Here is a 115,343-nt window from a genome sequence, read left to right as displayed (position 1 = left end):
CCCAACCCAGCAGGGCTCCGGCAAGCCGATTTCTGTCGACGGCACAGCCAAGCTGGTAATCGACTTGCGGGGCATGGGCTACCCCTTTGATTTCCAGATGGAGGACTTCCCCTCTGACTCGGTCAAGCCGACATCGACGTCCGTTATTAAGGAAGTCGTCGGTGCCGGAACCTTCGAGGGGCAGACTCAGTATGTCGTCGGGCTCAAGGGAGATAAGACCCCGTTCAAGGTTTTCTCGTTGAGCAATCCGAACCGCCTGGTTATTGACTTCCAATCGAAGTAATCGGTTTGCCCACCGACGCACTCCTCCTCCACTGCGTCTCTACGCGTAAGCACCCTCGATTCTCCATGCGCCGGCATGCCCTATGAGCAACCAGGCGGCGATGGTACCGTCATTCGCTACCGCACGGATTTGTATTCTTGCCGCTCGGCGAGCCTCATCGGGTACCCACCAGCGCTCATCAATCGGCCAGGGCCCAGCCCACGATGACACGCGATATGTTGTTACTCCATGTCGCACCAGGAACGGTTCCGCCGTCATGGTCGCTCGCCCAGTTACGCCCACGGTGTGCCCATCGGCGTCGAGCACTTCCACCTCTGCATTCGCAGTCGCAGGAATAATTGCCGGATTGGGAGCAAGAACAGCTCCCGGCCATGGCTGATTAATTTCCGCGGTTTTTGTGTTTTTGGGGTTTTCTCCGAAAGCGACAAATCCCACTCTTTCGCCTGGGCCACGCCCGCCTTGCATGACTGGTTGCTGTACTGCCTCTGGCCCCAGTAACCCCTGCACACGCTCTGCAGCCCGGCGCGCTTTAGCTCGCGCATCATCACTACCGTGCCACAAATCCTGCTTTACAGTCCCGGCGGCGACCACATCCAGTGGCTCTAACTGCAGCTCTACGATTCCGCGGCTATCATCTCCGTCATTTTCCTCAGCGCAGCCAACAACTCCAGCACCAGTGTCGCTGTTCCCTCGTGGCTGCTGCCGATTCCTGTTATTCAGCCAGCCATCGAGCTGCCACCGAACTCTGTCAGCCGTAGTCTGTTCTGCCAGTGGCTCAGTGCAGCGCCATACTCTGCGCACCTCTGAGCCGTCACTAAACTGCGCCACCACCGCTAAGCGGTAACACGAATACCCATGGTTAAAAAGCTGTTCATGCAGTTGCCCAGCTAGAAAACGCGCCACGAATGAGGCCTCGTCCACTCTCCGGAGTGGACTCTCCCAAGACTGGTAGCTCGCAGCCAATCCTGGTGGCAAAGATCGCGGCGCTACCAACCGCACTTCCCCCCGACAGGCCAAATCATGCCATCTAGCCCCCTGCGCCCCAAACCTGTTGGCTATATCCCGCTTCGGCAACGCAGCGACATCTCCCAATGTGCGCAGACCGAGTTCCTGCCACGACTTCGCAAGCTCTGCGGGCATCTCCAGTGCACTTTCCGCCCTCAGCTCCACCAGAGAGATTCCCTGCCGAAATCTTTGGCCTTCATCCTCCCCGGGAGCTACCAGCACTCCCCTGCGCGCTGCCAAAATAGCCGTCACAATATCGTCTGCGAGTCCCAAGCTGCAGTCCACGCCCGGTACCGCAGCGGCATCAAGCAGCTTTTCCAAGGCCACATCCTGTCCGCCGTAATAACGCATTACCCCTCGCGCTGCCACAACCGCCAAGCCTGGCCGTAGAGCTTCGACACCAGCTGCCACCGCCTCCAACCGTTGCAGCACGGATTCGAATTCCGCAGCGTCGCGCACCGCACTTTCCTCGACAACCTCCAGTTCCGGGCACAACGCTTCCGCATGGCGACGACTTTGCCCGCGCCGCACCCCTGCACGGCGCGCACTTGGAGAACAAGCAGCGACTCCGCTATCACCCACAATTGCAACTGGACTGAGCGGATTAGCCTGCGACGTCACAGATGCTAGATGCGCTGCCTGCACTGGCCAATCAGGAAGCCATAGCGCCACCACACGGCTCGATTCCGCCGCTGCCATTAGGACCTCCTCTGTGCGGGAAAGGCGACCACATTGTTCTGTTCCACCTGTTCCCCCACCCGCCAACGGCACTGCCTCCGCGGAAACCGCGTCCCCGACACACTGACGTGGTAATCCACTGCCCGAATCCGGCCATAACCAGTACCAATCCCGGAAACACCAGCAACAGAGCTGGAAATTTCCGACTCAGCGCCCGGCCACTGCTGCCCGACAAAAACCAGAGCACAACCACTCGTGCGCAGTCGTGCCTGCAGCGGACGTGCCTGCGACGGCGGCGGAGTGCGTGCCAACGAAGCCACCACCAAGTCAACGCCGTCCGCCAACAGCCCAATTACTTCAAGTGGCTGCATTCCAGGATCTGGCACACAGACAATGTTCGATAGCTTCCCGCCCAACTCCACCACGGAGAGCAACCCCTGCTCGGAGAGCCCAACTAGCGCAACATGACCTGTCTTCGTAACTTCCGCGATTAGGCCTGCCAATACCGCACCGGGCTGTTCAATGACACTGACAGCCCCTTTTCGCACTGCTCCCGCCAACGTATTTTCCAACGCCACCGGCACCGGCAGCGCCTCACCGAGCCCAAAGGTTGCACCAGTTGCAGTCCCACCAGACTGGGCTGCCATCGCCTGCCGCAATGCCGCAATAGTCTGCTCCCTAGACTGCCCCGCAGCAATATTGACCGCCGTTGTCACTTCTTGTTCCACCTCATCTCACTGCCATGCTCACCACGAACCCTGCTCGAATATTCTTTCCCAACAAGCGGATTAAACACTACCTTAAATAGCACGTACGTTCGATATTAATGTGCGAAGAAAAGCGCCGCACACCACCGCGCGACGCTCTAACCTCAGCCGAACACTACATTGCGTAATGCTTACGCCTTCACATCCAGGACTACATCGAATTCGAGCAAATCAGCCGACGACGACACCGGCTTGCGCTTTTCGCCCTCATGCGATGCCTTGAACGCACGGCCCTCACGCCACCCCTGGTAGGCCTCCTCGCTCTCCCACTCAGTGAAGACGAAGTAGCGGCTCTCCCCTGCGGTTGGACGCAGCAGCTGGAAACCAATAAAACCCGGGACATCGGTCATTTTCGAAGAGTTAGCGGAAAAGCGACGTTCGAGCTCTTCTCCCGCACCCTCAGGAACGGTAATAGCGTTAATTTTTACAATGCTCATGGTCATAACACTAGCCACACGACTCTCAACAATCTATAGTTCCACCGCTACTAAACTTAAGAAGTATGACTGAATGCAGCCGACGCCAACACTCTTCAGGGCCTTACCAAGACGCAACTCAACGCACGACAAAATTTATCAATAACCCCGTGCGGCTGGGGACGGCGATTGGCGTCATCACCGCAGTGATTACGCTGCTCGCGCTGCTTAACGCCCATATCATCGGCGCCATTGGCTGGTGGATCCTGATTGCGCTTCTACTCGCACTCATTGGCATCACCATTTTCCCGCGCCACGCAAAAACACCCACCAAAGAAACTCGGCCCTCCTACTTCGCAGAGCCAATGCGTGAGTCACCAAACGACATCTCGTGGAATAGCAGTATAAGCGTGCTGCTCATCTTCCCCGGAGCATGGATCATTGCCGCCGTCGCCGAACGAATCTCCTCTACACCGGTCGCTTGCATCGTGACCCTAGTTCTGGCCGTCATCACCGCTACCTGCGCAATCCTGCCGCGGCAATTCGGATTCCTCCCCCTCGCTGCACACCTTCCTGACAATTTCGCCCAGCGTTGCCCCTACCCTGCCGACTCACCAGAGGCCCGCATCCTCGCAGTCCTCTTCATCGCGCGTCTACGCGACGGCTACGTCTTCTTCACCGACCAGCTCCCCTATTTCGCCATGCTTGACGACGATGCCGTGAGCGCAGCCCTCCACACCCTAACCACCGATAAGCGCATCACCATCACCAAGAACAATTCGGCCCTGACGGAAAAGGGCCGTGCCCGCGAGTTTGCACAACTCACAGACACGGCCCTCGCCAACTAGTGGCTTACTCCCACTCAATGGTTCCCGGTGGTTTGGAGGTCACATCCAGGACCACTCGGTTGACCTCTGGCACCTCGTTGGTAATACGGGTGGAGATTTTCTCCAGCGTATCGTAGGGAACACGAGTCCAGTCAGCGGTCATCGCATCCTCAGAGGAAACCGGGCGCAGCACGATTGGGTGGCCATAAGTACGACCATCACCCTGGACACCAACCGAGCGGACGTCGGCAAGCAGGACGACCGGGCACTGCCAGACAACCTCGTCCATACCTGCGGCCGTCATTTCCTCGCGTGCAATGGCGTCGGCGCGACGGAGGGTATCCAGACGCTCCTCATCGACAGCGCCGATGATGCGGATACCAAGACCCGGGCCCGGGAACGGCTGGCGAGCGACGATTTCTTCCGGCAGCCCCAGTTCGCGGCCGACCGCACGGACCTCGTCCTTGAACAGCAGGCGCAGCGGCTCAACGAGGGTGAACTCAACGTCATCCGGCAGACCGCCGACGTTGTGGTGGCTCTTAATGTTGGCGGTACCAGAACCGCCACCGGACTCAACCACATCCGGGTACAGGGTGCCCTGGACCAGGAAGTCCACGGTCTCGCCCTCCGGAGCGCCCTCCAGCGCCTGTGCGACAGCGCGCTCGAAGGAGCGGATGAACTCACGGCCGATGGTCTTACGTTTGGTCTCCGGATCGGTGATATCAGCCAGAGCATCCAGGAAGACCCTGGAATCGTCGACGGTAATCAGCTTCGCACCAGTTGCGGCAACGAAATCCTTCTCAACCTGCTCGCGCTCGCCCTGGCGCAGCAGCCCATGGTCGACGAAGACACAGGTCAGACGGTCACCAATAGCGCGTTGCACAAGTGCGGCGGCAACTGCGGAGTCAACGCCGCCAGACAGACCGCAAATTGCGCGACCGGTCTCACCGACCTGATTACGGACCTGCTCAATCAGCTCTTCCGCGATGTTAGCGGCAGTCCAGTCCGGCTCCAGGCCAGCAATCTCATACAGGAACTTCTCCAGAACCTGCTGACCATACGGCGAGTGGTTGACCTCCGGGTGGTACTGCACACCGGCCATGCGCTTTTCCAAGCACTCGAAAGCCGCTACCGGAGCACCCTTGGTGGACGCCGTAACGGTGAAGCCCTCCGGTGCCTTAGACACCGCGTCACCGTGGCTCATCCACACCTCGTGTGTCTCCGGCACACAAGTGTGAGCGACACCGCCACCATCGACGACGTTCAGCTGCGTGCGGCCGTACTCACGGTCACCGGTAGCAGCAATCGTGCCGCCGAGCACCTCAGTCATCGCCTGGAAGCCGTAGCAAATACCAAACACCGGAATGCCCAGCTCAAGCCACTCTGGGTTGAGCTTCGGGGCACCTTCGGCGTAGGCACTGGACGGGCCGCCGGACAGCACCAGCGCGGCCGGGTTCTTGGCCTTAATTTCTTCGGTCGTCGCATCATGCGAGACCACTTCGGAATAAATTTTTGCCTCGCGCACACGTCGCGCGATGAGCTGCGCATACTGCGCACCGAAGTCCACGACGAGGACGGGCTTAGTCACCTGTTCAGACACGCCCTAAAGCTTATCAAGACTTACGGACTGCGGGCATACCCAGGTTCAGTGCAGCCGGAGCATCTTCCGGCACAGCCGGGTTCACCGGAGCAATCGGATCCAGGCGCACGTAGGACTCACCCTGCGCCGGACGCTGATCTTCCTCACCCTTATTCGGCCACAGCGACGTTGCACGCTCCGCATTCGCGGAAATCGACAGTGACGGGTTCACTCCCGGGTTGGCTGCCATCGCCGAACCGTCGTGAATCGAGAGCGTCGGGTAACCCCACACACGCAAGTACGGATCAACAACGCCGTTTTCGGGTGAATCCGAAATCGTTGCGCCGCCAATGAAGTGAGCTGTCAAAGGAATGTTTGCCAACTCACCGATAGTGCCCCCAGCCAGCACACGACCATTCCGACCACGTGCACTGAGCTTGTCCGCCGCACGTTGCGTAGCTTCGTTACCCGACGGAATCCACGTCGGATTCGGCTCCCCCTCGCCCTGCTTACTCATCAGGAAACGCACCGGCCCGATCTTTTGCAGGTACGTCGTAATCGAGTTGTCGCGATTCTGCATCACCAGAGAAATCACGGTGCGCTGCGACCACTTACGCAGATTCACGAGCTGCGTCAGGTAGTTAGGATGCTTTACGACGGTTCCCACAGCCTGCAACCATCGCGGAGTCCGACGACCTCCTTCGGTCATAATCATCTGCAGCATTGCGATGGCATTAGAGCCCTTACCGTAGCGCACTGGCTCGATATGGGTGTCCTCGTCTGGGAAGAATGACGAAGTGATGGCTACACCGTTAGAGAAGTCATTTTCCGGGTCCACCTTCGTACCCATCGCGCCCAAAATAGCCTCGGAGTTGGTGCGGGTCAGCTTGCCCAAAGACTTCGGCAGCAGCGGCAAGTGCCCATCGGCCTGCTGGCGGTGCAGCAAATTCTGGGTGCCCCAGGCACCGGCGGCGAGAATGACGCGCTTAGCGCTAAACTGCTGCTTGCCCTTAGCTACCCAACGGCCAGTGCGCTCAGTGTCAATAACCCAGGAGCCATCAGCCTGAGGATGCAGGCCAGTAACGGTAGTGCGGTCAAAGACCTGCGCACCGAACTTCTCCGCCAAGTAGAGGTAGTTTTTAACCAGGGTGTTCTTGGCATTGTGACGGCAACCAGTCATGCACTCACCACATTCCGTACAAGCAGTACGGTCCGGGCCAATCCCCCCGAAGTAAGGATCGGAAACTGTTTGCCCTGGCGCACCCTGTCCACCTGTCTTGGCTCCGAAGAACACACCCACCGGAGTCGAGCGGAAAGTATGGCCCACTCCCATATCTTCGGCTACCTCACGCATGACGACGTCGGCAGGCGTGTCGGATGGGTTGGTGACCACCCCGAGCATGCGAGATGCATTGTCATAGTGCGGAGTGAGTTCTGACTCCCAGTCGGTAATGTGCCCCCACTGACGGTGCTGGAAGTATTCAGTGCCCGGCTTATACAGAGTGTTTGCGTAGTTAAGAGAACCACCGCCGACGCCGGCACCAGCGAGAATCATGACATCTTTCAACATGTGCACGCGCTGGACGCCAAAGAGTCCCAGCTTGGGAGCCCACAGGTACTTGTGAAGCCGCCAGCTGGTCTTGGCAAAGTCTTTATCTTCGAACCGTCGACCAGCTTCGAGAACTGCCACTCGGTAGCCCTTTTCGGTCAACCGCAAAGCAGAAACAGAACCACCAAAACCGGAACCGACGATTACAACATCGAAATCACGTTGTTTACTCATGGGAAAAGCCACCTTCTCTAAGGGCGTAACGCTAATGCGCGGAACTCATGTTCCTAACCCTAAGCGGAGGTGGCTTTTCAGTAAGGTAGTTTTGCGAAAAAACTATCCGATTACTTTAATTAAAAACCCTTCGGACGTACCGACAGCTCAACGCGGTGGAAGGACTTCAAGTTGGTAAAGCCGCACTTTGCCATTGCGCGACGCAGGCCACCGGCGAGATTGCGGTCACCGAACGGCGAAGCGGAAGGGCCAAACAGAGCCTCTTCCAGGCTGACCAATTCCTTCTCATCGTCGACGACCGGCCACACCGCACCGCGCGGGTACTTCGGGTGTGCCGCAACAGACGGCCAGGCGTAGCCCTGCCCCGGAGCTTCGTGGACGGTTGCCAGCACACTGGACAGTGCCACAGCATCCGCACCGCAGGCGATTGCCTTGGCAATGTCACCGACGGTATCAATGCCGCCATCGGCAATGATGTGGACGTAGCGCCCCTCGGTCTCATCGAGGTAGTCCTTACGAGCAGCTGCAGCATCCGCAATAGCGGTAGCCATTGGCACATCGATACCGAGCGCATCCGGGGACGTCGTAAAGCCCGTACCGACAATCACACCAGCGGCACCTGAACGCATCAGATGCAGCGCAGTCTGGTAGTCGACAACGCCACCGGCGATAACTGGAACGTCCAGGCTGCCGATGAAGTCCTTGAGGTTTAACGGTTCACCCTGAGCCGTGACATGCTCTGCGGAAATCAGCGTGCCCTGGATAACCAACAAGTCGATGCCGGCCTTGATAGCCAGCGGAGCCAGCTCACGGGCATGCTGCGGGGAGACACGAACTGCAGTGATCGCGCCGGTTGCGCGAATCTCCTTGATGCGCTCAACCAACAGGTCAGTATCAATTGGAGCAGAGTGCAGTTCCTGCAGCTTGCGGTTCACTGCCTCGGATTCACGCTTGGTGGCGGCATTCTTTGCCAACTCCACCAGCTCGGCGATCTTGTCCTGCGCATCGGCGTGACGGGCCCAGATACCCTCGGCGTTGAGAACCGCCAAACCGCCCAGGCGAGCAAACTCAGCGACGGATTCCGGGCTGGCGATGGCATCTGTCGGATGCATCATCATCGGGAGTTCGAAATCGTAGGCGTCAATTCGCCAGGAGGTATCGACGTCCTTGGACGACCGGGTACGCCGAGTGGGAACGAGTGCAATATCGTCCAACTCGTAGGTCCGGCGTGCCTCGCGGCCAATACCGATTTCAACGATGTCGCGCATGAGCTTTCCTCACATGCCCTTTCCGTGGAATTTAACTCGACTAAGCCAGTTTAGCGCTGGTAGTAGTTCGGCGCTTCGACCGTCATCTGGATATCGTGCGGGTGCGACTCGCGCAGGCCTGCAGCGGTGATCTGGACGAACTGTGCGTCGTGCAGCTGCTCGACGGTAGCGGAACCGGTGTAGCCCATAGCTGCGCGCAGACCACCGACCAGCTGGTGAACGATGGAGTCGATACTGCCGCGGAACGGAACACGACCCTCAATGCCTTCCGGAACCAGCTTCTCTTCGCTCTTGACATCAGCCTGGAAGTAGCGGTCCTTGGAGTAGGATCGCTTCTCACCGGTCAGGCCACGGCCCTGCATAGCACCCAGCGAGCCCATGCCACGGTACATCTTGTACTGCTTGCCGTTGACGAAGGTGACCTCACCCGGAGCCTCAGCGGTACCGGCCAGCATCGAACCGAGCATGACGGAGGATGCACCGGCTGCCAGAGCCTTGGCGATGTCGCCGGAGAACTGCATACCGCCATCGGCGATAATCGGAACGCCAGCCTTCTTAGCTGCGACAGAGGCTTCCATGATGGCGGTGATCTGCGGGGCGCCCACACCTGCGACAACGCGAGTGGTGCAAATCGAGCCTGGGCCGATACCGACCTTGATGGCATCTGCACCCGCGTCAATCATGGCCTGTGCAGCGCCACGGGTAGCCAGGTTGCCGCCGATAATCTGGATGTTCTCGCCGAATTCCTTCTTAACGCGGGAGACCATCTCAAGTACACCTGAGTTGTGGGCGTGAGCGGTATCAACAACGAGCACGTCTACGCCTGCGTCAGCCAATGCGTGCGCGCGCTTCCAGGAGTCCTCGCCGGTACCGATACCAGCACCGACCAGCAGACGGCCGGAACCATCCTTGGAAGCATTCGGGTACTGATTCTTCTTGACGAAGTCCTTGACGGTAATCAGACCAGTCAGGCGGCCTTCGCCATCGACAATCGGCAGCTTCTCCACCTTGTGAGCGCGCAGCAGGTTCAGCGCCGCATCGCCAGACACACCCTGCTCAGCCACGACCAGCGGCATCGGGGTCATGATTTCGGAAACCTTGCGGTTCAGGTCTGCCTCAAAACGCATGTCACGGTTGGTGCAGATACCGACCAACTTGCCGTCCTTATCGACGACCGGCAGGCCCGAGATGCGGTAACGAGCGCACTTGGCATCTACCTCGGCGATGGTGTCATCCGGGGAACAGGTCACCGGGTCGGACACCATGCCAGCCTCAGAGCGCTTCACAATCTCGACCTGCTGAGCCTGCTCCTCGATAGACAGGTTGCGGTGCAGGATACCCATACCGCCCTGGCGGGCCATGGCAACAGCCATGCGGGCCTCGGTGACGGTGTCCATAGCAGCGGACACAACCGGAATGTTCAGACGCAGCTCACGAGTGAGCTGCGTCGAAGTATCAACGCCGGAGGGGATAACGTCCGAAGCATCCGGCAGCAGCAGGACGTCATCGAATGTAAGGCCGACTAGTGGAATCTTGTTGGGATTGTCTCCGCCGAGGCTAATTCCCGTGGGGTTGGTCATGGACTCCTCCTGCTCCACCCTTGCCGACATCCGGCCAGGGGCGCTATCGCTTCGTGGTTGCCAAACGTTATATACAGGGTAGTCCTTCAGTGATGAAACGCGACAATTAGGCGGAGCGACAGGTGCCCGACAAGGGTTAGCCGAAAGCTAGCTGAGGGTTATTCCAAGGTGAACTAAACCCCAACTAAGTGCATCGCCAATCGACAGGATTGCCGTACAGAGCTGTTACGGTAGTGGTTGTGAACCACAACTTTTTCTCATCCATGCCGCGGGATCCGTTCGAAGGAGATCCCAATGACCCGGCAAGCTTTCTCGAGCCGGATGAGCCGTTTGCTCCACTGACAGACCAGGAACGTCGAGAGGTTCTTGAAGATCTGGCCGCAGTTCGCCTATTCCGTACCGCTTTGAGCCCAGAGGGATTACTGGGCGTCTGTATGTTGTGTGAGGACTGCGGTGACGAGCACTTTTACAACTGGGAGGTTTTGGAAAACCACTACCTGATGCTCCTGTCTGGACAGGCATCTCCGGTTCACGAGCCACAATTCGATCCAGACCCCTCCCGTTACGCCCCATGGGACTACTGCGCAGGCTTTGTCGACGGTTTGCGTTCTCGACGACCTGGCCGTTTCTAAAAATTTGGTAAGAGTTTGACGGAATTGTTTGCGTAGTATCCCGGCTGGCCTCCTTAGGTTTACCAACCGTTCATTGTTGGCCTCCACACTTGAGCTCACTGCTTCAAGAAAGCTCAATGAAGGAGACATCAATTCCGATGACGTACATCGACCACTTGCCCGGGCCCAATGCGGATTTGTGGGATTGGCAGCTGCACGGCTCGTGCCGCGGGCAGGACTCCGCGACCTTCTTCCACCCGGAAGGCGAGCGCGGACGCGCACGCAGCCTGCGTGAAGCCCGTGCGAAGGCTATCTGCCGTTCTTGCCCTGTTCTTATGCAGTGCCGTAGTCACGCACTCAAGGTTGGTGAGCCATACGGTGTCTGGGGCGGTCTCAGCGAATCTGAACGAAATGAAATCCTTCGAGCTAAGCCGGCTGCACGTGAACGCGAACTTGAACGCGTTCTAGTCACTGCCATGTAGTCCCTCTCCTCTCTCGGACTCCAGCCGGTTCACATAAAAACCAAAATGCTCCCCACCCTCAGATTGAAAGGTGGGGAGCATTTTACGTGCCAAAGGCCCGGGCACTAGCTCACTTGCGATTAGTGAGCGTGATCGTGCTCTGGTTCCTCTTCCGGCTTATCCACAACGGAAGCCTCAGTGGTCAGCAGCATACGCGCCACGGAGGTTGCGTTGACGACTGCGGAGTGAGTGACCTTGACCGGGTCAATGACGCCGGACTCAATCAGGTTCTCGTAAGTGTCAGTAGCAGCGTTGTAGCCGTTGCCGTTCTCCAGCTCACCAATGTGGTAGACAACGACCGCACCGTCCTTACCAGCATTCTCAGCAATCCAGAAAGCCGGACGGGTCAGAGCCTTGGCAACTGCACGGACACCGACTGCCTCGTCGCCCTCGAACTCGTCAGCGAATGCCTCGAGTTCACGGGAGATCTGCACCAGTACGGAACCGCCGCCGGCGATGACACCTTCCTGAGCTGCCGCACGAGCAGCGTTAATGGCATCCTCGACACGCAGCTTGCGCTCGTTGACCTCGGTCTCGGTAGCAGCGCCGACCTTAATGACAGCCACACCGCCAGAGAGCTTCGCCAGACGCTCTTCCAGCTTCTCGCGATCCCAGTCAGAGTCAGTGCGCTCAATCTCGGCACGGATCTGGTTACGACGCTCTTCCACAGCCTCAGCGGTGCCAGCACCGTCAACTAGGACGGTCTCGTCCTTGGTAATGGTGATGCGGCGTGCGTTACCCAGCACCTCAAGTCCAACGTCCTTCAGCTGCATGCCAGTGTCAGCCGTAACGACGGTTGCACCGGTGACAACTGCCAGGTCATCCATGAACGCCTTACGACGGTCACCGAAGTACGGTGCCTTCACTGCGGCAACCTTCAAGGTCTTGCGCATAGCGTTGATGACCAGCGCGGACAGAGCCTCGCCCTCGATATCCTCAGCCATGATCAGAGTCGGCTTGCCGGACTCGGCAATCTTCTCCAGAATCGGCAGGAACTCCGGCAGGGAGGAAATCTTCTCGCGGACCAGCAGCACCTGTGCACCGTCGAGAATTGCCTGCTGAGCCTCAACGTCGGTAATGAAGTACGGCGAGAGGAAGCCCTTGTTGAAGGACACGCCCTCGGTCACGGACAGCTCGGTGGCAATCGACTGCGACTCCTCCACAGAGACGACGCCGTCCTTGCCAACCTTGTCCATGGCACCTGCAACCAGGTCACCAATTTCAGTGTCGCGCGAGGAAACGGTTGCCACCTGTGCGATGGCAGCAGAGCTGCTGACCGAGGTGGCGCGCTGCTTCAGCAGCTCAACCGCCTTGTCGGATGCAGCGTGAATACCGCGGTTCAGCGAAATCGGGTTTGCGCCGGCTGCAACGTTGCGCAGACCCTCGTGGACCAGCGCCTGTGCCAGCAGCGTGGCCGTAGTAGTGCCGTCACCGGCAACGTCATTGGTCTTGACCGCAACGGACTTAACCAACTGCGCGCCGAGGTTCTCAAACGGATCCTCAACGTCGATGTCGCGGGCGATGGTCACACCATCATTGGTGACCAGCGGACCGCCGAAGGCCTTGTCCAGGACAACGTTGCGACCCTTCGGGCCAAGCGTGACCTTGACTGCGTCGGCAAGCGTGTCCACACCGCGCTTGAGGCCTTCGCGAGCCTCTTCGTTAAAAGCAATAAGCTTCGCCATGTGTGGGTACGTCCTCCCTTTAGTTCTCGATAACAGCCAGGATGTCGCGCTGCGACAGCAGCAGGTACTCTTCGCCCTGGTACTTCAGCTCAGTGCCGCCGTACTTGGAGAAGATGACGATGTCACCCTCCTTGACGTCCATAGGAATGCGGTCATCGTCATCGGCCCAACGACCCGGACCAACTGCGATAACGGTAGCCTCCTGCGGCTTCTCCTTAGCGGAGTCCGGGATAACCAGGCCAGATGCCGTGGTGGTCTCTGCTTCGTTGATCTGGACGAGGACGCGGTCCTCCAGCGGCTTGATGTTGACGTTCGCCACGATGAATTCCTCCATACATGCGGTGATGTGATGTTCTTGTGCCGGTTGGTCTGCCGTGCACAGCCGTCGTCGCGGGTGAACAACTGTGTGTCAAACAACCTTCGTTAGCACTCTACCCCTGCAAGTGCTAACACTCAACAATAGTGAGCGCTAATGCTAATTGGTCAGCTTGTCGGGGTTACACGCCATACGACCGAACGCAGTAACCGTCATTCCGTGTTCCTTGATGTACTCATCGCTAAAGCACGGACCACCAGAACCGGTTGTGTAGTTACTGTCTGGCTCCCTCCTTTGCCAGGCACCTTCGTCCCATTGGTAAACCGCCAGTCCACCACTGTTTGCGCGCCCACCCAGCGCCCACCATCCGTCACAGGCGACGATCGTAAAGTTTTCCTCCGTAGTCGGGAACGCCGACGCCTCGCAATCCCCACTAATCGGATAATCGGGCGCAGCCGTACTCGTGGTTTCCCTCGTCTTGGTTTTCTCCGGCGACTTCACCTTCACGGTCTCCGTCGCAGTCGCAGTAACAGTGAGCTTCGGCGCTACTTCATCCTTGGCACCTGCACCAAACCATTGCTCACCTCGACCACTCACAACTAGGTAAAGCACCACTGCTACAGCGACGATCACCACAAGCAGCAGAGCGATGACTGCCCATAGCACTCCCCCAGCACGACCGCGCTGATGTTCAACTTGCGGTGCTTGCGGTACTTGCAGTTCGCCCTGCGGCGCAAACAGCTCAGTCTGATTATGCGAATTATCGGATGGCTGAAGTTCCCACTCGCTGTAGTCTTTACTCATTTTTGGGCAAGCGCTTTCCTGTAATTGTCCTGCGATCCATGGCACAGAAACAAGTCAAAGTCAGTTAACGAAACTTAACATGGATCCGAGGGGCAATCACTGCTTATTGCATTACAGGATCTTCCACTGGCATCGATGGGTCGGTCGGGCAGGCGTAGCCAGAGGGCTTGACCCCCGCGGCAATGAGGTAGGCGGCAGCTGCGCCAATCATGACACCGTTGTCGGTGCACAACTTAATCGGTGGCACGTGCAGCGTAATTCCCGCCGAGGTAGCTCGCGCCGCTGCGAGTTCACGCAACCTCGAGTTCGCAGCCACACCACCACCGAGCAGCAGCGTAGTGGCCCCCACATCCTGAGCTGCGCGAACGGCCTTCTTGGTCAATACATCGCAGACCGCCTCCTGGAAGGAAGCACAGACGTCCTCTACGGAGTATTCACGACCTTCCTTCTCCGCCGCCTCGACATAGCGGGCCACGGCGGTTTTCAAGCCGGAGAAGGAGAAGTCATGGCGCGCATCCTGCTGGCGCATCATGGCGCGAGGAAACGCGATGGCCTTGCGGTTACCCTGCTTAGCCAACTTATCGATAATCGGGCCGCCCGGGTAACCCAATCCGAGCAACCTCGAAACCTTGTCGTATGCCTCTCCGGCCGCGTCGTCAAGCGTCGATCCGAGCTCCCCCATCGGACGACCAACCCCCTGTACGCGCAGCAGCTGCGTGTGCCCGCCGGAAACTAGCAGCGCCACTGCGTTGGATAGATCTGCGCCATCGAGAGCTCCGACAGCAACGTGGCCACCAAGGTGATTAATGCCGTAGAAAGGCACACCCCAGGCGGCGGCATAAGCCTTCGCGCCTGCCGAACCGACCAGCAGCGCACCGGCGAGACCGGGCCCCACGGTAGCGGCGACGGCATCTGGGATAAAAGTATCGATACCGAGCTTGGCAGCTGCTTGCGCGCGCGCCTCGGAGACTACTGGCTGCAAGGCTTCCAAATGAGCGCGGGAAGCAATCTCCGGGACCACACCACCGAAGCGGGCGTGCTGCTCCATGGAGGATGCGACGACGTCGGCAAGCACTTCCACCTCGGGAATGGCGGGGGTGCTGGTGTCGGTGTCGTCGTAGCGCACACGCATCACTGCAGCGCCAGTCTCATCGCAGGAACTCTCGATTGCCAGCAGGGTCAACTCGGTCATAGCAGTCATGGTACTAGCGCACCACCGGGTCGCTTACCAGCGACCGAGTTTAAATTTCGAGGCGACCGAGGTTCCGCACAGCGGCACGCCAGAGAGCGTATTCCTCTGGGTAGTCATCGCGGTAGTGGCGCACGGCGCGCATACCGTGCTTAATACGCTCGATTTCCTCGTCGCCGATATCCTTGCCCTCGGCGTCGACAAATACGACCGTTCCGCAAATTGCGGTGGTGGGGTCGGTAAAGAAAGCCGAGTTGCCCGTAGCAGCCTCATTGCGGCCGAGGGACGCGACCGGATTCGGTTCAGCGCCCTCAGCCTTGGCCGTCGGGTTGTAGAGAGCGGCGTAATCGGCGCCGTCTTCCTGAAACGCCACCGAAACACGGTCGGAGGAAACTCCGCCGAGGAATGTAGCAGCGGCCTCCAACTCAAATTCGACGATGCGATGCGTCAGGTCAGGGTTCACCAGAAAACCTTTAATCATGGAAACAGAGGTACCGCACCGCACCCGCTCCCGCATCTCGAGAGCGCTACCCCCACTATGGCCGCGGGATGTTGCGGAGGTTCGACCGTGCCATGTTGATCATCTGACCAACGCCGCCGCCGAAGACGGTGCGAGTAGCGGCCTTGGAGAATCCCATCAGCATGTCCCAGGTGATGTTTGCCGGGATGGACAGGGCATTCGGGTCGGTGATCATATCCACCAGCACCGGACCGTCGTATGCCAGCGCCTCTTGAATCAGGCGAGGCGCATCGGCCGGATCTTCAATTCGGATGGCCTTGATACCCAACGACTCTGCGACTCCGGCGTAGTCCACTGCGTCGTGGTCGGTCTCGTGCTCCGGCAGCCCCTGAACCAGCATTTCCAGCTTGACCATGCCGAGCGAGGAGTTGTTGAACACAAACATCTTGATGGGCAGCTGCTCCTGCTTCACGGTGATGAGCTCACCGAGCAGCATTGACAGGCCACCGTCACCATTGAAGGTAATGACCTGACGGTCCCGGTCAGCAGCCTGCACACCAATGGCCTGCGAAAGTGCATTGGCCATAGTGCCGTGACGGAAAGAACCAATCTGCTCTCGCTTGCCATTCGGCGTGACGTAGCGTGCAGCCCAGACATTGCCCATGCCGGTATCCACGGTGAAGACGGCATCGTCATCGGCGTACTTATCAATCAGGTCGGCCACATACTCCGGGTGAATCGGTCGCATGTTCTCAACGTCGTGGGTGTATGCCTCGATGACGTGGCTGAGCAGGCGCTCGTGGTTCCGCAGCTGCTTGTCCAGGAAGGAACGGTCAGTCTTTTCATCCAGGTGCGGCAGGATGGTTTCAATCGTGGCAGCCACATCGCCGACGACTGGGTACTTCACCGTGGTACGACGACCGATGGCACGACCATCGATATCGACCTGGGCGACGTTCTTGGTCGGCAGGAAGTCGTTGTACGGGAAGTCAGTACCGAGCAGAATCAACAGATCAGCATCGTTGGAGGCATCGTGGCAGGCGCCGTAGCCCAGCAGGCCGGACATGCCGACGTCATAGGGGTTGTCGTACTGGATGTACATCTTGCCACCCAGCGCATGTCCCACCGGCGACTTAATCTTCTCCGCAAGCTTGAGCACCTGTTCGCGGGCGTCCTTCACACCTGCGCCACAGAAAAGCGTGACGGTTTTAGCCTCGTTGATTGCGTCGGCAAGCGCGGCGGCCTGGCCGGCGTCAGGGAATACGACTGGGCGACCGCTGCTGATAGTGGAGGTGACGAACTCATCATTTTCCACTTCATGCGTTGTAATGTCGCCCGGCAGAACCAGCACGGAAACACCGTGGCCAGTCATGGTCGACTGGATAGCGTGATGCAAAACGACGCCACCCTGCTCAGCGGAGTTGACCATCTCGCAGTAACCGGAGCACTCGTTGAAGATGAACTCCGGATGGGTCTCCTGGAAGAAGTTCGAGCCAATCTGGCGGGAAGGAATGTGCGATGCCAGCGCCAGCACCTTTGCGCCGTTGCGGTGGGAGTCATACAGGCCCTGAATGAGGTGGGTATTACCCGGGCCACAGGAGGCCGCACACACTGCTAATTCGCCGGTGACCAGGGACTCCGCGCCGGCGGCGAAGGCGGCAGCCTCTTCGTTGCGAACGTGCACCCACTCAATGGAGGACTCGCGCACAGCGTCGACAATGGGGTTCAAACTATCTCCAACGAGTCCGAAGATTCGCTTGACACCCTGCTTCTCTAGGGTTTCTACGAGCTGTTTTGCAAAGGTTTTAGCCATGTGCCTGGTTTAACGCAGATTAGTCAATACGTCAACATCTAGCTGGCCAACTCAGGCCGACACATCGTGTACGCATCCGCCCCAGAGCCCGGATAATAGTTCTTTCGCAGCCCCATATTTTCGAAGCCATAGCGCCGATACATGGCGATTGCGGGTTCGTTATCTGTGCGAACTTCCAAAAACACCGGGCCCGAATCCTCCGCCACAGCTGCCATCAGCGCGTCCATCAGCTGCGTCCCAAAGCCCCGGCGCTGCCACTTCTTCCCCACCCCGATGGTGTGAATCTCGTACTCGGCGGCACCCGCAGGCCCCAGCTTGGTAATCCCCGCATAGCCGCACAGTTCTTCGTCCTCGTCTACATCTGCAATCAGCCCGACGTAGAAATTGTTCGGCGCGGCCAGCTCGGCCATAAAGGCCGATTCCGACCAGGGATCGTCGCCGGCAAATAGCTCCGCCTCAATCGCCGCACACGCCTTGGCCGCAGGAGGCCCGAGACGCACTAGCTTGACGACGCTCATCTCATAGCCTTCGGGACAACGGCATCCGGACGGCGCAAGTACAGCGGCACCAGTGGGCCCGGCGCGGAGTCAAAGTCGACCGCTTCAACCATGGCTGTCGGAGTGGGAAAGACTTGTTCGGCAGCAACCTCAAGCCCGGCAATTTGCTCGATATGGCTGAGACTGCCGCGGGCCTGGCTCGGCGCGAAATCGGCGACTTCTGCTACAAGTTCTTCCTTGAGCAGCTCCATGACGTCGGCTGGCTTGGCCACTGCCGGGCCGAAAACCCGCTGGCCATCGCGGTAGGCGGCGAAGTACACCTCGCGGCGGCGGGCATCGGTGACGACCAGTTCATCGCCAACCCCACCCGCAAGCGAATCCAGGCTGCAGATGCCGTAGCAGGGAATTCCCAGAGCGTCGGCGAAGGAGGCTGCGGTAGCCATACCAACGCGCAAGCCCGTAAACGGCCCCGGCCCACAGCCGACAACCACGGCATCTAGCTCGGTTGCCGCCACCCCACTGTCAGTGAGGCACTGCTGAATCAGCGGCACCAGCACCTCGTTGTGCGCACGGGCATCCAGGTGCAGCTTTTCAGCCACGGTTTCACCATCGCGGACAATTCCCGCGGTGACCTGTGGAGTCGATGTGTCAACGGCCAAAATGTTCATACTCAGTAACCTACTTGAACCGACTTGAAGCTACTTGCTCCACTTCCAGGTGACGACGCGGGCATCGTCGTCACGCGAACGATCGATACTCACCTGTAGATAGCGCTCGGAGAGCACCTCGGCGAGCCCCATTCCCCACTCGGCGACCACGACGCTGTCCTCAAGGTCGGTGTCCAAATCGAGCGAGTCCAGCGCATCGAAGGCCTCGCCATCGGAGCCGGGTCCCTCTTCGCCGAAGAGTCGATAGGCGTCGACGTGGATGAGGGTGACACCGTCGGTTGCAAGCGGACGGTGCTCGCGGGCGATTGTGAACGTCGGCGACGTCACGCGACCGCGCACATTCATGCCGCGGGCGATGCCCTGCGTGAGGGTCGTTTTGCCCGCGCCGAGTGGGCCATCGAGAATCACCAGATCCCCAGCTGCCAACTCCCGGCCAATCTCCTCGCCGAGGTCACGCATGTCCTCTGCGGTTGGCGCGAGCCGGCTGCGCACCCACTTTCGCTCGCTACGCCCCTTCGGCGCGGTGAGGATTTCATAGTTAATGGTGCCGGATGCCTCCGCGAGGTCATCGAGACCGGGCTCCCCCAGTGCGGGATCACCAACGATAACCGCAGTGTCGCCGGCCTCGACATCGGTGTCGGGCCCCAGGTCGACGACGAATTGATCCATACACACCCGTCCTACCTGCGGGTAGCGTGTGCCATTGATACTGACCTCGAAATGCCCGGAGGCCGAGCGCATCATACCGTCGGCGTAGCCGCAGGGCACGATGCCGATGGTGGTGTCGCGGTCAGCTGTCCACGTCTGGCCGTAGGACACCGACTGCCCCTCCGGTAGCTTTTTGACCAATATGACCGACGCTTCCCACCGCATCGCCGGACGCAACCCATGGGTGGCACCCACAATTGGCTCCCCACCATAAATCGCCAGACCCGGGCGCACCATGTCGAAGGCCAGGTCCGGACGCGACAACGATGCCGGCGAATTCGCCGCATGGTTAATCAGCTCGTCCAGCCCCGCCTCACGCAGTGCCGCAATCGCAGCACGGAAATTCTGTGCCTGCTTATCGACGCTCTCGTGGCCCGGCTCATCCGCGCACGCAAAGTGCGTGAAAGCACCGGTGACGTTCAGAGCACCGGTCTTGTGCAGCTCGACCAGCTGAGCGACCGCATGCTCAAAGTCCCCATTGGCCATAGAGAATCCCGAGCGGCCCAAACCCGTATCGACCATCACCGTCACACGTGGTGTCACCGACAGCGCCCGCCCGGCATTGGCCACGGCCAGCGCATGAGCCATCGACGGCAGACCGAGGTCAATATCTGCAGCCACAGCTCGCTGCACCAATGAGGTGGCCGCTGCGTCCCAGATCCAGGCAAGGATGGGGATGGCGTGGCCGTCGTCAAGCGTGGCGCGGAGTTCCTCGCGGAGGGAGAGCGCCTCGTCGATTGTTGCGACGCCGAGCTGTGTTGCGCCGCCGTCCAGTGCGGCACGCGCGGTCTGCAGTGCACCCTGCGAGTAGCCGTCCGCCTTGACGACGGCCATGAATTCCGACACCCCTGCGATGGCCTTGACGGTCTTCACATTGTGGGTGATTGCGTCGAGATTAACGGTATGAGTCAGGATGGCTGGTGCCGAGGAAGTCATAGCCGTATTTTGCCACTGCTGCCTTCGTTGGTGAACCATGCGGTGGCATCTCGGATGGATTCGGCGATGTCCTGGGCGCTGCAGGGTGCTGGTCCGAACTCTGTCTGCGCGGCCAAAAACGCGGCGCGCGCATGAATAATTGCTGGTAGATAGAGGGCTTCGCCACGCGCTACCCAGGCGCCGAGGAGCCCGGACAGTACATCACCAGAGCCCGGCGTGGCTGCCCATGAGCTACCCGCGTCAATCACGACTGTGCGCTGCGTTGTCGGATTGGCAATCACAGTGCGGCGCCCCTTGAGCAGCACTTCGGAGGAGAACTGCTCGGCAAGTTCACGCGCATCTGCGATGGCGTTAGTGACCTCACGCCCGGTAAGACGCTCAAATTCGCCGGCGTGCGGAGTGAGAACAGTGCGCAGGTTGCGCTCCTGGCCGCGCTCACGAACGAGCTGTCGGATGTCCTCATGCTTCGACAGCAGTGTCAGTGCGTCAGCGTCGATGACCACTGGTTTGTCAGTGGCCAGAATGTCTCGCAGTTCCTCGGCGGCTTTCTCATCAGTGCCCCGACCGGGACCGACGACCCAGGCATCGACGCGTACCTCTTTGCGATCCACCGAGTCCTGCTGCGCAATGACCGTCGGCAAGGCTGCGGTGATGCGGTTACGTGCGGCCGCGTCGCTGACATAGATGACCGCGGGACTGGTCGCATGCACGGCAGCGGTGGCGCACAGCTGACCTGCGCCGGGATACGCCTCGCTACCGGCGGCGATTCCTGTAACTCCAGTGGAGTACTTGTGGTCTGCAGCACCGGGTTCGAGCGGGGTCATCGCGCCAAGTGGTGCCGGAAAGCTCCCGCCTAGGGCTTCGTAGAACTCCACGGTCGGAGTCTGGTGGTGGACGGCATTATAGGTACCGTTTTCATAGAGCGTCTGCCCCAGTCCTGGAAGTTCGAGGGAGAAGGAGTCGAGGGAGATTTCATGTAATTCGACCTCACCACAGGCCTCGGACAGCGAGTGCGCGTAGCGCAGACCGCCGAAAGTCACCGTTGTCGTGGCCTCGACGTGGGATGGCAGGTACGGGTTCTGTCCCTCCTCCAAATCAGGGTCTGGATTGATGGTCTGGGCAGGCGGGTCAAAAGTACGCCCAGTATCGGCTTCTACGCCGCTCGGCACATCAACCGCGAGAATGGGAACTTTGCCCAACCGCGCTTCGCGCACCAACCACGCGGCCTCTTCACGCAGCGCGCCGTGACCTCCGAGCCCCACGATGCCGTCGATGATCAATGCGTAGTCTTCACTAATCGACCACAGAATCTTCGATAAATCCGTCTCCCGGTCACACCCCAACGGCAGCACCCGCCCACCTGCGAGTTCAAAAGCTTTCAGCGCCCGTTCATGCGGCTTCGAGCCCAGCAAAACCGCATCCACGCCATGCCCATCCGAGGACAAGTTTCGGCCAGCATAGAGTGCATCGCCACCATTGCCTCCCGATCCAACCAACAGCAGCACGCGACCGCGACCAGGCTCCGGAGATGCCTCTGAGAGCATCCGCTCCGCCACCTCCGACACAGCGGCGGCTGCGTGGCGCATGAGTTCGTCGTCACGCGTTTGTGCGTCCAGATAGGGCTGTTCCGCGGCGCGAATTTCGGCAGCTGTGTAGCAGTACGTCATAAACCCAGCCTACGATTAGCCCCTATGGATGACTACTCCCCGAGCACGCGAGTTTTCGGCCCTCTACTGCGCGCCTTTCCCCAGGCATACCTGCGCTCGTTGCGTCATCCCGAATGGATCCCCCACGGCGTGCAGGACGTTCGTGAAATCCTCGACGGCAAAGTCACTCCTGACCTGGACAGATACAACGGTCGCACACCAATTGTCCTGGTTCACGGCACCTGGATGAACTCGTTCAACTCCTTCGCCATGTTGGGGCCGTTCCTCGCCCGGAATCGCCCCGTATTCTCACTCGATTACGGCTCCGACCCCGCCGCGCTGGTCAGCCGTCTCCGTAGCGTCAAAGCCACCACCGATTTGAGCGATGCGCTCGCTGAAGTCACCGACCTTCTCGACCGCTTCCGTGCCCAACTCTCCCTACCCCGCCTCGACCTCATCGGCCATTCCCAGGGCGGTCTACACTGCCGCAGCTACGCTAACGCGAGCATCGATTCGCTTTACGACGACGCACTCAACCATGGCCTCAACGAAGAAGAAGCCGAGCAGTACGCCTCCGACAACAGCCCCGTGCGTGCAGTCATCTCGCTTGCGGGAAACCATCGCGGCACTACTGCGTGGGGCATGCGCCGAAGGCTCAGTGCCCTTGAGCGATGCGGCCTACCGATGCACAAGCTCGTCGACCGCCTTGTCGGCCGTGCCTGCATTCAACAGCTGCTGGACTCTGACTACATCGCGACTCTGAACCGCGCAGCGCGTGGCATTACCCGACGTGGTCCGCACTACCTGAATATCGGCACCCCTTTTGACACCGTGGTTCGCCCGTGGACCGGCGCCTTTTTGCCCGAACAAGAGGGTCACCACATTACGAACGTCAACAATGCCACTGGCGGTGGCGACTGGTCTGATCACCTCGCACTGCTCTACTCCCCCAATACTCTCGAACGCATTCACGAGTTCTTGGAGGAACTGGATGGCGCTGAAGCTGGTGATGTCCCGCATCATCCGCGACAGCGAGTCCTGCCTATGTACGGCGCTCTGCCGACAGGTCTCGGGCGGCGGAGTCTCGGGCGGTGGGGTCTCGGACGGAGGGACCGGATCTAATTCAGCACAGAATTTTAGAACGTATTTCCAGAATTCTATTGACAGTTTTTCAAACAGGTGTACGATTTGGGTTGTAGGGAAAATTTGTAAGCGAAAGTTCTTTGTCCGGTGCACAGGGGTTGGCGGGACTGGTTGACACAGCCTCTCCATGCTTCTCTCCACCACAGAACTCAATCTTCAATTCTCCGGCGGACACGTAGTAATCAGGGGGATAACCAATGTCATCGCCGCCCACAGAACTTCCAGCACCAGGTCAAAAGCCCTCATGGGCCAACCAGCAATCCGACGACCCGATTAGCAGCGCGGCCCGTGCCATCAACGCCGCAGACCTTCAACTGATCGATATCTGCGCTCCCGGTGAGGAGGTCGATGTCAATCACCATCTTGCCCGCATAAGCATTCGAACCGGCCTTAGCCGCGGCAAGTGTTCTACGCTGTGCGAAATTGCGCTGATGTTCGAACGCCTACCAAAAGTCCGGGCTCTCATCGAATCCACCTTCTGTTTCTCGTTAGCCCATCTCCGCGCCATCGCCAATGGCGTTGCCGGGCTGTCACCAGATCAGTTCGACACGGTAGAGCCCCATCTTTTGGAAATGCTCACTCCGACGCGACCTCGACAAGCAATGGTTGGTGTCTACACGCTGTCTCGTCTAATCGGCGACTTGGTTTCTGAGTACAACGACTGCGCCCGCAACGACGGCACCCAACGGGTTCCAGAAGGCGAAGCGGTCGCACTCTCCGACACGGGCGATGGCAAGCACAAAAAGGTCACAGCAATCCTTGAAAACGACCGCGCGACCGAGCTCATGGCCAGGATTCAGGGGATTCGCAACACAGCAATCAATCGTGGTGAACAGTGCACGCAGGCGGAAGCGCTACTACAGCTGGCACAGAAATCGACCAATGCCGAGATTGTCATCAATGTCTACCGCGAGGTCGGCGGTGGGCCAGCATGGATTGATGGCGTCGGCTGGTTGAGCGAGGTAGCCACCGAAGAATGGCTTGCCCGCGCAACTCACATCCGTATCTCCGCCGACAGCAAGGTGGATGGTTACCGCCCCACCGAGAGCCAGGTGGCTCGCGTCCGTGGGCGTGACGGTACCTGCCGCTTCCCCGGCTGCGACGTCCCGGCAGCCAAGTGCGACCTGGACCATATTCAGCCGTACAACCACGACAATCCCAAGCAGGGCGGGCCGACTGACACTGAGAATCTGCACTGTCTCTGCCGCCGACACCACAATCTAAAAACGCACGAGGGCTGGGATATCGACAGATACCCCGACGGAACAGAAGTGTGGACTTCCCGTAATGGGGACACCGCGACTAGCATTCCGGTTGGGCCGCTAAAGAACGTCGGCAAGCAAACTTTTCATCAGCGTGTGACACGGAAGATGAAGACGATTCAGAAACGCAACCTCGATTGGATGTTGTCATTTTGCCATGTATCCGATGAGGTCTGGGACCTATCCGAGGAAGAAGCAAAACGCATCGAGTCCCTCACGGATGAAGAACTCGATGCGGAGATTGAGCAGTACCGACGAAAGCAGGACGAACTACTCGACGGTGACTGACTTAGCCAGGTTGCGCGGCTTATCGATGTCCTCGTTACCGCACTGGCGAGCGATCTCAGCTGCCAGGAACTGCATCGGAATCGTAGACAACAGCGGCTGGAGCAGCGTGGACGTCTCCGGGATTTCAATCAGGTAGTTCGCAAAAGGAACCACCGACTGATCCCCTTCTTCGGCAATCACGATGGTCTTGGCACCACGGGCACGAATCTCCTGGATGTTGGAGACAATCTTGGAGTGCAGCACGGCGCGCCCCTTCGGCGATGGCACTACGACGACGACCGGAAGATCATCCTCGATGAGTGCAATTGGGCCATGCTTGAGCTCGCCTGCCGGGAACCCCTCTGCGTGAATGTAGGCAAGCTCCTTGAGCTTCAGCGCACCCTCAAGTGCGACTGGGAAACCAACGTGACGGCCGAGGAAGAGCATCGTCGGAATAGCACCGATTTCCTTGGCCGTGTCGATGAACTCATCGCCCTTAGCGACGACCTTGTCAATCAGTGCCGGGATGGTCTCCAGCTCTTCAAACTCGCGAGTGACCTCGTCCGGGTACTTAGTGCCGCGTGCCTGGGCAAGAGCCAAACCGACCAGGTAGTTTGCGGCTACCTGCGCCAGGAACGACTTGGTTGCAGCAACACCAATCTCCGGGCCGGCGTGCGTATAGAGCACGGCGTCAGACTCACGTGGAATCTGTGCACCGTTGGTGTTACAGACAGCCAGCACGCGGGCGCCCTGGCTCTTTGCGTGTCGCACGGCCTCAAGGGTGTCAGCAGTCTCGCCCGACTGCGAAATAGCGACCACCAGCGTCTGGCGGTCCAGCACCGGATCGCGGTAGCGGAACTCGGACGCGACCTCAATCTCGACCGGGATACGAACCCAGTGCTCAATGGCGTACTTGGCCAACAAACCGGAGTGGTATGCGGTACCACAGGCGACGACGAAGACCTTCTCGATGTCACGCAGATCTTGGTCACTCAGGCGGGACTCGTCGAGAACGATGCGGCCGTCAACGAGGTGACCGGCCAACGTATCGCGGACGGCGGCAGCCTGCTCGTGGATTTCCTTCATCATGAAGGAGTCATAGCCACCCTTTTCGGCTGCGGCGAGATCCCAGTCGATGGTGAATGGTCGACCCTGCTGCTCGTTGCCGGCGAAATCCAGGATGCGGTAATCATCTGCGGTGATGATGACGACGTTGTCCTGCCCCAGCTCCACGGCCTCGCGGGTGTGCGCGATGAAAGCCGCAACGTCAGAGCCGAGGAACATTTCGTTTTCGCCCACTCCGACAATCAGCGGAGTGGAGCGACGAGCAGCGATGATGCGATCCGGGTGGTCTGCATGAGTAAACAACAGCGTGAAAGCACCCTCGAGGCGGTTGAGCACGGACAGCGCAGAGGCCTCGAAATCACCAGCGGTAGATCCGCCGTCGGAACCGTCCAGGGCACGTGCGAGCATGTGCGCGGCGACCTCGGAGTCGGTTTCGGACTTCAGCTCAATGCCGGCATCCTCCAGCTCCTGACGTAGCGGAGCAAAGTTCTCGATAATGCCGTTGTGGACGATAGCCACCTTGCCGTCATAGGACTGGTGTGGGTGGGCATTCTCATCAATTGGGCGACCGTGGGTAGCCCAACGGGTGTGCCCAATTCCAGTGGTTCCAGTGATTTTGTCGCGCCCATCCGCGTCAAGGGCAGCCTCGAGGTTGGCGAGTTTACCGGCCTTCTTCTCTACAGTGATATGCCCCTGATTGTCGACAATGGCAACACCCGCGGAGTCATAGCCACGGTATTCCATGCGTCGTAGCGCATCGACAGCAATATCCAGGGCGGGCTGATGGCCCACATATCCAACGATTCCACACATGCCCTACAGAATAACCCGCGAAGCGGAAAATCGTCATAACGAAATAGACATTCTCGCTCATCCTGGCACTTTTTCAGCAAAGGTATGCACCTTATAGTTAAGCTATTCACTGTGGCTGACAACTTGAAGACTCTGACATCTAATCTTTCCAAGCGTGGACCGCACCGCGTCATGGTCGGTGACCTAGCTTTTACTGGCCTGCCGGGAAAGGTCTACACGCCTGCCGAGGGCAATGGCATCCCCGGTATCGCCTTCGCACACGATTGGCGCACACCGATTGAGGAGTACCACGCCACGCTGCGTCACCTAGCTTCGTGGGGCATCGCGGTCGCTGCTCCGGACACCGAAAATGGCATCGTGGCAGATCACCGTGGTCTCGCCAACGATTTGGAGACAGCGCTCCAGATTCTCGCTGGTGTCCGCCTCGGTGAGGGCAAGGTCGTCGTCCACCCGAAGAAGCTTGGCGTTGCCGGTCACGGCATGGGCGCGGGTGTAGCCGTCCTCGCCGCTGCTGGTCACGACCTCATCTCCGGCGTTGGCTGCGTCTTCCCCGCAACTACCGCGCCTTCCTCCAGCGCCGCTGCAACTAATGTCTCGGCCCCGGGCCTCGTCCTGGCCCCTGGCGAGGATCAGTGGCTCGATCGCGGCAACCCGGCTCGCCTGGCTGTTCAGTGGAAGGGCGATGTCGTTTACCGCGAAGTAGACAAGGCTGACCAGGGCAGCTTCTCGGAAACAACTCTTCTCCGTCGTCTAGCGGGCTTCTCTTCCTCCAAGGTGAAGTACCAGGAGGTCGCGCGCGCCGCACTCACAGGCTTCCTGCTGGCCACGGTCGGTGACGACAAGAAGTACTCAGATTTCGCAGACCCGACCGCCACTATCAAGGGCACAACTAACCGCGACATGGAGTGGCTCATCAAGGAGCTGCCGGAAAACCCGGAGCACTCGCTGATTCCCGGCAAGTAGTCACTAGGCCACGCTTCAGGACACGCCCCGAATCGACTTCACCGTCGGCGTCCCTTTCCCCGCCCGCCCGAACAACCGCGTAACGGTTCCCTTCGGTCGGGCGGTTTTTTGTTGCTTTTCGACGCCCGCCGCCACCTCCCTCTCCTTAATTTCGCGTGCTTTACGACGCTCCTCCAAACCCTGCAATTCTTTCTGTGCCCTCTGTACCGCCGTATCGAACTCCTGCCTAGTCATTGCAGCAGCGTCGTAATAGGCCTGCCCAATCCGGTCATATTTCGCGGCATGCTTACTCCCCATTACCACTCACCTGCCGTTGGCGAATTGACCGCGCCCACAAGCTCCTGGGCGTTGGGCTGCTCAGGGGGCTCGGGCACAGCTGAAGCAGATTCCTGCACTGATGCTGCCGAATCCTGGGCTGGTGCTGGCTGCGGCTCTGCTTGTGGTTCTGGCTGCGGTTCCGCTCGCTGTTCTGCTTGCGTCTCCTGTGGCAGCTCGATTCCCAAGTGCTTTAGTTTCTCAGCTGGAGGAGGCGGTTCAGGAACATTTTCAGGTTCGGGCTCGGGTTCAGGTTCGGGCTTGGGTTCAGGTTCGGGCTTGGGTTCTGGTTCGGGTTCCGGCACACAGTCCTCCGGCGCAGGAGCTGGTGCTGGTGCTGGTGCTGGCGCAGGTGCCTGTTCGCACACTGGCTCTTCCGTCTCCGTGCACATGTCTAAGTTGAGCAGTGAGGACGCGACACTGCCTGCAACCCCGACAGCTCCCGCAATTCCAGCGATACTGGCCGCCCCGGCAGCGCCAATGGCACCTCCAACGGATATTCCAGCAGCAACGCCTGCCTCTATCCCAATATCAACGTTGGCAACGACCCCAATTCCACCAGCGGTAGCACCGTTGCCACCGGTTACAGTAGCTCCTTCGCCACTCCCAGACTCAGCCACCTCTGCACAGGCCGCCGAGGTAGCACCCGAACTGGCTGGAACAGTAGGAGGCTGCGGCGGGGTGGCGACCACCGCGGCCTCAGTGTCACACGCTGCCTGCTCAAGACACTGCTCGATGCAACTATTACGCGCATCGTAGAGCTGACCAGTGGAGTCGACGAGACTGTTACACACCTGCTGGGCCACTTGTGCGGCTTCGGCGCCGACCTCCGGATCGTCGACAAGCGCTTCGCACTGAGAGAGGATGCCGTCGGTTTGCTCAGCCATATCTTCGGCCTGCTTCTCGCAATCCTCAAGGACCTCGTCGACTTTCTTGCCGCACTCGCCGACGCTCTGCGCGCCATTGGCGGACTGCTCATCCTGATTCGCACAGTCCTGCGCGGCTTTATCACAGCGTTCCTTGGCGGCGTCGGCGGCATCGCCTTTCAAACCGCCCCAATCGAAAGCCATAGCAATAGTTATCGCGGAGGCTATCAACCCCACGGAGTTAGAGAACTTGGATAGGGCGCTGCCCTTCCAGCCGTCAGCGCGTCGCACTTTATCCAAGACTTTGGGCAGATTCTTGCCGATGTCGCCAACCCCGCGCTTGGCTCCAATACGGCTTCCACGGCCAATAACACGCACCAATATCGGAAGAATTCGAGCAACCCATGGCATCAGTCCACGACCTCAATTCCACCGAGGTCGGCGCTCCCGTCGCTGTCACAGCCTGCAAAGACACGCCACTGTTCCCGCACTGCCGGAGCATGATTGCCAAGTCCCGCGTACATCGATTGCCCGTGCTCACGCAGCCTCGCTGCCGCCTGCTGCAGACGGCGCCCCTGGGCGGCAAAACCCTGGCCACAATCTGCTGCGGAAATATCAGGAGCGCTTCCCCACCGCTCATGGCCTTCACGGCCGCGCTGCTCGATCTCTCGGGCAGCCGCTGTCACTGCATCTTCCGAAAAGTGCAGCAAGCCTCCGCCACTGCCTCCAGTAAAACGTGCGGACACGAAAAATCCCCTTCCCCGCGAAAAACAGTTCTTATTACTGTTAGGCGCGAAAAAAGAGGATTCGGTTCCGTCTAAGTACTAGCGCGGGTGCCCCCGGGGGCTAACGAGCGCGGTAGATGCGCTTACACCCCTCAACACCGGTGAAGCTGAATGGACCGGTGCCAATCAGTGCGTCGTCTCCCAGGTTTGAGTACTCACCCGGATCTTCATGAGTCACCTGAGCGTGGCGGTAGTAGGTCGGATCATCGAGCTTTACGCGTTCATCCAGTTCACGAGCATTATCTGCGGCGCGCAGCTGGGACTCGTAGCCCTCGACCACATTGCCGGTGAGGAACTCAGCAACCGAGCCGGAACCGTAGGAGACAACAGCGACCTTCTTACCAGCCAGGTCCTTCTCGGTGTCCAGCAGCGAGAGCAGGCCGAAGTAGGCCGATGCTGTGTAGGAGTTACCGATGATGCGGTTGTACTCAGTGGTTGGGCCGAGCTGGCGGGCCTCGTCCTCCGCGGTGAGCTCCACACCGTTATTGGCCGAAAGCTGCCGGTGCGCCTTGTAGGCCATCTTGGTAAACGGCTGGTGGTAGCTGAAGTAGTCAATCTCGCTGAAGTCCACGCCGCCGCGGGCACGGTAGTCCTCGTAAGCACCCTGAACAGCGTCGATGTAAGCACTAATAGAGAGCTTGCCCTCCACCAACGCCTGGCTGCGGTGGTTCGGACGCCAGAAGTCCATAACTTCGCGGGTGAAGACGCCCGAAGCGGCATCGATAGCCAGGATGCGCGGATTAGCGGTCACCAGCATGGCTACAGCACCTGCGCCCTGGGTCGGCTCCGCAGCGGAGTCCAGGTCATAGCGGGCAATGTCGGAGGCGACAACGATGACCTTCTCCTCCGGATTGCGGGCCACCAAAGCGCACGCGAACTGCAGCGCCGCGGTACCGGAGTAGCAAGCCTGCTTCAGCTCGACAGATCGCGCGTGCGGGTCAAGACCGACCAGCTCGTGGACATAGACAGCAGCGGCCTTCGACTGGTCGATACCGGTCTCAGTGGCGAACATGATGGTGCGCACGCCGTCGATACCGTGGCGGTCAACGATCTTCTTCACCGCGGCCGCGGCCATCGTCACCGGATCTTCATCAGAGGCAACCACGCTGGAGCGTTCCTGCCCCAGGCCCTTGTGGTACTTTGCCGGTTCCGCTCCGAGTCGGGGCGCAATATCGGCGAGGTCAATGCAGTACGAACCCGTCGCAAAGGCGATGTCATCAATACCGATCGGGGTCACATTGCTTGTTGTCATCAAAACCGTGCCTTCACTACCTCTACAGATTTTTAAGAAATAACGGGCAACGAAACATCCCCCATGTCATCAGAGCGACCATCAGAGCAGTCATCAGACCACGGGAGATTTTGCCCACAAAATGTTAATTGCCTACTACAGAAATCTAGCGCGTTTACCTGAGATTTGTCTTAGGTTTTGCGAATTGTTGCAAAGCACTACTTCGCACGCTCGATAGAAACGTGCGCCTCCATCAGCTCCCCCGGGTTCGTCTGTGCCGCGAGCAGGGAAAGCTCACCACACCAGACGATTGCCGCGCAGCACGCTGCTAGACGACGGGCATTCTCGCCCGGCTCACGGTCCTCCTTGCAGCCCAGCGCTGTGAGATTCTTCTCCACGAAGTCCAAGCCCTTGCCGTTGCCCACGGAACCGACGATCAAATGTGGCAGGGTGCAGCTAAAGCGCACGGAGCCGTCGTCAAGCGCCTCTACCTGCGTCAGCCCCTGCGAGCCTTCGACGATATTCGCAGCGTCCTGACCGGTAGCGAGGTAAAAGCCCAGCAGCATATTGGCGTAGTGCGCATTACCGCTGCGCAGCGAACCGGCCATGATGGAGCCGACGAGGTTCTTGCGTTCGTTGAGCTCAGCCAGGCGCTTGGCAGTTGTGCGCAGACGCTCGCGGACAACCGGCTCCGGAATGACGGCCTCGGCGATTACGTACTTACCGCGGCCCAGAATGCCATTGACTGCGGAGGTCTTCTTATCGGTGCAGTAGTTGCCCGAGATGGAGCCATAGCCCAACTCTGGCATCTGCTCCATCAGGTAGGACATCAAACGCTCAGACGCCAGCGTGGCCATGTTGTGGCCCGAGGCATCACCGGAGAAGAAGTCAAAGCGGACAAAGAGAAGACGCGATGCGATCTGGAAGTGAATATCTACCAGCTTGGCAAAACGCGAGGAGGACTCCACGACCTTCTTCAGCTCGTCATAACGAGACAGGATGTTGTCGCGCGCAATGACGGCATCCGCTGCCGAGTCGAGAGTGAAAATCACCGATCGGGTCATCTTCTCACCGACGAAAGTGCAGGTAATGCCACCTTCGATCATGCGGGAGACCTTCGCACCGCGACCACACGACGGCCACAGCGGGGTCTCGTAAGTCGCCAGCGGAATCTTCACCTCGTCATTCATGACGTTGCCACTAATGCGCACCGGACCAATCCAGCTCAGCGGTACGTGTGCATATTCCAGGTCGTGCGAGCTCTTTTCAGCCATTGTCCTATGCGACCCTTTCTAGCTGCATGCAGCTTCGGTTCCCAGCTTCTGTAAATTTCAGCTGTCTTAAATTCTACGGTCAAAAAACTGTGGTCAAAGTTGAGCGGCCAGCTTCAGCGGCAACGGCTGGATGCCAGCTGCTTGCCAGCGCGCGGTGATGTCTGTGGCAGTCTCTCGGGTCGAACTCTCAGCATCGGCACCATTTGAGGCTCCCACCAGCGCAATTCCACAGTCGCCACCGCCGGAGCCACTGCTCTTACCCGCAGCGCCCGCGGCATCGGCGATGTCGGCGAGCGCTTTCAGCTTCTCCGTCTCGATGCACACCGCACGCTCGCGCTCGTAGGCCTGCAGCAGCGCCCGATTCTCGCGCAGGCAGGCAAACGCCGCGGTGCGGTCTCCGTCGGCAAGCGCCTGCCAGAGCTTTTCGCTTATCGACGAGACCCCGCGCACAAAATCACGGTCTGCGCCACCGGCCTTCTTCAACTGCGAGTCCGTCTTCACCGGACTGCCCGTCCAGCCGACCAACAGTTGTAGCCCCCCGAGGTCGGCGCGGGCATCAATGCGAAGATTCGGCCACGGTGCCGCCACGGCGGCGACAGGATCGGCCGCCACGAGTTCTGCGAGCGCTGCCGGATTCGGGCGGCGGTAGAGTACCGCCCCTCCGTGCGCGGAGCAGGCGATATCGCCGCCGGAGCCCGCCGCACCGGCCAAGAGCGTGGCCACCATCGCAATCTTGTAGACCCGCAGCGAATCGAGCTCCAGACCAAGGTGTGCCCCTAGTGCGCGAGTCACAGCCACAGCGACAGCCCCGGAGGATCCCAGGCCATACTTCGCACCGCTGGCGGAGTCATCGAGGTCCGATTCGATAACGATATTGATGGGGCTCTCTGGGGTGTTTTCCAGCTCGCCCGCGGCAATGCGATAGACCAGCGAAATCGTATGGGTAGCGATGTCATCTGGCGCATCCACGTCAATGACGCGCCCCTGCGGGCCGTAATAGCTGGAGTACACGCGAGAGACCGGCTGCGATGGGTCGGCACCGTGGCACCGAACCGTCACATAGCGGTTGACTCCTGCGATGACGGCCAGACCCTCGACATCCATCACCGCATACTCACCAGTGAGGTACAGCTTGCCGCAGCCACGGCCGATGGACTCGCCTTCGATAGGTCCGCCTTTAGCGTTGCTCAACTACTCCCCCAGCTACACCAGGTATGCGCCAGGGCCTGAGCCGGAAACCAGCACGTCAATATCCTCGAACTCTGCGCGGAAACGATCCGCGATGGTCTCGGCATCGCCGCTGCGGCACAGCACCTTCACGTTCGGCCCGGCATCCATGGTGGCGTAGCACTCGGTGCCCTCGTCACGCAGCGTAGCGACGAGATTGAGAGCCGCCACTGAATCCGGATTCCAGTAACGCACCGGAGGAAGAGCCCCCAGCATAGTGGCGTGCATGCGCATGGCATTGGCCTCGGCAAGCTCGCCGACCGCAGTGAAGTCCGCAGCGGCGATGGCGGCCTTCATGTCCTCGATATCGCGGGGCACCTGCTCCACCCAGGCCGGGAAGAACGGTGATGTCTCGACCGTGCGACGCATGGCGGCACGGCTGTCAATCTTCTTGCGCCCCGGGGCCAAAACCGCCACGACCAGGGAGAGGTCCAGGCCGGAATCCGGCAGAGCCACTGCGTGGCTGGAAGCATCGTCATCGCCGGGCAGCCACTCAACGAGGCCGCCGAAAATAGAGCGACAGGCCGAGCCCGAACCGCGACGGGCCAGAGCCGAGAGCTGTTCCGGGGTGTAGTCCAGGCCGTAGGCCTTCGCCGCGGCCAGCGCGAGCGCGCCAAAACCCGACGCGGACGAAGCCAGACCCGCACCCGTCGGAATCTCGTTGGTGCTGGTCACCTCTGCGAAGCTAGTGCTGCCCGCACGCTCGCGGACCAAATCCAAAAACTTCTGGACACGGGAGAGGTCCTTACCCACCATCTCCTGGCCGTTCAGAGTGCCCGAGTCGGCGGTGACGCTGGGATCGTCGATAAGCGACACCGTGGTCGTCGTCGGAGCGATGCCCAGAGTAAGGGACAGCGAACCTGTGGCCGGTAGCTGCACGGCCTCATCGCGCTTGCCCCAGTATTTAATCAGGGCGATGTTGGGATGAGCGACGGCGGTAGCGGTCGTGGTCACGAGGGATTTACCTCCACAGTCCAAGTAGCAACGGCATTGGCGCCCATCATGGCATGGCTAATCAGTTCCGCGTGATCGGCGGACTCTGCCAGCGCCATCACACAGCCACCGCAACCGGCACCAGTGAGCTTTGCCCCGTGGGCACCTGCCAGTCGGGCGGCAGTGACGAGATCGGTGATGGACTCATGCCCAACACCTAGTTCTTCTAGCGCTTCCTGCGCCGAGTCCATGCGATGTCCCAGACGGGCAAAATCGCCCTTGGCCAGGTTGTGCACCGCGCCATCGGCCAGCTGCCCCAAGTGGTCCAACAACTCTTGGCCGTGGACTCGGTGGGAATCGACGAAACCACGCACGCGGGCAACGGCCAGCGACGTCGAACCACGCACACCGGTATCCCCCAGCACCAGCCACATCTTCTTGGCCACCTTCAGCGGATGGAACTCACCCTGCTTGAAGTAAACCGGACGCGATGCGCGGGCAACCGTGGCATCCAGGCCAGAGGGGTTACCGTGCGCCAGACGCTCAGCTTCCTGCACCAGGTCAAAGCGCTGACGCTCGGTCAGAGTGCCATCGGCGAGGTCACGCACTGCGTCGATAAGCGCATGTGCCACTGCGGCAGAACCACCCAGCCCTGCGGCGGGCGGGATACCAGAGCGGAGACGAACCAGCAGGTCGCGTTCGGGAATACCGAAGGTGCGCAGGCCAGCGCGGAGTGCAGCGGCGATGGAGGCAAAGCGCTCCGGCAGCTCGTCGATGTCGATGACCTCGCCGTCCATGGAAAACAGGACTGGAGAATCCTCCACGCGGTCAATCCACGCCATCGTGCGCAGCGACGTCACCGGCAGTGCGATAGCCGGCTTGCCGTAGACGACAGAGTGCTCGCCCAACAAAATCGACTTGGCATGGCCTTCACCGAATGCGGCACCCTGTTCATTGGCCAGGGCATAGAACTCCCCGGTCTCCAATTCCTCGGACTTGTCGAGGCCGAAGTCGTCGACGCTGGCGTTTTCTACGCTGGTCACGAAGCTACACATCCTTTTCCGAAACCGACTGTGCGGCAGCCTGCGCCTCTGCGGGGCCATGGATACCCGGCACACCCGCAATGTCGAAACCGTACTTGGAGAACTTCTCCGCCCCGACACCCCAGACGTGGTTAAACCACTCCGTCATCGGTTCGTTCGCGCGACGTTCTGCGAGCTCCTGCGGGGTCACGTACACCACTTCATCGACCTCATCGGGGTTGATATCCACCGACTTCGGATCGACGATGCCGGCGTACACGTGGTTGTACTCGTGCTCTGCCAATCCCGAACGATCATCGATGACCTGGTAGATAACAATGCCGATTTCCTCCAACTGGGAGACATCCGCACCGAGCTCTTCCTTCGCACGACGCTCAACGGCATCGGCCACCGGCTCCCCCGGCAGTGGGTGCGAGCAGGTCGCATTCGTCAGTAGCAGTGGTGAGTGATACTTCGACTCCGCACGGCGCTGCAGCAGCATGCGTCCCTGCTCATCGAAGAGGAAAAGAGAAAAAGCACGGTGCAAAATTCCCGGCGGAACGTGTGCTTCAAGCTTGCCGACGGTACCGAGAACCCGACCGTCACGATCGACCACCTCTACCTGGATGTCGGCTTCACCCGGGGCAAAGCGGGCTTTAATGTCCTCTGGCGCGTCATTCATTTCCACACTCCTGACTCTAGACTGCGGCCACAACCGCAGCTAACTCCCCGGCAATCTTGCGGGCCGATTCCGCATCGGCGGCCTCCACCATGACGCGGAAGAGCTCCTCGGTGCCGGACGGGCGCAACAGCACGCGACCGGTGGAACCCAGCTTCTCCTCGGCTGCATCGATGGCGGCCTTGACCTCATCAGACTCCAGAATTGCGGCCTTGTTGGACACCGGCACGTTGATAAGAGTCTGCGGCAGCACCTTCATTACGGAGGCCAGCTCAGCCAGAGACTTACCGGTGCGTGCCATCCGCGCCATGAGGTACAGACCGGTGAGGGTGCCGTCACCAGTGGTGGCGTGATCCGGAATGACCACATGCCCCGACTGCTCACCGCCGAGCGAGTAACCGCCGGCGTTCAAATCTGCCAGCACGTAGCGGTCGCCGACCTTGGTGGTACGCAGGGCGATATCGTTTTCCTCCATCGCCAGCTTGAGGCCGAGGTTACTCATCACAGTGGCCACCAGCGTGTTGTGGTGCAGTAGCCCCTCTTCCTTCATGGCGACGGCCAGGATGGCCATGATTTGGTCACCATCGACGATGTTGCCCTGCGAGTCCACAGCCAGGCAGCGGTCGGCATCGCCATCGTGAGCCAGACCCAGATCCGCGCCGTGCTCCAGCACTGCCGCGCGCAAAACCTCAATGTGGGTGGAACCGCAGTTGTCGTTGATGTTGTAGGAGTTCGGCTTGTCATGAATAGCGACGACGTCGGCACCGGCGGCCGCGTACGCCATGGGGGCGGCCTGCGAAGCAGCACCATTTGCACAATCCACTACGACGCGAATGCCGTCGAGCTTGGTGCTGACCGCACGGGAGAGGTGGAACAGGTAGCGGTCGAGCCCGTCTGGGGCCTCCTCGATGACACGCCCCACTCCGGTGCCCGTGGGTCCGGTCTCCGGCAAGTTGTGGAGAGCGTGTTCGATTTCCTTCTCCACCGCGTCGTCAAGCTTGGTGCCGCCCGCGGCGAAGAACTTGATGCCGTTGTCCGGCATGGGGTTGTGAGAAGCCGAAATCATCACACCCATGTCGGCACCGTAGTCGTCGGTGAGGAAAGCGACAGCCGGAGTGGGCAGCACGCCGACACGCAAAACGTCGACGCCCTGGGAAGCCATGCCGGCAGACAGCGCTGCGGCGAGCATCTCACCGGAGACACGCGGATCGCGGCCAACAATGGCCAGGGGACGACGCCCCGACGGATTCGTGCCGCTAGTCAGCACAGTGGCCGCAGCAGCGCCCAGCCGCATTGCCAGCGGTGCGGTCAGAGTCTTATTCGCCAAACCGCGGACGCCATCAGTTCCGAAAAGACGTGCCATTGTTGCTAGACCACTCCTTGGGGGTTTTATGAGTTTTGGTATCGCGGACTATTGCATTGTCAATGCTGTATTACTTTAGCCGGTCGCGCAGGCGAATCCAGACTAGCCACAGGACACAATTGGCTGCGGGTCATAAACCGTAGTCTGAGTTTCACGCGAGATTTCCGCGCCCGAGAGGTCCCGAATGACGCGTGTGTCGGAAGTGGTAAAGCCCTGCGCACCCGACGACGGCTGGCAAGAGCTGCCACTGACCTGCATACGCTGCGGTTGCGTGTATGCCCAACGGCCACCATTGATGGACTCGACGTTGACCTTCTTCACACCCTTGATGCGCACAGTGACGTCGGAGCCAGTAGTAACGGCTTCGATGAGAATCGGAGTGTCGGAACTGTTCTTAAACGCTAGGTCGATTGCGCCCTCGTACACCGTCGCCTCACGGCCGGCCGGGTAACGCGAAATGTAGTAGCTGTGCGGGGTGTGCGCGACATCCTCCATGCCCGCAAAGTACGAAGCATTGTACAAAGTGGTGGCGAACTGGCTAATGCCACCGCCGACAGCCTTATCCGCATGGCCGTTGAGGATGATGCCCGACTCGACAAAACCCTGCGCAGTACCGCGCGGCCCCGTGTAGCCGTTCAGGCTGAATGTATCGCCCGGCGCCACGAATGCGCCGTTGACCATCTGCGACACCAGGGCAATGTTTGTTCCCGATGCCGAGCTGAAGCCACCGGTGGTGAACTCACCAATGACATCATCGAAGGTGGCACTTTCCGCTTGTTCGGTGGTGTAGGTGGCGGGCTTGTCCTCGTAGACCGCATCGAACTCGCGCTTATCCGTCGAAGTCACACGCTCGGCGAAGTCCTTCATAGTTTCATCCCACTTCACGGCTACGCCATCAACCGAGGGGACCACTTCACGCGCACCACCGCTAAAGCGTATCGACGCATTGCGCTTATCAACCTCGGAAGCAGCCAGCCCCTCCTCGAGGATCTCGCGTGCGCGGTCGACATTGATATCGGCGGCCAATCCACCGTCGCGCGGCACAAAGCTGATGATTTCAGCCATGCGCTCCGGCGGAATTACACCATCTTTGCCATCGCGGCCCTTGGCAACAATGGGGCCCGACACCGCATCGGCGGCCTCTCCTTCAGCTGCCTCACGGACCTGATCCTCACCGATAGCCGGGTCGTGCGCGGTGGTCTCTACATCGATGCCCTCCGGCGACAACCACTTGGCGGCCAAATCCCCGCTGACCGCATTGCGGTCGACATCTTGGCCGATGACCGGTGGAGTTGTTTCCACGCGGCCGTCGACAAGCTTGACCTCGCCATCGACGGGAGCAATAGTCAGTTCGCCGACGAGACGGTCGACCTGCGGCTCGAACTTAGAGCTATCGATATCGCTGACCAAATCCAGCTCACGGGTAGTAAAGAAACTGCGCACCCAGGTAACTGGGTTCGCCGTCTGCTTACCCGCCTGCGCGACCGTCTTCTCCCAGTCGATGCTCAGCCCCGCCTCCTCGGGCAGAACCTCCGCCGTGCGTTCGCCGGCACGAAACGCCACTGGATGAGTGGAAAGATCACCGAGCTGCTCTTCGAGCTTCGCCTCAGCGTGATTCGCGCTCAGCGTGCTGATGTCAATACCCGCGACGGTAGACCCGCGCGGGACATGGTCCTTGTTCAGCACGTAATCGACAGCGTAAAACACACCGAAGAGTGCGAAGATACCGAGGACGATGCCGAGGAAAATCTTTAATCCACGGTGACTGGAGGAAGACTTTTGTTTGGCCACAGCCACTTACTTTACCGTGGAAACACTACTAACTAGATTTTTATTAGATTCCGCAGGTGTCCGGAATGCGTTTCTTGTTCTTCGCATACTGCTGGAAAGCATCGACCACGGCATTGGCATAGACCTCGGCGCCATCCGGGGTCGGGTGGATAAGGTCCGCGCGCAGCTTGGACAAATCATCACGCACACCATGACACCAGTCAGCCACATAGACATTGTCGCGCTTCTTTGCCGCGTCGAGGACTTCCCTCTCCGACTGCGGCATCCACACACGATCACCGTACGGGTTGATGAGGACAATGATGCGGTCTTCACCCAGCGAATCGAGGATCTCATCCAACAGGTGTTCGTCCGATGCCGCAGCCGACTGATTGATACCAAGACCCAGCACGACGAATGGATCGAGCGTACCCGCCGCCTTCATACTGGCGATAATCTCTGGCGCAGCCGGATAACCACGAGAAACAGCCGCATCGATATAGATACCGGGCAGCTTCTCTTCCAACGCGGACGCCGAGGCGAGCATCACAGAGTCGCCGATAGCGGTGATCTGGTCACCACGCGGCATAACGCGCTTGGCCAACTCGGCTTCCTCCGCCTTTTGTGCCTGTGCACGGCGCTCAGCTGCCTCCTGTAGCTGTGCCTCCAAACGCGTCATCTTCGGCGCCGTGGCCATTCCCACAACTGCACCAACCACGACGACCAGCGCCAGCCCTGCTGCAACGCGCGGCTTCCAGGAACCGGCAAACTGCGTGCCCGAAAACTGCGACATCCAACGGCGGTAACCCATCCGGCGAATTGGCGATTCCACATTCTTGTACGACCAGTTCGCCAAAAGCAGCGATAGCGCGATGCCTGCGAAGGCAGCGAGGTTCTCATACTGCATGGCCTCATTGCGCTCCAGCAGTTCGCGGATGAGCACGATGACCGGCCAGTGCCACAGGTACAGCGAGAAGGAAATCTTTCCCAGCCAGCACAGTGGCTTGAACTCAAAAATCTGACGCACGGGTGAGACACCGCGAACGACAAGATAGAGAATCGCCACCGACAGCAACGAGGCGAACACCAACCCACCGCGGTAAGTCGCCGACGCAGTATCCGACATCATCAGCAGAACCAACGAAAGGAAGATCAGAGGCAGCGAGGCCACTACGAAAGCTTGGGCAGAACTGCCAAAGAAGTCCCGCAGCAGGGGTTCTGTGCGTGGCCAGGAGTCCGCCTCTGCGCGTGACGACGTCGATGTCAACCACAATGCGAGGGCCGCGCCAAACAGGAGTCCAAAGGCGTGAGTATCGGTACCGTAGTAGACCCTCGTGGGGTCGACCTTCGGATCGTAGAGCGAGACCACCCACACGAAAGAAGCAACCGCCCCAATGCCCGCCACTGCTGCCAGCTTGCGAGATGCCAGCTTCAGGGCGAGAAGAGCCACAAAGATCAATGGCCAGAGCAAGTAGAACTGCTCCTCCACCGACAGTGACCAGTAGTGCGCTAACAGCTGCACTCCGGAATCCGCGAAATAGGACTGAGAACCCGCAATCTGCGTCCAGTTATTGACGAAAAAGACCGTGCCGAGAAACTGCGTCGACAAGCCAACAGCGGGATCCCCGCCGACCAGACCTGCGACGGCGATGGAAATAAACAACACGAACATCGCAGCCGGAGCGATGCGGCGCAGTCGACGGAGCCAGAAGTCCTTTAGATCGATGCGCCCAGTGACCGCGCGTTCGCGCACCAGAAGCGAGGTGATAAGAAATCCGGAGAGCACGAAGAAGATATCCACACCGATGTAGCCACCGGGCAGCACATTATCGAAGTAGTGGTAGATCACCACTGTGGCAACGGCCAGACCGCGCAGCCCATCAATGCCTGGTACGCGTCGAATGCGGAAGGGATGCTTCGCCACCGACGACGAGCTAGAGGAGCTCTTCGCGTCGGAGGTCTTGGTGGCTGTGGTGCTCACCGCCATACGATTTCCTTCTTCCCATCGCACTGCAATCGCACTTTCATCGCACTGCAATCGCACCGCGATAAACGATTCTCGTGGCAGTTTTTAACGGATAAAAGTCTAACGTACGGGGCTTGTCTCAAAAATGCAGCCATGCCTGGTCACGGCGGACTTTAACCCAAAAAAGCACCTCGGCTTGCGTGTAATACGCAAACTGAGGTGCTTTTCGAAGCAGTAAAGCTTAACGCTTGGAGTACTGCGGTGCGCGACGGGCCTTGTGCAGACCAGCCTTCTTGCGCTCGACAGCACGAGCGTCGCGGGTGAGGAAGCCAGCCTTCTTGAGAACGCTGCGCTCCTCCGGGTTGAACTCGTTCAGGGCACGAGCAATAGCCAGGCGCAGAGCACCGGCCTGACCGGACGGGCCACCACCGTTGATGTTGGCCTTGATGTCGAACTGGCTCTCGCGCTCGACCAGGACCAACGGATCCTTGATCTCCTGCTGGTGCAGCTTGTTCGGGAAGTAATCCTCGAGCTCGCGGCCGTTGCAGACAATCTTGCCGGAACCAGCGGTCAGAACGACGCGGGCGACAGCGCGCTTACGACGACCGACAGTCTGAATCGGACGATCCAGGGTCAGCGGTGCAGCCGGAGCAGCCTCAGCCTCGGTCTCGGTAGCAACTGCGTCGCCGATGGAAGAGGTGAACTCTTCAGTGGCAGCAGCAGCGGCAGCCTGAACATCATCGTAGGAAGCCTCGGTGGCCTCTACGTTCTGGTTCTCATTGACGTCCTGTGGGTTGGTCACTGTGCCACCGCCTTGATCTCGTAGTTTTCAGGCTTCTGACCGGCGAACGGGTGCTCGGAACCGGCGAAGACGTGCAGCTTCTTGATGGACGCACGCGAAAGCTTGTTGTGCGGCATCATGCCCTCAATAGCCTCAGCGATAACACGCTCCGGGTGAACCTCGAGGGAACGACCCAGGGTCATCGACTTCAGGCCGCCCGGGAAGCCCGAGTGGCGGTAGCGCATCTCACGTTCCCGCTTGTTCGAGGAGACGTGCACCTTATCGGCGTTGATGATGATGACGTGGTCACCGCAGTCGACGTTAGGGGCGAAGTAAGCCTTGCCCTTACCGCGCAGCAAGTCTGCGGCGTGAGTAGCCAGACGGCCGAGAACAACGTCGGTAGCGTCGATGACGTACCACTTGCGCTCGATGTCACCGTCCTTCGGATGGAAAGTAGACAACATGACTCCTTTTAGGGTCCGTGTAGATTTGCCAGCCACCGTGCACACTGTTGTTATTCCCCGGCGGCCGGTGGAGACCCGAGGCAACATTCACGTGTGCGCACACAGTTTGACTACTCTACCTTGAGACGGCACTAGAACAAAAAATGCCAAAGCCAGTCTCAGCCGCAAACTGCTGAGACTGGCCTTCCCCCCCCCCTGGAGTGCTGCTAGCAAGAATACTTCAAAGGCAGATACCTAACTGAAGATCTCAATTGAGCAATGTCCTCCCCTCCCCCGGTTACATAGCTCAATCAAAAGTGCCTCAATCAGGAACCAAGCTATCCCCAGCTAGCTGCCGCGCGGCGGTTAATATCCGCCATTCGCTGGCTACCTGCGCTGACCGTATCCGCGATAGTCGTGAGAATCATATTGAGCTCCTCCGCTGCTGTGTCCCATTCACGCTGAGCCTCCTGGTAAGAATCCGACGATTCACCCTCCCACGTAGAGACCATCGGCGCGATGCGCTTCTTCAAATCTCCGAGCAGCCCGTTGATGGTGCCAGAAGTGGACCGAATGTCATCGGCAGCACCGTCGATGCCGCCAAAACTGTACCTAATTGGTTGCATTAAGAACCCTTTCCCCAAAAGGTGATGTGTGTTGTGTGATTCAGTGTTGTGGTTGTGCGATTCGACAAAACGTTTAGAGGTTCAGCAACGACGCACCCGCTGCTGCCACCTGCTTGAACGACGACGCCCCCTCGTCCTCGCCCGCATCGAAGCTGCTGGAATTTGCGCGGATGTTATCCGCGATATCCGTCAGCGCATTGGATAGACGCATAGCTGCGTCATCCCAACGAAGCATCAGATCATCGAAGCTGTCTTTAGCCTGGCCCTTCCATTCCCCCGCCAGACCGTCCACGACGCCTCGAATGCGACCCAGCTCGCCCTGTACTTCCGAGTTGACGCCATCGACGTCCCCCGCGGTAGTGGTCATTTGATCTGATTCGGCTGCAAATAGGTTTGCCACTGTTTCCCCCTTATTCGTGTTGAGTGACTGATTAACGACGGCATTTTTACCTCCCCGCGCGAGCCAGCCAGCTTCCCGCGTTAAAAACCCGTCATATTGTTTGGCGCGAAAAACCCCGATTCGGTTCCATTTTGGTTTTCCAACCTTTACCCCTGCCTACCCCCGCCCATCCCCCAGTCACTTTCTCTACGCCCCTCGCGTATTACGGCACCGGCCGAGCGCTTACTACTGCCTGGTCGCATACGGGTCGTACCGGCGCAATAGTCCTTCCTCTGAACTGGCACCCCACACTGACTTGAGTTCCGTCCATCACTTTGTGATGCCAGAGCACTATCGAATTACCTGACGGCAGCCGCTCCTCTACGACTACGACATCGGTGCCCAGTACTTGTCTGCGTTCCGGCGCGGACTTTGTCTCATCCCCGGCAACGGAGCTGCTCAAAGCGGCGGCTAGATGTTCAAGCGCCATGTCCTGCGAAAGCGGGCTAGCGAGCACCAAGACGCGCATATCTCCGCCATCCACCGCAATCAGACGGTCTAACGGACTTGCCGAGTCAAGCTCCCACCCGCCGGGAAACCGAGCTTCCACGCCCGCATTGGTCAGTTTGACTACGGGAGCAGAATCGGGACCTGGTTTCGATGTGGATGGAGGCGTCGTTACAGGAGGCGTAGTTACAGGAGGAGCCTGTGCGTGCGATGTCTCACGCTGCTTCTGTCTCCCCTCGTTCTCCCTGCCTATGCCGCCACTAACGAGCCATGCAGCAATCCCAACAATCAGCACCACCACCGTCAACAAACCAACGGCAGCTACTGACACAACTGCGCTTTGATTCGACGCTGAGCTGACTTCTGCCCTGGCTGCAGGACGCCGCCCCGCGAAATCCTCCGACGGCTCCACTTCACCGGCTTCAGCGTCGCCGATGTTTTTCAACCAGGCCGGATTTACGCACTCCCCGAGCCGCGATGCTGGGCAGTCGAAGACTAAAAATCCACGGTCGCGCAGACGATCGACTAGTAGAGCTCGCCGCGGGTTCGCTAGCCCGGGTGGAACTTCGCCGACGATGAACTCAATATCCTCCTGCCAGCGGGGCGGATACTCAGTGATACCGCGCCCACCACTAACTTCCACATCATCGGGTATCCCCTGGGGCGCATCCGGATACATGGTCAGCTGATAAGCCAGCGCAATGACTGTTTCCACCAATGGTGCGCTGTCGTTCGCTCCGACCAAATGTGTCATCCGACTGGCAATGTGGCCCCCGCTCAGACGAGTGACACAGACACGCGTTTCTTCTACTTCCACCAACACGCTATGAGACACAGTTGCCTCATCGAGTTCCACAACGGCGTCGGCAAGCGTCAGGATGTACGGATTGAGTTCAGCAGCCAATAGCGCGGAGGCCAACCGGCACTGTCGCACAGCACCCCAATAGCTGGGCACAATGACTGTTTGCATGCTCTCGAGAAGCGGTCTAGGGCCATGCACCGCCAGTTCTGCGGTGTCTGCAGGTGCCGCGAGTCCCCACAGGTGCCAGGTGCCGTGGCGCAGCGTCGGGGTCTGGGTGGTGGAAGAAGATTCGACCCGAATCATCAACTGTCCTCCTGGTCACCAGCGGTATCCAACCAACCCAACTGCACAATCTGCGGACTCTGGCCGTGCGCCACCCAATAGCCACGGCCCGGCGGCTGCTCGCAGGGCTTTACGCCGAGGATGGGGCCGTCGTCGCGTGTGCCGTCCATAACAAAGACGCTGGCACCCTGGTCCTTAACCGCACCCATGACCGGGTCGTGGAGGGACCGCAACGCCCCGCTGATTCGACGGGCAAAAAAGATATTGAGCCCAATGTCGGCGGCGTGAGCGATGACTTCTGCCAGCGGCTGCAAGGGGTTACCCCGCGAGCCGGCCACGAGGTCATAGTCGTCCACGATGACATTGATGGTTGGACCACTCCACCAATTTCGGGCCTTCAACTGCGCTGGGGTGATATCCGGTTGCGGGAGACGAGCCTTCAGTACCTCTGCCAGCTCTGCCAGCATGGGTGTCGCCACCGCAGCCGAGCCCGCATAGCCGGCCAGCCGCTCTTGGGGCACGGCCTCCATTAGCCCACGGCGGTAGTCAATTACGACGAATTTCGAGTCCGACTGCGAGTACCGCAACTGGTGAACGATGCCCCTCAGCGCGGCGGTTCTGCCGCTGCCCGCCGAACCGAATATCAGTAGGTGACGATCCTTTTCTGGGTGGAATATCACCGCGCCCAGACCGGCTTCTTCGAGCCCCACTGCAATCGCACCTCTCGCAGCGGCCGCTGGTCGCGGCAAACGCGCAATATCAATCCGCCGCGGCAACAACTGGAGCTTTGGTGCCTGCTCACCGTGCGGCGCTGTCTCTGCAATCCGCTTAGTGTCCGCAGCGCCGGTGAGAGCTACCAGTATCGCAAACCCGCCCGGCGCGACTCCGCGTCCTGGGCTCTCCGGCACCAGCTCCGCTGCCTTACGGTCAATCATTGAATCCATCGACTCCGCCTGCCGCAGCTCGATCCGAGTACCAATCAGGTCGCGAACGGCAGGTCTCATGTCCGTCCAGCGATAGGCCGTGAGCAGGACATGAATTCCCACCGCCAATCCATCTGCAACCAGCGCCTGCACATCGTCACTCAGCGCCGGAAACTCCGTTTTGAACGCACCCCAGCCGTCAATGACCAACACCGAATCCGGCTGTCCTGCCGCCCGTGCGACTTCCGGAGAGAGCCATCCATTAGTGCGAAAGAGCTGTTCCCGACGACTTACCTCACGACGCAAAAAACCAATCGTACGGCGAATAAGCTCCTCGTCTCCGCGGTGTGCAACCGACGCGACATGCGGCAACTCAGCCAGGTCGCTCAAGCCGCCCGCACCACAGTCGACGATATAAAAATGCAGGTCACGGGCGCTGATGCCGTCGGCAAGCGCGAGGATCGCTGTGCGTGCGGCAGTGGTCTTTCCTGACCGCGGCGCTCCGACGATTGCCATGTGCCCGCCGGTCGTGCGCAGGTCAATACGCAGTGGGTCCTGACGCTGAAACAGCGGCTTGTCCACCAGCCCAATCACACCGGTCAATCGCTGTCGCGGCAGCTGCTCGTCGGGCTGAAGCTCGATGGCCTCCGGCAATGGTGGCAGCCACACCCGATGCGCACGTGTCGGTACGTGCGACACCGCTGCCACCACGGCACCGAGCACCGTCTGCTCCGATGTCTGCGCAGGCGGATCTACCATTCCGCCATCGCTTGACGACGCACCGAAAGCCTCCCGCGTCCAATTTTCAGCGGTAAATTCAGCGACAGCTGCGACCTGCCCCTGCAGCCCCTGCTCTGCCCCAGCCGTCGCACCGTCAATAGGCTGCGGACGGACCACCGGTCCGGAAACATACGCCGACCGGAACCGCACCGGCTCGGCGGCAGCAGATTTGATATAGCCGATGCCCGGGATGGCCGGCAGATGATAGGCGTCCGGAACGCCCAGCACGCTGCGGGACTCCGCGACGGAAAAGGTCTTCAACCCAATACGATAGGAAAGATGGCTTTCCAACCCGCGCAAGCGGCCTTCCTCCAGACGCTGACTGGCCAGCAGCAAATGCATGTGCAAACTACGCCCCAACCGACCAATCGCAACGAAGAGCTCAGCAAACTCCGGGCGTGCGGAGAGCAGCTCCGAAAACTCATCCACCACAATCAGCAACGCAGGCATGGGTGGCGCATCTATCTGCCCAGTGCGTCGGGCTTGCTCATAATCGCTGACACCGGCAAAATTCCCCGCAGCGCGTAGCTGCTCTTGACGCCGCGTCATCTCACCCCGCAGTGCGTCTTCCATGCGGTTGACCAGGATAAGCTCCTGCTCCAAGTTGGTAATCACCGCCGAAACATGAGGCAATTGATCCAGGCCCAGAAACGTCGCCCCGCCCTTGAAGTCCACCAGCACAAAGTTCAACTGATCCGGACTGTGCGTGGCTGCGAGCCCTACCACGGTCGTTCGGAGGAATTCCGACTTACCCGATCCTGTGGCGCCAACGCACAAACCGTGTGGCCCCATGCCGCCCTCGGCACTCTCCTTAAAATCCAGATAGACCGGCGCGCCGCTGTCATCAGCCCCCACAGGAATTCGCAGACGCGCACTGCCGTAGCGCGGTCGGTAGCGCAGAGTTGTCGGAGGCGGATACAGCCCGAGCTCCTCCATCACCGGATCTTCCGAGGTCTTAACGGAATCATCTGCGCTTGTTGGTACTTCAAAACGCGCCAAGCTCCGCCCAAGCACCTCCGCTTCTGCTGGACTCAGCTGATCAGGTACGCCAATCTCCTCCCGTCCGGACGCGGTTTCCGCATGCACAGCAGTAGTGGAAACAACCAGCGCGATGCCATGGTGAACCGCTGCCTCCCACAACGTTGACTGCGCTTCCACGACGGTCAGTAGTACTACCGAGGTCTCCGACCCCGCCGCGTCAAAAATCGGTGTCAGTTCAGTGACATCGTGCTGTCCGTTCGAATCCGCCAGCACAATCAGAACTGCAGCTGGCAGTGTGTCGATAGCCGTGAGCAGCTCAGTCAGCTGCGCACACGTCGCCGCCCGCAACCGCGCTGGGCCACAGGCATCAGTAACTGCGGGGTGTCCGTGGTGTGGCGTCCATTTCAGCCATTCCCACTCATCTCCCACAACTGCAATCAGGCAATCCTCCGGATGATGCAGCGCAGCAGCTTGGGCGACCATTGCTCGAGCCAGCCCCTGCGCCGCGGTATCTCCAGTGAGCGCGATGATCTCAAAGGCTGACACATCTATGGCAAAGGGCACTCCCTCAACCTGACGAGCCGATCGAATAACTTCCCGCAGTGCTACGGCGGAAACCGGATCCAGTTTCTCGGGCGCCGGAATTGCCGGTGGTGTTACAGGCGTTGCGGGCTGCTGCGTTGCCACCCCGATGCGCAGCTGCAAGAAATCCGAGTCCCCCTTTCGACGCTCGCACGCCCGCCCCATCGCCCCCAGCTGCCACAGAGTTCCAGGCCGAGGGTGGATAAACTGCGCCGATTCACGCTGCATCCTCGCTGCTTTCGCCACCGCGCGGCGAATACTGGACAAATGCCTCTGATAGTCCTTCCGCGCCGGTGCCATGTCCTTATTTCCCGCCCCGCCCGACACCATCATGCCCACAGTGGAAAACACCATCATCAGCGGAAACATAAACGACATCGGGTTACGTCCCATCCCAGAGACAAACATCAACACCACCATGCCGACCACCGCCACGACCATGATTAACGGCATGAGTGCACGCATCAGCGGCACCGGCTGTGGCTCCGGCGCTTCTGGAGGCGCATCCGGCGCGATTGTGCCCGTCATAGGCTGCGGCCCCGCTTTTCGGGTAGCCGAAATCTCCGCCTGTGCACTAGTCACAAAAATCCCCCCCGCTATGTGTCGCCCCTTGTGTTCACTCGACGGCCAATCCCCCGACCAATCGGTGTACGCATAGCTTAAAACACACTCCGGATTCTCGCAGCGCATGACCGAAACTGATAGCGGGGGCACGCGCAGTTACTACTCCGAGTAGCGCTCTAGCGAGTTGTACGACACTCTAGAGGGACTAAAGCATGCAGAATTCATGGGGGAAATACATGCTGGGGGAACTCATTCGCGTGCGCATTGATGCCGCACACATGCCCGAAGACACCAACCGAGCACACGCAGACCTTGCGTTACCGACCAACGTCGCAATCGCCGCACTTGTACCGGATATCCTGCAAATTTTCGATATCGACATTGCGGACTTCCCGCTGGCACAGTGGCAGCTACGGACCGCCACTGGCACGATTTTGCTTGCCGACGACACCCTGAACGATGCCGGTATTGCACCAGGCGAACGCCTGGTTGTTATCAACGACCCAGGTCCCGTGCCCAAACCTCGACTCTTCGATGCCGCCGATGCTATTACCGACACCACCTATACCGATGGTATCGGGACGGCTGATTTGGTTGTTGGCTGTACCGCCGCCCTCGTGGCCACGGCTTCAATCGCAGCTGCCTCACTGAGCTTGAGCAGTACCGATTCCACACTGGCCGCGGCAATCAGCTTCATCGCGCTGCTGGCAGTAGCGGGTGGACTGCGCCTGGCGCTGTTGCGTAGCGCAAAACCGGCGATTGTCATGTCCCTGGAGCTGCAAGTGCTCATTCTGGGCACCTCTTCGGGGCTCTGCTTCGTTGGCCTCGACCTACACCGCATACTCACCGACTGGCCGCCGACTGCTGCGATTAGTGTCGCGCTTGCCGTCATCGGTTTGATTTTTCTCATTTCCAACACCGGCGACGGCGACAACCGCATCACCGTTACCCTGGGCGCGACGAGTCTCAGTGCTGCAGTTACCTTCGGTATTTACGCTGCGGCTGTCGCACTTTTCCACAACTCGGTTCAATCAGGAGCGCTCACCGCTGCTAGTGCAGTCATCCTGATACTGCTGGCACCTTCCATCGCTATCAAGGCTGCCGGTATTCGCGTACCCAAAGTCCCTGCCGCCGGCGAGAGCTTCGATGACAGCGAAACTCCCGAAATATCCCACAACGCACCTAAGCGAGCGGGGTGGATCCTCGATGGCATCCTCTGCAGTGGCACCGGAAGTCTCAGCATCTTCACCCTGGTGGTACTTTTCTCCGGAGCCTATGCGAACAAGTGGTGGCCTCTAGGCATGGCTGCTGCTGTCATAGTCTTTTGTGCAATTCACTCCCGTGGCCAAGCCCGGAAAGTAGCTTCCACCTGTACTGCTTTAGCTGGTCTTGCCGTCATTGTGGCCGTCGCCTTTCAACAGTGGTTCGAGGGCAATTGGCCAGTCGCCGCTGGCCTGGTCGTCCCCATGCTTGCAGCCACTGCCTTAGCCGCATTTCCCGCGTCACGCATCTCACCTACAACGCGCCGCATAGCTGAGCTAACCGAGGCCTGCAGCATCGCCGTCATTCTGCCCATTGCGGCCATCATTGCCGAATTCCCTGAGTTCGTAAGTGGGTTCTTCCAGTGAAAAACCCACTTTTCATGAATGCCATAAAAACTCGTCTCACCGCCACGGCCGCACTTTCCACAGTGCTTATCTCGACGTTGACGGCGGCCACCGCAGTAGTACCGTCGGGCATCGCACCAATAGCGGCTGCCCAGAACAGCCAGGACTGCGTGGCCACGATGCTGTCGTCGGAAAGCGCACTGCATGAACCGACGGTGATCGAAAAAGCTCTTCGGTTTCGCCAAGCATGGCAACTGACGACGGGTGCGGGGATTACGGTGGCGGTAATCGATACCGGGGTCTCACCCAATGAGCGCCTGGGCGAGGTTCTCGACGGTGGCGATTTTGTCGACGGCAACAGCGGGTTCGTAGACTGCGACGGTCACGGAACTCTAGTAGCCGGCATTATTGCAGGCCGGCCCGGTGCCGATGGTTTCGCCGGACTGGCGCCCGACGCGCACGTGTTGTCGATAAGACAAACGGCCGATGGCGAAGGAAATTTGGAGTCGCTGGCACAAGCTATCGACAGGGCCGTCGCGGAGGGCGCGCGGGTCATCAATATCTCGCTCACATCGTGTGCCCCGGCAGGCGTAATGCCCCAAGGTGCAACAGATGTTGCCGAGAGCGTCGCACGCGCGGAAGTCTCAGGCGCAGTAGTGGTCGCAGCGGCAGGCAATAAGGGCGATAGCTGTCAGGACGGATCCGTAGCGTGGCCCGCAGTTCTGCCGGAGGTAATCGCAGTATCAGCAGTACAGTTCGACGATGCCGGCCAAGCACAGCCCGCGGAGTATGCAATCACGGGACAATGGGTCAATGTCTCCGCTCCCGGCGGCCCCGTACTCGGTCCCGATCCGCGCACCCCCACCGGTCTCATAGACCGCCACGTGTTCGGGTCTGGGGAGAACACCCGAGCTCAACAGATTGCCGGCACCAGCTTTGCCACGCCAACCGTGTCGGGCACAGCTGCCCTGCTGCTGGCACGAAACCCAGAGCTTTCCCCAGCACAGGTTCGCGACATCATCCTTAGTTCCGCGAGCCCAATTAGTTCCGGGCTCGGCCTTGGTCGCGGCATCGTTGCACCTTATGACGCTCTGATTTGGACCACTGTGGACACCGCTGCGCAGCACGCAGCCAACCCCGCTGCCGCACCGGCTCCGCCGGATCTGCTTTCTTCGCAGGAGCGCAATGCACCGCTCCGGGCGACTGGACTGCTCCTGATATGCGCACTGGGCCTAGGTGCCTGGCTGCTCTCGCGTCCCGGACAGCGGCCCTAGCGCCGCCTGCTTACTCAGCTCAGGGCCTCCGCGCAACGCGGCCACCACTTCCCAGTCCACTGGTCGCGTGCCACCGCTATCGGCATTGGTTGATGCATTAAACCCGAGGGCGGCCAACGTCGTGCGATCGTGCACAGCAAAGCGCATCCCCTCTGGAGAAATGACGTGTACGGCCCCATTTACGCTTACTGCAATCGAGCTGCGCTCACGGCTGCGACCATCCACGAAACCGTCGACGGCCGCACCCGAACCGTCGGCATGCGGGTAATCCACGTGCCGCCCCTCCGGAGCATGCTGCGACCACTGCACGAGAGCTTGCGGCCGTCCTGCTATCCGGCCGGCACACAACCAGCCATCAGCATCGGCAAACGTCAGCGGCTTTTCAGGTAGCCCCGGGACTGCTGGCGCATTCGCAACGGGAACTGCCGCCAGCTGCCCCTCACTGGCCTGCAGAACTGGGCTATGCGCAGCTAATAGCTCTCCTAGCACCGGGGAGAGAATCGCGGCACCGTCGTCAAGCACGATAACGCGCCGCTGCCCGACCTCAACCACATTGCCGACTGTGTCGAATGGAGCGGCGAAGTGCGTGGGTGCGCCGCGGTTCGGGATTGCTGGCGCGGCCAGAATCGGAACCTCCGGAATCGTTCTGAGCAACGCAGGGCTGACAGGCCGGACTGCGGCGCGTTCCAACCCCAGCGCTCGAGAAACAGCGGCGTGCTCCGGGTGGTTGACATCCAGCCGCGAGCGGTAGCCCTGCGTAATCAGCCAGAGGTTTTGGCCATCGGCAACGACGGCACTGTCCGAGTGGGTTCGGGTAAGCTGCTGCGGTTCCGCACGGACTTCTTCAAGACGCGCAAGCGACTCTGCAACAATCCACGGCTGCCCGAGGTCTTGCACCGTCCGCTCGCATAAAGACAGTGCCAACTCCGGCGCACCTGCACTGCCCCTCTTGGCAGCTCCCGAGGCACCAGAGCCTGCCGGCGCGGCCGGAACTGCTGGTGCGCCCTCAATCCCGACAGCAAAACTGATGTCCTCTTTGTCCAACTCGCTACTGCGCACCCGCTTCGGCTCAGCAGGATTGCCCAAAATTAACCGCGCCGATGCGAGATTCGCGACTGGATGCAATCGACCATTGACACGTACATGCAGGCCCTCCGACCCCGATACGACAATCAGCTGCTCATTGGAGCTCGAACCGCCCTGCGGCCGCACCAACGACAGCACCGCAGTGCCGGCGGCCAGTAAAACCACCAGCGCACAGCCGATAAACAGTGCTCGCGTACGCGTGCGCAGAGGATCGTGCAGCATTCGCGAATCCGCACGCACAAGCGCGTGCTCAATCCGACGAATCAAGAATCGATGACCGCTGACCTGGCTAGGCGTAGTCGGCGTACGTGGCATGAGTTTCCCCCAAAACTATTCCCCCAAATAATCTCTACCCTGCAGAGTAAGCCAGGCCGCGCTACTGTGCGACCAGGGGAATTTTAGTGGGGAACATATTGGGGGGATTTTCACATGCCATTGTCATTGTGGCTACTCATTACAGCAATAACCATCACTGCAGGCGCGCATGTCCCTGTGCGCGGCCGCAGCCTTCGTGACCGCCTGCGACGCACCGAACCAGGACAACTCATCGGACTACGTCTCACACCAGGCCTGCGAAGCCAGCTAAGCGCTGCGGATATCGTCTCGCTTGCCGACGACAGCCCAGTGACCCTGGATGCGCTGTGCTTTTATCACATTGCGCCGGAAGTCCGCGGAGAGCATGCGCACCGCTACTTCCGAGCAGCCGAGCGCTCCGGCACAGCCCCTGAACCCTGGACACATCTGGTGGCAACTCTTCCGGTGGAAGCCTCCGCTGACCAAGCCCTACGCTTCCTCATCCACCGGCTGGGAACCCTTGGTATTCGCGCACGGCGATTGACGGCACCGGAATGTGCTCTGACTGAGAGCTCTGCGGAGGTCGTGCAGCTGCGCCGCACTGGACGCTCTCATCATGTGGCGGCGTTGGGACGCAAACCGCACCTGTGGTTAAGCCGACAACGTGACATCGCTATCACTAATGGTCCGGCGCAGGTCATAGGAGCCGGGAGCAGTGGACAAACCATCACAATGTGTCCCGCGAACGTCCCCCGATTGGAGGTCGACTGCGGCAATCAGGACATTTGTGAGCTGCTCATCGGAATGCTCTCGCTCGGCTATCGAGTCGGGATTCGCACGTCCCGTCCACATTTCTATACTGTGGCTCTTGATCTGGGCGCAGTACTTCTCGCTCGAGCTGGAGACGACACCGTCGATGTGGTTGTTGTCGAAGAGTATGAGCCCGACCTGTGTACTGGAATCGCGAGAATCATCGAGGTCAGTCGTACAGGTTCGCCCACGGCAGCAGCAGCGGAAATGCCAGCTTCGTGCCCTCGACTGGCGATGGGCGAATTCACCTGGACGCTATCTACCGCCCGCACTACCGATGAATTGCAGCCACTAGCTATGCGGGCAACTAGCGGTTTAGTCCCGGAATCAACGCACCCAAATCTGGCAGACCGCCCGGCGCCTGGGAGCCGTCAGGCTCCCCCTGCTGCGCCGGGTCATTCGGAGCGCCATTTTCTTGGCCACCCGGCTGACCGCCTGCTGCAGGAGGCACATCCTCCTTCGGCATCTGTGCACCAGTGACATTGCCATTGTCGATAGTGGCAGCGCCCGCTGGTCCCGAGCACTCCAGAGTAGACGGGCCATAGGCCGCGCAGTTGTAACCGAATGCGCTCAACTGAGAATTCGCTGGCAGCGTCTTCATCTCACCCGCCGGCGGGAACGTAAGGACCTCGTAAGTAACTCCCCCCGGGTTCCAGGACACAGCATTGGCGGGAACCTTGTTTCCCGTGCCGTCATCGACCATCGGAGGATTGGCAAGATTCACCTGGCAGGCCAAGTAGGCGTCACCGCTCAGATCGTTGAGGAAGCAGCGTGTCGTGCCATCCTCCAACTGAAAGAGTCGAGTATTTGGGCCGTCCGCCGGGGTGTAATCCGCATCATTGACCTGGGTGATTGCAGGAGTTTCCGTCGGCGTCTCTGATTTTGTCGGTGTCGTCGACTCTTCAGTCGGCTTCGGCGGAGTCGAGGATTTAGTCTTTGCGGAAGAACTGACGGAGCGATTCGAGACTTCCGGCTTAGCCGGCTCGTCGTCTCCACATCCGGCCAGCGCGAAAGTCATCATCACACCGGCTGCGATCGTTGCCATAAATTTATTCATCCGCATGGTGTCCTAACCTACCCGACCATCGCTCCATCCCCTAGTAGCCGAGGGAGGAATTACTTCCGGAGAACTAGCTCGCATCTCGTCGATGCGTTCTGGCGTAATCACGTCATTGAAGGCGAAGATAGTTACTTCCCTATCTCGATAAACAGGGGTTACCCCTGGAGCTACCCAGAGCCCTTCACCAGGAAACTCTAAATCCTCCTTGGAATCCCAAATACCCGGGGGTGACAAATAGATGAATCCCACGTTCAGCTTTCGGGCTGAGCGATCGACATCGTTCACCCCATCCGGCCGATCGGGGTCTGGAAAACCGAGGTAATCAGCGTGCCAATACAGCATTGAGGTAGCAGTCCACTTATTCGCCACTGGCCAATCATAGTGCGGGAACACTACCGGCAAGTCATTGCGAGCGTACATCCAGCTGGACCCCTCCGGCGGATTGGTAAACGTGCGGTACTTATGTGCCTCCGGCTGCTCGGCCAACCAATCAAATGCCTTTAAGTCAGCCTTGGAAATGATTTGCCATTCCCTAGGGCTCTTGTAGGCGAAATCCGCAGCGCTAGCATTAGACGCCACTCCATAGACCACAAGTACAGCAGAGCTCACCGTCGCTAAGCTCAACCCCAGAACTCGCCCCGTCGATGGCACTTTTGACTCACTAATTCGAGCCGCCCACGCGCAGCCCCACGCAACGGCGATACCCGCAAGCGCGGAATACAGGTACGCGGTGACCATCACCAACCGGTGAGGCGTCGAATAGTGAAGATCCGTATACAGCGCGAGAATATCGCCCGGCACGCCACCAAAATGATTGAGCGCGTGGGTCGTCATCAACACCGAAACAAACCAGGCCGGTACTACCCACACCCGTCGGCGCGAAGTATCCGCGAAAACCAAAAACGCCATCCCGATGAAACCGAGGATGATGATTGGCCAGAACGGCCGGAATTCCTCAGTGTGGCGGGTCAGCATTGTGGCGCCTCGATACCACGCATCGAAACGATCGAGGTCGTCTACTTCAGCGCTAACCGCGCGCACATCCTCGGTCTGAGAAGTTCCCGTAAGCCACTGCGGCAGTAGTACTGCCACTGCTGGCACAAAGGCGGCTGCAATCACCGCGACGTCGTAAAGCTTGGCGCGAACCGCACCCAGTTCAGGATGCGCGGGACGCGGCAGGCGGTAGCACAACCACCAAATTGCACCGAGCATAACGACTGTAGGCACCGATGCCGGATGGAGCTCTCCGATACCGATTATCGAAAGCGCAGCGCTCAAGATGCGCTGAGGTGCGTGTGGGAGCGACGTAACATAGGCAAAAACGGTAATCGCTAGCGCAATCGAGACCTGGTACGGCCAGGCCCCCACGAAGACCCCGACGGGCATCAATACCGGAAGCGCTGCGGAAACAAGCGCCGCAACCCCCGCAGCAACGGCGGTGGACAGCTTTCGGCGATCAATAATTCGCCAGGTCAGCGCCGCAGCCGCCGTGGGTATGGTCACGGCCGGAATGATAATGCCGAGGTAATTGACCGCCTCGGTGATTGGTAGACGGACAATCAATATCCAAAGCGCACCGAACGCATGCCATGCGGCGGGATAGTAGGACACCGCCTGAGTTTCCACATTCTGAATCTCGCCCATTCTAGTGGCCGAGGCCATGCCGTCTTCCGTAATCGAACGGAGCACACTTGCATGCCAGAGTGTGTCCCAGCCTTGCTGGATGGTCGCCATCCCCTCGGACATTGAAGCGATGCGGCCGATAGCGGTCCACGTGAGAACCGCCGCTGCGATGATGACTCCGATACTTGCGATTAGCCCATAGCCCAACTCGCGCCATCGACTTGCGGCGGGCGGCTGCGTCTCGGCCGACACTGAGCGATCGACACTACCGCGCCGCCGCCGAATCAAAGCGCTGCCGCCACTCCAGCAAAGCGCGAGAAGTAGTGTCACGGCCCAGCAGATAGACGCACTGACCAAGGTGAAGCGCACTTCGATAGCGCCGAGCGCCCACCCTGCGGTACCTGCGATACCAAACGTCACCGCAGGACCGAGGGCCAGCGCCCACGGAGTACGAACGCCGCTGGCTCTCACTACAACAGCGCCGGGGATTACGAGCAGCGCAACCAAGCTAACAATTGCCCACACCACTACCGAACACTCCTCCTACGGTCACTTTCTTCAGGGAATATTACCGAGAGCTTGTACATTTAAGCCTCGTCCCCATCTGTCCGGGCATCACGACGCTCGCGGGTCTGCTCCGCCCTGGCCGCCAAATCAGCATCGCCGGGGTAATCAACACCTACCAGGCTGAGCCCACGCGCCTCTGCCACCGGGACCAACGGGGAACGCTTCCCTTCACTCAACAACTGTTCAGTGAATCCAACCGCACGTCGCCCCTCACCGACACTAAGGCAGGCCCCAACCAGTGAGCGCACCATAGACCAGCAGAACGCGTCGGCAGTCACATGGGCCTCGTACAGCTCTGGTTCTTCCCGCGTAGATACGTCGAACCACTGGAACCGCTGTAGATCTCTAGTGGTCGTCGCATGTGGCTTGTGTCGACAAAAAGCGGCAAAGTCATTGAGCCCCAGTAGGGCATCAGCCGCCACCTGCATGCGGTTGATGTCCACTGACCGCCGCCAGTGGGCCGTATCGCGAGCACGGGTAGGAAGCGGGCCACTGACGCAACTAGTGACGCGATAGACATAGTGCCGACGTAACGCGGAAAAGCGGGCATCGAAACCCGGGGGCGCAAACGAGGTGCCCCGAAGCGTCACGTCCGCGGGCAATAGTCGCGCTACACGACGAACCAAATTACTCGGGTCCCCTGCGATAGAACGTGTGTCTAAACAGGAGACAGGAACATCTGCGTGAGCCACCTGCCCGGAGGCATGAACACCGGCATCTGTACGACCGGCCACAGTCAGTTGCACTGGAGTGCGCAACACCTTCTCCAGAGTGGATTCCAACGTCGCCTGCACAGTCCGCACCGGTTCTCCAGTAGGCTTATCGCGCTGAGCAGCCCAACCATGGAAATCGGTCCCGTCATAGGCAATGTCAAAACGCAACCGAACCAGGTCGGAGTCGGTGCTCCCCATAGCGGCTCGATCGGGAGAATCGCACGGGGTATCCGGAGTCGTTGGAGTAAGTGATGTCACGGTTAACAGATTGTAGCCGGGACCCCGGATTAGATAATCAGCAGTTTCCACCGCAGGGTCTCCGTATTGCTCTCAATGTTGGTGCGTAATCCGTCGGTGTAACCGGAGGCAGAACTGGAGTCGGGCGCTATGCACCGTCGTCAAGCACAAAGAACCCCCGGAAGAGCGTTCAGATATGAACTGCTCAACGGGGGTTCAAAGCTGTGACGGTCAGAAGCCGTCAGCGAGGGGAATTACTCCTCCTCTGCAGCCTCAGCCTCAGTAGCCTCAGCCTCTTCGGCCTTTGCCTCTTCAGCCTGCTTGGAAGCAGCAGCGCGAGTTGCGCGAGTTGCCTCAGCAGTTGCGGTCTCTTCCTCAACCAGAGCAATCAGAGAGATCGGGGCATTGTCGCCCTTGCGGTTACCCAGCTTGATGATGCGGGTGTAGCCGCCGTCGCGATCAGCGAACTGCGGACCAATCTCGTCGAACAGCTTCTTAACTGCGTAGTTGTCGTTAAGCAGCTTTGCAACGTTGCGGCGATCTGCGAGAGTGCCGCGCTTTGCCTTGGTGATCAGCTTCTCAACGTACGGACGCAGCAGCTTGGCCTTGGTGTCGGTGGTCTTAATCTTGCCGTGCTCGATGAGCTGCTTCGCGAGGTTGGCCAGAATCTTCTTCTGGTGCGAAGCGGAGCCGCCGAGACGGGAACCCTGCTTAGGGGTAGGCATAGGTATCTCCTCGTTTTAATGAAGTCGCGTCGGTGAACTACTCGTCGTAGCCAGCGCTTGCGCCATCAGTCCAGTCAGCGTCATCGCCCGAGGCAGCGTCCAAATCAGCGACAGCAGCCGGGTCGAAGTTGTTCGGGGAATCCTTCAGAGCGAGGCCAAGCTCAGCGAGCTTCTCCTTGACCTCATTGATGGACTTGTCACCGAAGTTGCGGATATCCAGCAGATCCGACTCGGTACGAGCAGCGAGCTCACCGACAGTGTGGATCTCCTCACGCTTGAGGCAGTTGTAGGAGCGCATAGAGAAGTCCAGATCCTCAATCGGAGTCTGGTACGCAGCGACATCCTCAGCCTCGCGCGGGCTCGGGCCAATCTCGATGCCCTCAGCAGCCTCGTTCAGCTCACGTGCCAGACCGAACAGCTCAACCAGAGTCTTGCCTGCCGACGCCATCGCGTCGCGGGCGGTGATCGAGTTCTTGGTCTCGACATCGATGATCAGCTTGTCAAAGTCGGTGCGCTGCTCAACACGAGTAGCCTCCACCTTGTAGCTGACCTTCAGAACTGGCGAGTAAATCTGGTCCATCGGAATGCGGCCGATTTCGCCACCGGAGTTCGGGGTCGCCGGCACGTAGCCACGACCACGCTCAACGATCATCTCAATATCCAAGCGACCGGAATCATTGAGAGTAGCGATGTGGTGGTCCGGGTTATGAATCTCCACACCTGCTGGGCACTCAATGTCTGCAGCGGTCACCGCGCCTGCACCTTCGCGACGCAGGTAAACGGTAGCCGGCTCATCGAACTCGCTCGAGAGCACCAGACCCTTGATGTTCAGGATGATATCGGAGACATCTTCCTTCACGCCCGGGATAGTGGTGAACTCGTGCAGCACACCGTCAATGCGGATGCTGGTGACTGCAGCGCCCGGAATGGACGACAGCAACGTACGACGAAGGGAGTTACCGAGGGTGTAACCGAAACCCGGCTCCAGCGGCTCGATAACGAACCGGGAGCGAGAGGAATCAATGTAGTCCTCAGTCAGCGTTGGGCGCTGGGAAATGAGCATTTTCGAAAATCCTCCAGGTGGCGACCGCTATATGACGCCATAGGGAATGAATGGATGCAAGCGAAGTTGGTTATTACTTCGAGTAGAACTCGACGATCAGCTGTTCCTGAAGCGGAATGTCGATCTGTGCGCGTTCCGGGGTCTGGTGCACGAGGATGCGCAGGGACTCAGGAACAACCTGAAGCCATGCCGGGACGACAGCGTCGACCAGGTTCTCCTGTGCCTCTTCGAACCAAATCATCTTCTGCGACTTCGGGCGCACGTCGATGATGTCGTACTGGCTTACCTGGAAGGACGGCACGTTGATCTTCTTACCGTTAACGGTGAAGTGGCCGTGGGAAACCAGCTGACGAGCCTGGCGACGGGTACGAGCCAGACCAGCGCGGTAGACAACGTTGTCGAGACGCGACTCCAGCAGGACGACGAGGTTATCGCCAGTCTTGCCCGGACGACGGTGAGCCTCGGCGTAGTAGCGACGGAACTGCTTCTCCATCACGCCGTAGGTGAAACGTGCCTTCTGCTTCTCCTGGAGCTGGAGCAGGTACTCCGACTCCTTGATACGAGCGCGGCCAGCCTGCCCCGGAGGGTAGGGACGACGCTCAAAGTTCATGTCGCCACCGACGAGGTCGACGCGGAGACGACGGGACTTACGGGTTGCGGGACCGGTATAACGGGCCATTTCTGTTCTCTCCTTACCCTATTCCTAGACGCGACGACGCTTCGGCGGACGGCAGCCGTTGTGCGGCTGAGGGGTCACATCCGAGATCGAGGACACCTCAAGGCCAGCGGCCTGGAGGGAACGGATGGCGGTTTCGCGGCCCGAACCCGGACCCTTAACGAAAACGTCAACCTTCTTCATACCGTGCTCCATGGCCTTACGAGCAGCGTTCTCGGCGGCCATCTGAGCAGCGAACGGAGTGGACTTACGAGAGCCCTTGAAACCGACGTGACCAGAGGAGGCCCACGAGATAACAGCGCCCTTCGGGTCCGTGATGGACACGATGGTGTTGTTGAAGGTGGACTTGATGTATGCGTGGCCCTGAGCCACGTTCTTCTTTACAACGCGACGGCCGGTACGACGGCCGCGTGCGGACTTCGGAGCTGCCATGTTTTACTTCTTCTTTCCGGCGATCGTCTTCTTCGGACCCTTACGCGTACGAGCGTTGGTCTTGGTGCGCTGACCACGGACTGGCAGGCCACGACGGTGGCGCAGACCCTGGTAGGAACCAATCTCAATCTTGCGGCGGATATCAGCCTGAACCTGACGGCGGAGGTCACCCTCGACCTTCCAGGTAGCTTCAATCACGTCACGCAGCGCAGCAACCTGCTCATCGGTGAGAGCGTCGGTGCGCAGATCCGGAGAGATGCCGGTCTTCTCCAGCAGCTCATTGGCACGGGCAGGGCCGATGCCATAGATGTAGGTAAGAGCGACCTCCATACGCTTGTTGCGTGGCAGGTCAACTCCAGCAAGGCGTGCCATACGGCAATTTCCTTCCGGTTGATGCGGTGGTTTACTCCACTGCCATCCTTCCCAAACCCGGCTTACTCGGTCGGACGCCGAGTCGCGCAAGTGTTATAGAAAGGCTCCAGCCACCGTTGCCGGAGGTATTCTCGCTTACTTCTGTGGAAAAGCTTTCATAAAGAACCGCCGCGCTAATCTGCTGAGACACCCGGTCTCAACATCACGCGGCCGTCACCAGAAGCAGCTAGGACGGTGGAGTTTCTGTCTAGTTAGTAAATAAGCCCATAACCACTACCAACAGTGGTCAGGTCGATTTACTTGTAGCGGTAGACGATTCGCCCACGCTCGAGATCGTACGGAGAAAGCTCCACTACGACTCGGTCTTCCGGGAGAATACGGATGTAGTGCTGGCGCATCTTGCCACTGATATGGGCGAGCACCTTGTGCCCGTTGTCCAGCTCCACTCGGAACATCGCGTTCGGCAAGGGTTCGACGACGCGACCCTCAACCTCAATTGCGCCTTCCTTTTTAGCCATGTCCTCCACGTCTCTCTGGCGGATACCCGGGACAATCCCGGCACCAGTTGGGAAATCTCTACTCTGCCTGGTGTTTTAGCAGTTCCGTGCAGGGATAATCATCACTGCAGCGACACTGCGCCCACACCATCGCCCAACTTTACACGCGACCTGCGTTTTTACCAAATACGACCACTATGGGACCGCCTGCAAGCGATGGCAGGCGGACTCTCTCTCCGCGTTCAGAATTCATCGCAGCCTTTATGGCGACATTCTGACCTTTCGCGTAGCCCCTCCCGCACTAGTTATTCATTTCGAGGAGTCAAAATACGGGGGCCGTCCGCTGTGGCGGCAACTGTGTGCTCCCAATGGGAGGCCGGCATTCTATCGGCGCTGACGACCGTCCAGCCGTCGTCAAGCTCATCACTACCCCACTCGCCGCCGAGAATGAGCATCGGTTCGATGGCCAACACGGAGCCTTCGACGATGCGGGGGCCCTTGCCTGCTTTGCCTTCGTTGGGGAGGAAGGGATCCATGTGCATCTCGCGCCCGATGCCGTGCCCGCCGTAGCCATCGACGATGCCGAGTTCAATATCGTGGCGCAGTTCAGCCTCACGGGTGGCCGTTTCAAGCGCATATGAAATATCGGTGAGGCGAGCACCCGGCACCATGGCCTTAATACCTTCGGCGAGGACCTCCGACGTCGCGATGTTTAGTTTTTCGACATCCTCACTCAGCTTTCCGACACCGAAAGTCAGTGCCGAATCGCCGTGCCAACCGTCCAAAATTGCGCCACAGTCAATCGAGACCAGGTCACCTTCGGATAGAACTGTGGCCGAGGACGGAATGCCATGGACGATAACTTCATTCACGGATGCACAGATAGATGCCGGGAAACCTTCATAACCAAGGAAAGATGGCGTTGCACCCGCATCGGTAATGACCTGATGCGCAATCTCATTGAGATCCGCCGTGGTCACCCCTGGCTTAGCGGCATCTCGGCAGGCTAGCAATGCACGACCGACGATCTCGCCGGCCGCTTGCATCGCATCCAGCTCTCCCTCGGTGCGGGCAGGAACTACTTTACGGCGGCGTCGAAAACTCATCACGCTGGTTGAGTCTACTCTGACTCAGAAGGGAACCACCGGCTAGCTGTACCCCGCCACCTACGAGGGCGCCGCTCGGATCGCTGCCACTTCCGAGAAATTTACACCCAAAGATGAGCTGCCCTACGATAACTGGCATGCATTCACTGTTGAAGTCCACGCAGATTGGTGGCGTTGTTATTGCTGCCAGCTCGCTTTTCCTGATTGGCGCATGCTCAAGCAACCCCGAACCGTCGCCAGCGCCGACTGTCCCTTCCACTTCCCCTGCCTCGGAATCGCCGGAGGCCCCTGGAAGCACCTCGGGTTTCATGGGCGCCTCTGCACTGCCTGAGTCGATCCAAAACTTCACACCTGATGCAATTAAGGAGGCGATTGGCAGCTGCGTCGAGTCGGATGACTCTAAACCCGTCATTTTTGGCAGCGAGAGCGTGCATGGCTTCACCTGCGTAATGGCAGTTGGCGACGGTGGCACCGCAATGCTCAGTACGGCCGAGGACCCGGCCACTGTCGAGCGCATTAACGAAAAGGCTGAGTCCGTCGAAAACTACGCACCATACGAGCTACCCGGCAAGCACGCATTTAGCGGTATCAACAAGGGGTCCCCTTTCGTAATGGTTATCGACGAGGATAACCGCATCTACCAAGAGTTCGTTTTCGCGAATATTGGCGCCGAGGCCGCACAACCGCTTATCGACGAAATCATTCAGGACTTCCAGTAGCCCTCACTATCGGCTGCCCCCGCCCCACCCCAGCCACACACAAAAGCCGCCCTTCCAAACCTCAACGGTTCGAAAGGGCGGCTTCAACAACCATCTACAACCGGCAAACCCATCGGCCCCAGCCAGCGAAAAAGCTAGAGCGTCTAGTTACCCGGTGTGCCAGGAGCCTAGTTCAGCTTCTCCAGCTCAGCCATCGTGCGCTCGTTAATCTCCTCAACGGATCCCTCAGCGGCAATCTTGATGATCTTCTCCGAGTAGTAATCCAGCAAAGGAGCGGTCTCATTGGTGTACACATGCATGCGGTTGCGGATGACCTCTTCAGTGTCGTCTGCGCGACCACGGGCCAGCATGCGCTCGACGACGACATCCTCAGAAACGTCGAACTGTACGACCGCATCCAGCTCAGTGCCGAGGTTGGACAGCAGACGCTTCAGCTCTTCTGCCTGACCAACAGTGCGTGGGAAGCCATCCAACAGGAACCCCTTGGCAGCGTCGTCCTCATTCAGACGGGACTCGACCATACGCACAGTCACGTCGTCCGGAACAAGGTTGCCGGCGTCGATGTAGGACTTCGCCTCAATGCCGAGCGGAGTGCCTTCACCGATGTTTGCGCGAAACAGGTCACCGGTGGAGATGTGCGGGACACCGAGCTTCTCCGAGAGGATAGCTGCCTGAGTGCCCTTGCCTGCACCGGGAGGACCTACAAGTACGAGTCGCATTACTTCAAGAACCCTTCGTAGTTACGTTGCATCATTTGGCTTTCAACCTGCTTGACCGTCGTCAGCGCAACACTGACCAGAATCAGCAGGGCTGTACCTCCAAACATACCGCCTGTACCGGAGTTCGCGTCGCCAAGCCCCATATCAAGAGCGACATTTGGCAGAACAGCAATCAGCGCCAGGTACAGCGAGCCGACAGTCAGCAGGCGAATCAGGACGTAGGACAGGTATTCAGCAGTCGGACGTCCCGGGCGGAAGCCCGGAATGAATCCACCGTATTTCTTCATGTTCTCCGCCTGCTCGTGCGGGTCGTACTGCACGGAGGTGTAGAAGAAGGAGAAGAAGATGATCATCAGGAAGAACAGCAGAATGTACTGCCAACTGGACGGCGCCAGCAGGTACTGAATGACATTGCGCTGCCACCAGTTGTCCATGTTCGGATTCGACTGACCGGACTGAACAATCTGGGTAATCAGAACCGGCACGTAAATCAGAGAGGACGCGAAGATGACAGGGATAACACCGGCCTGGTTCACCTTCAGCGGCAGGTAGGTGGAAGATCCGCCGTACTGGCGACGACCAACCATGCGCTTTGCGTACTGCACCGGAATACGGCGCTGTCCCTGCTCAATGAAAATAACGCCGATGATGAGAATCAGCACGGCAACAATCACGGTGGCGAACACGACACCGGTGGTGGAGCGCAGAATGTTCGCTCCCTGCGCCGGCATACCAGCGGCGATACCGGAGAAAATCAGCAGCGACATACCGTTGCCGACGCCTCGGTCAGTGATGAGCTCACCCATCCACATGACCAGCACGGCACCGGAGGTCATCACAACGACCATCACCACGAGGTCAAAGACACCCGCATCCTTAACCAGCAGCGACTGCGAGCCACCCAGCAGGGCACCTCGGTCTGCCATGGCCACAATGCCTGCAGACTGCAGCAACGCCAACGCCACTGTGAGGTAGCGGGTGTACTGGGTCATCTTTGTCTGACCCGACTGCCCTTCCTTCTTCAACTGCTCGAAGTGTGGAATCACCACCGTGAGCAGCTGGACGATAATCGAGGCCGTAATGTACGGCATAATGCCGATGCCGAAAATCGCCATCTGCAGCAGAGCGCCACCTGAGAACAGGTTAATCAGCGAGTAAACGCTGGACTGATCTTTCGAAATCTGCTCGAGCTGCGCGTTGACCAACTGGTAGTCGATACCAGGGGTTGGAATCTGCGAGCCGATTCGGTACAGAATGATCATCGTCAGAGTGAAGAAGATCTTCTTACGCAAATCGGGATCGCGCAACGCCGCAATGAGACCGGAAGCCACGTGCATCCTCCCGAGGTCAAGAAATCCGCTTCTCCCACGCTTTTCCCGAAAGACTTACCCGCTTATCCGCCAGTAGTCTCCCGTTTTAGTTAAGCAACGCGGATGACGTATTCCTCAAACCTTTAATTGACAGTATTTGACGTAGTGAGTCTACCAGCGTTTCTCCACATCGTCGCAATACACCTCCATATCACCGTTAGTACAGCGCCCCGCCAATCACCTCTTTTCGCTTGACGACGATCCCAGCGCCCCCTCCCCTCTGAGCCCACGCCCCCTCACTGTGCCTCACCCAATTTTCCCAGACAAAACTTGAACAGTGTTAAAGTTTTGCTCTGTGAGTACCTACAGCATCCGCATGCGATCCAGCGCCGATGGCTGCCATATCTCTGGCGCTGAGCGTCTTGCACCGGCCGTCGAACTACCTCAGCTGGCTTCTGCAATGACTAGCCGTGCACTTCACCACGACAAGGGTCGAGCCGACACAATTCACATCACTGTGGACAAGGTTGAAGAGTCGACTATCGGCACCGTGTCCGCGTTGACTCCCTTTCTAGAGTCGAACCCCAGCCCTGAGGACGCACGCAATCTCATTGCTCAACGCCTACACGCTGCAGGCATACAAGCAGCCGACATCGCCGTCGAAATGGCCTATTCACTCACAGGTCTCCGCGGTGCCGCTCTCATCGATGCCTCCTCCGGTGAACGGCTCGACCCAAATCCTGCCCGTGGTGTACGGGTTTCCACTTTTGATGCCATCTCGCACCCCAGTAAGGACTGCACCAAGGATCATTTTCACGAGGCGCTCATCCTCGCATCTAAGGTTCACAGCGCCCCGGGTATCGTCGCAGAAATCTGCCTCTCCGATGACCCCTTTTACACGCGAGGATATCTGGCGCTGGACGGAGTCTTTCACCGTATCCCCAATATCAAGGACCACGGCAGCACTCTTGGTACTCGCATCTTCATCGTTGAACCCGGCACCGATATCCCCGAGCTAATCGATTACCTGGAGAACGCGCCGGTCTACGTCGAGCTCCCAGCTGACGCCAGTTCCTCGCCGGACGTGACCGCCCCCAACAGCGACCTCTCAGCAATCGCCGCCCAAAGGAACTCGGCCTGGGCTGCTGAAGGGCTTGCCCGCACACTGCGCACTTTCGAAACCGGACAACTGCCACACAGCCGAATTGACGGAACCGACTATCTACTGTTTTCTTCTTCGGACTACCTCGGCCTGTCCACGCACCCTGAACTCATCTCAGCTGCCACCGAGGCAATTGGACATTTCGGCACCGGGTCCGGCGGCTCTCGCCTGACCACCGGCACTAGCATCCACAGCGCACTTGAGAATGAACTGGCGCAGTTCTTCGGTTTCGACGATGCCGTTCTCTTTGCGACTGGCTACCAGGCGAACCACTCAACCATCGCTGCCATCGCCACCGCCGACGTGGAAATCTTCTCCGACGCCGCCAACCATGCTTCCATCATCGACGGGTGCCGCAATGCCCGAGCTAACGTCACGGTCTTTCCACATGCTGACTACCAGGCACTCGACCGTCTCCTCGCAGCATCGAGCGCCCGCCACAAGCTTGTCATCTCCGACTCCGTGTTCTCTATGTCAGGCGAGGTCATCGACGGCCCCGCACTCGAGCGCACCTGTCGCCGTCACAACGCATGGTTGATGCTTGACGACGCCCACGGCGTCGGCGTTATCGGAGAGCAAGGCCGTGGCACCGCAGCGCACCTGGGCATTCACCCGGACATTGTGGTCGGCACCGCGAGCAAGGCTCTCGGTGTCGAAGGAGGATACGTTCTCTGCTCCGCACCAGTTGGCGACCTGCTACGCAATCAAGCCCGTAGCTTCGTGTACTCAACGTCGATGAACCCCGGTTCCGTCGCAGCTATCCGCGCCGCGTTGAAGCAGTTGGAGGCTGGGGACGTCGTCAAGCGATTGCAGCGTAATATTGCGCGCGTCCGCTCCCTGGTTGACGCACAGTCAGACCCCGCATCTGCAATCATCCCACTGCCCGTTGGCGACGAGGCCGAAGCGATGGACGCCTCAGCACGGTTGGCGGAGCTAGGCGTGTACATACCTGCGATTCGCTACCCGACGGTTCCCCGTGGTGAGGCAATGTTGCGATTGACCATTACCGCGCTCCATACGGACGCTGACATCGACCGACTGGAGCAGGCTCTGCGCCACACCGGCCTGCTGTAAGCGGGCGGTTTGCGCTGCCCTCCCCTCCCCTTTCCTCCCCCTCAATACAAAAAGAGCTCTTAACCACTTGGGTTAAGAGCTCTTTTGTTAAAGCTTAAATGCTTTAGGCCTCAGTGACAGAGCCGCCTGCAGCCTCGATCTTGGACTTTGCGGAGCCCGAGAACTTGGTTGCGGTGACGTTGACGGAGACGTTGATGTCGCCGTCGCCGAGGACCTTCACCGGCTGGTTAGCGCGGACAGCGCCCTTTGCAACCAGGTCGGCGATGGTGACGTCGCCACCGTTCGGGAACAGACGCTCCAGATCCGAAACGTTGACCACCTGGAAGGTGACCTTCGCCGGGTTCTTGAAGCCCTTCAACTTCGGCAGACGCATGTGAAGTGGCATCTGGCCACCCTCGAATGCTGCCGAAACCTGCTTGCGGGCCTTGGTGCCCTTGGTGCCGCGACCAGCGGTCTTACCCTTGGAAGCCTCACCACGGCCGACGCGAGTCTTCTTCTTCTTAGCACCCGGAGCCGGGGCCAAGTCGTGGAGCTTAATTGGTTCGCTCATGGTTTACCTACTCCCCCGCTACTTCTTCAACCTCGACCAGGTGACGCACAACGTTCACGAGACCGCGCACAGCCGGAGTATCCGGGCGAACGGCGGAATCGTTGATGCGCTTCAGGCCGAGGGTGCGCAGCGAATCCTTCTGGTTCTGCTTGGTACCAGCGGTACCACGGACCTGGGTAATCTTCAGTGCCATGGAAATCACGCTCCCTGACCTGCGCGTGCGCGCAGCATACGTGCTGGGGTGACCTCTTCGAGGGACTTGCCACGACGTGCGGCGACCTCTTCAGGGCGAACCAGCTGCTTGAGGGCATCAACGGTTGCGTGAACAACGTTGATGGAGTTGTTGGTACCCAGCGACTTGGACAGAACATCCTGAACACCGGCGCACTCGAGAACCGGGCGGACAGCGCCGCCGGCAATCAGACCGGTACCCGGAGCAGCCGGGCGCAGCAGGACGATGCCAGCAGCGGTCTCACCCTGAACCGGGTGGGTAATGGTGCCAGCAATCATCGGGACGCGGAAGAAGTTCTTACGAGCCTCTTCAGCACCCTTCTGGATAGCTGCCGGTACTTCCTTGGCCTTGCCGTAGCCGACGCCGACCATGCCCTCGCCGTCACCGACGATGACCAGAGCGGTGAAGCTGAAGCGACGACCACCCTTGACGACCTTGGAAACTCGGTTGATAGTTACTACGCGCTCGATGTACTGCGAACGCTCGTCCTGCTGGCGACGGTCGTTACCGCGGCCACCACGACGGTTGTTGTTCTTGTTGTCAGCGGAGTTACGTCCGCCTTCGCGCTTATCGCGTTCCGACATCACGCATTCCTTCCGTTGGACTTGTAAGTGCGCATTAGAACTTCAGACCACCTTCACGGGCAGCCTCGGCCAGAGCAGCAACGCGGCCGTGGTACTGGTAGCCACCGCGGTCGAAAACGACCTTCTCGATGCCAGCATCCTTAGCGCGAGCAGCAATCAACTCGCCGACCTTGGCGCTCTTGGCCTTCTTGTCGCCCTCGAAGCCACGGAGATCTGCGTCCAGAGTGGAAGCAGCTGCCAGGGTACGACCGATGGAGTCGTCGATAACCTGAGCGGTGATGTGGCGGGAAGAGCGGTGCACGACGAGGCGCGGTGCCTCGGAGGTGCCGCGGACGTTCTTGCGCAAGCGTGCGTGACGGCGGGCGCGGGCGACACGACGACGAGTCGAGATGTCCTTGCCTACCGGGAGGCGCTTTTCGTTGGTGTTGCTCATTACTTACCCGTCTTTCCGATCTTGCGACGGATCTGCTCGCCATCGTAACGAATGCCCTTGCCCTTGTAAGGATCATCCTTACGCAGACGACGGATGTTAGCTGCGAGCTGTCCGACCTGCTGCTTATCAATACCTGTGATCGACAGCTTGGTGGTGCCGTCGACGTCGAAGGTGATGCCTTCCGGTGCTTCGATCAGGACTGGGTGCGAGTAGCCCAGGGAGAACTCGAGGTCCTTGCCCTTCTTGGCGACACGGTAACCGACACCGAAGATTTCCATCTTGATGGTGTAGCCCTCGGTCACACCGACAACCATATTGTTAATCAGCGAACGGGACAGGCCGTGCAGGGAGCGGCTCTTGCGGTGGTCATCCGGGCGGTTGACCACAATCTCATTGTCCTTCAGCTCAACGGTAATTGGAGCCGGGATAGAGACAGACAGCTCGCCCTTCGGGCCCTTGACGGAAACGTCCTGGCCGTTGACCTGGGCAGTAACGTTTGCCGGGACAACGACAGGGTTCTTACCAATACGAGACATTGTGTAGTTCCCCCTTTACCAGACGTAAGCGAGGACTTCCCCGCCAACCTTCTTCTCGTAAGCCTGACGGTCAGTCAGCAGGCCCTGAGACGTGGAGATGATAGCCACGCCCAGGCCACCGAGGACCTTCGGCAGGTTAGTGGACTTTGCGTAAACACGCAGACCCGGCTTGGAGACGCGACGCACGCCAGCGATCGAACGCTCGCGGGACGGGCCGTACTTCAGGTTCAGGGTCAGGGTCTTGCCGACCTTGGCATCCTCGACTGCGTAGTCCGCAATGTAACCCTCAGACTTGAGGATCTCGGCGATGTTAGCCTTCAGCTTGGACGACGGCATCGAGACAGAGTCGTGGTACGCGTTGTTAGCGTTGCGCACGCGCGACAGCATGTCGGCGATTGGGTCAGTCATGGTCATGGTTAGTGACCGCTTCCTTTCTCGCTGCGGTTCCTTCCCACCTCGTGGCTAACTCCAATGACCGCGCAAACAGCAACTGCCACACGGCAAAAGCTTAAGTTGGAGCGATTTCCAATATCGTGATTCCGGCGATTTAAGGGCTACTGTTCGCCAACTCGGTTCAATAGCCGAGTCAGCTCGCCACCCAGGTGACGCCAGAGACGATGCGAGGCGAGGGGCCTACAGCAAAGCTCTTACATTTTTACTGCCGCACCTCTTATAGAGGGCAGACCTGGTGATACTAACAAATACAGGCCGAAATGCAAAAACGCCGCAGACGGACGTTAGTCCGCTCGCGGCGTGAAGCCCCACCAATTAACAGTGGAACTCAATTCCTAGCCGACATGGCGCCGGCTAGAGGAAATTAGTAGAGCTGGTCGGCGATGATGTTACCCATTGCCTTTTCACCAGCCACCGTCGGGTGGTTGGTCATCGGACCCATCACCGGGTCTGCGAAACCGGCGACGAAGCGCTCATCCGGGTTCGGGTTGCAGGTACCGTGGCCGAGGGTTGCCTCGTAGACGTCAATGAAGCCGGCACCTACGTGGTGAGATGCGGAGCGAATGCTGTCACGGAATGCACCCTGGATCTCGCTGGCACCCGGTGCCGGGATCGGGAAGGTCTGGTCCGAGGTGTTCACCAGGCACAGCTGATCATCAGTGGCGTACTCAGGGTACGACGCCAGGACGACCTGAGCGCCCGGGGCAACCTGGTGGACGCGGTCAGTGAACTGACGCAGCGTCTGCTTGAACGCGGATGGAGCCTGGGGATCCGGCTTTGCGACAAGCTCGCCTGCCACGTCAACCCACTGGACCCAGTCCATGCCGCCGTACATCAGGACAACCTTCTCGGTGCCCTCTCCGATGTCGCCGTACTGGATGGAAGCCTCCAGGTATGCGAGGAGCTGACCCGGGAAGCCGCCAAGACCGTTACAGGACCAGTCACCCAGGGACTTGTTCAGCTTCGAAGCTGCAATCTTCGGCCAGTTTTCCATGTCGGTAGCGCAGTTAGCGACCAGTGCGTTCTGTCCCGGCGCCAGGCCACGCGGGCCGCCCTTACCGGCATTAGCGGTGAAGGAGTCACCGAAGGTAACGATTTGCTTGACGCCCTTCGGGCCGGTGTCGCCGATACCCGGAATCGGAATGTTCGGCATTTCCGGCAGTGCCGGCTGTGCGTTGGCAGCACCTGCACCCAAGCTCAGACCCAGAGCCGCAACAGTTGCAATAGCAGCCGAGCGGACGGCCACGGAGAAGTTCTTCATGTAGTTAATCCCTTTGCGTTTTAACTTAAGAACCGCTCTGTGTAGAACCACTGGCTCAATCACACAGAAGCTGAAGTCACTTAAGCCTTGCCCAAATTGATAACGACCACAATGCATTTTGGCGGCCGTCACTATGACGAATGGCAGTTTACAACGAAATCATCACAAACGCCTAACTTTCAACTGAGAAACCTTGTGGCTTTACTAATTTCCAACCCCCAAAAAGGGTCAACTTTCCCACCAGCAACACTGGTAACTTTTACGCAGGCCCCGCACAGCGACCTCACTCCCCCACGAACATAAGCAGTTAACAGAGCAGCAAAAAGCCCCGGAGGCCAAGCGGCATCCGGGGCTTCAGGCAAAAGCTACCGAAGAGGCAAAACTACTTCTTGAACGGGAAGCCCAGCTCGCGCAGCAGCGCGCGGCCTTCCTCGTTGTTGGTAGCGGTGGTCACGACGGTGATGTCCATACCGCGCGGGCGGTCGATCTTGTCAACGTCGATCTCGTAGAACATGGTCTGCTCAGACAGGCCGAAGGTGTAGTTACCGTGACCATCGAACTGCTGATCAGACAGACCGCGGAAGTCGCGGATTCGCGGCAGAGCCACGGTCAGCAGACGATCCAGGAACTCCCACATACGGTCGCCACGCAGGGTGACGCGAGCGCCGATGGCATCGCCTTCACGGAGCTTGAAGTTAGCGATCGACTTGCGAGCACGACGGGTCTCCGGCTTCTGACCGGTGATCAGAGTCAGGTCGTTGATAGCACCGTTGATCTGCTTCTTGTCCTGAGCAGCAGCGCCGACGCCCATGTTGACGACGACCTTGGTGACGCCCGGAATCTGCATGACGTTCTCGTAGGAGAACTCTTCCTGCATCTTGCCGCGAATCTCATCGCGGTAACGGGCCTTCAGACGAGGGGTGTAATTTTCGCTCATGCTTAGATGTCCTTCCCGGTACGGCGGGAGATGCGAACCTTCTTGCCGTCCTCATCGAAGCGGTAACCGACGCGAGTCGGGGTACCATCTTCGTCGACCAGCATGACGTTCGACACGTGAATCGGAGCTTCCTGAGTGACAATGCCACCCGAGGAAGCGCCGCGCTCCGCAGCGGAGTTTGCAACGTGCTTCTTGATACGGTTAACGCCCTCGACCAGGACCTTGTCGCGCTTCGGGTAGGCCTCGATGACCTTGCCCTGAGCACCCTTGTCCGGACCGGAGATAACCAGCACGGTATCGCCCTTACGGATCTTCACTTAAATCACCTCCGGTGCGAGCGAGACAATCTTCATGAACTTCTTGTCACGCAGCTCACGCGCGACCGGGCCGAAAATACGGGTGCCCTTTGGCTCACCGTCGGCCTTGATGATGACAGCTGCATTCTCGTCGAACGAGATGTAGGAGCCATCCGGACGACGGGTCTCCTTCTTCGCACGGACGATAACTGCCTTAACAATTTCGCCTGCCTTGACGTTGCCGCCCGGAGTAGCTTCCTTGACAGTTGCGACAATGGTGTCGCCAATGCCAGCGAAGCGTCGGGTCGAGCCACCGAGAACGCGGATGCACAGAATTTCACGTGCACCAGTGTTGTCGGCAACGCGCAGACGGGATTCCTGCTGAATCACTGCGTTTCTCCTGACCTGGTTGCATTGTGCGTCAGATTTCCGTCCTAAACGCACGCGGTCTTTATGTCTTGCGTTTACGCTTTACGACGGAAGCACCTGCTAGAGGTAGCTTTCCTATCGCTTTGACCTCGTGCTAACTACGGCCATAGACCGTTGAGAGCAGCACGCAGTCGCTTCGCGCAACCTGTGTATTATGGCACGTTCGTGCGGGACAACAAAATCCCTTAGTTTCATGCCCCCAACATGGTTTATGCCTTGTGCGGCAACCCTATACTGAGACAGTGACAAATCAACATTCCGGGAGCGCTCAGACACAGCCAGCACAGACGCTGCCGGTATCGCTACTTGCCGGCTTGGCCTTATTATCCGCCGCAGCCCCGTTCGGCGCAGATACATATCTGGCATCCTTCGTGGAGATTGCACGCGAGTTCTCCACGACCGAGTCGATGGTTCAGCTCACGCTGACAACCTTCATGATTGGCATGGCTGCTGGACAGCTCGTCATTGGCGCTCTCTCCGATAGTTTGGGCCGCAAGAAGCTGCTTCTCATTGCGACTTTGGTGTTCTTGGGCTCGTCAATCCTCTGTGCAGTAGCACCGAATATTGGCACGCTTATTGCAATGCGCCTGTTCCAGGGGTTAGCTGGTGGCTCCACAGTTGTTCTGGCTCGTTCTGTAGTACCAGACCTCTTGACGGGCAAGGCATCAGCGAGAGCTTTCTCCACGCTGATGGGCATTTCCTCCATCGCCCCGGCAATCGCTCCCCTTGTGGGCGGTTTTCTAGGCCCCGCATTCGGCTGGCGCAGCGTGTTCTGGTTTCTCGCAGCCATCAACGTCGCGATGGTCGCGATTGTGATCCTGATGGTTCCGGAAACCCTGCCGCCTGAGCGACGCTCCACAGGCGCTCTGCGCAATCTCCTGCCCAATATTGGCAGGCTGCTGCGGCGGCCAGTATTTGTCGGCTACTTGTTGGCTTTCGCTGGTGGCTTCTCGGTGATGTTTTCCTATATCGCTGCGTCACCCTTTATCTTCCAGGAGCTGCTGGGGCTCACCCCTACTCAGTTTTCTCTCGTGTTCGCATCCAATGCAGCGATGTTGACATTTGTGTCAATCCTCAACGGCAAGATGATCAACCGGCTTCATCCCCGCAAAGGCATTTTAGTTGCCCTTACGGTCATGCTCGTGACGTCGATAGGCCTGATTATTAATGCCCTCGTCGGGATTACCTTCTTCACTACTTGGCTGTTGCTGTTCATTACGGTACCGATGATGCCGCTAATCTTCGCCAATGCCACGGCACTCGGAATTGAGGAGGTTCGAGATATCGGAATTGGCTCAGGTTCCGGTCTCATGGGCTTCACACAGTTCCTCGCGGCCGCCACGGTTTCCCCGTTGGTGGGGCTTGGTTCCAATCTGCCCCTCTCGATGGCTATTTCGATGTTGACCTGTGCATTGATTGCACTGACCGCGGTGTTGACATTGACGCGCGCCGACCTCCACAAACGCTCACACCGACTTCCATAAGAGCCCTGCTCAAGAAACTCGGCACTCTAAGACTCCGGCGCAGCTCAAAAACTAGTCAACATAGCTGGTCTTCGTCTGGTTCAACCAGGCGTAGACCGCGCCGATCCCAAGGCCACCACCTACGAAGTTACCTAGCCACACGGCCACCCAGTTAACAGTAATGTGCAGACCATCGAAGCCTGTAGGATGCGGATCAGCGAAAAAGGCCAAGGAAAACAACGAGAAGTTCGCAATCACGTGCTCGAGTCCGAGCCCGACGAACACTGCAATGATCGGCAGAATCACAGCGAACTTCGAAATGATTTCTTTGGCTTGTAGCGCACCTAAGACAGCCATGTTGACCACGAAATTCGCACCCATGGCCTCTACGAAAGCGCCGAAGAACGGCTTGGCCAGCTTCCCCTCAGTCAAGGTGGAAATCAGATGTGTGTCATCAATCCCACCGAGCTTGGCGCTCTGGCTGAGCACCAGCGCCACAATCGCCGCACCGATGAAGTTGTAGAACGTAGCGACGGCCACCATTCGAAAGGCCACTCCCCACGCCATGCGTCCGCGTGCGGCGGACCAGGACACAAACATCATGCTGCCGGTCGCCAGCTCTGCACCGAGCACCACAATGGCGAACAGTCCAAGCCCGAATAGGCACGCAAAAACCAGTCCCCCAGTCCCCGGCGCGACGCCCTCTGCTACTTGCCCGGCCACCGCAGCAAATGCCGTCCCGAGCGTCAGGTACATACCCGCCAGAACCGCTCGCACGGCAAATCGTCCGTAGTCCTGCGTCAGCAGTTCCTGTTTCTTATCGCCAGCCGTATCCAGCGTTTCGTATAGCGTCACCGCCGAAGCCTTTCCCTGCGTGCCGTTAATTGCAGTTATTCGCATAAAAGAATAACGACAGGCTGACGCGGAATCGCAACCGCTTTCCGACGGTCACAGCGCCCTCCCCCCCCCCCTTAGGCGCTGCAACCAGGAACTGCGATTCACCGTCGAAGGGCGGTGACTTTACTTCTTCTCTGCGGTAACAGCAGGTTTCGCAGCAGTTTCTGACTTCGGCTCATCCTTCATGGTTGAGGCAATGGCCGAGGCACCCATGCCGATGTAAAACGGCCAGCGCAAACGTAGGTTCACACCGAAGATGGCCGGCTCGGTAATACCGAATAGCGCCGACATACCGGAGGCGCCTGCCAACCCCTTGAGCTTCTCGCTCTTGGCCAGGAAGTACACCGCCAGTGCGGCACCACCTTGAGCGATATTGGCCATCGATGCCGTCGCGAAAATGAACGAGCCGCCCTGATCCCACAGCATGTACTCGATTGGAGGGAAGGACTGGTGCAGACCAGTGATGACAATTGGCGAGTAGACCAAGCCGAACAAGAAGCCACCCACAGGTCCCGCGAATTCGTACAGATTTGCAAGACCAATACCCAGCCATTCACCTGCAGTGCGCAGTACTGGACCAATGGCGGCAAAGGTGATGAAACCAGTGATGAGCAACGTCAACAGTGGTGTCAGCATAAAGTCGACAGTGCCCTTGAGACGCTTATGGAAGAACTTCTCAATCGTTGCCAGAATCCATGAGATAACCAGAATCGGCAAGATGAATCCCACCCTCCGGGCCGGAGGGAGCAAGCGCACGGACGCGGTTCTGCGATGGTATACGGCGTCCGTCTGCCTTCAAGTTTCCGGTATAAAAGAGCCACACATCATCGCCATCAACAGCAGCGCCGCCCGAATAACAACCATGCTTGTCATAGGGCATGTCCGGATACAGCGCATCTGGATGATGACGCCACCGCTCGGCTGTCGTGAGCGACGCGGACGCATGCCCCCACCCAGTTCTCTTCGGCGCATGTGGAAAGCATGGATCATGTTGGTAGAACACATGCAGTGTCTCGCCGTCCACGAAAAGGCCATTCGGGTCATTCAGTCGGCCCTGTGGCGGTTGACAGATGGTAATTCGGCCGATAGGTCATACCCCCCCCCCGATATTATTGAAGTCATGGCTATTTGTGTTTGCGGCGAAGGTCTGGTTGACCTCGTTCCGGTATCTCCTGGCAGCCTCAATAACCACGTGCCGGCGCTAGGCGGGGGTCCCTACAACGTCGCGGTCACGGCCTCTCGCCTCGGTGCGGATGTTATTTTCCAGTCCCGCCTGTCTACGGATGGATTCGGAAATGAGCTGGTCAAGCACTTGGAAACCGAAGGGGTCGACACCACTTACGTTCAGCGTGGCCCAGAGCCGACCATTCTGGCGGTACCCACCATCCACGACGATCGCTCTGCAACATACACCTTTTACACCGACGGCACGGCCACCCCACTTGTGGAGCCGAAGCTCATCGATGCGAATATCGCATGTTTTGGCACGCTGTCGCTGGCGCTGGAACCGGGTGCCAGCCGATACGCGGAATTGCTCAAGCAGTTCGCAGCCAACGACACCCTAGTCGCTTTGGACCCGAACATTCGCCCCATGTACGCAACGGATGCACACCGCGAATTCCTCATGGGCTTGCTCCCCTACGTCAATTTGTTGAAGCTCTCGGATGAGGAAGTCGAGTTCCTTGGCGAAGAGGAGCTGACTAAAGTTCCGGCCGCCGTCATCACCCGAGGTGGCGATGGGCTCACTTTGCTTGCCGACGGAAACCGCATCGATGTCCCAGCCGTCAACGCGAATGTCGTTGACACCATCGGTGCTGGGGACACAATTATGGGCGCGCTGTTGGCACAGTTCGACGAGCGTGGCCTAACAGTCGCTGACCTGACTTCCGTATCACCAGATCAGTGGCGCGAGATTCTGCACTATGCGGCCGCCGCGGCTGCCATCACTGTGTCCCGCAAGGGAGCGCAGCCGCCGACGAAAATCGAGGTCGAAGAACTCCTGGCTAAGGATTCCTAGTCCGCGCTGCTTAGCCCGCTCTATTTAGCTCGCTCAAGCACTGCGACCAGGAACTGAGACTCATCGTCAAAGGGACGAAGATCCCACGTGGAGTAACGCTGGATCACGATGAGCCCAGCCTCCGGCGCAGTCGTTTCAAAATCCGCAAAGTCCCAGCCACGGCCAGCACCGAAGCCGATAATGGCACGACCGTTCTCCGGATTCAGCACCTCCGCGAAGCCCTGCAGTACCTTCGCGCGGTCTTCTGGCGCTACGAAAGTCAGCACATTGCCGGGGCAAATGATGACATCGAAGGCGGATGCCGTGTCATCGTGGGGTGTGTTCTCCAGCCCGTCGTCAAGCACATGCGGCAATTGCGCCAAGTCCCCTACCAACCACGTCGCATCCGGGAACTGTCGCTTTGCCTCGTCGATGAGATAGGGGTCGACATCGACACCGACGACTCGATGACTAGCCTTCGCCAGGTAACCGCCGACGCGCCCCTGCCCACAGCCGGCATCCAGGATTCGAGCGTGGCGTGGCGCCATTGCATCCACCAGCCGCGCCTCGCCATCGATATCGCGGCCCTCGCGAACGAACCCCCGCCACCGGTTGGCGTAGCGCCGGGAATGCTGCGGATCGGCGGCAATAATTTCTTTCCAACTGCGCCATAATGGTTGCCATTGTTCATGGCCACCATTATGGCGCAGTTGGTCTCTTTTCTATACCGCCGACGTCCCCTGCGCGACGGGACTAGATTCCCAATACTGACTTAGCGATCAGGAAGTAGATGATCAGACCGGAGGCATCGACAAGAGTGGTAATGAACGGGTTAGCGAAGACGGCTGGGTCAATGCCGAACTTCTTACCAATCAGCGGCATGATGCCACCGACAGTTGCCGCGAGAGTACAAATACCCAGCAACGTCAGGCCAATCACTAGGCCAATGTCCCAGCCGTAAACCAAGCCAGCTAGCAGCAGGCCGAGAGTACCCAGCAGCAGGCCGAGGAACGCACCGACCCTCACCTCGCGGAGAATGACCTTGAATATGTCGCGGGGTTGGACATCCCCCAGCGCCAACGCACGCGTAATCGTAGTTGCTGCCTGGTTACCGGTATTGCCACCTGTACCGATCAGCAGCGGCACGAATACCGAGAGAACCACCATCTGAGAAAGAGTCTCTTCGAAAGTTTCCAGGACTTGCACGGTCAATGTTGCACCGATAGCAAGCACGAGCAGCCACACCACACGAGAGCGAACAATCTCGAAAATGGGCGTCGCGAGATAGGGCAAGCGCAGAGGCTCAGAACCGGAAATACGAGCTTGGTCCTCGGAGTCTGCCTCTTCCAGAATCCGGAGGGCGTCGTCGACCGTGAGCAGACCGATAACACGCTGCTCGCTGTCGACAATCGGCAGAGCTAGGCGCTTACGATCAGCGCACATGCGGGCTACCTTCTCTTCGGGTTCGGTAGCTTCTGCGTAATCGGCCTTCCGCAAGATAGCCGCAACCTGGATATCGCTGCTGGCACGCATCAATTCACGAAGACTAACAACGCCCACCAGCCGACGCTTCCGGTTCGACACCGGCAGGGTGTAGATCGATTCGGCATCATCCAGATGCTTGTAGACGGTCTCCAGAGCCTCCCCCACCGTCATATAGTCGTGAAGCGACACCAGCTCCGGGCTCATGCGACGCCCAATGGAACCGTCGGGGTAGCCGAGGACGATGTTGGTCAGATCTCGCTCATCATCCGGCAGATCGGCGAGCAGTTTTGCAGCGACAGACGCAGGCAGCTCGTCGAGCAGCTCTGCTCGATCGTCCGGTTCCATGTCCGCGAAAACTGCGGTGACTTCAGGATCACGGAGGCTGTCAATCAGGTGCGCCTGCAGAGCCGAGTTCAGCTCATCGAAGGTTTCAACCGCCGTGTCTTTCGGGAGTGTGCGGTAGAACAGCGCACGTTCCTCATGGCTGAGGCGGCGCATCTTTCGAGCGGCAACCTTGGGTTCAATATCAGTTAAGAGCCGCGACAGCGTAGCCACGTCATGTGAGCGAAGCGCGGACTCGAGATCTCGATCATCAATCCTGGTCACGTCAGTAGTCACCGAACTTCTCCCCTCACAAAGCACAAATCCTCGCCAATGCTATCAGAGATAAAACCCATCAAACCTGGACTAAGAGGACTAGAAATACGAAGAAACATGGCTTTCAAAAAAACAAACCCCGCCACAGAAAACACTTTCGTGTTTCCCGCGGCGGGGTTCTCGTCGTAAAGCCCGAGCTGATTGCTCAGCTGACGGGTCTTACTTAGCCTTCTCGATGATCTCGATCAGGCGGTAGTGCTTGTCCTTGGAGAGCGGACGGCACTCTTCGATGCGGACGCGGTCGCCCACGCCAGCCTCTTCGTTCTCGTCGTGCGCCTTGACCTTAGAGTTCGTGCGCATGATCTTGCCGTACAGGGCGTGCTGCTTGCGGTCCTCGAGCTCGACGACGATGGTCTTCTGCATCTTGTCGGACACGACGTAACCGGTGCGCACCTTGCGTGCGCCAGCCTCGGTGGTGTTCATGTTTTCCTCACTCATGCTGCATCACCATCGGTTGGTGCAGCAGACAGGCCGAGCTCGCGCTCACGCATAACGGTGTAAATGCGAGCGATATCCTTGCGGACAGTGCGGAGACGGCGGTTGTTGGTCAGCTGACCGGTAGCGCTCTGGAAACGGAGGTTGAACAGCTCCTCCTTAGACTCCTTGAGCTTGGCAACCAGGTCATCGTTATCCAGCGAGCGAAGCTCGTGGGCGGGAATGCCGTTCGACATCAGTACTGATCCTCCTTCCGAACGATTCGGGTCTTAATCGGCAGCTTAGCGCCTGCGCGCTTCAGTGCCTCGACAGCAGTTGCCTCGTCCGGGTAGGACATCTCGAACATGATGCGACCCGGCTTGACGTTTGCAACCCACTTCTCGACCGGGCCCTTACCGGAACCCATACGAACACCCAGTGGCTTCTGGGTCAGCGGACGGTCCGGGAAAATCTGGATCCAGACCTTACCACCACGCTTGACGTGGCGGTTGATAGCAATACGCGCTGCCTCAATCTGACGGTTGGTGATGTAGGCCGGCTCGAGAGCCTGGAGACCGTAGTCACCGAAAGTCACCTTGTTGCCGCCCTTGGACATACCAGAACGGGTCGGGCGGTGCTGGCGACGGAACTTAACGCGCTTCGGGATGAGCATGAATTAGCCCTCCTTCTTCTCAGATGCACGCTGACGACGCTTGCCACCACGACGCGGACGGTCGTTGCCGCGACGCTGGCGGTCGTTGCCGGCGTTGATCTCGGACTCGCGACGGCCACCGATCACGTCACCCTTGTAGATCCACACCTTGACGCCAATGCGGCCGAAGGTGGTGTGAGCCTCGTGGGTGCCGTAGTCGATCTCCGCACGCAGGGTGTGCAGCGGAACGCGACCCTCGTGGTAGCGCTCGGTGCGGCCCATCTCGGCACCGCCGAGACGACCGGAGCAGACAACCTTGATGCCCTTGACGTGCGGCTGACGCATTGCAGACTGGATAGCCTTGCGCATTGCACGACGGAAAGCGACACGGTTGGCGAGCTGCTCAGCGATGGACTGAGCGACCAGCTTCGCATCCGCGTCAATGTTCTTGACCTCGAGGATGTTCAGCTGAACCTGCTTGCCGGTGAGCTTCTCGAGCTGGCCGCGGATGCGGTCAGCCTCGGAGCCACGACGACCGATAACAATGCCCGGGCGTGCGGTGTGGATGTCCACACGCACGCGGTCACGGGTGCGCTCGATAACGACATCGGAGATGCCGGCGCGCTCAAGACCGGTGGACAGCAGATCGCGGATCTTGATGTCCTCGGCCAGGTAGTCAGCGTACTGCTTGTCGGCGTACCAGCGGGACTTCCAGTCGCTGGAAATACCGAGGCGAAGACCGTGTGGATGGATCTTCTGTCCCACTATCGGTCACCTTCCTTCTGGCTCTCGACGACCACGGTGATGTGGCTGGTGCGCTTGCGGACGTGGAAAGCACGGCCCTGCGCACGCGGGCGGAAGCGCTTCATGGTCGGTCCCTCGTTGGCGTAAGCCTCGGAGATGACCAGAGTACGACGGTCCAGGCCGAAGTTGTTCTCAGCGTTTGCAGCTGCAGACGCAACAACCTTGGCAACCGGATCAGCAGCACCCTGCGGAGCGTACTCCAGGATGTTCAGTGCCTCGTCGACGGACTTACCGCGAACGGTGTCCAGGACGCGACGTGCCTTCATTGGAGTAACGCGGACGAAGCGCGCAGTTGCGCGTGCAGAAGTAATGTCGTTGCTCATGGCTTATCGACGTCCCTTCTTGTCATCCTTGACGTGACCCTTGAAGGTCTTGGTCGGGGCGAATTCGCCCAGCTTGTGGCCGACCATAGAGTCATCCACGAACACCGGCACGTGCTTGCGACCGTCGTGAACGGCGAAGGTGTGGCCGATGAAATCGGGGAGAATCGTGGAGCGGCGAGACCAGGTCTTAATGACCTGCTTGGTGCCCTTCTCGTTCTGTGCATCGACCTTCGCGAGGAGGTGCTCATCGACGAACGGGCCCTTCTTAAGGCTGCGTGGCATTCTCAGTTCCCTCCTTAGCGCTTCTTATTCTTGTTGGTACGACGGCGACGAACGATCAGCTGGTCGCTCGGACGGTTCGGCTTACGGGTGCGGCCTTCCTTCTGGCCCCACGGGGAAACCGGGTGGCGACCACCGGAGGTCTTACCCTCGCCACCACCGTGCGGGTGGTCGACCGGGTTCATGACAACACCGCGGACAGTCGGGCGCCAGCCCTTCCAGCGCATACGGCCGGCCTTGCCCCAACGGATGTTGATCTGATCCTGGTTTCCGACCTCACCGACGGTTGCACGGCAACGTGCGTCGACGCGACGGATCTCAGAGGACGGCATACGCAGAACTGCGTACTTGCCTTCCTTACCGAGAAGCTGAATAGAAGCACCAGCAGAACGTGCCAGCTGTGCACCAGCGCCCGGCTTGAGCTCCACGCAGTGAATAGTGGAACCGGTCGGGATGTTGCGCAGCGGCAGGTTGTTACCCACCTTGATGTCGGCATTAGCGCCGGACTCAACGATGGCACCCTGCTTCAGGTTCTTCGGAGCGATGATGTAGCGCTTCTCACCGTCTGCATAGTGCAGCAGTGCGATGTTGGCGGTACGGTTCGGGTCGTACTCGATGTGAGCGACCTTTGCCGGAATGCCGTCCTTGTCATTACGACGGAAGTCGATGACACGGTACTGGCGCTTGTGTCCGCCACCCTTGTGGCGAGTGGTGATGTGACCGTGAACGTTACGGCCACCAGTCTTCGACAGCGGGCGCAGCAGAGACTTCTCAGGAGTCGAGCGAGTAATCTCGCTGAACTCGGAGACGGAGCTCTGGCGGCGACCCGGCGTAGTCGGCTTGTACTTACGAATAGCCATACTTTTGCTCTTCCTTAACTTCCTCGTCGGCTAGCGGCTAAGCTGCCGAACCGCCGAAGATGTCGATGGGATCGCTGCCGGCCGCGAGAGTCACGTAGGCGCGCTTGGTGTTCTTGCGCTTGCCGTAGCCGGTGCGGGAACGCTTGCGCTTGCCCTCACGGTTGAGGGTGTTGACGGAAGCGACCTTGGCACCGAAAATCTCCTGGACCGCGATCTTGATCTGGGTCTTGTTAGCGTCGGTGTGGACCAGGAACGTGTAAACGCCCTGCTCCATGAGTCCGTAGGACTTCTCAGACACTACCGGTGCAACAATGATGTCGCGGGGATCTGCGATGGTAGCCATTACTTCTCCTCCTTACCGGCGGTGCGAGTGATGAAGTCATTGAGTGCCTGAACGGCGAAGATGACGTCATCGGCCTTCAGAACATCGTAGGTGTTCAGCTGATCCTCAGACAGGATGTGGACACCTGGCAGGTTACGAACCGACTTCCACGAGTTGACGTCCTCGCGCGGCAGAACGACGAGCACGTTGCGGCGCTCAGTCAGACGCTCGACAAAAGTACGAGCTGCCTTGGTGGACGGGGTCTGGCCTGGGACCAGTTCCTCGACAACGTGGATGCGGTCGTGGCGAGCACGGTCAGAGAGTGCGCCGCGCAGAGCAGCTGCAATCATCTTCTTCGGGGTGCGCTGGCTGTAATCGCGAGGCACCGGGCCGTGGACAACGCCACCGCCGGTCCAGTGCGGAGCACGGATCGAACCCTGACGAGCGCGACCGGTACCCTTCTGGCGCCACGGCTTGCGGCCACCGCCGCGAACCTCACCGCGGGTCTTGACCTTGTGGGTGCCCTGGCGAGCTGCTGCACGCTGCGCGACAACAACCTGGTGCATCAGGGCGATGGACACCTCCGCGTCGAACACGGAAGCAGGAAGCTCAACCGAACCGTTCACGCCGCCTTCAGCGGTGTGTACGTCTAGCTTGAGGTTGGTCATGCGTGAGCACCACCCTTCGTGGCAGTCTTAACAACCAGCAGGCCGCCGCGTGCACCCGGAACTGCGCCCTTGATGAGCAGCAGGTTCGCGTCGGCGTCAACCTTCTGGATCTTCAGGTTCTGGGTCGTGACCCGGTCGTTACCCATGCGGCCTGCCATGCGCTTGCCCTTGAAGACGCGTCCTGGCGTGGCGCAAGCGCCAATGCCACCAACACGACGGTGAGCAGCCTGGTTACCGTGAGCAGCACCCTGGCCAGCAAAGCCGTGGCGCTTCATACCACCGGCGAAGCCGTGGCCCTTAGAGGTACCAGTGACGTCGACGTACTCAATTTCGCCGAAGATGTCGACACCAACGGACTGGCCGACCTCGTAAGAGGAGGCGTCCGGGGTGCGAATCTCAACGCTGTGGCGACGCGGGGTCACACCGGCCTTCTTGAAGTGGCCGGCCTCCGGCTTGTTGACCTTACGCGGGTCAATTTCGCCGTATGCAATCTGGACGGCGTCGTAGCCGTCGGTTTCCTTAGTGCGCACCTGAGTCACTACGCACGGCCCAGCCTCAACGACGGTAACCGGAACAACGCGGTTCTCCTCGTCGAAGATCTGAGTCATACCGAGCTTCGTGCCCAGGATGCCCTTGATCTCGTTTTCACTCATTTATCTTGTCTCCGCTACCAAAAGTCCAGGATCACTGAATGTTCACATCGACACTTGCCGGAAGGTCAATGCGCATAAGTGCATCGACGGTCTTCGGCGTTGGATCGAGAATGTCGATCAGACGCTTGTGAGTGCGCATCTCGAAGTGCTCGCGCGAGTCCTTGTACTTGTGCGGCGAACGGATAACGCAGTAAACGTTCTTTTCGGTTGGCAACGGCACCGGGCCAACGACGCGTGCACCCGTACGGGTAACGGTCTCCACGATCTTTCGCGCAGAAGCGTCGATAGCCTCGTGGTCGTAGGCCTTGAGCCTGATGCGGATCTTCTGTCCGGCCACGCTTGTCCTCTCCTCGGTCGGCGCGCCCCAATTAAAGGGGCGTCGACCCTGTCAATGTTTCTCGACGCCGTCAGCAACTATGGCCAGCGCCAGAAATCAAAACTGGGTTGTGCATTACTTCAAAGCGATTTCGTCTTCGATCGTCATGGCAAATTAACTTTTGGCCATGACCCGAGCGGACGAATAACGCCTTGCACTCAAATCCCAGTGGAAAACAAGTCCCCCTCGTGGGGCTCTTCATTTGCCTACTGCCGCTGTTAATTTGCCATGCCACCTCCGACCCCCGCGGTCGGGCGTGTCGCCCATTTTCTCCGTGAGGCACGATCAGGAAGAAACTTCCCTACGTGGTCATGCTCGCCTTACCATAGGCGCTATGTCCAATTTCGTACTGGTTCCCAACTGGGCCTGATACAACAATTGGCGCGAACGCCTTTGTTAAAGCAACCTCCGTATTAAAGCACGTCCGGGCTACGAATGTAAAATCACGATTCCAAAGTGCAACGTACATCACACCCATTACGGCACAGTCTGCTTGACGACGGCTATTGCGCCGCCCCCACCCCGTCTAGTGTCGGCTATGTACAGATACAAAAATCCCGACTCCCGCTTACGCGGAGTCGGGATTCTTCTAAGACTTAAGTTAAAGCATTTCCCCTATGGGGAGAAACCTTACTTAACGATCTTGGTAACGCGGCCAGCGCCGACGGTGCGGCCACCCTCGCGGATAGCGAAGCGCAGGCCCTCGTCCATTGCGACCGGCTGGATCAGCTTGACAGACATGTCAACGTTGTCGCCCGGCATGACCATCTCGACACCTTCCGGCAGGGAAACGACGCCGGTGACGTCGGTGGTGCGGAAGTAGAACTGCGGACGGTAGTTGTCGAAGAACGGGGTGTGACGGCCGCCCTCATCCTTGGACAGGATGTAGACGGAACCCTCGAACTCGGTGTGCGGGGTGTAAGCGCCCGGCTTAGCAACGATCTGACCGCGCTCGATGTCCTCACGCTTGGTACCGCGGAGCAGCAGACCACAGTTGTCGCCAGCCTCAGCGGAATCCAGCAGCTTGCGGAACATCTCGATACCGGTAACGGTGGTCTTCTGGGACTTCTCCTTGATGCCCAGAATCTCGACCTCGTCGTTAACGTTCAGAACGCCGCGCTCAACACGACCGGTAGCAACGGTGCCGCGACCGGTAATGGTGAAGATGTCCTCAATCGGCATCAGGAACGGCTTGTCGGTCTCGCGAACCGGATCCGGGATGTTCTCGTCGCAAGCTTCCATCAGCTCGACGATGGAGTTGACCCACTTCTCTTCGCCCTCAAGAGCCTTCAGTGCGGAGATGTGGACAATCGGAGCTTCCTCGTCGTAGTCCTGCTCAGCCAGCAGCTCGCGGACCTCCATCTCGACGAGCTCGATGATCTCTTCGTCGTCGACCATGTCGCACTTGTTCAGCGCAACGAGGATGTACGGAACGCCAACCTGGCGAGCCAGCAGAACGTGCTCGCGAGTCTGCGGCATCGGGCCGTCAGTAGCAGCGACAACCAGGATTGCGCCGTCCATCTGAGCAGCACCGGTAATCATGTTCTTGATGTAGTCGGCGTGGCCCGGGGCATCGACGTGAGCGTAGTGGCGCTTCTCCGTCTGGTACTCAACGTGGGAAACGTTGATGGTAATGCCACGTTCCTTCTCTTCCGGTGCCTTATCGATGGCATCGTAAGCGAACGACTCGTTCAGGTCCGGGAACTTGTCAGCCAGAACCTTGGTGATAGCGGCGGTAGTGGTGGTCTTACCGTGGTCAACGTGACCAATGGTACCGATGTTGACGTGCGGCTTCGTACGCTCGAACTTCGCCTTTGCCACTTTTAGTCCTCCTGGAGGTCTAGGTGGCCACGACTCTCGCAGCCACAATTTTGTGGTCACTCAATCCGCCTTCACAACATCAGAAGCCTTCAAGCTGTTCGCTTACGACTTCGGAACGTGCGCGCGCAAAAGAGCACTATTCTTTCACTGTGCCAGTTACTCGATACTAGGGCAGGATACTGGAGTTTTCCAAACCAGACCAACCCCCTAGTTAAGGGTGGGTAACGGCCAGCAACTCATATCGTCATTTACCTGCATAAATGCTAGATATTTGAGCTGCGATTTAAAATCGCCCAACGATATGAATTGCGAGCAGCTACCCCCTAGAGCTTCCCTGTGCTAACACACGCCAACAGTCTGACGATGTCTCAGCACAGTCAAAGCTAAAGGGAATCTATTAAAGCTGCAGACCCTCGCACTGCGTCCTCTAACGAGAGTGACAGTGAAGTGCGTGCAGGGATGGGGTCAGCTCTGATTGAGTGCCCCACCCTACCGGCGTGATTTAAGCGCCGGTACGAGCTGCAATGATCTCCTCGGCCACGGAGGACGGAACCTCAGCGTAGGAGTCGAAAATCATGGTGTAGTTAGCGCGACCCTGGGTCTTGGAGCGCAGGTCACCAACGTAGCCGAACATCTCGGACAGCGGAACCAGAGCCTTGACAGCCTTGACGCCGGTGCGGTCTTCCATGGAGTTGACCTGGCCACGACGGGAGTTGATGTCACCGATAACTTCGCCCATGTACTCTTCCGGAGTAATGACCTCAACGGCCATCATCGGCTCGAGCAGGACCGGCTTAGCCTTCTGAACAGCTTCCTTCATAGCCTGCTGACCAGCGATCTTGAAGGCCATTTCAGAGGAGTCAACTTCGTGGTAAGCACCATCGAGCAGGGTTGCCTTGATGTTCACCAGCGGGTAGCCAGCGAGGGTACCGTACTGCATTGCGTCCTGAATACCAGCGTCGACAGACGGGATGTATTCCTTCGGAACACGACCACCAGTGACCTCGTTGACAAACTTGTAAGTGGTGGACTCGCCCTCTTCCACCTCGTCAGTAGCCGGAGCGTACGGCTCCAGAGCAATAATGACGCGGGCGAACTGACCCGAACCACCGGTCTGCTTCTTGTGGGTGTACTCGAACTTCTCGACCGGCTTGCGGATGGTCTCACGGTAAGCAACCTGCGGGTTACCGATGTTTGCTTCAACCTTGAACTCGCGCTTCATGCGGTCAACCAGGACGTCGAGATGGAGCTCGCCCATACCGCCGATAACGGTCTGGCCGGTTTCCTCATCCAGGTGAACAGTGAAGGTCGGATCCTCTTCAGCCAGACGCTGAATAGCGGTACTCAGCTTCTCCTGGTCGGCCTTGGACTTCGGCTCAATAGCAACGTCGATAACCGGATCCGGGAAGGACATGGACTCCAGAACAATCGGAGCATCCTGTGCACACAGGGTGTCACCGGTGGTGGTGTCCTTCAGACCGATGAAGGCGTAGATGTTACCTGCCACTGCCTCGTCAACAGGGTTCTCCTTGTTGGCGTGCATCTGGAACAGCTTACCGACGCGCTCCTTCTTGTCCTTGGTGGCGTTCAGGACCTGCTGGCCAGGCTCCACGCGACCGGAATAAACGCGGACGAAGGTCAGCTTGCCGAAGAATGGGTGAGCAGCGATCTTGAATGCGAGAGCGGAGAACGGCTCATCCTTAGACGGCTTACGGACCATATCGACGTCCTCGTCGCCCATCTGGTGGCCGTGAACTTCACCGATGTCCAGCGGATTCGGCAGGAAGTCAATGACAGCGTCGAGCAGCGGCTCAACACCCTTGTTCTTGTAAGCGGTACCACAGTAGACCGGGTAAACCTCAGAGTTCAGGACCATCTTGCGGATGGCGCCCTTGATCTCGTCCATGGTCAGCTCTTCGCCACCGAAGTACTTCTCCATGAGCTCCTCGTCGGACTCAGCGACGGTCTCAATGAGCTTCTCACGGTACTCGTTAGCCTTGTCGACCATGTCCGCCGGAATCTCCTCGACCTGCGCAGGAGTGCCGATCTCAACCTTGCCCGGCCACATGAGGGCCTTCATCTCCAGCAGGTCAACAACGCCGTCGAAGTCATCCTCAGCGCCAATCGGCAGCTGCATAACCAACGGCTTAGCACCGAGGCGGTCAACGATGGTGCCAACGGTGTAGTAGAAGTCAGCGCCCAGCTTGTCCATCTTGTTGACGAAGCAAATACGCGGGACATCGTACTTCTGAGCCTGACGCCAAACCTGCTCAGACTGCGGCTCGACACCTTCCTTACCGTCGAAGACTGCGACGGCACCGTCGAGCACACGCAGGGAACGCTCAACCTCAACGGTGAAGTCGACGTGGCCCGGGGTATCGATGATGTTGATCTGGTTGTCGTTCCAGAAACAGGTCACAGCAGCGGAGGTAATGGTGATACCGCGCTCCTTCTCCTGCTCCATCCAGTCGGTTGTGGACGCACCATCGTGAGTCTCGCCGACCTTGCGGTTAATACCCGTGTAGTACAGGATGCGCTCGGTCGTAGTCGTCTTACCAGCATCGATGTGCGCCATGATGCCGATGTTGCGGACCTTGTGGAGGTCCTTCTTAACGGGAAGTGCACCTTCAGCCACTTGATTCCCCACTCGTTTCAAATCGGTTTGGCGGTGAGACTCAATCACGGGATTGCAATTGGCCGTCAAATCCGCCGTCGGTCGGGTTTGCTTTATCTATAATGCCACCGTCTTGGCGCGAAGTCGCGCCGTGACGTACACCTATTGCGTAAATTCTACGCAAGACATCGGGTGTAAGCGCCGGGCTGGCCCCTATTGAGTGACCCTTAAAGATCTGTGGACCGCGACCGACGCGCGCCGTTGACATACCGGCAGCTGCTTTACGACGGTGACCACTCGCAGCCTCCGTCGATAAGCGATTACCAGCGGTAGTGAGCGAATGCGCGGTTAGCTTCCGCCATCTTGTGAGTGTCCTCACGACGCTTGACGGATGCACCCAGGCCGTTGGATGCATCAAGGATCTCGTTAGCGAGACGCTCGGTCATGGTGTTCTCACGGCGCTGACGGGAGAACATCAGCAGCCAGCGCAGTGCCAGCGTGGTGCCGCGGCCCGGGCGAACCTCGACCGGGACCTGGTAGGTGGCGCCACCAACACGGCGGGAACGAACCTCAAGAGCCGGCTTGACGTTCTCGATTGCGCGCTTCAGAGTCAGCACCGGATCAGTACCGGTCTTCTCTTCGCACATCTCAAGTGCACCGTAGACGATGCGCTCTGCAGTCGACTTCTTACCGTCGATCAGAACCTTGTTGACCAGCTGCGACACCAGAGGGGAGCCGTAGACCGGGTCGTTGACGACAGGACGCTTCTGTACTGGGCCCTTACGTGGCATGGCTTACTTCTCCTTCTTTGCGCCGTAGCGGGAACGAGCCTGCTTGCGGTCCTTGACGCCCTGGGTGTCAAGGGAACCACGGACGATCTTGTAGCGGACACCCGGGAGGTCCTTAACACGACCACCGCGAACGAGCACCATGGAGTGCTCCTGCAGGTTGTGGCCCTCACCCGGAATGTAAGCCGAAACCTCGACACCGGAGGTCAGGCGAACACGAGCGACCTTACGAAGAGCCGAGTTCGGCTTCTTCGGGGTGGTGGTGTAAACACGGGTGCAAACGCCGCGGCGCTGAGGGGAACCCTTCAGAGCTGCGGTTGCAACCTTAGCCTTCTTGTCATGGCGGCCCTTGCGGACCAGCTGCTGAATAGTGGGCATGAAGCCTCTTTCTGTTTTCAATCCTCGCTGGACATTCTCACGACCGATGCCAACCGCAGCGGAGTAACCACCTTCCGTGTGAATGCATCACAAGAAAAGTTATTACTCATCCAGTGGTGAGCCCATCGGTTGAACGCAAGAAATGGAGGGATTTTGAACGTGCGAAACCCAGTCAGCCGCTCTCGCTGGCCTACTGGGTAATGTCTCAAGTTCCCAATTCTTTTCTGGGATCGTTGTATAACAGTACGCGAGCTGCGGGTTTAGTCCAAACACCCTGGTAATGGCCTATAAATTTCAAGCACTTTGAGCGCTTGTGGGCTTGGTGATCAAATTTTTGGGTGTTCAGCACGGCGCGCCTCGCCCCAAAAGACGCAGACGTTACTATGCCGGTTTGAATTGATAACTCGGCCAATTCTGCCGTCCGTTCGGTTTGCCCATAGTACTGTCCTGCATCAGCGCTGGAGAAACTTAATCGCCATGTTCACCACAGGCGAATGCCTTCTTCATTGCCAGCAGTGTACTGGCAGCGTATAGGTGGGGACATGTCTAAAAAGGTTATTGTCATTGGCGGCCACGGCAAGGTGGCCCAAATCGCTACTCCCCTACTTATCGACGATGGCTACGAGGTCACGTCTGTTATACGCAACCCCGACCAGGTTCCGGATATCGAGGCTCTCGGCGCCACACCAGCCGTTTACGACATCGCCAGTCTCTCGACCGAACAGTTTGCGGACCTTCTCAGCGGGCACGACGCTGTGATTTGGTCCGCCGGCGCTGGTGGAGGTTCACCAGAACGGACGTACGCGATCGACCGCGACGCAGCTATTACTTCGATTGCCGCAGCCGAGCAGGCTGGCGTTAAGCGCTACGTGATGGTCTCTTACTTTGGTGCGGGCCACGACCATGGCGTTCCAGAGGATCACAGCTTCTTTGCCTATGCCGAGTCCAAGGCTGCAGCCGACGAAGCGCTGCGCGCTTCAAACCTGAAATGGACCATTCTCGGCCCGAGTGCGCTCACGCTCAACGAGGGCCAGGATTCCATCGACACCACGGCGGACAAGGCAGGCGAGGTCGCTCGCGCGACCGTTGCCAATGTCATCGCGCAGACCGTGTTCAACGAGGCTACCGTTGGTCGCATGATTAACTTCAACGAGGGCAACACCCCGATTGCAGAGGCTCTCAAGATGTAGAGGAGGGAGGTCGGGACGGAACCCCTAGGCCTTTCCTCCCCTGCCCCTTGCCTCTGTTCCTATCGCCTTTCTTCAGTCTCCAGCCGAGTTTTCCAGTTGGGTTTTCCAGTTGGGTTGCCTCGACAAAGCAAAATCCTCCGGCACGACCGTGACGAACTAGCAATCCGCTAGTAAGCCACAACTGTGCCGGAGGATTTTTCCGGTTGCCACCTAACAGTTAGCGCACGAAGCCCCAACTGTCAGGCGAGGTGCTTTGCCAGACAGTGACCGAGGGAATTCTCCCGCTCCCCCAGCCACTGCCGCAAAGCTATTGGTTTTTACTCGAAGGTTCCGATGTCATCCAGCGGAACTGCGGAACCGACCTGGTCGATGCCGTAGGTGTCCTCGGCGCCGTAGAAGCCCTCACCGAAGGAAGCGAACGGAGCGGCTGCCTGGCGGGCAGCTTCCTCAGTCGGCTCAACCGTGATGTTGCGGTAGCGCGAGATACCCGTACCAGCCGGGATCAGCTTACCGATGATCACGTTCTCCTTCAGGCCGATGAGCTTATCCGAGCGCTTGTTGATAGCGGCGTCGGTAAGCACGCGCGTCGTCTCCTGGAAGGAGGCGGCGGACAGCCAGGACTCGGTGGCCAGCGATGCCTTGGTAATACCCATCAGCACGCGACGGCCCTCGATGACGCTGCCACCGGAGGCGACAATCTCGCGGTTCTTAGCCATGACCGTGGAGCGCTCGACCAGTGCACCTGGCAGCAGGTCGGAGTCACCTGGCTTAGACACAATCACGCGGCGCAGCATCTGGCTGACGATAACCTCGATGTGCTTGTCGTGAATGGCCACACCCTGATCACGGTAGACCGACTGGACTTCCTCGATGAGGTGGCGCTGGACGCCTCGGCGGCCCAGGACCTCGAGGACCTCGTGCGGATCGGCAGCGCCCTTTAGCAGCTGCTGCCCCTTGACCACATGGTCACCATCGCGGATGGCGCGACGACGGCCATCGACAGTGATTTCAGCCAGGCCCTGACGCTTGGACAGCTTGTCGTATACGACCTCGTCCTCGCTGTTAGCATCCGGGATGAGGGTGAGCGTGTAGAAGTGCTCGTCCTCCTCCAGGCGCACGCGACCGTTTTCGCGGACCAGCGGAGCCTTGTTCTTCGGCACGCGGGCCTCAAACAGCTCCTGGACACGCGGCAGACCACCGGTAATGTCGCCACCGACACCACCCTGGTGGAACGTACGCATGGTCAGCTGGGTACCCGGCTCACCAATGGACTGCGCAGCAACAATACCGACAGCCTCTCCGATGTCGACCAGCTTGCCGGTTGCCATCGAGCGACCGTAGCACTTGGCACAGACACCGGTTGCGGTGGAACAGGTCAGAACCGAGCGGACCTTGACTTCCTTGACACCGTGGCTGAGAGCCAGGGTGATGTGGTCGTCGTTCAGGTCGGTGTCAGCCGAGATAAGGACATTGCCCTCAGCGTCGGTGACATCGGCTGCCAGCACACGAGCAATCGCGGCAGTCTCGACGTACTTCGCACGACGAATCTCGCCGGTCGGGTTACCGGCTGCGTCCAGAACATCCTCGCCAATCTCGACAATGACACCATCGTGGGTGCCACAGTCCTCTTCGCGAACGATGACGTCCTGCGCAACGTCGACCAGACGACGGGTCAGGTAACCCGAGTCAGCGGTACGAAGCGCGGTATCGGCCAGACCCTTACGGGAACCGTGCGAGTTGTTGAAGTACTCGAGAACCGACAGGCCTTCGCGGAAGGAGGTCTTAATCGGACGGGTGATGTATTCACCACGCGGGTTCGTAACCATGCCCTTCATGCCGGCCAGCGAGTGAATCTGGCCCATGTTACCGGCAGCACCCGACTTCACGATCATCGGAATCGGATTGTCATCCGGGTACAGAGCCTCGACCTTTTCACCGACCTCAGCCGTCGCGGCCTTCCACAGGTTAACCAGCGACTCGTGACGCTCAGCAGCCGAGAGCTTACCGCGGCGGAACTTCTTCTCCACCGTGGCGGCCTTCTCTTCGTAGCCGTTTAGGATCTCCCGCTTGTTCGGGAGAACCAGCACGTCAGACATAGCAATGGTGACACCAGAACGGGTAGCCCAGTAGAAGCCAGCATCCTTGAGCTTGTCGACGGTCTGAGCGACCGTGATCATCGGGTACTTGGCAGCCAAGTCGTTGATGATCGCAGCCTGCGGCTTCTTAGCCATAACGCCTTCGACGTATGGGTAGTTCCACGGCAGCAGGTCGTTGAACATAACGCGGCCCAGCGTGGTCGAAGCCAGCCAGGTATCGCCCTTGTTCCAACCGTCTGGGAACTGCTCGGCCTCAATCTCGGCCGGCGGACGCAGGTGGCTGATGCGCACCTTAATCGGGCTCTGCAGACCAATTGCACCGCGGTCGTAAGCCATGATGGCCTCGGCCGGGCTGGTGTAAATACCCTGCTCCGGTGCGTCCTCGGTGGCATCCTGGTGGCCACCCGGCAGCTCCGGCTTCTCCAGCGTCAGGAAGTACAGGCCAGTGACCATATCCAGACGCGGCATAGCCAGCGGCTTACCGGAAGCCGGCGACAGAATGTTGTTCGAGGACAGCATCAGGACGCGAGCCTCGGCCTGTGCTTCAGCGGACAGCGGCAGGTGGACTGCCATCTGGTCACCGTCGAAGTCGGCGTTGAAAGCCTCACATGCCAGTGGGTGCAGCTGAATTGCCTTACCCTCAACCAGGACCGGCTCGAAAGCCTGAATACCCAGGCGGTGCAGCGTAGGTGCACGGTTCAGCAGGACCGGGTGTCCGGTAATGACATCTTCGAGGACGTCCCACACCTCTGGGCGCTGACGCTCAACCATGCGCTTCGCGCTCTTGATGTTCTGCGCGTAGCTCTTGGCCACGAGCTCCTTCATCACGAACGGCTTGAACAGCTCAAGTGCCATCAGCTTCGGCAGACCACACTGGTGCAGCTTCAGCTGCGGGCCGACGATAATAACCGAACGGCCGGAGTAGTCAACACGCTTACCCAGCAGGTTCTGACGGAAACGACCCTGCTTACCCTTGAGCAGGTCGCTCAGGGACTTCAGCGGGCGGTTACCCGGACCAGTGACCGGGCGGCCGCGACGTCCATTGTCGAACAGTGCGTCAACGGATTCCTGAAGCATGCGCTTCTCGTTGTTGACGATGATCTCCGGAGCGCCGAGGTCGATCATGCGCTTCAGGCGGTTGTTGCGGTTGATGACACGACGGTAGAGGTCGTTCAAGTCCGAGGTCGCAAAGCGGCCACCGTCGAGCTGCACCATCGGGCGCAGCTCCGGCGGAATCACCGGGATGCAGTCGAGCACCATAGCGGCTGGGTCGTTGCCGGACTGCAGGAATGCAGTGACAACCTTCAGGCGCTTGAGGGCGCGCATCTTCTTCTGACCCTTGCCGTCGCGAATAATCTCGCGCAGCTCCTCGGCCTCCTTGGCCAGGTCGAAGTTGCGGATCAGGGTCTGAATAGCCTCAGCACCCATACCACCGGTGAAGTAGTCCTCGTAGCGGTCGACGAGCTCGGTGTAAATACCCTCGTCGATAATCATCTGCTTCGGCTCGAGCTTGATGAAGGTGTTCCAAATCTCATCGAGACGATCCAGCTCGCGCTGGGCGCGCTCACGGATGTGGCGCATCTCGCGCTCGGCTGCAGACTGAACCTTCTTGCGGGCGTCAGCCTTGGCACCGGCTGCCTCGAGCTCAGCCAGATCCTCTTCCAGGGTCTGGGCGCGTTCGGCCAGCTCCTGGTCGCGGTCGTCCTCAACCAGCTTCTTGTCCACGAGCATGTCTGCTTCGAGGGTTTCCTGGTCGTTGTGGCGAGCCTCTTCATCCACAGAAGTGATGATGTTGGCAGCGAAGTAGATGATCTTTTCCAAATCCTTCGGAGCCAAATCGAGCAGGTAGCCGAGGCGAGACGGCACACCCTTGAAGTACCAGATGTGAGTGACCGGAGCGGCCAGCTCAATGTGGCCCATGCGCTCACGGCGAACCTTCGACTTGGTCACCTCAACGCCACAGCGTTCACAGATGATGCCCTTGAAGCGAACGCGCTTGTACTTACCACAAGCACACTCCCAGTCACGGGTCGGGCCGAAGATACGCTCACAGAAAAGGCCATCCTTTTCCGGCTTCAGCGTACGGTAGTTAATCGTCTCGGGCTTCTTGACCTCACCGCGAGACCAGCGGCGGATGTCGTCGGCGGTAGCGAGCCCAATCCGGAGCTCGTCAAAGTTGTTGACGTCGAGCACCTGTTTTCCCTTTCCCTCCGCATCGAAGTAATGCGGAAACCAAATTCTCTGCGGAGGTTTTTGTACGTTGTCGTCTGTGTTGGGTTATTCGCGAGTTAGGGCTTCCCGACCCTGATACTCACGCAATGTTTCGTCGTTAAGCGAGAAACTATGCGGAGTCAGCGTCAGAACGCTCGTCGCGGGACAGGTTAATGCCGAGGGAAGCGGTCGCGTGGTCGAGTTCCTCATCGTCGGAGGAGCCCAACTCAACCGGAACGCCGTCGGCCGAAAGGACCTCAACGTTCAGGCAGAGCGACTGCAGTTCCTTCAGAAGCACCTTGAACGACTCCGGAATACCCGGATCCGGAATGTTGTCGCCCTTCACGATTGCCTCGTAGACCTTGACGCGGCCAACCACGTCATCGGACTTGATAGTGAGCAGCTCCTGCAGGGTGTAGGCAGCGCCGTATGCCTGCATTGCCCACACCTCCATCTCACCGAAGCGCTGACCACCGAACTGAGCCTTACCACCCAGCGGCTGCTGGGTAATCATGGAGTACGGACCGGTGGAACGAGCGTGAATCTTCTCGTCGACCAGGTGGTGCAGCTTCAGCATGTACATGTAGCCCACCGAAACCGGGAACGGGAACTTCTCGCCAGAGCGGCCGTCGAACAGCGTGGCCTTACCGTCAGCGTTGACCAGCACCTCGCCGTCACGGTTCGGGCGGGACGACGCGAGCAGACCAGCGAGCTCCTCGTTCTCAGCACCGTCGAACACTGGGGTTGCGACCAGGGAGTCGGACGGAACGTCGTGCAGGTCAGCCGGAAGACGCTTAGCCCAATCCGGGTCGCCCTCAATGCTCCAGCCGGCCTTCGCCAGCCAGCCGAGGTGAACCTCGAGGACCTGGCCGATGTTCATACGACGCGGAACACCGTGGGTGTTCAGAATGATGTCGACCGGGGTGCCGTCCGGCAGGAACGGCATATCCTCCTGCGGCAGGATCTTGCCGATAACACCCTTGTTACCGTGGCGACCTGCCATCTTGTCGCCGTCCTGAATCTTGCGCTTCTGCGCAACGTAGACGCGGACCATCTCGTTGACACCCGGTGCCAGGTCGTCATCGTCTTCACGGGAGAAGACGCGGACGCCGATGACCTTGCCGGACTCACCGTGCGGAACACGCATGGAGGTGTCACGGACCTCGCGGGACTTCTCGCCGAAGATAGCGCGCAGCAGGCGCTCCTCCGGAGTCAGCTCAGTCTCGCCCTTCGGCGTGGTCTTAGCGACCAGGATGTCACCGTCGCGAACGTCGGCACCGATGCGGACGATACCGCGGTCATCCAGATCCTTCAGCATCTCCTCGGATGCGTTCGGGATGTCACGGGTGATTTCCTCCGGACCCAGCTTGGTGTCGCGGGCATCAATCTCATGCTCCTCGATGTGAATCGAGGTCAGGATGTCCTCCTCAACCATGCGCTGGTTCAGGATGATGGCGTCCTCGTAGTTGTGTCCTTCCCACGGCATGAATGCCACGAGCAGGTTCTTACCAAGTGCCATCTCACCGTTGTCGGTACCCGGACCATCAGCGATGACCTGGCCGGCCTCAACACGCTGGCCTTCGTCAACCAGTGGCTTCTGGTTGTAGCAGGTGCCCTGGTTGGTGCGTTCGAACTTGCGCAGCAGGTAGGTGTGGCGCTGGCCCTCATCGTCCATGATGGTGATGAAGTCTGCCGACACCGTCTCGACCACACCGGTGGCCGAAGCGACAATGACATCGCCGGCGTCGTAAGCAGCACGCTGCTCCATACCGGTACCGACGAACGGAGCCTCCGAACGCAGCAGCGGCACAGCCTGACGCTGCATGTTCGCACCCATCAGGGCACGGTTAGCGTCGTCGTGCTCGAGGAACGGAATCATGGCGGTAGCCACGGAGACCATCTGACGCGGGGAAACATCGAGGTAGTCGACCTCATCGGCGCGGACGGACTCGACGTCACCACCCTTCTTACGAACAGACAGGGTCTCCTGAACGAAGTGGCCGTTCTCGTCGATCGGGGTGTTGGCCTGCGCGACGACGTAGCGGTCTTCCTCATCAGCGGTGAGGTAGTCGACCTCGTCGGTGATGACACCATCGCGGACGCGACGGTACGGAGTCTCAATGAAACCGAACGGGTTCACGCGTGCGTAGCAGGACAGCGAACCAATCAGGCCAATGTTCGGACCCTCTGGGGTCTCAATTGGACACATGCGACCGTAGTGGGACGGGTGAACGTCTCGAACCTCAAGGCCAGCACGGTCACGGGTCAGACCACCCGGGCCCAGTGCGGACAGACGACGCTTGTGGGTCAGGCCCGACAGCGAGTTGTTCTGGTCCATGAACTGGGACAGCTGGGAAGTACCGAAGAACTCACGGATAGCCGCGGAAACCGGGCGCACGTTAATCAGGGTGGTCGGCTGGATCGACTCCACGTCCTGAGTGGTCATGCGCTCACGAACCACGCGTTCCATGCGGGACAGACCCACGCGGACCTGGTTCTGAATCAGCTCGCCTACGGTACGCAGACGACGGTTACCGAAGTGGTCGATATCGTCGGTCTCAACCGGGATTTCGACGCCTTCCGGCGAGGTCATAACATTCTCGCCGTCGTGCAGACGCACGAGGTATTCGATGGTGGTAGCAATATCCTGCTCGGTCAGAACCATCTCGCCGGAGGCATCAGCGCCCAGGCCCAGCTTGCGGTTGACCTTGTAGCGACCGACCTTAGCCAGGTCGTAGCGCTTCGGTTTGAAGAAGTTGTTCTCCAGCAGAGCCAGCGCGGACTCGCGCGTCGGCGGCTCACCCGGGCGCTGCTTGCGGTAAATCTCCAGCAGGGCCTCGTCGGTGTTTGCAACACCGTCCTTCTCCAGGGTGGCCATCATGATCTCAGAGAAGCCGAAGCGCTCCTTGATCTCCTCGGTGGTCCAGCCGAAAGCCTTCAGCAGAACCGTGACCGGCTGGCGACGCTTACGGTCAATACGAACGCCGACGGTGTCCCGCTTGTCGACGTCGAACTCCAGCCACGCACCGCGCGACGGAATAATCTTCACCGAGTGCAGCGGGCGCTCGGTGGACTTGTCGATGGTCTCATCGAAGTAGACGCCCGGAGAGCGCACCAGCTGAGAAACAACGACACGCTCAGTTCCGTTGACGATGAACGTACCCTTGTCCGTCATCATCGGGAAGTCACCGATGAAGACGGTCTGGCTCTTGATCTCACCGGTCTCGCGGTTGGTGAACTCCGCGGTGACGTAGAGGGGAGCCGAGTAGTTGATGTCCTTATCCTTGGACTCATCCACGGTGTTCTTGACGGAGTCGAACCATGGGTCCGACAGCGTCAGGGACATCTTCTGGGAGTAGTCCTCGATCGGAGAGAGCTCTTCTAGAATATCTTCGAGACCGCTGGTAACCCGAGCGTCTTCTCCGAGCTCCTCCTGGCGACGAGCACGCCACTCAGGCGTGCCAATGAGCCATGCGAAAGACTCACGCTGCAGGTCGAGCAGACCAGGAACCGCAATCGGCTCCTGAATCTTTGCAAACGAGTACCTCTTCGAAGCTCCGGGAATACCGGTTACTGCCTTGGTCTGGCGGGAGACTGCCAAGATGCGTCCTTCCAGCACCTCACGCGGTGGAGCACACCGGCAACCGGTGGTGCGCTCCGCCCGCTTGGTTTATACGCGATTCAAGTTGCAGGAATTATTTCTGTTGCGCACCGGGATACTTTGCGTCTAACCTTTGGTCACACACGAAAGTGATTCCCCCGCCACTTGGCCTCCAAGACCAGCCTTTAAAGGCGAGCCCCCGAGCCCTAACGGCGGCGTCGCAGCAACTCCTTTAACAGCTAGATGCACGAAAAACGGTGCTACATAATAGCCCCGCGCTCCGAGCGCAAACTATAAAAGAGCTGGCGACAGATACACTAATTCCAGCGCAACGATTTAGCCTATATCAAAAACTGGCAGTTGTCTAGTACAACTTGACAAATCGGGCGTGTCGCATTCACCCGTTACCGATATAACGATGAGGCCTGGGCGCTATGGCCGTCGTAAAGCGTTACTCTGTTTTACGACGGGTCGAAGGACGCACGATACCCACGATTGCGATGAATACCAGAATCGAACCGGACGCAATGAGGCCGATTGACCACGGCTCTAGAGCTGGGCGCTGGAAATTCTGTATTGCGCCAAAGAGAAGCTGATTGGAAAGGCCTTCGTCCATCTTGCCGTTGAAGCGCAGGTAGTCCATGATCGGCTCGCCATCGCGGGTCTCCCACCAAAGGTGGATGTCCTCGGCCATATCGATGACCGAGCCAGACTTGGGCTCAACCCACAAATCACGGGTGCCCTGGTACTGGAGGAAGCCGGACTTGTCATCCTGGGTTAGCTGAGAGACGTAAGAACGGTACTTCTGGGCGAGATTCGTCTTCTCAATGTCCTGACGGAAATGCAGGACACGGTTACCGCCGCGCTCCTCTTCCCCGACAAACTTTGCCGGCAAGGAATCGTGGAGGAGATCATCAAAGATCAGGTATTCCTTTTCCTCCGTGTCGGCCGGAAGCTTCACCCAGTTCCCCTCGAAAGCCACTGACCGTGGAACGCCTGCCATGCGGTCGACAAGCGTCGCAGGAGCCAGCGCCTCGCCAGTGAGGCGGTCGATGGTAACTGTCCAGATATTGGCCTCGATAAGCTCCGTCAGCGGGTCGGTGCCTATGACCTCAGGGGGAAGCTCACGCATTTCAGTCACACCGACACGGAGCGAAACCTTGTCCGCATCCGCGGGTTCGATGAGCACGCCATGGAGCTGTCGCTGCAGCGGCGAGTGCACTTCCTCCCGCTTGCCCTCTTCGTTAATCCTGGTGGATACGCCGTCTTCCGCCCGCAGGGTATACGACACCGGCGGCAGGTCAAGCGGCATTTTGGGATCAACATTGAGCACTTTGGGCAGCAAAATGCCAGCAGCAAGCAGTGCGGTGCCTAGACCCAACAGAAGGATAGACAAAATTCTCGGCCGTGAGAGCATGTTAGATACTTTACAGGCCAATAAGGGTAATCAAGACAATGAGTGGGCTGGTTTTTGCCTCAACTCCCTGTGACGGGTGAGATTAGTGAGGTTTTGCCCGGGTCAGGTGGGTTAGCAAAGGCCCCAGATACAAAAGAACCGCCAACCCCGGGCACGAAGCCCAGAACTGGCGGTCAGAATTGGTAGCTTTAGGCCACTACCGGGGCCGAGGCAAGTAATTGAATTACTTGAGGGCAACCTTTGCGCCAGCCTCTTCCAGCTTAGCCTTAGCAGCCTCAGCGTCGTCCTTGGAAGCACCCTCCAGGATAGCCTTCGGAGCGGACTCAACCATCTCCTTAGCCTCCTTCAGGCCCAGGCCGGAGACGATCTCACGGACAGCCTTAATAACGCCGATCTTCTTAGCGCCAGCGTCCTCGAGGACGACGTCGAACTCGTCCTTCTCCTCAGCAGCAGCCTCGCCGCCAGCAGCGCCTGCAGCAGCAACTGCAACCGGAGCAGCAGCGGTGACGTCGAACTCTTCCTCGAAAGCCTTCTTGAACTCGGTGAGCTCAACGAGGGTCATTTCCTTGAAAGCCTCGAGCAGTTCCTCAGTGGTGTACTTAGCCATGGATATTCTCCTATGAGTGTGGTGCGGCCGCTCCCCTCAGAGATCCCTGGGGTCGAAGCCGTCAAAGTGATATTGAAAAGTTTTTCGCGTGATTTAGTTCGCGTAGATCGCGAGCCGCTCGGGATTACTTCTTTTCCTCGAGTGCCGCAGCAAGGCGGGCAACCGAGGAGGTCGGAGCGTCGAGCAGGCCAGCGACGTTCGCCAGAACGCCGTTGAAGGCACCAGCCAGCTTTGCCAGCGTGGTCTCACGGTTATCCATATCCGCAAGAGCCTCGAACTGTGCTGCATCCATTGCAGCACCGTCCATGTAGCCGCCCTTGATCACGAGGTTCTTGTTGTCACCGGCGAACTTCTTAATCGCCTTAGCCGCATCCACAGCCTCGCCCTTGATGAAGGCGACTGCAGTCGGGCCGTTCAGGTGCTCATCAAGACCCTCAATCCCTGCCTCGTCGGCAGCGATCTTGATCATGGTGTTCTTGGCGACGGAGTACTTAACATCAGCACCGAGGGCGCGACGCAGTTCCGTGATTTCCGCAACGGACAGGCCGCGGTACTCAGTCAGCACGATAGCGTTGGACTCTTCAACGTCCTGCTTCAGCGCTGCAACAGCTGCAATCTTCTCAGCATTTGCTGCCATGTGTACTCTCGCCTCCTTCCTGGTCTTTGCAATTTTCCGCTCGGCCAAGTGAAGGATTCTTTTGCGCAAATACAACAAACGCCCCAATCCTCGCACAAGGATGGGGCGCACAATTCTTGTGGCGTGTTCCACTTCAACTCCGCCAACCCCAAGGCCAGCAGGTGAAGTCAAACTGCGCAAGCGCTTCCAAGTCCTCCTGCGTGGGCCGCTCACTGTATTCCTACAATGAAACCTTCAATCCGCTTCTTTCAAAGCGAATGACCGACGGTCTTCGGTGAAACTTGAGTACCAACCTCCATCTTCCCAACTCGATGTTGGTACCGATTGGAAGCCGGTCAAACTTCGTGAAGAAACTTTATACCAGACCCTGGCAATTAACCAAATCGCCTATCCAAACCGCGCCGCACCTGGCTCTCCGAAGCGGCCGAACTCCAGGTCCTTCTCACGTTGCTGGACAATCATCTCGAGCTCGGCAAAGTACGCATTCAGGTTGTCGTCGGCAAGCCAGAGCACTTGGTCGGCGTAGTCGAGCACCACGCGCACCATGTCGTCGGGATGTGCGTCCAATCTGGCGGCGTCGAGAATATCCACGGTGAGTGTCAGTGCCACGCGCACAACCGGCGGGATCTGCGATGCCAGGCACTGCTGCGCCACGACATTGCGCAGCTCGACGGCCTCCATCCGCGCGATGATGCGCAACAGCCGCACGACCACGACCTGCGCCGCCCGAGCTTGCAGAGCTTCCTCCTCACTCATCCCCGGAAGCACCACAGAGTCCTGGATATTGCGGCGAAGGACCTCAGCTACGCGCTCGTCCTCCCCTAGCCCCGTCAGTACCTCGCCCAGCAGAGTCTGTCCCGCGATGCGCAGGCAGGGCATGTCATAGGCGTCGTCGCCCAACGAGTCGAGATACGAGATGAGCTGCGATTCAATAATTCCGGAACCGTCGTCGAGCTGCGCCAGGCGATTAATCTCGCCGAGCGCCTCCAGCCCTTCTTCGGGTTCCAAAATTAACGTCATAGTCGCGATTTTAAGCAACAAACTTTGGCTGTGAGTCCATTTCGCCTGGATTAGTTGTTTGGATTAGCAATTCGCTTTACGACGTCTACCGCGCCCAAGCCCCCACCGCGCTATCGATACCCCTTATGCCAATGCAAAACCGCCACCTCACACACTCTGGAAAGTGCGCGCGGCGGCGGTTTTAAAGAGCTTTGCTCAGAGTCACTCTCGAGTGACTCGTGAAGAGCACACTCGCCTATCGGCTGATGCTGATTTAGGCGGTGTAGTCCTTGATCACACTGGTGTCAACCGGGATGCCCGGGCCGTTGGTGGCGGAGACGGTGATCTTCTTCAGGTACTTACCCTTAGCAGCGGACGGCTTGAGGCGCATCAGCTCGTCGATAAGCGCACCGTAGTTCTCGGCCAGCTTCTCAGCGTCGAAGGAAGCCTTACCGATAACAGCCTGCAGGTTTGCAGCCTTGTCAACGCGGAAGGAAATCTTACCGCCCTTGATCTCGGTGACAGCCTTAGCGACATCCGGGGTAACGGTGCCGGTCTTCGGGTTCGGCATCAGACCACGCGGGCCGAGGATGCGAGCCACGCGACCAACCTTGGCCATCTGGTCCGGGGTAGCGATAGCAGCGTCGAAGTCGGTCCAACCGCCCTGAATCTTCTCGATCAGCTCCTCGGAGCCAACGAAGTCAGCGCCAGCCTCTTCAGCCTTGGTGGCGTTCTCGCCAGCAGCGAAGACGACAACGCGGACGGTCTTACCGGTACCGTTCGGCAGGGAGACAGTGCCGCGAACCAGCTGGTCAGCCTTGCGCGGGTCAACGCCCAGGCGGATGGCGACGTCGATGGTGGCGTCGTAGTTCTTGGAGGAGGTCTCCTTGGCCAGGTTAGCGGCCTCGAGCGGAGAGTAGATGCGGCCGGCGTCGATCTTCTCGGCGGCGGCGCGGTATGCCTTAGAGTTCTTGCTCATGAAAAGTCCAATCTCAATTAAGTGAAATGGTTGGATTGTGGTGTGTAGCGGGCCGAAGCTGGCCCTACCACTTGATGAAGGTGCAGCTAAACGCTGACGGTTTACTTAGCGCCCTCGACGGTGATGCCCATAGAACGAGCGGTACCGGCGATGATGCGTGCACCCATCTCGATGTCGTTAGCGTTCAGGTCCGGCTTCTTCAGCTCGGCGATTTCCTTGCACTGCTCCCAGGTCACGGAACCGACCTTGTTGGTGTGCGGAACGCCAGAGCCCTTCTGGATGCCAGCGGCCTTCAGCAGCAGCTTAGCTGCCGGCGGGGTCTTCAGAACGAAGGTGAAGGAGCGGTCTTCGTAGACAGAGATTTCAACCGGGACAACGTTGCCACGCTGGTTCTCAGTTGCTGCGTTGTAAGCCTTGCAGAACTCCATGATGTTGACACCATGAGCACCCAGTGCCGGACCAACCGGCGGAGCCGGGTTAGCCTGACCAGCCTGAATCTGCAGCTTAATAATCGCAGAAAGCTTCTTCTTCGGAGCCATCGGATTAACCTACTTCCTAGTTACCGGGGCACGCCGCCCCGATGAAAAGGCGACTCACCCCGTCCGGATGCCGACGCTTTACGACGACCCTTGCGCCCTCGACCATCATGGCCGCTGGCGCTGGTCATCGAGTTGGTGCCAGCCACCGGGGATACGAATTACTTGGCGCATCTGTGCTCAAGGCACAAAAATGCACGCCTGGCTACGTTACCGCAGCGTATGGCGTGCATCAAAATCCGTTACCGGATTGGTTGCGCGAGCGAGCTAGCTGGTGCCTTGCTCGGCGCTTGGCTTGGCGGTGCTCTCCGCTTGGCTCTGCGCCTGGCTTGAGGTCGGGCCTAGTTCAGCTTCTCGACCTCATCGATGCCCAGCTCGACCGGGGTCTCACGGCCGAAGATGGAAACCAGAGCCTTCATGCGGCCGGTGTCCGGGTCGATCTCGGAGATGGTCGCAGCCACAGATGCGAACGGACCGGACAGGATGGTGACGGACTCGCCGACCTCATAGTCGATGGCGACGGCCTTCTTCTCCGCCTGCGGCGCCGCTGCGACAGCCAGCTCACCGTCGGCATTTGCAGCTTCTTCAGCGGCGTCCGCGGTGATGGTCTCCTTCGGCATGAGGAACTTAGCGACCTCGCGAATCTTGACCTTGGACGGCTGGCCCTCGCTACCGACGAAGGAAGTAACACCCGGGGTGTCGCGGACGACGGACCAGGACGGGTCATCCAGGCTCATACGAACCAGAACGTAGCCCGGCAGCAGCTTGCGCTTAACGATCTTCTTCTTGCCGTCGTCCTTGCGCTCTTCGACTTCCTCAACCGGAACGATGACCTCGTGGATCTGCTCATCGACACCCATGGTCTGGGCGCGCATTTCCAGGTTGGTCTTCACCTTGTTCTCGTAGCCGGAGTAGCACTGGATGATGTACCAGTCGCCCGGACGACGCTTGAGCTCACGCTGGAACTCGCGCAGGCGCTTACGGTACTCGGCATCTGCGTCAGCAGCTGCCTGTGCCTCAGCGTCAGCGGCAGTCTCCTCTGCCGGCGCTGCTTCTGCTGCAGCAGTGTCAGCTGCGGCTGCGTCGGCTGCGGCTGCGACTGCACCCTCGGCCGAAGCTTCTACCTGAGCCGGTGCGTCCTGCGCATCCTGCTCAGTTGCGGCAGCATCCGCGGACTGGGCGTCGGAGAAAATATTCTGACCATCATTCATGTCGTGCTAACCCCTCTTGTATCTACATCAACGGTTCGCGACATTGGCATCTTCGCCTAAAGAGTCCTAAGAGCCAATATGCCATCCGCAATCACTTCGCACAGCCAGACACCAGCTGCGCTAACGAATAATCCCGCCGTCCGGAACTCGGAGGCGGGATGAAAAGCATCACTGCGAAACAGTATAACCGATTACTTACCCAACACCGATCGGACACCCAGACCGGCCAGCGTGTCCACACCCCACACGAGAACGATCATGGCAATCAAGAACAGAATCACGATGATGCTGTAGGTGACCATCTGGCGGCCGGTCGGCCAAATCACCTTGCGCAGCTCGTCAACAACCTGCTTGATGAAAACCAAAGGGTTACGAGTCGAAAGCTCGTTGGTCTCCTTCTCACGCGCAGGCTTCTTCGCCACGGTGGTCTGCGCGCCCGTCGCCTGGCGCTTACCGGACGGGCGAGCCGCCGCCTGGAAAGTCTGGTTTTCCTCAGACACGATGCTCCTTCGCTACTTCGTGCATATGAGACCTAAAGATACTGCACAGTGAAACTCAAACGTGAATTCTTCAAGGGCAAACTCCGGGGAAGTTCTCCGGAGCCAAGCCCCCACTGTGCAGAGCAAGTCTGGTTCAGTGCGTAAATTCTAGCCGATAATCCACACTATCGAAGAAATGCCCTTCGTGGGAACCGCAGGCTTCGAGATTCGATTCTGACAACCCCAAAGAGCTACGGGCTGCTAGCTCGGTCTGCTCGCTGGGGCTGCTCGCTTGGGGATGCGAACTTGGGGCTGCAAATGTGAAACTGTATGGGTTTATGACACTTTCAAGCCATTTTTCGGGCTGTTTTTGTCATAAACGCAGTCAGTAACTCGCATTGCCCCACCGCCACCGAACATAAACGAAAAACCCGCCACCCAGACGCATTTTCATACGCCCTGGATGACGGGTACTTGCAGGGGCGACAGGACTCGAACCTGCAACCTGCGGTTTTGGAGACCGCTGCTCTACCAATTGAGCCACGCCCCTTCACCACCAGCGAAAGAACTTCTCAGTCCTTAGCTGACAATGTCCCACCTTACTGCATTGCTGCATAATCAAGGCGGGGTTCGACGAACATCACTGTCCGTAGTAGCGATGGGGGGGATCGAACCCCCGACCTCACGATTATGAGTCGTGCGCTCTCACCATCTGAGCTACATCGCCCCTATTCTCTACCGGACATAAGTCCGTATAAAAGAACAGAGCCCCCTGACAGAATCGAACTGTCGACCTTTTCCTTACCATGGAAACGCTCTGCCGACTGAGCTAAGGGGGCATCAGCATCCGTTAAACCCAGCACGTAACTCTGTGGCCAATTGTTGACCGCTTCGTTTCGCTCTGTGCTCTCCGTGAAGCCTTGCAAAGATTAACCCGAAATCACCACTAAGCACAAATCAGCAGGTAGGCAGTGGTATTTCTTGTCACGTTTGCAGACATTTGGCGCGCACTTATGGATAATCTATTCACTTATCGATGAGCCCCAGCGGAACCATAAGTGAATAGCTCATCGATGAGTGGCTGACCTCTAACTCGAGCCTCTAACTCGAGCCCCTGCCCCCGCTTAATCCAGAGCCCCTCACTCGAGCCCCTACCCCAAACCCCCGCCCCGCATCCCCATCAACGGGCCCTACAAAAAAATCACCGCGAGAAAATTCTCGCGGTGATTTCACTGTGCCAGATGATGGATTCGAACCAACGAAGGCAATGCCGACGGATTTACAATCCGCTCCCTTTGGCCGCTCGGGCAATCTGGCGTGCACTCTTAAACGGTGCGAATGGAATGCTACCCACTACTCTGTCATTTACACAAATCGGCAGGTCGAGAGGATATTTCCCTACCTGGATTCACCCCTCAGCAGAACTCACCCCAGAGCAGAGCTCACCTCAGAGCAGTGCTCGCCCCTAGGCCCATCTCGCCGATGGAGCTCAATCCACTACCCCACGCGCTCCACGGTGTAGCGAGCAACGTGACGCAGGGCCTCCTTGGCCGCACAGTCAGGAAGGTCAGCGATGACGCGGTCGGACTCATCCAGCAGTTCATTGACCTTCTCCATCGCGCGAGCCACACCGTTGGTCTGAGCCAGGAGCTCGAGGGCCTCGTCGACAAGCGCGTCGTCGGAAACTGGGCCGACAAGAATCTCGCGGAGGCGGTCAGCGGCTGGGGTGTCCTCCTGCAGCGCGTAGAGAACCGGCAGCGTGAAGACGCCCTCGCGCAAGTCAGTGCCCGGAGTCTTGCCGGACTGATCGGTATTGGAGGAGATGTCGATGATGTCGTCGACAATCTGGAAAACGATACCGATTAGTTCGCCATAGCGGCGCAGCGCGTTGGAAATCTCGGCGGACGCACCGGCGTGATAGGCGCCGAGATAACCGGCCGATGCGATGAGCACACCGGTCTTTTCGGCAATGACCTTCAGGTAGCGCTCGATGCGCTCTTCTATCGGCAGGTCCAAGTCGTTGAGGCACTCTCGCATCTGACCTGTGACAAGAACACCGAAGGTCTCAGCGAAGTGAGCCACGCTCTCGGAACCGAGCTCCGCCAGCAGGCGGGATGCAGCAGCGAAGAGGTAGTCACCGGCCAGAATGGCGACGGTGTTGTCCCAGCGCGAGTTTGCGGAGGGCACACCGCGGCGCTTATCCGCTTCATCCATGACATCGTCGTGGTAGAGCGTCGCCAGGTGCGTCAGCTCCAGCACCGTTGCGGCGGTGATGACCTTATCGCTCTCCGGGTTCTCCCCGAACTGCGCGGCCAGCATGGTAAACATCGGGCGGAAGCGCTTACCACCAGCGTGAGCTAGGTGGGAAACCCGCTCGACTAGGAAGTCCTCGCCGCGCCCCAGCTCGGTAATCAGGAGGTCCTCGCTCTTGCGCATTCCCTCGGTGATTGTTGCTTCCAGCGCCTCATCAACGAAGTGAGAACTAGTGGCGGTGTGCTCACCAGTGCCCTGAGCACTTCCGGAACTAAGCCCGGAGTAGTCTCCAGTACGCATTCGAGACCTGCCTAACTGACGATAAAAGATAAGAAACTGCTAAATAAACTACCTTACGAGCATAGTGGCTAGCAGACCAGTTCCCATATTTGTTTCAACGTCGTTATACGCTGGGGCAATGACCTCAAGCCCGATTTCGCGAGTTTCCCCCACGTTCGACGGCACCGTCGCTCTACCCAGCAGCACTGACGTGCTCATTGTTGGCGCAGGCCCCACCGGCTCCGCAGCCGCAATTCACGCCGCCCGCGCCGGTTTTTCGGTCACTGTGGTCGACTCCCAGCGCTTCCCGCGCGACAAAACTTGTGGCGACGGGCTCACTCCTCGTGCCATCGCTGAGCTACGTCGTCTAGGGCTTGACGACGAGCTCCTGCGCCGCAACCGCAACCGCGGACTCAAGCTACACGGTTTCGGCGGCTCCATCACCGCACCTTGGCCAGATGATGCCTCGGGCACTTTCCCCGCTGTCGGATCCGCGATGCCGCGAGTTGAGCTCGACACTTTCTTGCTCAATGCCGCCGCTGATGCCGGTGCGCAGGTCTTTGATGGAGTCGCAGCGCGGAAGGTGGTTCTCGGAGCGCTGAACACTGGCGGCACGCGGGGTCATGGCGTGCGCGAGGTGGAGCTTTCCGACCGCGAGGGCAAGCCACACACCATCTCGGCCCGCTGGTTGCTCGTGGCCGATGGGGTCCGCAGTACCGTCGGCAAGCAGCTGGGGCGTGCGTGGCATCGAGACAGCGTCTTTGGCGTGGCCGCACGGTCGTATGTCAGCTTCGACAGCGCAGACGTAGCGGATGACTGGATTCACTCGCACCTGGAACTGCGCGACTCCGAAGGGCATACGCACCCGGGCTATGGCTGGATTTTCCCGCTGGGCGAGGGCCGGGCGAATGTGGGGTGTGGGGCGCTGGCGACGTCGGCACGCCCGGCGCGCACGAATGTGAAGAAGTTGCTGCGTGAGTACCACGGACAGGTGCGCGATCAGTGGCAGATGAGCGAGCCTGAGCACGTGACGTCGGCGTTGCTGCCGATGGGCGGTGCCGTGTCGAATGTGGCGGGGCCCAACTGGGCGTTGCTCGGTGATGCTGCGTGCTTGGTCAACCCGCTCAACGGTGAGGGCATTGACTACGGCATGGAGTCGGCGCGGCTGGCGGTGGAGCTGATTAGCTCGATTGGTGCGGGCCGCGATGGGCTGACGCACTCCTGGCCCGCCCTCCTTCGCGAGCACTACGGCACCGGCTTCTCGCTGGCTCGCAAGTTGGCGCTGACGCTGACGTACCCGAGCTTCCTTCCCACGGTCGGCCCGCTGACCATCGGCGCCCCGTGGGGAAGCCAGCTCATGGGTGTTGCCGCACGCCTGATGGGAAACCTGGTCACGGAACACGACCGCGACGTAGTGGCGCGACTCTGGCGCGCTTCGGGGAGGACAGCGCTGGCCTCCGATAAGTGGTTCGGGCGCCAGCCCTGGCAGTAGGAATCGCTTTACGACGGGCCCTGCGACAGGGCTTTGCTGCGGGCTAGCGAGCTACTGTGCGGGCTTGGTTGCCGAGTGCAGCGCTGCGATACCGAAGGTGAGATTCTGCCAACCGGCATCCTCCCAGCCAGAGGCATTGATGTCGCGGGCAAGCTGCGGCTGGTTTGGCCAGGCGCGAATCGACTCCGCCAAGTACACGTAGGCCTCCGGGTTCGAGGAGACGACCTTGGCGATCTGCGGCAGTGCCCGCATCAGGTATTCCTTGTAGAAGGTGCTGAACACCGGCATCACGGGGGTGGAGAACTCGCAGACTGTTAGCTGGCCTCCGGGCTTGGTCACGCGAGCTAGCTCAGCGAGGCCCGCCTTGTAGTCCACGATGTTGCGCAGACCGAAGCTGATGGTCACCGCGTCGAAGGTGTTGTCCGGGAATGGCAGCTTCATGCCGTCACCGCAGACCTTGGGAACATCGCGGTGTGCACCGGCCTTGAGCATGCCTCGGGAGAAATCACAGGCAACGACGTATGCGCCAGACTTTGCCAACTCCACTGATGAAACAGCCGTACCGGCGGCCAGGTCGAGGACTTTCTGGCCAGGCTGCAGGTTCAGGCGCTTTGCCGTGCGCACGCGCCAGTAGTGGTCAATGCCACCGGTGAGCACGGTATTAGTGATGTCGTAATTCTTCCCCACGCCATCGAACATCGAGGCGACTTCGCTGGGATTTTTCGTTAAATCAGCCCTAGACACGATGTCCAGATTACGCGACTGACTTCTGACGCGTAGCAGCACCTGCATGGGAGGCATCAATCGCATCTGCTGCGACCTTGCTTGACGTCTCGGCCGCGGAAACCCCAGAAACCTCCTCGTAGTGGCGAACCAGGTCTGCACACAGTGCTTCCCAGGTGCGCTCGGTCACGGTGTCGCGGCAGCGGTTGCGCAGCTGCTTACGTGCCAGCTCATCGTCAACGAGCAGCAGCTTGTCGACCGCCTCAGCCAAATCGCGGGTGAAAGTCTTGGGTTCCAGCAGGTAGCCGTTGACGTCGTTGGTAATCAGGTCGCGCGGGCCGCCTGCGTTCGGAGCGATGGCCGGCACACCGGAGGCGTGGGCTTCCTGTACCGCCTGGCAGAAGGTTTCAAAGTCACCGGTGTGGACGAACACGTCCAGACTGGCGAATGCCGCTGCCAACTTATCGCCGGTGAGCTGTCCGGTAAAGACGGCATTCGGCATCTGCTTCTGCAGCTTCTGCAGCTCCGGGCCATTGCCGACAATGACCACCTGAATATCATCGCGGCCGTTCAGCGCTGCCAGCCGCTCCACAGACTTCTCCGCCGCGAGCCTGCCGACATAACCAACAATCGGCTTGCCCTCCGGGCTCCACTGCTTCCTGAGCTCTTCACTACGCTTTGTCGGAGTAAAGCGAACCGCATCAACACCGCGGCCCCAGCGGTAGACATCACGAATCTTGTGATCCTGCAGGTCCTCAATAGTCGGCGACGACGGCGCCAGCGTTCGGGCGCAGGAGTTGTGAATCACGCGCGTCCACAACCATGCGGCCGTGGAGAGCCCCGCCAACTTGTAGTTCTTGGCAAAACCCGCAACGTCCGTCTGATAGATGGCCACAGCCGGGATGCCCAGTGCCTTGGCAGTCAGCGCGCCCGCACCACCGAGCACAAATGGCGAAGCCAAGTGGACAACATCCGGCTTAAACTGCGTCAGCGCCGACGCTACCCGACGGTTCGGCACACCAATCGGTAGCGAATCAATCAACGGCACCATCACAGTGGGCACACGCTCAATGCGGTAGTCGCAGTAGAACTCTGCCTCTTCCTGCCAGTCCCGAGCGCCCGGCGCAATCACCAGCGCCTCGTGTCCTTCACGGCGTAAGTGTTCCAACACCCGCAGCACGGAGTTTGTCACTCCATTGATGTTGGGCAAGAAGCTTTCAGCAATGATGGCAACGCGCATGGTGCTAGTTTTCCATCTCGTCGGAAAGCGAAAGTGACCCTCTGTTTACCTTTTGGGGATCTCTTTGTAAACGACGGGTTGCGCGCAACGACAACCACCACAACGGCGCGACGACGAGAAATGCAACCACAGCGATGCTGGTCGCCGGGAGAAGTGACAACGTCCATGTGCGTCCGGCGACGCGGACGACATTGGGATCAGTGCGGTCGTATTCGACGCGGACGCGCTGCCCCTCTTCCAGACCAACGGGATAGAGCAAACCGGTTGGCGGCGACTGAAAATCACCATTCTCGTCGACGAAATCAACCGTGGTGCGAAGGAGCTCGACCGAGCGCACGTTGGCTACGGACTGCCCCATGTTCGACTCGATATTGCGGTCATTAATGAAGCAGCCAACCACCATGGCCAGGCACGACAGCAACAGGCAAATCATTACAAAGAGCAGTACCTGACGAAGGAAGCGCGGCCAATTGGCCAGGGCAGTTTTCCACTGCATGGCGGTCGCGACCTCCTATTTTTCTGTCTCTGATTGTTTCCAGCTAGTGCTTGTCCAGCACCCCAATCTCCGCATTGTATGCCAGCTTGTGATGCAACTGCCGACGCGTCGCACGCGTGGTCGCCACCTCAATGACGCGGATGCCATCGACGTCGGTATCCGGGTGCAACTGCGCGAGCAGATCTGGGAGGCGGTCAACGCGCACGTGCTCGACCCCGTAAGCCTGGCAGATGCCCTCAAAGTCCACGCCCTGCGGGGTGCCGAAGATGCGCTCAAAGCTTCCCCGCAGAACCGGGCTGCCCGCCTCCAGCGTCTCGAAAATACCGCCACCTGCATCATTGGCCACCACGATGGTGAGGTTTTCCGGCCTCGGCTCCAGCGGCCCAATTGCCAACGCTGCGGAGTCGTGCTGGAACGTCAGGTCCCCCATAAGTGCAATCGTCCGCGGCGGGCGGATCTCGTCGGCATGCTCGCGGTCGGACGCCAGCGCAATACCGATTGCCGTCGCCACCGTGCCGTCGATGCCCGCGGCACCTCGTCCCGCATACGTGTTCACACCGGGGAAAGGCAGGCCCGTGTACGACGCATCGCGCACCGGGTTCGACGCGCCCAGCACCACATTGTCACCCGTGCGCAGGCTGTCCGTCAGAGCCGCCGCCACATGAAATCCGGTCAGCGGTTCCTCCGCTTCAATCGACTCGGTAAGCGTCTCTCGCACGGACTTCACCGCCAACTCGCTGGCGGCCTCACAGATTTTCGTCCACTGCGGGTCCTGCTCCCCCACAGTCTGCACATGCCTAACGACGGCCCTTGCGTTCGCCGTCACATCCGGGAACTCCACCCCAAAACCGTGGTTTTCCGCTTCGGAGACAACGGTCAGCTCGATATCCGGATTGGCCAGCAGCTTAGAGATACCTCGGTGCAGCGTCGGCCTGCCGACCAGCACGATCTGCTCCGGCGGAATCTGCGCGAAAGTGCCCGCCGCGAGCGGGTGCACCGGGTGCGCCGGCGCATACGCATTCGGCTCAGCGATGGTTGGCAAATCCTCCAGCGCCGGCAGGTGCGGGGCATTCGAACCCGCAATCACGAGTGTGCGGCGGCTGATGTCAATTGTGGCTGTGCTAGCCGCGTTGGCCGGGCCGGTTGCGGTGGCGGCCACGCCGACGTTGTTGCTGTTGGTAGGCGCAATCGTGGTCCAGGGGCCGCCATCGGCGCGGCCCTCGGGGATGTCGGCGACGGAGTCGTCGTCAGGCACGAGCGGTTCGACAAAACGGACGTTAAGGTGGCCGGCGCCGGATGCCATGGCGGCGACAACGCGATCAATGCGAGCGCGGATCTGCGCGGCGGTGGCCTTCGTGACCGGGGCGGTGCCGTCCAGATCGAACTCGACGACAGAGGCATCAGCGAACAGGCGGTCCTGGACGATGGTCTGGTTCGCGCCGGTGCCGCGATAATGCGCGGGGCGGTCGGCGGTCAGTGCCAACAGCGGAATGCCCGACGCGGTGGCTTCCACCATGGCGGGCACGAGGTTCGCCACTGCTGTGCCGGACGTTGTAATTACCGGGGTCACCTTGCGGGTGCGCGAGGCCAGGCCGAGGGCGAGGAAGGCGGCAGAGCGTTCATCGATGCGCACATGGAGGCGAACCTTCGCCGCGTCGGCGGCCTGGACCAGAGCGCGGGCGAGCGGGGCGGACCGGGAACCCGGGCACACCACGGCATCGACCATGCCGAGACGCAGCAGCTCATCGACGATGAGGCCCGCTACCACTGCGGATGGGGCCGTGGGGGCTGCGGGGGTATGGGACGTGGCGTCGGTTGCCGAGGCGTTGTCGTTCACCGAGGTGTCCGGGGTATGGGAGGTGTCCTGGTTGTCGTTCACACTCAATAGGCTACTTGCCGGAAGTTACTGACTAGGTTTATGTCAGTTTGGAAGCCGTTTTTCGGGCGGTAGGGTCAGGCGGTCATTGCATCATGGA

At 59.3% G+C, this 115,343-nt stretch carries 107 protein-coding genes, 4 tRNA genes and 3 pseudogenes (1 of these 114 running past the window's edge); 17 read left to right on the top strand and 97 right to left on the bottom strand.

The window, feature by feature from the left end; all coding sequences use genetic code 11:
- Positions 1-283 carry the 3' end of an AMIN-like domain-containing (lipo)protein gene (locus HMPREF2751_RS09790; protein WP_049190345.1) on the top strand. Its footprint begins 398 nt before the window's first position, so the window shows 283 of its 681 coding nt (coding positions 399-681); its start codon lies beyond the left edge, outside the window; its stop codon occupies positions 281-283.
- A 39-nt stretch (positions 284-322) separates the two neighbouring features.
- On the opposite strand, the gene HMPREF2751_RS09785 is transcribed toward HMPREF2751_RS09790, so the two are convergent.
- The 3 genes from HMPREF2751_RS09785 to HMPREF2751_RS09775 all read right to left on the bottom strand — a co-directional run bounded on the left by HMPREF2751_RS09785 (position 323) and on the right by HMPREF2751_RS09775 (position 3,170).
- Entirely contained in the window at positions 323-1,987 is a 1,665-nt protein-coding gene (locus tag HMPREF2751_RS09785; RefSeq protein ID WP_070595943.1) for a Y-family DNA polymerase, read from the bottom strand.
- A complete protein-coding gene (locus HMPREF2751_RS09780; protein WP_070595978.1) occupies positions 1,987-2,682 on the bottom strand; it encodes a hypothetical protein in 696 nt (231 codons plus the stop codon). The genes HMPREF2751_RS09785 and HMPREF2751_RS09780 overlap by 1 nt, the downstream gene beginning before the upstream one ends.
- Positions 2,683-2,864: 182 nt before the next feature.
- Positions 2,865-3,170: an antibiotic biosynthesis monooxygenase family protein gene (locus HMPREF2751_RS09775; protein ID WP_038629377.1), complete on the bottom strand. Its 306-nt coding sequence runs from the start codon at positions 3,168-3,170 to the stop codon at positions 2,865-2,867.
- A gap of 65 nt (positions 3,171-3,235) precedes the next feature.
- Here HMPREF2751_RS09775 and HMPREF2751_RS09770 point away from each other — a divergent pair, with 65 nt between their 5' ends.
- Positions 3,236-3,997, top strand: a complete 762-nt coding sequence (locus HMPREF2751_RS09770; RefSeq protein ID WP_070595942.1) for a hypothetical protein — start codon at positions 3,236-3,238, stop codon at positions 3,995-3,997.
- A gap of 4 nt (positions 3,998-4,001) precedes the next feature.
- Here HMPREF2751_RS09770 and guaA read toward each other — a convergent pair whose 3' ends face one another.
- From guaA to guaB, 4 genes are all read right to left on the bottom strand, one after another.
- Positions 4,002-5,576, bottom strand: a complete 1,575-nt coding sequence (gene guaA, locus HMPREF2751_RS09765) for a glutamine-hydrolyzing GMP synthase (protein ID WP_070595941.1) — start codon at positions 5,574-5,576, stop codon at positions 4,002-4,004.
- Between the two features lie 13 nt (positions 5,577-5,589).
- Entirely contained in the window at positions 5,590-7,338 is a 1,749-nt protein-coding gene (locus HMPREF2751_RS09760) for an FAD-dependent oxidoreductase (protein ID WP_049169947.1), read from the bottom strand.
- A 119-nt stretch (positions 7,339-7,457) separates the two neighbouring features.
- Positions 7,458-8,606 (bottom strand): GuaB3 family IMP dehydrogenase-related protein, encoded by a 1,149-nt coding sequence (locus HMPREF2751_RS09755; RefSeq protein WP_016422120.1) that lies wholly within the window; start codon positions 8,604-8,606, stop codon positions 7,458-7,460.
- 50 nt (positions 8,607-8,656) lie between these two features.
- Positions 8,657-10,186, bottom strand: a complete 1,530-nt coding sequence (gene guaB / locus HMPREF2751_RS09750; protein WP_070595977.1) for an IMP dehydrogenase — start codon at positions 10,184-10,186, stop codon at positions 8,657-8,659.
- A 263-nt stretch (positions 10,187-10,449) separates the two neighbouring features.
- Between guaB and HMPREF2751_RS09745 the strand changes: the two genes are divergently transcribed.
- Together HMPREF2751_RS09745 and HMPREF2751_RS09740 are read left to right on the top strand one after the other, a co-directional pair.
- Positions 10,450-10,818: a DUF5319 domain-containing protein gene (locus HMPREF2751_RS09745; RefSeq protein WP_038629374.1), complete on the top strand. Its 369-nt coding sequence runs from the start codon at positions 10,450-10,452 to the stop codon at positions 10,816-10,818.
- A gap of 137 nt (positions 10,819-10,955) precedes the next feature.
- A complete protein-coding gene (locus HMPREF2751_RS09740; RefSeq protein ID WP_016422117.1) occupies positions 10,956-11,279 on the top strand; it encodes a WhiB family transcriptional regulator in 324 nt (107 codons plus the stop codon).
- Positions 11,280-11,398: 119 nt separating this feature from the next.
- On the opposite strand, the gene groL is transcribed toward HMPREF2751_RS09740, so the two are convergent.
- The 10 genes from groL to HMPREF2751_RS09690 all read right to left on the bottom strand — a co-directional run bounded on the left by groL (position 11,399) and on the right by HMPREF2751_RS09690 (position 22,061).
- Positions 11,399-13,003 carry a chaperonin GroEL gene (groL, locus tag HMPREF2751_RS09735; protein ID WP_070595940.1) on the bottom strand — a complete coding sequence of 535 codons (1,605 nt, stop codon included), beginning with the start codon at positions 13,001-13,003 and terminating at the stop codon, positions 11,399-11,401.
- Positions 13,004-13,022: 19 nt separating this feature from the next.
- Positions 13,023-13,322, bottom strand: coding sequence for a co-chaperone GroES (gene groES / locus HMPREF2751_RS09730; protein WP_005510054.1), 300 nt, complete (start codon positions 13,320-13,322; stop codon positions 13,023-13,025).
- Between the two features lie 156 nt (positions 13,323-13,478).
- Entirely contained in the window at positions 13,479-14,123 is a 645-nt protein-coding gene (locus tag HMPREF2751_RS09725) for a hypothetical protein (RefSeq protein WP_070595939.1), read from the bottom strand.
- 103 nt (positions 14,124-14,226) lie between these two features.
- Positions 14,227-15,306: a tRNA (adenosine(37)-N6)-threonylcarbamoyltransferase complex transferase subunit TsaD gene (gene tsaD / locus HMPREF2751_RS09720; RefSeq protein WP_070595976.1), complete on the bottom strand. Its 1,080-nt coding sequence runs from the start codon at positions 15,304-15,306 to the stop codon at positions 14,227-14,229.
- 58 nt (positions 15,307-15,364) lie between these two features.
- Complete coding sequence (locus HMPREF2751_RS09715; protein ID WP_042388422.1) at positions 15,365-15,793, bottom strand: hypothetical protein; 429 nt, start codon at positions 15,791-15,793, stop codon at positions 15,365-15,367.
- A 55-nt stretch (positions 15,794-15,848) separates the two neighbouring features.
- On the bottom strand, positions 15,849-17,585 hold the full coding sequence (locus HMPREF2751_RS09710) for a pyruvate dehydrogenase (RefSeq protein WP_016422112.1): 1,737 nt from the start codon (positions 17,583-17,585) through the stop codon (positions 15,849-15,851).
- A gap of 38 nt (positions 17,586-17,623) precedes the next feature.
- Positions 17,624-18,103: a ribosomal protein S18-alanine N-acetyltransferase gene (gene rimI, locus HMPREF2751_RS09705; RefSeq protein WP_016422111.1), complete on the bottom strand. Its 480-nt coding sequence runs from the start codon at positions 18,101-18,103 to the stop codon at positions 17,624-17,626.
- A complete protein-coding gene (gene tsaB, locus HMPREF2751_RS09700) occupies positions 18,100-18,750 on the bottom strand; it encodes a tRNA (adenosine(37)-N6)-threonylcarbamoyltransferase complex dimerization subunit type 1 TsaB (protein ID WP_070595938.1) in 651 nt (216 codons plus the stop codon). The genes rimI and tsaB overlap by 4 nt, the downstream gene beginning before the upstream one ends.
- 30 nt (positions 18,751-18,780) lie before the next feature.
- A complete protein-coding gene (gene alr, locus HMPREF2751_RS09695; RefSeq protein WP_070595937.1) occupies positions 18,781-20,394 on the bottom strand; it encodes an alanine racemase in 1,614 nt (537 codons plus the stop codon).
- A complete protein-coding gene (locus tag HMPREF2751_RS09690) occupies positions 20,391-22,061 on the bottom strand; it encodes an NAD(P)H-hydrate dehydratase (RefSeq protein WP_070595936.1) in 1,671 nt (556 codons plus the stop codon). The genes alr and HMPREF2751_RS09690 overlap by 4 nt, the downstream gene beginning before the upstream one ends.
- Before the next feature lie 24 nt (positions 22,062-22,085).
- On the opposite strand from HMPREF2751_RS09690, the gene HMPREF2751_RS09685 reads away from it, so the two are divergent.
- A complete protein-coding gene (locus HMPREF2751_RS09685; RefSeq protein WP_083304442.1) occupies positions 22,086-23,162 on the top strand; it encodes an esterase/lipase family protein in 1,077 nt (358 codons plus the stop codon).
- 218 nt (positions 23,163-23,380) lie between these two features.
- Positions 23,381-24,733, top strand: coding sequence for an HNH endonuclease signature motif containing protein (locus HMPREF2751_RS09680; protein ID WP_070595934.1), 1,353 nt, complete (start codon positions 23,381-23,383; stop codon positions 24,731-24,733).
- Here the strand turns inward: HMPREF2751_RS09680 and glmS are convergent.
- A complete protein-coding gene (glmS, locus tag HMPREF2751_RS09675) occupies positions 24,716-26,590 on the bottom strand; it encodes a glutamine--fructose-6-phosphate transaminase (isomerizing) (RefSeq protein ID WP_070595933.1) in 1,875 nt (624 codons plus the stop codon). The two genes, HMPREF2751_RS09680 and glmS, sit on opposite strands and share 18 nt — an antisense overlap.
- Before the next feature lie 111 nt (positions 26,591-26,701).
- Here glmS and HMPREF2751_RS09670 point away from each other — a divergent pair, with 111 nt between their 5' ends.
- A complete protein-coding gene (locus HMPREF2751_RS09670) occupies positions 26,702-27,553 on the top strand; it encodes a dienelactone hydrolase family protein (protein WP_049169967.1) in 852 nt (283 codons plus the stop codon).
- Positions 27,554-27,568: 15 nt separating this feature from the next.
- On the opposite strand, the gene HMPREF2751_RS09665 is transcribed toward HMPREF2751_RS09670, so the two are convergent.
- The 18 genes from HMPREF2751_RS09665 to eccCa all read right to left on the bottom strand — a co-directional run bounded on the left by HMPREF2751_RS09665 (position 27,569) and on the right by eccCa (position 48,652).
- Positions 27,569-27,850 (bottom strand): hypothetical protein, encoded by a 282-nt coding sequence (locus HMPREF2751_RS09665; protein WP_049190377.1) that lies wholly within the window; start codon positions 27,848-27,850, stop codon positions 27,569-27,571.
- On the bottom strand, positions 27,850-29,145 hold the full coding sequence (locus tag HMPREF2751_RS09660) for a hypothetical protein (RefSeq protein ID WP_070595932.1): 1,296 nt from the start codon (positions 29,143-29,145) through the stop codon (positions 27,850-27,852). The genes HMPREF2751_RS09665 and HMPREF2751_RS09660 overlap by 1 nt, the downstream gene beginning before the upstream one ends.
- Positions 29,145-29,480, bottom strand: a complete 336-nt coding sequence (locus tag HMPREF2751_RS09655; protein WP_016422101.1) for a hypothetical protein — start codon at positions 29,478-29,480, stop codon at positions 29,145-29,147. Before HMPREF2751_RS09655 ends, HMPREF2751_RS09660 begins: the two co-directional genes overlap by 1 nt.
- Positions 29,481-29,580: 100 nt before the next feature.
- Complete coding sequence (locus HMPREF2751_RS09650) at positions 29,581-30,771, bottom strand: hydroxymethylglutaryl-CoA synthase (protein ID WP_070595931.1); 1,191 nt, start codon at positions 30,769-30,771, stop codon at positions 29,581-29,583.
- Positions 30,772-30,968: 197 nt separating this feature from the next.
- Complete coding sequence (locus HMPREF2751_RS09645) at positions 30,969-32,024, bottom strand: hydroxymethylglutaryl-CoA reductase (NADPH) (protein WP_016422099.1); 1,056 nt, start codon at positions 32,022-32,024, stop codon at positions 30,969-30,971.
- Between the two features lie 93 nt (positions 32,025-32,117).
- The gene (locus HMPREF2751_RS09640) at positions 32,118-33,215 is read right to left on the bottom strand and encodes a phosphomevalonate kinase (RefSeq protein WP_070545660.1); all 1,098 of its coding nucleotides are present in this window, start codon (positions 33,213-33,215) and stop codon (positions 32,118-32,120) included.
- Positions 33,216-33,227: 12 nt separating this feature from the next.
- Positions 33,228-34,205, bottom strand: a complete 978-nt coding sequence (mvaD, locus tag HMPREF2751_RS09635) for a diphosphomevalonate decarboxylase (protein ID WP_070429834.1) — start codon at positions 34,203-34,205, stop codon at positions 33,228-33,230.
- Positions 34,202-35,227 (bottom strand): mevalonate kinase, encoded by a 1,026-nt coding sequence (gene mvk / locus HMPREF2751_RS09630; protein WP_101687816.1) that lies wholly within the window; start codon positions 35,225-35,227, stop codon positions 34,202-34,204. The genes mvaD and mvk overlap by 4 nt, the downstream gene beginning before the upstream one ends.
- A gap of 4 nt (positions 35,228-35,231) precedes the next feature.
- Positions 35,232-35,888 (bottom strand): isopentenyl-diphosphate Delta-isomerase, encoded by a 657-nt coding sequence (gene idi / locus HMPREF2751_RS09625; RefSeq protein ID WP_016422095.1) that lies wholly within the window; start codon positions 35,886-35,888, stop codon positions 35,232-35,234.
- Positions 35,889-35,904: 16 nt separating this feature from the next.
- Positions 35,905-37,248 carry a phosphoglucosamine mutase gene (glmM, locus tag HMPREF2751_RS09620; protein WP_016422094.1) on the bottom strand — a complete coding sequence of 448 codons (1,344 nt, stop codon included), beginning with the start codon at positions 37,246-37,248 and terminating at the stop codon, positions 35,905-35,907.
- Positions 37,249-37,350: 102 nt separating this feature from the next.
- The gene (locus tag HMPREF2751_RS09615) at positions 37,351-39,039 is read right to left on the bottom strand and encodes a VanW family protein (protein ID WP_049193322.1); all 1,689 of its coding nucleotides are present in this window, start codon (positions 39,037-39,039) and stop codon (positions 37,351-37,353) included.
- 43 nt (positions 39,040-39,082) lie between these two features.
- A complete protein-coding gene (locus HMPREF2751_RS09610; protein ID WP_070595930.1) occupies positions 39,083-41,005 on the bottom strand; it encodes an acyltransferase family protein in 1,923 nt (640 codons plus the stop codon).
- Between the two features lie 220 nt (positions 41,006-41,225).
- Positions 41,226-41,786, bottom strand: a complete 561-nt coding sequence (gene rpsI, locus HMPREF2751_RS09605; protein ID WP_016422091.1) for a 30S ribosomal protein S9 — start codon at positions 41,784-41,786, stop codon at positions 41,226-41,228.
- On the bottom strand, positions 41,783-42,226 hold the full coding sequence (rplM, locus tag HMPREF2751_RS09600; RefSeq protein WP_005509852.1) for a 50S ribosomal protein L13: 444 nt from the start codon (positions 42,224-42,226) through the stop codon (positions 41,783-41,785). The genes rpsI and rplM overlap by 4 nt, the downstream gene beginning before the upstream one ends.
- Before the next feature lie 320 nt (positions 42,227-42,546).
- Entirely contained in the window at positions 42,547-42,834 is a 288-nt protein-coding gene (locus HMPREF2751_RS09595) for a WXG100 family type VII secretion target (RefSeq protein WP_005509924.1), read from the bottom strand.
- A 73-nt stretch (positions 42,835-42,907) separates the two neighbouring features.
- Positions 42,908-43,234 (bottom strand): WXG100 family type VII secretion target, encoded by a 327-nt coding sequence (locus HMPREF2751_RS09590; RefSeq protein WP_005510029.1) that lies wholly within the window; start codon positions 43,232-43,234, stop codon positions 42,908-42,910.
- A 202-nt stretch (positions 43,235-43,436) separates the two neighbouring features.
- Entirely contained in the window at positions 43,437-44,825 is a 1,389-nt protein-coding gene (locus HMPREF2751_RS09585) for a type VII secretion-associated protein (protein WP_070595929.1), read from the bottom strand.
- Positions 44,825-48,652 carry a type VII secretion protein EccCa gene (eccCa, locus tag HMPREF2751_RS09580; RefSeq protein ID WP_168164784.1) on the bottom strand — a complete coding sequence of 1,276 codons (3,828 nt, stop codon included), beginning with the start codon at positions 48,650-48,652 and terminating at the stop codon, positions 44,825-44,827. The genes HMPREF2751_RS09585 and eccCa overlap by 1 nt, the downstream gene beginning before the upstream one ends.
- A gap of 194 nt (positions 48,653-48,846) precedes the next feature.
- On the opposite strand from eccCa, the gene eccD reads away from it, so the two are divergent.
- Together eccD and mycP are read left to right on the top strand one after the other, a co-directional pair.
- Positions 48,847-50,262: a type VII secretion integral membrane protein EccD gene (gene eccD / locus HMPREF2751_RS09575; RefSeq protein ID WP_224783772.1), complete on the top strand. Its 1,416-nt coding sequence runs from the start codon at positions 48,847-48,849 to the stop codon at positions 50,260-50,262.
- Positions 50,263-50,276: 14 nt separating this feature from the next.
- Positions 50,277-51,515: a type VII secretion-associated serine protease mycosin gene (gene mycP / locus HMPREF2751_RS09570; RefSeq protein WP_246823226.1), complete on the top strand. Its 1,239-nt coding sequence runs from the start codon at positions 50,277-50,279 to the stop codon at positions 51,513-51,515.
- Here mycP and eccB read toward each other — a convergent pair.
- Positions 51,474-52,916 (bottom strand): type VII secretion protein EccB, encoded by a 1,443-nt coding sequence (eccB, locus tag HMPREF2751_RS09565; protein ID WP_070545647.1) that lies wholly within the window; start codon positions 52,914-52,916, stop codon positions 51,474-51,476. The two genes, mycP and eccB, sit on opposite strands and share 42 nt — an antisense overlap.
- A gap of 114 nt (positions 52,917-53,030) precedes the next feature.
- On the opposite strand from eccB, the gene HMPREF2751_RS10680 reads away from it, so the two are divergent.
- On the top strand, positions 53,031-54,185 hold the full coding sequence (locus HMPREF2751_RS10680; protein WP_016422084.1) for a hypothetical protein: 1,155 nt from the start codon (positions 53,031-53,033) through the stop codon (positions 54,183-54,185).
- A gap of 589 nt (positions 54,186-54,774) precedes the next feature.
- Here the strand turns inward: HMPREF2751_RS10680 and HMPREF2751_RS09555 are convergent.
- From HMPREF2751_RS09555 to map, 9 genes are all read right to left on the bottom strand, one after another.
- Positions 54,775-56,916 (bottom strand): DUF6541 family protein, encoded by a 2,142-nt coding sequence (locus HMPREF2751_RS09555; RefSeq protein ID WP_070595926.1) that lies wholly within the window; start codon positions 56,914-56,916, stop codon positions 54,775-54,777.
- A 59-nt stretch (positions 56,917-56,975) separates the two neighbouring features.
- Positions 56,976-57,866, bottom strand: coding sequence for a tRNA pseudouridine synthase A (locus tag HMPREF2751_RS09550; RefSeq protein ID WP_042388414.1), 891 nt, complete (start codon positions 57,864-57,866; stop codon positions 56,976-56,978).
- A gap of 293 nt (positions 57,867-58,159) precedes the next feature.
- Entirely contained in the window at positions 58,160-58,630 is a 471-nt protein-coding gene (gene rplQ / locus HMPREF2751_RS09545) for a 50S ribosomal protein L17 (protein WP_016422080.1), read from the bottom strand.
- Positions 58,631-58,667: 37 nt separating this feature from the next.
- Entirely contained in the window at positions 58,668-59,693 is a 1,026-nt protein-coding gene (locus HMPREF2751_RS09540; RefSeq protein WP_016422079.1) for a DNA-directed RNA polymerase subunit alpha, read from the bottom strand.
- A gap of 73 nt (positions 59,694-59,766) precedes the next feature.
- Entirely contained in the window at positions 59,767-60,372 is a 606-nt protein-coding gene (gene rpsD / locus HMPREF2751_RS09535) for a 30S ribosomal protein S4 (protein ID WP_005509964.1), read from the bottom strand.
- A gap of 24 nt (positions 60,373-60,396) precedes the next feature.
- Complete coding sequence (gene rpsK, locus HMPREF2751_RS09530; RefSeq protein WP_016422078.1) at positions 60,397-60,801, bottom strand: 30S ribosomal protein S11; 405 nt, start codon at positions 60,799-60,801, stop codon at positions 60,397-60,399.
- A 3-nt stretch (positions 60,802-60,804) separates the two neighbouring features.
- Entirely contained in the window at positions 60,805-61,173 is a 369-nt protein-coding gene (gene rpsM, locus HMPREF2751_RS09525) for a 30S ribosomal protein S13 (RefSeq protein WP_005509836.1), read from the bottom strand.
- 296 nt (positions 61,174-61,469) lie between these two features.
- Positions 61,470-61,691, bottom strand: coding sequence for a translation initiation factor IF-1 (gene infA, locus HMPREF2751_RS09520; RefSeq protein ID WP_016422077.1), 222 nt, complete (start codon positions 61,689-61,691; stop codon positions 61,470-61,472).
- A 284-nt stretch (positions 61,692-61,975) separates the two neighbouring features.
- Positions 61,976-62,776 (bottom strand): type I methionyl aminopeptidase, encoded by an 801-nt coding sequence (gene map / locus HMPREF2751_RS09515; RefSeq protein ID WP_070595925.1) that lies wholly within the window; start codon positions 62,774-62,776, stop codon positions 61,976-61,978.
- A gap of 137 nt (positions 62,777-62,913) precedes the next feature.
- Here map and HMPREF2751_RS09510 point away from each other — a divergent pair, with 137 nt between their 5' ends.
- Positions 62,914-63,495 carry a hypothetical protein gene (locus tag HMPREF2751_RS09510; RefSeq protein ID WP_070595924.1) on the top strand — a complete coding sequence of 194 codons (582 nt, stop codon included), beginning with the start codon at positions 62,914-62,916 and terminating at the stop codon, positions 63,493-63,495.
- A gap of 167 nt (positions 63,496-63,662) precedes the next feature.
- On the opposite strand, the gene HMPREF2751_RS09505 is transcribed toward HMPREF2751_RS09510, so the two are convergent.
- Positions 63,663-64,214 (bottom strand): adenylate kinase, encoded by a 552-nt coding sequence (locus HMPREF2751_RS09505; RefSeq protein WP_005509947.1) that lies wholly within the window; start codon positions 64,212-64,214, stop codon positions 63,663-63,665.
- Entirely contained in the window at positions 64,214-65,551 is a 1,338-nt protein-coding gene (secY, locus tag HMPREF2751_RS09500; protein WP_048731466.1) for a preprotein translocase subunit SecY, read from the bottom strand. The genes HMPREF2751_RS09505 and secY overlap by 1 nt, the downstream gene beginning before the upstream one ends.
- A gap of 349 nt (positions 65,552-65,900) precedes the next feature.
- Between secY and HMPREF2751_RS11045 the strand changes: the two are divergent.
- Both HMPREF2751_RS11045 and HMPREF2751_RS11040 read left to right on the top strand, forming a co-directional pair.
- A pseudogene (locus HMPREF2751_RS11045) lies at positions 65,901-66,560 on the top strand (6-carboxyhexanoate--CoA ligase); the annotation flags it as partial.
- A gap of 48 nt (positions 66,561-66,608) precedes the next feature.
- On the top strand, positions 66,609-67,760 hold the full coding sequence (locus tag HMPREF2751_RS11040) for an aminotransferase class I/II-fold pyridoxal phosphate-dependent enzyme (protein ID WP_370449630.1): 1,152 nt from the start codon (positions 66,609-66,611) through the stop codon (positions 67,758-67,760).
- A 103-nt stretch (positions 67,761-67,863) separates the two neighbouring features.
- Here HMPREF2751_RS11040 and rplO read toward each other — a convergent pair whose 3' ends face one another.
- The 10 genes from rplO to rplN form a co-directional block, all read right to left on the bottom strand.
- Positions 67,864-68,310 (bottom strand): 50S ribosomal protein L15, encoded by a 447-nt coding sequence (rplO, locus tag HMPREF2751_RS09490; protein WP_016422071.1) that lies wholly within the window; start codon positions 68,308-68,310, stop codon positions 67,864-67,866.
- 7 nt (positions 68,311-68,317) lie between these two features.
- Positions 68,318-68,503, bottom strand: coding sequence for a 50S ribosomal protein L30 (rpmD, locus tag HMPREF2751_RS09485; protein ID WP_005509843.1), 186 nt, complete (start codon positions 68,501-68,503; stop codon positions 68,318-68,320).
- 5 nt (positions 68,504-68,508) lie between these two features.
- Entirely contained in the window at positions 68,509-69,126 is a 618-nt protein-coding gene (gene rpsE / locus HMPREF2751_RS09480) for a 30S ribosomal protein S5 (protein ID WP_005510059.1), read from the bottom strand.
- A gap of 34 nt (positions 69,127-69,160) precedes the next feature.
- Positions 69,161-69,559 carry a 50S ribosomal protein L18 gene (gene rplR / locus HMPREF2751_RS09475; protein WP_005510009.1) on the bottom strand — a complete coding sequence of 133 codons (399 nt, stop codon included), beginning with the start codon at positions 69,557-69,559 and terminating at the stop codon, positions 69,161-69,163.
- Positions 69,559-70,095 carry a 50S ribosomal protein L6 gene (gene rplF, locus HMPREF2751_RS09470; protein WP_005509895.1) on the bottom strand — a complete coding sequence of 179 codons (537 nt, stop codon included), beginning with the start codon at positions 70,093-70,095 and terminating at the stop codon, positions 69,559-69,561. Before rplF ends, rplR begins: the two co-directional genes overlap by 1 nt.
- 15 nt (positions 70,096-70,110) lie before the next feature.
- Positions 70,111-70,509: a 30S ribosomal protein S8 gene (gene rpsH / locus HMPREF2751_RS09465; RefSeq protein ID WP_005509822.1), complete on the bottom strand. Its 399-nt coding sequence runs from the start codon at positions 70,507-70,509 to the stop codon at positions 70,111-70,113.
- A gap of 403 nt (positions 70,510-70,912) precedes the next feature.
- Positions 70,913-71,809: a GDSL-type esterase/lipase family protein gene (locus HMPREF2751_RS09460; RefSeq protein ID WP_049170004.1), complete on the bottom strand. Its 897-nt coding sequence runs from the start codon at positions 71,807-71,809 to the stop codon at positions 70,913-70,915.
- 382 nt (positions 71,810-72,191) lie between these two features.
- Positions 72,192-72,746 carry a 50S ribosomal protein L5 gene (gene rplE / locus HMPREF2751_RS09455; protein WP_005509901.1) on the bottom strand — a complete coding sequence of 185 codons (555 nt, stop codon included), beginning with the start codon at positions 72,744-72,746 and terminating at the stop codon, positions 72,192-72,194.
- Positions 72,747-72,748: 2 nt separating this feature from the next.
- A complete protein-coding gene (gene rplX / locus HMPREF2751_RS09450; RefSeq protein WP_005509963.1) occupies positions 72,749-73,063 on the bottom strand; it encodes a 50S ribosomal protein L24 in 315 nt (104 codons plus the stop codon).
- On the bottom strand, positions 73,064-73,432 hold the full coding sequence (gene rplN, locus HMPREF2751_RS09445; RefSeq protein WP_016422069.1) for a 50S ribosomal protein L14: 369 nt from the start codon (positions 73,430-73,432) through the stop codon (positions 73,064-73,066).
- 281 nt (positions 73,433-73,713) lie between these two features.
- Here rplN and HMPREF2751_RS09440 point away from each other — a divergent pair, with 281 nt between their 5' ends.
- Positions 73,714-74,955, top strand: coding sequence for a multidrug effflux MFS transporter (locus HMPREF2751_RS09440; protein WP_042388406.1), 1,242 nt, complete (start codon positions 73,714-73,716; stop codon positions 74,953-74,955).
- A gap of 51 nt (positions 74,956-75,006) precedes the next feature.
- On the opposite strand, the gene HMPREF2751_RS09435 is transcribed toward HMPREF2751_RS09440, so the two are convergent.
- The 3 genes and pseudogenes from HMPREF2751_RS09435 to HMPREF2751_RS10670 all read right to left on the bottom strand — a co-directional run.
- Positions 75,007-75,789: a formate/nitrite transporter family protein gene (locus HMPREF2751_RS09435; RefSeq protein WP_042388404.1), complete on the bottom strand. Its 783-nt coding sequence runs from the start codon at positions 75,787-75,789 to the stop codon at positions 75,007-75,009.
- Positions 75,790-76,014: 225 nt separating this feature from the next.
- Positions 76,015-76,557 (bottom strand): annotated as a pseudogene (locus HMPREF2751_RS09430) (PTS transporter subunit EIIC); the annotation flags it as partial.
- Positions 76,541-76,925: pseudogene (locus HMPREF2751_RS10670) on the bottom strand (glycoside hydrolase family 32 protein); the annotation flags it as partial. The pseudogenes HMPREF2751_RS09430 and HMPREF2751_RS10670, both read right to left, overlap by 17 nt.
- Before the next feature lie 26 nt (positions 76,926-76,951).
- Between HMPREF2751_RS10670 and HMPREF2751_RS09425 the strand changes: the two are divergent.
- Entirely contained in the window at positions 76,952-77,848 is an 897-nt protein-coding gene (locus tag HMPREF2751_RS09425) for a carbohydrate kinase family protein (RefSeq protein ID WP_070595975.1), read from the top strand.
- A 20-nt stretch (positions 77,849-77,868) separates the two neighbouring features.
- On the opposite strand, the gene HMPREF2751_RS09420 is transcribed toward HMPREF2751_RS09425, so the two are convergent.
- From HMPREF2751_RS09420 to rpsL, 17 genes are all read right to left on the bottom strand, one after another.
- Positions 77,869-78,375, bottom strand: coding sequence for a class I SAM-dependent methyltransferase (locus tag HMPREF2751_RS09420; RefSeq protein WP_246823230.1), 507 nt, complete (start codon positions 78,373-78,375; stop codon positions 77,869-77,871).
- A 205-nt stretch (positions 78,376-78,580) separates the two neighbouring features.
- Entirely contained in the window at positions 78,581-79,930 is a 1,350-nt protein-coding gene (mgtE, locus tag HMPREF2751_RS09415; RefSeq protein WP_070595921.1) for a magnesium transporter, read from the bottom strand.
- Between the two features lie 198 nt (positions 79,931-80,128).
- The gene (gene rpsQ, locus HMPREF2751_RS09410) at positions 80,129-80,407 is read right to left on the bottom strand and encodes a 30S ribosomal protein S17 (protein ID WP_042388398.1); all 279 of its coding nucleotides are present in this window, start codon (positions 80,405-80,407) and stop codon (positions 80,129-80,131) included.
- Complete coding sequence (rpmC, locus tag HMPREF2751_RS09405) at positions 80,404-80,640, bottom strand: 50S ribosomal protein L29 (RefSeq protein ID WP_005509851.1); 237 nt, start codon at positions 80,638-80,640, stop codon at positions 80,404-80,406. Before rpmC ends, rpsQ begins: the two co-directional genes overlap by 4 nt.
- Positions 80,640-81,056, bottom strand: a complete 417-nt coding sequence (gene rplP / locus HMPREF2751_RS09400; RefSeq protein WP_016422059.1) for a 50S ribosomal protein L16 — start codon at positions 81,054-81,056, stop codon at positions 80,640-80,642. Before rplP ends, rpmC begins: the two co-directional genes overlap by 1 nt.
- 3 nt (positions 81,057-81,059) lie before the next feature.
- Positions 81,060-81,800 carry a 30S ribosomal protein S3 gene (rpsC, locus tag HMPREF2751_RS09395; RefSeq protein WP_016422058.1) on the bottom strand — a complete coding sequence of 247 codons (741 nt, stop codon included), beginning with the start codon at positions 81,798-81,800 and terminating at the stop codon, positions 81,060-81,062.
- Positions 81,800-82,162, bottom strand: a complete 363-nt coding sequence (gene rplV, locus HMPREF2751_RS09390; RefSeq protein ID WP_005509775.1) for a 50S ribosomal protein L22 — start codon at positions 82,160-82,162, stop codon at positions 81,800-81,802. Before rplV ends, rpsC begins: the two co-directional genes overlap by 1 nt.
- A 3-nt stretch (positions 82,163-82,165) precedes the next feature.
- Positions 82,166-82,444, bottom strand: a complete 279-nt coding sequence (rpsS, locus tag HMPREF2751_RS09385; RefSeq protein ID WP_005509882.1) for a 30S ribosomal protein S19 — start codon at positions 82,442-82,444, stop codon at positions 82,166-82,168.
- Positions 82,445-82,458: 14 nt separating this feature from the next.
- Positions 82,459-83,301: a 50S ribosomal protein L2 gene (gene rplB, locus HMPREF2751_RS09380; protein WP_016422056.1), complete on the bottom strand. Its 843-nt coding sequence runs from the start codon at positions 83,299-83,301 to the stop codon at positions 82,459-82,461.
- A 37-nt stretch (positions 83,302-83,338) separates the two neighbouring features.
- Positions 83,339-83,644 carry a 50S ribosomal protein L23 gene (rplW, locus tag HMPREF2751_RS09375; protein WP_005509869.1) on the bottom strand — a complete coding sequence of 102 codons (306 nt, stop codon included), beginning with the start codon at positions 83,642-83,644 and terminating at the stop codon, positions 83,339-83,341.
- On the bottom strand, positions 83,644-84,291 hold the full coding sequence (gene rplD, locus HMPREF2751_RS09370; protein ID WP_016422055.1) for a 50S ribosomal protein L4: 648 nt from the start codon (positions 84,289-84,291) through the stop codon (positions 83,644-83,646). The genes rplW and rplD overlap by 1 nt, the downstream gene beginning before the upstream one ends.
- Positions 84,288-84,944, bottom strand: coding sequence for a 50S ribosomal protein L3 (rplC, locus tag HMPREF2751_RS09365; protein ID WP_005509762.1), 657 nt, complete (start codon positions 84,942-84,944; stop codon positions 84,288-84,290). Before rplC ends, rplD begins: the two co-directional genes overlap by 4 nt.
- 31 nt (positions 84,945-84,975) lie before the next feature.
- A complete protein-coding gene (gene rpsJ, locus HMPREF2751_RS09360; protein WP_003938093.1) occupies positions 84,976-85,281 on the bottom strand; it encodes a 30S ribosomal protein S10 in 306 nt (101 codons plus the stop codon).
- Positions 85,282-85,950: 669 nt separating this feature from the next.
- Positions 85,951-87,141 (bottom strand): elongation factor Tu, encoded by a 1,191-nt coding sequence (tuf, locus tag HMPREF2751_RS09355; RefSeq protein WP_016422054.1) that lies wholly within the window; start codon positions 87,139-87,141, stop codon positions 85,951-85,953.
- A gap of 502 nt (positions 87,142-87,643) precedes the next feature.
- A complete protein-coding gene (fusA, locus tag HMPREF2751_RS09350; RefSeq protein ID WP_076773083.1) occupies positions 87,644-89,776 on the bottom strand; it encodes an elongation factor G in 2,133 nt (710 codons plus the stop codon).
- A gap of 299 nt (positions 89,777-90,075) precedes the next feature.
- On the bottom strand, positions 90,076-90,546 hold the full coding sequence (gene rpsG, locus HMPREF2751_RS09345) for a 30S ribosomal protein S7 (RefSeq protein WP_049193220.1): 471 nt from the start codon (positions 90,544-90,546) through the stop codon (positions 90,076-90,078).
- A 3-nt stretch (positions 90,547-90,549) separates the two neighbouring features.
- Positions 90,550-90,921: a 30S ribosomal protein S12 gene (gene rpsL, locus HMPREF2751_RS09340; protein ID WP_038627636.1), complete on the bottom strand. Its 372-nt coding sequence runs from the start codon at positions 90,919-90,921 to the stop codon at positions 90,550-90,552.
- Between the two features lie 542 nt (positions 90,922-91,463).
- On the opposite strand from rpsL, the gene HMPREF2751_RS09335 reads away from it, so the two are divergent.
- Entirely contained in the window at positions 91,464-92,111 is a 648-nt protein-coding gene (locus HMPREF2751_RS09335; protein ID WP_070595920.1) for an SDR family oxidoreductase, read from the top strand.
- Between the two features lie 317 nt (positions 92,112-92,428).
- On the opposite strand, the gene HMPREF2751_RS09330 is transcribed toward HMPREF2751_RS09335, so the two are convergent.
- From HMPREF2751_RS09330 to HMPREF2751_RS09260, 15 genes are all read right to left on the bottom strand, one after another.
- Positions 92,429-96,400, bottom strand: a complete 3,972-nt coding sequence (locus HMPREF2751_RS09330; RefSeq protein ID WP_070595919.1) for a DNA-directed RNA polymerase subunit beta' — start codon at positions 96,398-96,400, stop codon at positions 92,429-92,431.
- 148 nt (positions 96,401-96,548) lie between these two features.
- Complete coding sequence (locus tag HMPREF2751_RS09325) at positions 96,549-100,037, bottom strand: DNA-directed RNA polymerase subunit beta (protein ID WP_042388391.1); 3,489 nt, start codon at positions 100,035-100,037, stop codon at positions 96,549-96,551.
- Between the two features lie 433 nt (positions 100,038-100,470).
- Positions 100,471-101,436: a cell envelope lipid trafficking protein PgfA gene (locus tag HMPREF2751_RS09320; RefSeq protein ID WP_042388387.1), complete on the bottom strand. Its 966-nt coding sequence runs from the start codon at positions 101,434-101,436 to the stop codon at positions 100,471-100,473.
- Positions 101,437-101,659: 223 nt separating this feature from the next.
- On the bottom strand, positions 101,660-102,043 hold the full coding sequence (rplL, locus tag HMPREF2751_RS09315) for a 50S ribosomal protein L7/L12 (protein ID WP_016422047.1): 384 nt from the start codon (positions 102,041-102,043) through the stop codon (positions 101,660-101,662).
- Between the two features lie 124 nt (positions 102,044-102,167).
- Complete coding sequence (rplJ, locus tag HMPREF2751_RS09310) at positions 102,168-102,680, bottom strand: 50S ribosomal protein L10 (RefSeq protein ID WP_016422046.1); 513 nt, start codon at positions 102,678-102,680, stop codon at positions 102,168-102,170.
- Between the two features lie 387 nt (positions 102,681-103,067).
- A complete protein-coding gene (locus tag HMPREF2751_RS09305; RefSeq protein WP_042388383.1) occupies positions 103,068-103,700 on the bottom strand; it encodes a hypothetical protein in 633 nt (210 codons plus the stop codon).
- 253 nt (positions 103,701-103,953) lie between these two features.
- Entirely contained in the window at positions 103,954-104,658 is a 705-nt protein-coding gene (gene rplA, locus HMPREF2751_RS09300; RefSeq protein WP_016422044.1) for a 50S ribosomal protein L1, read from the bottom strand.
- A gap of 101 nt (positions 104,659-104,759) precedes the next feature.
- A complete protein-coding gene (gene rplK, locus HMPREF2751_RS09295) occupies positions 104,760-105,197 on the bottom strand; it encodes a 50S ribosomal protein L11 (protein ID WP_016422043.1) in 438 nt (145 codons plus the stop codon).
- Between the two features lie 338 nt (positions 105,198-105,535).
- A complete protein-coding gene (gene nusG, locus HMPREF2751_RS09290) occupies positions 105,536-106,405 on the bottom strand; it encodes a transcription termination/antitermination protein NusG (protein ID WP_070546900.1) in 870 nt (289 codons plus the stop codon).
- Between the two features lie 191 nt (positions 106,406-106,596).
- Positions 106,597-106,905, bottom strand: a complete 309-nt coding sequence (gene secE, locus HMPREF2751_RS09285) for a preprotein translocase subunit SecE (protein ID WP_049170051.1) — start codon at positions 106,903-106,905, stop codon at positions 106,597-106,599.
- 456 nt (positions 106,906-107,361) lie between these two features.
- Positions 107,362-107,434 (bottom strand) — tRNA-Trp (locus tag HMPREF2751_RS09280).
- Between the two features lie 103 nt (positions 107,435-107,537).
- A tRNA-Met gene (locus HMPREF2751_RS09275) sits at positions 107,538-107,611 on the bottom strand.
- 39 nt (positions 107,612-107,650) lie between these two features.
- A tRNA-Thr gene (locus tag HMPREF2751_RS09270) sits at positions 107,651-107,723 on the bottom strand.
- A gap of 396 nt (positions 107,724-108,119) precedes the next feature.
- A tRNA-Tyr gene (locus HMPREF2751_RS09265) sits at positions 108,120-108,201 on the bottom strand.
- 180 nt (positions 108,202-108,381) lie between these two features.
- On the bottom strand, positions 108,382-109,437 hold the full coding sequence (locus HMPREF2751_RS09260) for a polyprenyl synthetase family protein (protein ID WP_049172333.1): 1,056 nt from the start codon (positions 109,435-109,437) through the stop codon (positions 108,382-108,384).
- 118 nt (positions 109,438-109,555) lie between these two features.
- Here HMPREF2751_RS09260 and HMPREF2751_RS09255 point away from each other — a divergent pair, with 118 nt between their 5' ends.
- A complete protein-coding gene (locus HMPREF2751_RS09255; protein WP_016422036.1) occupies positions 109,556-110,908 on the top strand; it encodes a geranylgeranyl reductase family protein in 1,353 nt (450 codons plus the stop codon).
- 51 nt (positions 110,909-110,959) lie between these two features.
- Here HMPREF2751_RS09255 and HMPREF2751_RS09250 read toward each other — a convergent pair whose 3' ends face one another.
- The 4 genes from HMPREF2751_RS09250 to menD are packed head-to-tail and all read right to left on the bottom strand — an operon-like array spanning position 110,960 to position 115,246.
- Positions 110,960-111,652, bottom strand: coding sequence for a demethylmenaquinone methyltransferase (locus tag HMPREF2751_RS09250; protein WP_042388380.1), 693 nt, complete (start codon positions 111,650-111,652; stop codon positions 110,960-110,962).
- Between the two features lie 10 nt (positions 111,653-111,662).
- Complete coding sequence (locus HMPREF2751_RS09245; protein ID WP_016422034.1) at positions 111,663-112,871, bottom strand: glycosyltransferase family 4 protein; 1,209 nt, start codon at positions 112,869-112,871, stop codon at positions 111,663-111,665.
- Positions 112,872-112,875: 4 nt separating this feature from the next.
- A complete protein-coding gene (locus HMPREF2751_RS09240; RefSeq protein ID WP_016422033.1) occupies positions 112,876-113,367 on the bottom strand; it encodes a DUF3592 domain-containing protein in 492 nt (163 codons plus the stop codon).
- Between the two features lie 43 nt (positions 113,368-113,410).
- Entirely contained in the window at positions 113,411-115,246 is a 1,836-nt protein-coding gene (gene menD / locus HMPREF2751_RS09235) for a 2-succinyl-5-enolpyruvyl-6-hydroxy-3-cyclohexene-1-carboxylic-acid synthase (RefSeq protein ID WP_083295692.1), read from the bottom strand.
- Positions 115,247-115,343 lie beyond the last annotated feature (97 nt).

The sequence above is a fragment of the Corynebacterium sp. HMSC063G05 genome, from assembly GCF_001810555.1.
In the GTDB taxonomy this organism is placed as follows: Bacteria; Actinomycetota; Actinomycetes; order Mycobacteriales; family Mycobacteriaceae; genus Corynebacterium; species Corynebacterium jeikeium_D.
This window is presented reverse-complemented; position numbering and strand designations above follow the sequence as displayed.

Coding starts and splice junctions, on each gene's coding strand:
- HMPREF2751_RS09785 (WP_070595943.1), bottom strand. CDS start 1,987: ATGGCAGCGGCGGAATCGAGCCGTGTGGTGGCGCTATGGCTTCCTGAT.
- HMPREF2751_RS09775 (WP_038629377.1), bottom strand. CDS start 3,170: ATGAGCATTGTAAAAATTAACGCTATTACCGTTCCTGAGGGTGCGGGA.
- HMPREF2751_RS09770 (WP_070595942.1), top strand. CDS start 3,236: ATGACTGAATGCAGCCGACGCCAACACTCTTCAGGGCCTTACCAAGAC.
- HMPREF2751_RS09760 (WP_049169947.1), bottom strand. CDS start 7,338: ATGAGTAAACAACGTGATTTCGATGTTGTAATCGTCGGTTCCGGTTTT.
- HMPREF2751_RS09755 (WP_016422120.1), bottom strand. CDS start 8,606: ATGCGCGACATCGTTGAAATCGGTATTGGCCGCGAGGCACGCCGGACC.
- guaB (WP_070595977.1), bottom strand. CDS start 10,186: ATGACCAACCCCACGGGAATTAGCCTCGGCGGAGACAATCCCAACAAG.
- HMPREF2751_RS09745 (WP_038629374.1), top strand. CDS start 10,450: ATGCCGCGGGATCCGTTCGAAGGAGATCCCAATGACCCGGCAAGCTTT.
- HMPREF2751_RS09740 (WP_016422117.1), top strand. CDS start 10,956: ATGACGTACATCGACCACTTGCCCGGGCCCAATGCGGATTTGTGGGAT.
- groL (WP_070595940.1), bottom strand. CDS start 13,003: ATGGCGAAGCTTATTGCTTTTAACGAAGAGGCTCGCGAAGGCCTCAAG.
- HMPREF2751_RS09725 (WP_070595939.1), bottom strand. CDS start 14,123: ATGAGTAAAGACTACAGCGAGTGGGAACTTCAGCCATCCGATAATTCG.
- HMPREF2751_RS09715 (WP_042388422.1), bottom strand. CDS start 15,793: ATGATTAAAGGTTTTCTGGTGAACCCTGACCTGACGCATCGCATCGTC.
- HMPREF2751_RS09710 (WP_016422112.1), bottom strand. CDS start 17,585: ATGGCTAAAACCTTTGCAAAACAGCTCGTAGAAACCCTAGAGAAGCAG.
- rimI (WP_016422111.1), bottom strand. CDS start 18,103: ATGAGCGTCGTCAAGCTAGTGCGTCTCGGGCCTCCTGCGGCCAAGGCG.
- tsaB (WP_070595938.1), bottom strand. CDS start 18,750: ATGAACATTTTGGCCGTTGACACATCGACTCCACAGGTCACCGCGGGA.
- alr (WP_070595937.1), bottom strand. CDS start 20,394: ATGACTTCCTCGGCACCAGCCATCCTGACTCATACCGTTAATCTCGAC.
- HMPREF2751_RS09690 (WP_070595936.1), bottom strand. CDS start 22,061: ATGACGTACTGCTACACAGCTGCCGAAATTCGCGCCGCGGAACAGCCC.
- HMPREF2751_RS09685 (WP_083304442.1), top strand. CDS start 22,086: ATGGATGACTACTCCCCGAGCACGCGAGTTTTCGGCCCTCTACTGCGC.
- HMPREF2751_RS09680 (WP_070595934.1), top strand. CDS start 23,381: ATGTCATCGCCGCCCACAGAACTTCCAGCACCAGGTCAAAAGCCCTCA.
- glmS (WP_070595933.1), bottom strand. CDS start 26,590: ATGTGTGGAATCGTTGGATATGTGGGCCATCAGCCCGCCCTGGATATT.
- HMPREF2751_RS09665 (WP_049190377.1), bottom strand. CDS start 27,850: ATGGGGAGTAAGCATGCCGCGAAATATGACCGGATTGGGCAGGCCTAT.
- HMPREF2751_RS09660 (WP_070595932.1), bottom strand. CDS start 29,145: ATGCCATGGGTTGCTCGAATTCTTCCGATATTGGTGCGTGTTATTGGC.
- HMPREF2751_RS09650 (WP_070595931.1), bottom strand. CDS start 30,771: ATGACAACAAGCAATGTGACCCCGATCGGTATTGATGACATCGCCTTT.
- HMPREF2751_RS09645 (WP_016422099.1), bottom strand. CDS start 32,024: ATGGCTGAAAAGAGCTCGCACGACCTGGAATATGCACACGTACCGCTG.
- idi (WP_016422095.1), bottom strand. CDS start 35,888: ATGAATGACGCGCCAGAGGACATTAAAGCCCGCTTTGCCCCGGGTGAA.
- glmM (WP_016422094.1), bottom strand. CDS start 37,248: ATGGCACGTCTTTTCGGAACTGATGGCGTCCGCGGTTTGGCGAATAAG.
- HMPREF2751_RS09610 (WP_070595930.1), bottom strand. CDS start 41,005: ATGGCGGTGAGCACCACAGCCACCAAGACCTCCGACGCGAAGAGCTCC.
- HMPREF2751_RS09595 (WP_005509924.1), bottom strand. CDS start 42,834: ATGCAACCAATTAGGTACAGTTTTGGCGGCATCGACGGTGCTGCCGAT.
- HMPREF2751_RS09585 (WP_070595929.1), bottom strand. CDS start 44,825: ATGATTCGGGTCGAATCTTCTTCCACCACCCAGACCCCGACGCTGCGC.
- eccD (WP_224783772.1), top strand. CDS start 48,847: ATGCAGAATTCATGGGGGAAATACATGCTGGGGGAACTCATTCGCGTG.
- mycP (WP_246823226.1), top strand. CDS start 50,277: ATGAATGCCATAAAAACTCGTCTCACCGCCACGGCCGCACTTTCCACA.
- eccB (WP_070545647.1), bottom strand. CDS start 52,916: ATGCCACGTACGCCGACTACGCCTAGCCAGGTCAGCGGTCATCGATTC.
- HMPREF2751_RS10680 (WP_016422084.1), top strand. CDS start 53,031: ATGCCATTGTCATTGTGGCTACTCATTACAGCAATAACCATCACTGCA.
- HMPREF2751_RS09550 (WP_042388414.1), bottom strand. CDS start 57,866: ATGGGGAGCACCGACTCCGACCTGGTTCGGTTGCGTTTTGACATTGCC.
- rplQ (WP_016422080.1), bottom strand. CDS start 58,630: ATGCCTACCCCTAAGCAGGGTTCCCGTCTCGGCGGCTCCGCTTCGCAC.
- HMPREF2751_RS09540 (WP_016422079.1), bottom strand. CDS start 59,693: ATGCTCATTTCCCAGCGCCCAACGCTGACTGAGGACTACATTGATTCC.
- rpsD (WP_005509964.1), bottom strand. CDS start 60,372: ATGGCCCGTTATACCGGTCCCGCAACCCGTAAGTCCCGTCGTCTCCGC.
- rpsK (WP_016422078.1), bottom strand. CDS start 60,801: ATGGCAGCTCCGAAGTCCGCACGCGGCCGTCGTACCGGCCGTCGCGTT.
- rpsM (WP_005509836.1), bottom strand. CDS start 61,173: ATGGCACGCCTTGCTGGAGTTGACCTGCCACGCAACAAGCGTATGGAG.
- infA (WP_016422077.1), bottom strand. CDS start 61,691: ATGGCTAAAAAGGAAGGCGCAATTGAGGTTGAGGGTCGCGTCGTCGAA.
- map (WP_070595925.1), bottom strand. CDS start 62,776: ATGAGTTTTCGACGCCGCCGTAAAGTAGTTCCTGCCCGCACCGAGGGA.
- HMPREF2751_RS09510 (WP_070595924.1), top strand. CDS start 62,914: ATGCATTCACTGTTGAAGTCCACGCAGATTGGTGGCGTTGTTATTGCT.
- HMPREF2751_RS09505 (WP_005509947.1), bottom strand. CDS start 64,214: ATGCGACTCGTACTTGTAGGTCCTCCCGGTGCAGGCAAGGGCACTCAG.
- secY (WP_048731466.1), bottom strand. CDS start 65,551: ATGCACGTGGCTTCCGGTCTCATTGCGGCGTTGCGCGATCCCGATTTG.
- rplO (WP_016422071.1), bottom strand. CDS start 68,310: ATGAGCGAACCAATTAAGCTCCACGACTTGGCCCCGGCTCCGGGTGCT.
- rpmD (WP_005509843.1), bottom strand. CDS start 68,503: ATGGCACTGAAGATTACCCAGGTCCGTGGTACCGCTGGTACCAAGCAG.
- rpsE (WP_005510059.1), bottom strand. CDS start 69,126: ATGTCGGAACGCGATAAGCGCGAAGGCGGACGTAACTCCGCTGACAAC.
- rplR (WP_005510009.1), bottom strand. CDS start 69,559: ATGAGCAACACCAACGAAAAGCGCCTCCCGGTAGGCAAGGACATCTCG.
- rplF (WP_005509895.1), bottom strand. CDS start 70,095: ATGTCTCGTATTGGTAAGAACCCTGTCGTTGTCCCGGCAAACGTTACT.
- rpsH (WP_005509822.1), bottom strand. CDS start 70,509: ATGACCATGACTGACCCAATCGCCGACATGCTGTCGCGCGTGCGCAAC.
- HMPREF2751_RS09460 (WP_049170004.1), bottom strand. CDS start 71,809: ATGAAGAACTTCTCCGTGGCCGTCCGCTCGGCTGCTATTGCAACTGTT.
- rplE (WP_005509901.1), bottom strand. CDS start 72,746: ATGAGCGAAAATTACACCCCTCGTCTGAAGGCCCGTTACCGCGATGAG.
- HMPREF2751_RS09425 (WP_070595975.1), top strand. CDS start 76,952: ATGGCTATTTGTGTTTGCGGCGAAGGTCTGGTTGACCTCGTTCCGGTA.
- HMPREF2751_RS09420 (WP_246823230.1), bottom strand. CDS start 78,375: ATGGCGCCACGCCACGCTCGAATCCTGGATGCCGGCTGTGGGCAGGGG.
- rpsQ (WP_042388398.1), bottom strand. CDS start 80,407: ATGAGTGAGGAAAACATGAACACCACCGAGGCTGGCGCACGCAAGGTG.
- rpmC (WP_005509851.1), bottom strand. CDS start 80,640: ATGTCGAACGGCATTCCCGCCCACGAGCTTCGCTCGCTGGATAACGAT.
- rplP (WP_016422059.1), bottom strand. CDS start 81,056: ATGCTCATCCCGAAGCGCGTTAAGTTCCGTCGCCAGCACCGCCCGACC.
- rplV (WP_005509775.1), bottom strand. CDS start 82,162: ATGAGCAACGACATTACTTCTGCACGCGCAACTGCGCGCTTCGTCCGC.
- rpsS (WP_005509882.1), bottom strand. CDS start 82,444: ATGCCACGCAGCCTTAAGAAGGGCCCGTTCGTCGATGAGCACCTCCTC.
- rplB (WP_016422056.1), bottom strand. CDS start 83,301: ATGGCTATTCGTAAGTACAAGCCGACTACGCCGGGTCGCCGCCAGAGC.
- rplW (WP_005509869.1), bottom strand. CDS start 83,644: ATGGCTACCATCGCAGATCCCCGCGACATCATTGTTGCACCGGTAGTG.
- rplD (WP_016422055.1), bottom strand. CDS start 84,291: ATGACCAACCTCAAGCTAGACGTACACACCGCTGAAGGCGGCGTGAAC.
- rplC (WP_005509762.1), bottom strand. CDS start 84,944: ATGAGTGAAAACGAGATCAAGGGCATCCTGGGCACGAAGCTCGGTATG.
- rpsG (WP_049193220.1), bottom strand. CDS start 90,546: ATGCCACGTAAGGGCCCAGTACAGAAGCGTCCTGTCGTCAACGACCCG.
- rpsL (WP_038627636.1), bottom strand. CDS start 90,921: ATGCCCACTATTCAGCAGCTGGTCCGCAAGGGCCGCCATGACAAGAAG.
- HMPREF2751_RS09335 (WP_070595920.1), top strand. CDS start 91,464: ATGTCTAAAAAGGTTATTGTCATTGGCGGCCACGGCAAGGTGGCCCAA.
- HMPREF2751_RS09320 (WP_042388387.1), bottom strand. CDS start 101,436: ATGCTCTCACGGCCGAGAATTTTGTCTATCCTTCTGTTGGGTCTAGGC.
- rplL (WP_016422047.1), bottom strand. CDS start 102,043: ATGGCTAAGTACACCACTGAGGAACTGCTCGAGGCTTTCAAGGAAATG.
- rplJ (WP_016422046.1), bottom strand. CDS start 102,680: ATGGCAGCAAATGCTGAGAAGATTGCAGCTGTTGCAGCGCTGAAGCAG.
- HMPREF2751_RS09305 (WP_042388383.1), bottom strand. CDS start 103,700: ATGACGTTAATTTTGGAACCCGAAGAAGGGCTGGAGGCGCTCGGCGAG.
- rplA (WP_016422044.1), bottom strand. CDS start 104,658: ATGAGCAAGAACTCTAAGGCATACCGCGCCGCCGCCGAGAAGATCGAC.
- rplK (WP_016422043.1), bottom strand. CDS start 105,197: ATGGCTCCGAAGAAGAAGCTTTCTGCGATTATTAAGCTGCAGATTCAG.
- nusG (WP_070546900.1), bottom strand. CDS start 106,405: ATGAATGATGGTCAGAATATTTTCTCCGACGCCCAGTCCGCGGATGCT.
- HMPREF2751_RS09260 (WP_049172333.1), bottom strand. CDS start 109,437: ATGCGTACTGGAGACTACTCCGGGCTTAGTTCCGGAAGTGCTCAGGGC.
- HMPREF2751_RS09255 (WP_016422036.1), top strand. CDS start 109,556: ATGACCTCAAGCCCGATTTCGCGAGTTTCCCCCACGTTCGACGGCACC.
- HMPREF2751_RS09245 (WP_016422034.1), bottom strand. CDS start 112,871: ATGCGCGTTGCCATCATTGCTGAAAGCTTCTTGCCCAACATCAATGGA.
- HMPREF2751_RS09240 (WP_016422033.1), bottom strand. CDS start 113,367: ATGCAGTGGAAAACTGCCCTGGCCAATTGGCCGCGCTTCCTTCGTCAG.